Origin of the sequence: Streptomyces sp. NPDC003023 (genome assembly GCF_042888225.1) — a bacterium.
Classification (GTDB): Bacteria; Actinomycetota; Actinomycetes; order Streptomycetales; family Streptomycetaceae; genus Streptomyces.
On the sequence record NZ_JBIAPL010000002.1, the window covers coordinates 623,168 to 735,245 of the forward strand.

107 protein-coding genes and 1 riboswitch (2 of these 108 cut by a window edge) are annotated in these 112,078 nt (G+C 71.6%); of the genes, 60 read left to right on the forward strand and 47 right to left on the reverse strand.

Annotation, left to right across the window (positions count from 1 at the left end; genetic code table 11):
• The 14 genes from uvrC to ACFYV1_RS11090 form a co-directional block, all read left to right on the forward strand.
• Positions 1-1,293, forward strand: the 3' portion of a protein-coding gene (gene uvrC, locus ACFYV1_RS11025) for an excinuclease ABC subunit UvrC (protein WP_389395127.1). It extends 720 nt beyond the left edge of the window; 1,293 of the gene's 2,013 nt are visible here — the last part of the coding sequence; the start codon falls outside the window, past its left edge; it ends in the stop codon at positions 1,291-1,293.
• Positions 1,290-2,231, forward strand: a complete 942-nt coding sequence (rapZ, locus tag ACFYV1_RS11030) for an RNase adapter RapZ (RefSeq protein WP_389395128.1) — start codon at positions 1,290-1,292, stop codon at positions 2,229-2,231. Before uvrC ends, rapZ begins: the two co-directional genes overlap by 4 nt.
• Complete coding sequence (gene yvcK, locus ACFYV1_RS11035; RefSeq protein WP_389395129.1) at positions 2,228-3,262, forward strand: uridine diphosphate-N-acetylglucosamine-binding protein YvcK; 1,035 nt, start codon at positions 2,228-2,230, stop codon at positions 3,260-3,262. Before rapZ ends, yvcK begins: the two co-directional genes overlap by 4 nt.
• A complete protein-coding gene (gene whiA / locus ACFYV1_RS11040) occupies positions 3,253-4,242 on the forward strand; it encodes a DNA-binding protein WhiA (RefSeq protein WP_005318962.1) in 990 nt (329 codons plus the stop codon). Before yvcK ends, whiA begins: the two co-directional genes overlap by 10 nt.
• Positions 4,243-4,432: 190 nt before the next feature.
• On the forward strand, positions 4,433-7,381 hold the full coding sequence (locus ACFYV1_RS11045; RefSeq protein ID WP_389395130.1) for a M14 family zinc carboxypeptidase: 2,949 nt from the start codon (positions 4,433-4,435) through the stop codon (positions 7,379-7,381).
• Between the two features lie 228 nt (positions 7,382-7,609).
• The gene (gene gap / locus ACFYV1_RS11050; RefSeq protein WP_389395131.1) at positions 7,610-8,620 is read left to right on the forward strand and encodes a type I glyceraldehyde-3-phosphate dehydrogenase; all 1,011 of its coding nucleotides are present in this window, start codon (positions 7,610-7,612) and stop codon (positions 8,618-8,620) included.
• A 117-nt stretch (positions 8,621-8,737) separates the two neighbouring features.
• Complete coding sequence (locus ACFYV1_RS11055) at positions 8,738-9,949, forward strand: phosphoglycerate kinase (RefSeq protein WP_389395132.1); 1,212 nt, start codon at positions 8,738-8,740, stop codon at positions 9,947-9,949.
• A gap of 5 nt (positions 9,950-9,954) precedes the next feature.
• Positions 9,955-10,731, forward strand: a complete 777-nt coding sequence (gene tpiA, locus ACFYV1_RS11060; RefSeq protein WP_389395133.1) for a triose-phosphate isomerase — start codon at positions 9,955-9,957, stop codon at positions 10,729-10,731.
• Between the two features lie 120 nt (positions 10,732-10,851).
• Complete coding sequence (gene secG, locus ACFYV1_RS11065; RefSeq protein WP_389395288.1) at positions 10,852-11,082, forward strand: preprotein translocase subunit SecG; 231 nt, start codon at positions 10,852-10,854, stop codon at positions 11,080-11,082.
• Positions 11,083-11,217: 135 nt separating this feature from the next.
• Positions 11,218-11,553 carry an RNA polymerase-binding protein RbpA gene (locus ACFYV1_RS11070; RefSeq protein WP_079110552.1) on the forward strand — a complete coding sequence of 112 codons (336 nt, stop codon included), beginning with the start codon at positions 11,218-11,220 and terminating at the stop codon, positions 11,551-11,553.
• Positions 11,554-11,722: 169 nt separating this feature from the next.
• Positions 11,723-13,372, forward strand: coding sequence for a glucose-6-phosphate isomerase (gene pgi / locus ACFYV1_RS11075; RefSeq protein ID WP_389395289.1), 1,650 nt, complete (start codon positions 11,723-11,725; stop codon positions 13,370-13,372).
• Positions 13,373-13,376: 4 nt separating this feature from the next.
• Positions 13,377-13,877, forward strand: a complete 501-nt coding sequence (locus tag ACFYV1_RS11080) for a PH domain-containing protein (RefSeq protein WP_389395134.1) — start codon at positions 13,377-13,379, stop codon at positions 13,875-13,877.
• Complete coding sequence (locus tag ACFYV1_RS11085) at positions 13,874-15,379, forward strand: PH domain-containing protein (protein ID WP_389395135.1); 1,506 nt, start codon at positions 13,874-13,876, stop codon at positions 15,377-15,379. Before ACFYV1_RS11080 ends, ACFYV1_RS11085 begins: the two co-directional genes overlap by 4 nt.
• 93 nt (positions 15,380-15,472) lie before the next feature.
• Complete coding sequence (locus tag ACFYV1_RS11090) at positions 15,473-16,027, forward strand: GNAT family N-acetyltransferase (RefSeq protein ID WP_389395136.1); 555 nt, start codon at positions 15,473-15,475, stop codon at positions 16,025-16,027.
• A gap of 195 nt (positions 16,028-16,222) precedes the next feature.
• Here the strand turns inward: ACFYV1_RS11090 and ACFYV1_RS11095 are convergent, their stop codons facing one another.
• Together ACFYV1_RS11095 and ACFYV1_RS11100 are read right to left on the reverse strand one after the other, a co-directional pair.
• On the reverse strand, positions 16,223-16,894 hold the full coding sequence (locus ACFYV1_RS11095) for a response regulator (protein ID WP_389395137.1): 672 nt from the start codon (positions 16,892-16,894) through the stop codon (positions 16,223-16,225).
• Entirely contained in the window at positions 16,891-18,138 is a 1,248-nt protein-coding gene (locus ACFYV1_RS11100) for a sensor histidine kinase (protein ID WP_389395138.1), read from the reverse strand. The genes ACFYV1_RS11095 and ACFYV1_RS11100 overlap by 4 nt, the downstream gene beginning before the upstream one ends.
• Positions 18,139-18,270: 132 nt before the next feature.
• Between ACFYV1_RS11100 and ACFYV1_RS11105 the strand changes: the two genes are divergently transcribed.
• Positions 18,271-19,182 carry an ABC transporter ATP-binding protein gene (locus ACFYV1_RS11105; protein ID WP_389395139.1) on the forward strand — a complete coding sequence of 304 codons (912 nt, stop codon included), beginning with the start codon at positions 18,271-18,273 and terminating at the stop codon, positions 19,180-19,182.
• Positions 19,179-20,102 carry an ABC transporter permease gene (locus ACFYV1_RS11110; protein WP_389395140.1) on the forward strand — a complete coding sequence of 308 codons (924 nt, stop codon included), beginning with the start codon at positions 19,179-19,181 and terminating at the stop codon, positions 20,100-20,102. Before ACFYV1_RS11105 ends, ACFYV1_RS11110 begins: the two co-directional genes overlap by 4 nt.
• A gap of 141 nt (positions 20,103-20,243) precedes the next feature.
• Here the strand turns inward: ACFYV1_RS11110 and pgl are convergent, their stop codons facing one another.
• The 5 genes from pgl to tkt are packed head-to-tail and all read right to left on the reverse strand — an operon-like array spanning position 20,244 to position 26,817.
• Complete coding sequence (gene pgl / locus ACFYV1_RS11115) at positions 20,244-21,029, reverse strand: 6-phosphogluconolactonase (protein ID WP_389395141.1); 786 nt, start codon at positions 21,027-21,029, stop codon at positions 20,244-20,246.
• A complete protein-coding gene (opcA, locus tag ACFYV1_RS11120; protein ID WP_389395142.1) occupies positions 21,026-22,042 on the reverse strand; it encodes a glucose-6-phosphate dehydrogenase assembly protein OpcA in 1,017 nt (338 codons plus the stop codon). Before opcA ends, pgl begins: the two co-directional genes overlap by 4 nt.
• Positions 22,039-23,562: a glucose-6-phosphate dehydrogenase gene (zwf, locus tag ACFYV1_RS11125; RefSeq protein ID WP_389395290.1), complete on the reverse strand. Its 1,524-nt coding sequence runs from the start codon at positions 23,560-23,562 to the stop codon at positions 22,039-22,041. Before zwf ends, opcA begins: the two co-directional genes overlap by 4 nt.
• 14 nt (positions 23,563-23,576) lie before the next feature.
• On the reverse strand, positions 23,577-24,695 hold the full coding sequence (gene tal / locus ACFYV1_RS11130) for a transaldolase (protein WP_389395143.1): 1,119 nt from the start codon (positions 24,693-24,695) through the stop codon (positions 23,577-23,579).
• 34 nt (positions 24,696-24,729) lie between these two features.
• Positions 24,730-26,817: a transketolase gene (gene tkt, locus ACFYV1_RS11135; RefSeq protein ID WP_389395144.1), complete on the reverse strand. Its 2,088-nt coding sequence runs from the start codon at positions 26,815-26,817 to the stop codon at positions 24,730-24,732.
• 348 nt (positions 26,818-27,165) lie between these two features.
• On the opposite strand from tkt, the gene ACFYV1_RS11140 reads away from it, so the two are divergent.
• The 3 genes from ACFYV1_RS11140 (at position 27,166) to ACFYV1_RS11150 (ending at position 29,746) form a co-directional block, all read left to right on the forward strand.
• Entirely contained in the window at positions 27,166-28,113 is a 948-nt protein-coding gene (locus ACFYV1_RS11140) for a heme o synthase (RefSeq protein WP_389395145.1), read from the forward strand.
• Between the two features lie 104 nt (positions 28,114-28,217).
• Complete coding sequence (locus tag ACFYV1_RS11145; RefSeq protein WP_389395146.1) at positions 28,218-28,586, forward strand: hypothetical protein; 369 nt, start codon at positions 28,218-28,220, stop codon at positions 28,584-28,586.
• A 71-nt stretch (positions 28,587-28,657) separates the two neighbouring features.
• Positions 28,658-29,746, forward strand: a complete 1,089-nt coding sequence (locus ACFYV1_RS11150; RefSeq protein WP_389395147.1) for an amidohydrolase family protein — start codon at positions 28,658-28,660, stop codon at positions 29,744-29,746.
• An 826-nt stretch (positions 29,747-30,572) separates the two neighbouring features.
• On the opposite strand, the gene ACFYV1_RS11155 is transcribed toward ACFYV1_RS11150, so the two are convergent.
• Genes ACFYV1_RS11155 through ACFYV1_RS11170 form a run of 4 tightly spaced genes read right to left on the reverse strand, consistent with a single transcriptional unit; the run spans position 30,573 to position 34,467 of the window.
• On the reverse strand, positions 30,573-31,535 hold the full coding sequence (locus tag ACFYV1_RS11155; RefSeq protein ID WP_389395148.1) for a heme A synthase: 963 nt from the start codon (positions 31,533-31,535) through the stop codon (positions 30,573-30,575).
• A gap of 25 nt (positions 31,536-31,560) precedes the next feature.
• Positions 31,561-32,727 carry a hypothetical protein gene (locus ACFYV1_RS11160; protein WP_389395149.1) on the reverse strand — a complete coding sequence of 389 codons (1,167 nt, stop codon included), beginning with the start codon at positions 32,725-32,727 and terminating at the stop codon, positions 31,561-31,563.
• A 49-nt stretch (positions 32,728-32,776) separates the two neighbouring features.
• The gene (locus tag ACFYV1_RS11165; protein WP_389395150.1) at positions 32,777-33,544 is read right to left on the reverse strand and encodes an ABC transporter permease; all 768 of its coding nucleotides are present in this window, start codon (positions 33,542-33,544) and stop codon (positions 32,777-32,779) included.
• A complete protein-coding gene (locus tag ACFYV1_RS11170) occupies positions 33,541-34,467 on the reverse strand; it encodes an ABC transporter ATP-binding protein (RefSeq protein ID WP_389395151.1) in 927 nt (308 codons plus the stop codon). Before ACFYV1_RS11170 ends, ACFYV1_RS11165 begins: the two co-directional genes overlap by 4 nt.
• A gap of 216 nt (positions 34,468-34,683) precedes the next feature.
• On the opposite strand from ACFYV1_RS11170, the gene ACFYV1_RS11175 reads away from it, so the two are divergent.
• The 9 genes from ACFYV1_RS11175 to ACFYV1_RS11215 all read left to right on the forward strand — a co-directional run bounded on the left by ACFYV1_RS11175 (position 34,684) and on the right by ACFYV1_RS11215 (position 41,545).
• Positions 34,684-35,472 (forward strand): helix-turn-helix transcriptional regulator, encoded by a 789-nt coding sequence (locus tag ACFYV1_RS11175; protein WP_389395152.1) that lies wholly within the window; start codon positions 34,684-34,686, stop codon positions 35,470-35,472.
• Complete coding sequence (gene sufB, locus ACFYV1_RS11180) at positions 35,469-36,890, forward strand: Fe-S cluster assembly protein SufB (protein WP_389395153.1); 1,422 nt, start codon at positions 35,469-35,471, stop codon at positions 36,888-36,890. The genes ACFYV1_RS11175 and sufB overlap by 4 nt, the downstream gene beginning before the upstream one ends.
• A 62-nt stretch (positions 36,891-36,952) precedes the next feature.
• Positions 36,953-38,191, forward strand: a complete 1,239-nt coding sequence (gene sufD / locus ACFYV1_RS11185; protein WP_389395154.1) for a Fe-S cluster assembly protein SufD — start codon at positions 36,953-36,955, stop codon at positions 38,189-38,191.
• Positions 38,191-38,508 carry a non-heme iron oxygenase ferredoxin subunit gene (locus ACFYV1_RS11190; RefSeq protein ID WP_005319006.1) on the forward strand — a complete coding sequence of 106 codons (318 nt, stop codon included), beginning with the start codon at positions 38,191-38,193 and terminating at the stop codon, positions 38,506-38,508. The genes sufD and ACFYV1_RS11190 overlap by 1 nt, the downstream gene beginning before the upstream one ends.
• Before the next feature lie 7 nt (positions 38,509-38,515).
• The gene (gene sufC, locus ACFYV1_RS11195; RefSeq protein WP_389395155.1) at positions 38,516-39,280 is read left to right on the forward strand and encodes a Fe-S cluster assembly ATPase SufC; all 765 of its coding nucleotides are present in this window, start codon (positions 38,516-38,518) and stop codon (positions 39,278-39,280) included.
• The gene (locus ACFYV1_RS11200) at positions 39,277-40,533 is read left to right on the forward strand and encodes a cysteine desulfurase (protein ID WP_389395156.1); all 1,257 of its coding nucleotides are present in this window, start codon (positions 39,277-39,279) and stop codon (positions 40,531-40,533) included. Before sufC ends, ACFYV1_RS11200 begins: the two co-directional genes overlap by 4 nt.
• An 8-nt stretch (positions 40,534-40,541) precedes the next feature.
• Positions 40,542-41,009, forward strand: a complete 468-nt coding sequence (gene sufU / locus ACFYV1_RS11205; RefSeq protein WP_389395157.1) for a Fe-S cluster assembly sulfur transfer protein SufU — start codon at positions 40,542-40,544, stop codon at positions 41,007-41,009.
• Positions 41,006-41,344: a metal-sulfur cluster assembly factor gene (locus ACFYV1_RS11210; protein WP_264242686.1), complete on the forward strand. Its 339-nt coding sequence runs from the start codon at positions 41,006-41,008 to the stop codon at positions 41,342-41,344. Before sufU ends, ACFYV1_RS11210 begins: the two co-directional genes overlap by 4 nt.
• Positions 41,345-41,386: 42 nt before the next feature.
• Complete coding sequence (locus tag ACFYV1_RS11215; RefSeq protein ID WP_389395158.1) at positions 41,387-41,545, forward strand: hypothetical protein; 159 nt, start codon at positions 41,387-41,389, stop codon at positions 41,543-41,545.
• A 252-nt stretch (positions 41,546-41,797) separates the two neighbouring features.
• Here ACFYV1_RS11215 and ACFYV1_RS11220 read toward each other — a convergent pair whose 3' ends face one another.
• On the reverse strand, positions 41,798-42,877 hold the full coding sequence (locus ACFYV1_RS11220; RefSeq protein ID WP_389395159.1) for a hypothetical protein: 1,080 nt from the start codon (positions 42,875-42,877) through the stop codon (positions 41,798-41,800).
• Positions 42,878-43,005: 128 nt separating this feature from the next.
• Between ACFYV1_RS11220 and dapD the strand changes: the two genes are divergently transcribed.
• Positions 43,006-43,998, forward strand: coding sequence for a 2,3,4,5-tetrahydropyridine-2,6-dicarboxylate N-succinyltransferase (gene dapD, locus ACFYV1_RS11225; RefSeq protein WP_389395160.1), 993 nt, complete (start codon positions 43,006-43,008; stop codon positions 43,996-43,998).
• Between the two features lie 117 nt (positions 43,999-44,115).
• Entirely contained in the window at positions 44,116-44,331 is a 216-nt protein-coding gene (locus ACFYV1_RS11230; RefSeq protein WP_389395161.1) for a hypothetical protein, read from the forward strand.
• Here the strand turns inward: ACFYV1_RS11230 and dapA are convergent.
• Both dapA and ACFYV1_RS11240 read right to left on the reverse strand, forming a co-directional pair.
• Positions 44,316-45,236 (reverse strand): 4-hydroxy-tetrahydrodipicolinate synthase, encoded by a 921-nt coding sequence (gene dapA, locus ACFYV1_RS11235; RefSeq protein ID WP_389395162.1) that lies wholly within the window; start codon positions 45,234-45,236, stop codon positions 44,316-44,318. The two genes, ACFYV1_RS11230 and dapA, sit on opposite strands and share 16 nt — an antisense overlap.
• 130 nt (positions 45,237-45,366) lie before the next feature.
• Positions 45,367-47,214, reverse strand: a complete 1,848-nt coding sequence (locus ACFYV1_RS11240) for an endonuclease/exonuclease/phosphatase family protein (protein WP_389395163.1) — start codon at positions 47,212-47,214, stop codon at positions 45,367-45,369.
• A 279-nt stretch (positions 47,215-47,493) separates the two neighbouring features.
• On the opposite strand from ACFYV1_RS11240, the gene ACFYV1_RS11245 reads away from it, so the two are divergent.
• From ACFYV1_RS11245 to ACFYV1_RS11265, 5 genes are all read left to right on the forward strand, one after another.
• A complete protein-coding gene (locus ACFYV1_RS11245; RefSeq protein ID WP_389395164.1) occupies positions 47,494-49,020 on the forward strand; it encodes a hypothetical protein in 1,527 nt (508 codons plus the stop codon).
• A gap of 691 nt (positions 49,021-49,711) precedes the next feature.
• The gene (locus tag ACFYV1_RS11250; RefSeq protein ID WP_389395165.1) at positions 49,712-50,902 is read left to right on the forward strand and encodes an NAD(P)/FAD-dependent oxidoreductase; all 1,191 of its coding nucleotides are present in this window, start codon (positions 49,712-49,714) and stop codon (positions 50,900-50,902) included.
• Between the two features lie 10 nt (positions 50,903-50,912).
• Complete coding sequence (locus tag ACFYV1_RS11255) at positions 50,913-51,854, forward strand: sigma-70 family RNA polymerase sigma factor (protein ID WP_389395166.1); 942 nt, start codon at positions 50,913-50,915, stop codon at positions 51,852-51,854.
• A 236-nt stretch (positions 51,855-52,090) separates the two neighbouring features.
• Complete coding sequence (locus ACFYV1_RS11260; RefSeq protein ID WP_389395167.1) at positions 52,091-53,281, forward strand: NAD(P)/FAD-dependent oxidoreductase; 1,191 nt, start codon at positions 52,091-52,093, stop codon at positions 53,279-53,281.
• A gap of 125 nt (positions 53,282-53,406) precedes the next feature.
• Positions 53,407-54,375, forward strand: coding sequence for an RNA polymerase sigma-70 factor (locus tag ACFYV1_RS11265; RefSeq protein WP_389395168.1), 969 nt, complete (start codon positions 53,407-53,409; stop codon positions 54,373-54,375).
• On the opposite strand, the gene ACFYV1_RS11270 is transcribed toward ACFYV1_RS11265, so the two are convergent.
• Entirely contained in the window at positions 54,312-54,869 is a 558-nt protein-coding gene (locus ACFYV1_RS11270) for an SDR family NAD(P)-dependent oxidoreductase (RefSeq protein WP_389395169.1), read from the reverse strand. The two genes, ACFYV1_RS11265 and ACFYV1_RS11270, sit on opposite strands and share 64 nt — an antisense overlap.
• Before the next feature lie 108 nt (positions 54,870-54,977).
• Between ACFYV1_RS11270 and ACFYV1_RS11275 the strand changes: the two genes are divergently transcribed.
• The 3 genes from ACFYV1_RS11275 to ACFYV1_RS11285 all read left to right on the forward strand — a co-directional run bounded on the left by ACFYV1_RS11275 (position 54,978) and on the right by ACFYV1_RS11285 (position 58,644).
• A complete protein-coding gene (locus ACFYV1_RS11275; protein WP_389395170.1) occupies positions 54,978-56,441 on the forward strand; it encodes an alkaline phosphatase PhoX in 1,464 nt (487 codons plus the stop codon).
• 338 nt (positions 56,442-56,779) lie between these two features.
• On the forward strand, positions 56,780-58,363 hold the full coding sequence (locus ACFYV1_RS11280; RefSeq protein ID WP_389395171.1) for a TROVE domain-containing protein: 1,584 nt from the start codon (positions 56,780-56,782) through the stop codon (positions 58,361-58,363).
• Between the two features lie 50 nt (positions 58,364-58,413).
• Entirely contained in the window at positions 58,414-58,644 is a 231-nt protein-coding gene (locus tag ACFYV1_RS11285) for a hypothetical protein (RefSeq protein ID WP_389395172.1), read from the forward strand.
• A 76-nt stretch (positions 58,645-58,720) separates the two neighbouring features.
• On the opposite strand, the gene ACFYV1_RS11290 is transcribed toward ACFYV1_RS11285, so the two are convergent.
• Genes ACFYV1_RS11290 through ACFYV1_RS11300 form a run of 3 tightly spaced genes read right to left on the reverse strand, consistent with a single transcriptional unit; the run spans position 58,721 to position 61,090 of the window.
• Positions 58,721-59,941 (reverse strand): TerD family protein, encoded by a 1,221-nt coding sequence (locus tag ACFYV1_RS11290; RefSeq protein ID WP_389395173.1) that lies wholly within the window; start codon positions 59,939-59,941, stop codon positions 58,721-58,723.
• Between the two features lie 45 nt (positions 59,942-59,986).
• Positions 59,987-60,205, reverse strand: a complete 219-nt coding sequence (locus ACFYV1_RS11295; protein WP_389395174.1) for a hypothetical protein — start codon at positions 60,203-60,205, stop codon at positions 59,987-59,989.
• A gap of 60 nt (positions 60,206-60,265) precedes the next feature.
• Entirely contained in the window at positions 60,266-61,090 is an 825-nt protein-coding gene (locus tag ACFYV1_RS11300; protein ID WP_389395175.1) for an NAD-dependent epimerase/dehydratase family protein, read from the reverse strand.
• A gap of 241 nt (positions 61,091-61,331) precedes the next feature.
• Between ACFYV1_RS11300 and ACFYV1_RS11305 the strand changes: the two genes are divergently transcribed.
• Positions 61,332-62,276 carry a 5-dehydro-4-deoxyglucarate dehydratase gene (locus ACFYV1_RS11305; protein WP_389395176.1) on the forward strand — a complete coding sequence of 315 codons (945 nt, stop codon included), beginning with the start codon at positions 61,332-61,334 and terminating at the stop codon, positions 62,274-62,276.
• Complete coding sequence (locus ACFYV1_RS11310; RefSeq protein WP_389395177.1) at positions 62,273-63,421, forward strand: hypothetical protein; 1,149 nt, start codon at positions 62,273-62,275, stop codon at positions 63,419-63,421. The genes ACFYV1_RS11305 and ACFYV1_RS11310 overlap by 4 nt, the downstream gene beginning before the upstream one ends.
• A gap of 61 nt (positions 63,422-63,482) precedes the next feature.
• On the opposite strand, the gene ACFYV1_RS11315 is transcribed toward ACFYV1_RS11310, so the two are convergent.
• The 8 genes from ACFYV1_RS11315 to ACFYV1_RS11350 all read right to left on the reverse strand — a co-directional run bounded on the left by ACFYV1_RS11315 (position 63,483) and on the right by ACFYV1_RS11350 (position 71,442).
• Positions 63,483-64,721 (reverse strand): MFS transporter, encoded by a 1,239-nt coding sequence (locus ACFYV1_RS11315; protein ID WP_389395291.1) that lies wholly within the window; start codon positions 64,719-64,721, stop codon positions 63,483-63,485.
• Between the two features lie 248 nt (positions 64,722-64,969).
• Positions 64,970-65,365 carry a hypothetical protein gene (locus ACFYV1_RS11320; RefSeq protein ID WP_389395292.1) on the reverse strand — a complete coding sequence of 132 codons (396 nt, stop codon included), beginning with the start codon at positions 65,363-65,365 and terminating at the stop codon, positions 64,970-64,972.
• Positions 65,366-65,468: 103 nt separating this feature from the next.
• Positions 65,469-66,917: a peptidoglycan D,D-transpeptidase FtsI family protein gene (locus ACFYV1_RS11325; protein ID WP_389395293.1), complete on the reverse strand. Its 1,449-nt coding sequence runs from the start codon at positions 66,915-66,917 to the stop codon at positions 65,469-65,471.
• 113 nt (positions 66,918-67,030) lie between these two features.
• Positions 67,031-67,687, reverse strand: coding sequence for a response regulator (locus ACFYV1_RS11330; protein ID WP_389395178.1), 657 nt, complete (start codon positions 67,685-67,687; stop codon positions 67,031-67,033).
• The gene (locus ACFYV1_RS11335; RefSeq protein WP_389395179.1) at positions 67,684-68,949 is read right to left on the reverse strand and encodes a sensor histidine kinase; all 1,266 of its coding nucleotides are present in this window, start codon (positions 68,947-68,949) and stop codon (positions 67,684-67,686) included. Before ACFYV1_RS11335 ends, ACFYV1_RS11330 begins: the two co-directional genes overlap by 4 nt.
• Positions 68,946-69,932 carry a hypothetical protein gene (locus ACFYV1_RS11340; RefSeq protein ID WP_389395180.1) on the reverse strand — a complete coding sequence of 329 codons (987 nt, stop codon included), beginning with the start codon at positions 69,930-69,932 and terminating at the stop codon, positions 68,946-68,948. Before ACFYV1_RS11340 ends, ACFYV1_RS11335 begins: the two co-directional genes overlap by 4 nt.
• 266 nt (positions 69,933-70,198) lie before the next feature.
• Complete coding sequence (locus tag ACFYV1_RS11345; protein WP_389395181.1) at positions 70,199-70,669, reverse strand: GNAT family N-acetyltransferase; 471 nt, start codon at positions 70,667-70,669, stop codon at positions 70,199-70,201.
• A gap of 2 nt (positions 70,670-70,671) precedes the next feature.
• Positions 70,672-71,442: an IclR family transcriptional regulator gene (locus tag ACFYV1_RS11350; protein ID WP_389395182.1), complete on the reverse strand. Its 771-nt coding sequence runs from the start codon at positions 71,440-71,442 to the stop codon at positions 70,672-70,674.
• Between the two features lie 127 nt (positions 71,443-71,569).
• Here ACFYV1_RS11350 and ACFYV1_RS11355 point away from each other — a divergent pair, with 127 nt between their 5' ends.
• Both ACFYV1_RS11355 and ACFYV1_RS11360 read left to right on the forward strand, forming a co-directional pair.
• A complete protein-coding gene (locus tag ACFYV1_RS11355) occupies positions 71,570-73,099 on the forward strand; it encodes an aldehyde dehydrogenase (NADP(+)) (protein WP_389395183.1) in 1,530 nt (509 codons plus the stop codon).
• Between the two features lie 5 nt (positions 73,100-73,104).
• Positions 73,105-73,713: a DUF1349 domain-containing protein gene (locus ACFYV1_RS11360; RefSeq protein ID WP_389395184.1), complete on the forward strand. Its 609-nt coding sequence runs from the start codon at positions 73,105-73,107 to the stop codon at positions 73,711-73,713.
• Between the two features lie 68 nt (positions 73,714-73,781).
• Here ACFYV1_RS11360 and ACFYV1_RS11365 read toward each other — a convergent pair whose 3' ends face one another.
• Positions 73,782-74,279, reverse strand: coding sequence for a nuclear transport factor 2 family protein (locus tag ACFYV1_RS11365; protein ID WP_389395185.1), 498 nt, complete (start codon positions 74,277-74,279; stop codon positions 73,782-73,784).
• Between the two features lie 28 nt (positions 74,280-74,307).
• Between ACFYV1_RS11365 and ACFYV1_RS11370 the strand changes: the two genes are divergently transcribed.
• The 3 genes from ACFYV1_RS11370 to ACFYV1_RS11380 all read left to right on the forward strand — a co-directional run bounded on the left by ACFYV1_RS11370 (position 74,308) and on the right by ACFYV1_RS11380 (position 76,877).
• On the forward strand, positions 74,308-74,880 hold the full coding sequence (locus ACFYV1_RS11370; RefSeq protein WP_389395186.1) for a GNAT family N-acetyltransferase: 573 nt from the start codon (positions 74,308-74,310) through the stop codon (positions 74,878-74,880).
• A 134-nt stretch (positions 74,881-75,014) separates the two neighbouring features.
• Positions 75,015-75,743: a DsbA family oxidoreductase gene (locus tag ACFYV1_RS11375; protein ID WP_389395187.1), complete on the forward strand. Its 729-nt coding sequence runs from the start codon at positions 75,015-75,017 to the stop codon at positions 75,741-75,743.
• 72 nt (positions 75,744-75,815) lie between these two features.
• Entirely contained in the window at positions 75,816-76,877 is a 1,062-nt protein-coding gene (locus ACFYV1_RS11380) for an aminotransferase class V-fold PLP-dependent enzyme (protein ID WP_389395188.1), read from the forward strand.
• Positions 76,878-76,975: 98 nt separating this feature from the next.
• Here ACFYV1_RS11380 and ACFYV1_RS11385 read toward each other — a convergent pair whose 3' ends face one another.
• Complete coding sequence (locus tag ACFYV1_RS11385; protein WP_389395189.1) at positions 76,976-77,518, reverse strand: MarR family winged helix-turn-helix transcriptional regulator; 543 nt, start codon at positions 77,516-77,518, stop codon at positions 76,976-76,978.
• Positions 77,519-77,638: 120 nt separating this feature from the next.
• Here ACFYV1_RS11385 and ACFYV1_RS11390 point away from each other — a divergent pair, with 120 nt between their 5' ends.
• On the forward strand, positions 77,639-78,712 hold the full coding sequence (locus tag ACFYV1_RS11390) for an alkene reductase (protein ID WP_389395190.1): 1,074 nt from the start codon (positions 77,639-77,641) through the stop codon (positions 78,710-78,712).
• A gap of 81 nt (positions 78,713-78,793) precedes the next feature.
• Here the strand turns inward: ACFYV1_RS11390 and thpD are convergent, their stop codons facing one another.
• The 5 genes from thpD to ACFYV1_RS11415 all read right to left on the reverse strand — a co-directional run bounded on the left by thpD (position 78,794) and on the right by ACFYV1_RS11415 (position 83,470).
• Positions 78,794-79,690, reverse strand: coding sequence for an ectoine hydroxylase (gene thpD, locus ACFYV1_RS11395; protein WP_389395191.1), 897 nt, complete (start codon positions 79,688-79,690; stop codon positions 78,794-78,796).
• Positions 79,691-79,693: 3 nt separating this feature from the next.
• A complete protein-coding gene (locus ACFYV1_RS11400) occupies positions 79,694-80,092 on the reverse strand; it encodes an ectoine synthase (RefSeq protein ID WP_389395192.1) in 399 nt (132 codons plus the stop codon).
• Positions 80,093-80,124: 32 nt separating this feature from the next.
• Positions 80,125-81,393 (reverse strand): diaminobutyrate--2-oxoglutarate transaminase, encoded by a 1,269-nt coding sequence (gene ectB, locus ACFYV1_RS11405; protein ID WP_389395193.1) that lies wholly within the window; start codon positions 81,391-81,393, stop codon positions 80,125-80,127.
• Positions 81,394-81,486: 93 nt separating this feature from the next.
• Positions 81,487-82,017 (reverse strand): diaminobutyrate acetyltransferase, encoded by a 531-nt coding sequence (ectA, locus tag ACFYV1_RS11410; RefSeq protein ID WP_389395194.1) that lies wholly within the window; start codon positions 82,015-82,017, stop codon positions 81,487-81,489.
• A gap of 352 nt (positions 82,018-82,369) precedes the next feature.
• Positions 82,370-83,470: a pyridoxal-phosphate-dependent aminotransferase family protein gene (locus ACFYV1_RS11415; RefSeq protein WP_389395195.1), complete on the reverse strand. Its 1,101-nt coding sequence runs from the start codon at positions 83,468-83,470 to the stop codon at positions 82,370-82,372.
• Between the two features lie 142 nt (positions 83,471-83,612).
• On the opposite strand from ACFYV1_RS11415, the gene ACFYV1_RS11420 reads away from it, so the two are divergent.
• Together ACFYV1_RS11420 and ACFYV1_RS11425 are read left to right on the forward strand one after the other, a co-directional pair.
• Complete coding sequence (locus ACFYV1_RS11420) at positions 83,613-84,698, forward strand: amidohydrolase family protein (protein ID WP_389395196.1); 1,086 nt, start codon at positions 83,613-83,615, stop codon at positions 84,696-84,698.
• A gap of 350 nt (positions 84,699-85,048) precedes the next feature.
• Positions 85,049-86,029 (forward strand): SCO1860 family LAETG-anchored protein, encoded by a 981-nt coding sequence (locus ACFYV1_RS11425; RefSeq protein ID WP_389395197.1) that lies wholly within the window; start codon positions 85,049-85,051, stop codon positions 86,027-86,029.
• A 116-nt stretch (positions 86,030-86,145) separates the two neighbouring features.
• Here the strand turns inward: ACFYV1_RS11425 and cobC are convergent, their stop codons facing one another.
• Complete coding sequence (gene cobC / locus ACFYV1_RS11430) at positions 86,146-87,246, reverse strand: Rv2231c family pyridoxal phosphate-dependent protein CobC (protein ID WP_389395198.1); 1,101 nt, start codon at positions 87,244-87,246, stop codon at positions 86,146-86,148.
• Between the two features lie 203 nt (positions 87,247-87,449).
• On the reverse strand, positions 87,450-87,890 hold the full coding sequence (locus ACFYV1_RS11435) for a cobalamin biosynthesis protein (RefSeq protein WP_389395199.1): 441 nt from the start codon (positions 87,888-87,890) through the stop codon (positions 87,450-87,452).
• A gap of 100 nt (positions 87,891-87,990) precedes the next feature.
• Here ACFYV1_RS11435 and ACFYV1_RS11440 point away from each other — a divergent pair, with 100 nt between their 5' ends.
• Positions 87,991-88,710: a ZIP family metal transporter gene (locus ACFYV1_RS11440; protein ID WP_389395200.1), complete on the forward strand. Its 720-nt coding sequence runs from the start codon at positions 87,991-87,993 to the stop codon at positions 88,708-88,710.
• Between the two features lie 29 nt (positions 88,711-88,739).
• Here the strand turns inward: ACFYV1_RS11440 and ACFYV1_RS11445 are convergent, their stop codons facing one another.
• The 7 genes from ACFYV1_RS11445 to ACFYV1_RS11475 all read right to left on the reverse strand — a co-directional run bounded on the left by ACFYV1_RS11445 (position 88,740) and on the right by ACFYV1_RS11475 (position 97,229).
• A complete protein-coding gene (locus ACFYV1_RS11445; RefSeq protein ID WP_389395201.1) occupies positions 88,740-90,128 on the reverse strand; it encodes a cobyrinate a,c-diamide synthase in 1,389 nt (462 codons plus the stop codon).
• Entirely contained in the window at positions 90,122-90,730 is a 609-nt protein-coding gene (gene cobO, locus ACFYV1_RS11450; RefSeq protein WP_389395202.1) for a cob(I)yrinic acid a,c-diamide adenosyltransferase, read from the reverse strand. The genes ACFYV1_RS11445 and cobO overlap by 7 nt, the downstream gene beginning before the upstream one ends.
• Positions 90,730-92,790, reverse strand: coding sequence for a putative cobaltochelatase (locus tag ACFYV1_RS11455; protein ID WP_389395203.1), 2,061 nt, complete (start codon positions 92,788-92,790; stop codon positions 90,730-90,732). Before ACFYV1_RS11455 ends, cobO begins: the two co-directional genes overlap by 1 nt.
• 157 nt (positions 92,791-92,947) lie before the next feature.
• Positions 92,948-94,453 carry a cobyric acid synthase gene (locus ACFYV1_RS11460; protein WP_389395204.1) on the reverse strand — a complete coding sequence of 502 codons (1,506 nt, stop codon included), beginning with the start codon at positions 94,451-94,453 and terminating at the stop codon, positions 92,948-92,950.
• Positions 94,450-95,403: a cobalamin biosynthesis protein gene (locus tag ACFYV1_RS11465; RefSeq protein ID WP_389395205.1), complete on the reverse strand. Its 954-nt coding sequence runs from the start codon at positions 95,401-95,403 to the stop codon at positions 94,450-94,452. Before ACFYV1_RS11465 ends, ACFYV1_RS11460 begins: the two co-directional genes overlap by 4 nt.
• A 90-nt stretch (positions 95,404-95,493) precedes the next feature.
• Positions 95,494-95,631, reverse strand: a riboswitch (cobalamin riboswitch).
• Between the two features lie 131 nt (positions 95,632-95,762).
• Complete coding sequence (locus tag ACFYV1_RS11470; protein WP_389395206.1) at positions 95,763-95,984, reverse strand: hypothetical protein; 222 nt, start codon at positions 95,982-95,984, stop codon at positions 95,763-95,765.
• Positions 95,985-95,996: 12 nt separating this feature from the next.
• Positions 95,997-97,229 carry an anion permease gene (locus ACFYV1_RS11475; RefSeq protein WP_389395207.1) on the reverse strand — a complete coding sequence of 411 codons (1,233 nt, stop codon included), beginning with the start codon at positions 97,227-97,229 and terminating at the stop codon, positions 95,997-95,999.
• Positions 97,230-97,439: 210 nt separating this feature from the next.
• On the opposite strand from ACFYV1_RS11475, the gene ACFYV1_RS11480 reads away from it, so the two are divergent.
• The 3 genes from ACFYV1_RS11480 to ACFYV1_RS11490 all read left to right on the forward strand — a co-directional run bounded on the left by ACFYV1_RS11480 (position 97,440) and on the right by ACFYV1_RS11490 (position 101,360).
• Positions 97,440-98,114 (forward strand): class II aldolase/adducin family protein, encoded by a 675-nt coding sequence (locus ACFYV1_RS11480; protein ID WP_389395208.1) that lies wholly within the window; start codon positions 97,440-97,442, stop codon positions 98,112-98,114.
• A 656-nt stretch (positions 98,115-98,770) separates the two neighbouring features.
• Positions 98,771-99,895, forward strand: coding sequence for an alpha/beta hydrolase (locus ACFYV1_RS11485; RefSeq protein WP_389395209.1), 1,125 nt, complete (start codon positions 98,771-98,773; stop codon positions 99,893-99,895).
• 79 nt (positions 99,896-99,974) lie between these two features.
• Positions 99,975-101,360, forward strand: coding sequence for a hypothetical protein (locus ACFYV1_RS11490; RefSeq protein ID WP_389395210.1), 1,386 nt, complete (start codon positions 99,975-99,977; stop codon positions 101,358-101,360).
• Positions 101,361-101,392: 32 nt separating this feature from the next.
• Here the strand turns inward: ACFYV1_RS11490 and ACFYV1_RS11495 are convergent, their stop codons facing one another.
• Positions 101,393-101,800 carry a VOC family protein gene (locus ACFYV1_RS11495; RefSeq protein WP_389395211.1) on the reverse strand — a complete coding sequence of 136 codons (408 nt, stop codon included), beginning with the start codon at positions 101,798-101,800 and terminating at the stop codon, positions 101,393-101,395.
• Positions 101,801-102,066: 266 nt separating this feature from the next.
• On the opposite strand from ACFYV1_RS11495, the gene ACFYV1_RS11500 reads away from it, so the two are divergent.
• The 3 genes from ACFYV1_RS11500 (at position 102,067) to ACFYV1_RS11510 (ending at position 105,217) form a co-directional block, all read left to right on the forward strand.
• Positions 102,067-103,665: an ABC-F family ATP-binding cassette domain-containing protein gene (locus ACFYV1_RS11500; RefSeq protein WP_389395212.1), complete on the forward strand. Its 1,599-nt coding sequence runs from the start codon at positions 102,067-102,069 to the stop codon at positions 103,663-103,665.
• 389 nt (positions 103,666-104,054) lie between these two features.
• Positions 104,055-104,276 carry a helix-turn-helix domain-containing protein gene (locus tag ACFYV1_RS11505; protein WP_215181385.1) on the forward strand — a complete coding sequence of 74 codons (222 nt, stop codon included), beginning with the start codon at positions 104,055-104,057 and terminating at the stop codon, positions 104,274-104,276.
• Positions 104,277-104,425: 149 nt separating this feature from the next.
• Complete coding sequence (locus ACFYV1_RS11510; RefSeq protein WP_389395213.1) at positions 104,426-105,217, forward strand: enoyl-CoA hydratase/isomerase family protein; 792 nt, start codon at positions 104,426-104,428, stop codon at positions 105,215-105,217.
• A 72-nt stretch (positions 105,218-105,289) separates the two neighbouring features.
• On the opposite strand, the gene ACFYV1_RS11515 is transcribed toward ACFYV1_RS11510, so the two are convergent.
• Entirely contained in the window at positions 105,290-105,964 is a 675-nt protein-coding gene (locus ACFYV1_RS11515; protein ID WP_389395214.1) for a hypothetical protein, read from the reverse strand.
• A 92-nt stretch (positions 105,965-106,056) separates the two neighbouring features.
• On the opposite strand from ACFYV1_RS11515, the gene ACFYV1_RS11520 reads away from it, so the two are divergent.
• The 5 genes from ACFYV1_RS11520 to amaP are packed head-to-tail and all read left to right on the forward strand — an operon-like array spanning position 106,057 to position 108,448.
• Positions 106,057-106,554, forward strand: coding sequence for an Asp23/Gls24 family envelope stress response protein (locus ACFYV1_RS11520; protein WP_389395215.1), 498 nt, complete (start codon positions 106,057-106,059; stop codon positions 106,552-106,554).
• Positions 106,555-106,565: 11 nt separating this feature from the next.
• Positions 106,566-106,757, forward strand: a complete 192-nt coding sequence (locus tag ACFYV1_RS11525) for a hypothetical protein (protein ID WP_389395216.1) — start codon at positions 106,566-106,568, stop codon at positions 106,755-106,757.
• 12 nt (positions 106,758-106,769) lie between these two features.
• Positions 106,770-107,153, forward strand: coding sequence for an Asp23/Gls24 family envelope stress response protein (locus ACFYV1_RS11530; RefSeq protein WP_389395294.1), 384 nt, complete (start codon positions 106,770-106,772; stop codon positions 107,151-107,153).
• Positions 107,150-107,851, forward strand: coding sequence for a DUF6286 domain-containing protein (locus ACFYV1_RS11535; protein ID WP_389395217.1), 702 nt, complete (start codon positions 107,150-107,152; stop codon positions 107,849-107,851). Before ACFYV1_RS11530 ends, ACFYV1_RS11535 begins: the two co-directional genes overlap by 4 nt.
• An 18-nt stretch (positions 107,852-107,869) precedes the next feature.
• On the forward strand, positions 107,870-108,448 hold the full coding sequence (gene amaP, locus ACFYV1_RS11540) for an alkaline shock response membrane anchor protein AmaP (protein ID WP_389395295.1): 579 nt from the start codon (positions 107,870-107,872) through the stop codon (positions 108,446-108,448).
• 426 nt (positions 108,449-108,874) lie between these two features.
• On the opposite strand, the gene ACFYV1_RS11545 is transcribed toward amaP, so the two are convergent.
• The 3 genes in view from ACFYV1_RS11545 to ACFYV1_RS11555 are tightly spaced (at most 30 nt apart) and all read right to left on the reverse strand, a layout consistent with a single transcriptional unit that may run on beyond the window.
• A complete protein-coding gene (locus tag ACFYV1_RS11545) occupies positions 108,875-109,630 on the reverse strand; it encodes an SDR family oxidoreductase (protein WP_389395218.1) in 756 nt (251 codons plus the stop codon).
• A gap of 4 nt (positions 109,631-109,634) precedes the next feature.
• Complete coding sequence (locus ACFYV1_RS11550; RefSeq protein WP_389395219.1) at positions 109,635-111,419, reverse strand: glycoside hydrolase family 15 protein; 1,785 nt, start codon at positions 111,417-111,419, stop codon at positions 109,635-109,637.
• Between the two features lie 30 nt (positions 111,420-111,449).
• Positions 111,450-112,078: the 3' portion of an SURF1 family protein gene (locus tag ACFYV1_RS11555; RefSeq protein ID WP_389395220.1), read on the reverse strand. It continues 160 nt past the right edge of the window; the window shows 629 of its 789 coding nt (coding positions 161-789); the start codon falls outside the window, past its right edge; its stop codon occupies positions 111,450-111,452.

Consider the following 112,078-nt stretch of genomic DNA (forward strand, 5'->3'; position numbering starts at 1 on the left):
AGGCGTGCCCTCGAGAAGAACGCCGTGGTGCTGGCCGACGCGACCGACGCCGACCTCATCGCGCTCGCGGAGGACGAGCTGGAGGCCGCCGTACAGATCTTCCACGTCCGCGGCGGTCGCGTCCGCGGCCAGCGCGGCTGGGTCACCGACAAGGTGGAGAACGTGGACACGGCCGGCCTGGTCGAGCACGCGCTCCAGCAGCTGTACGGCGAGGAGAGCGGCGACGCCGTGCCCAAGGAGGTCCTCGTCCCCGCCCTGCCGGAGGACGCGGACGCGGTCACCCAGTGGCTGAGCGGCCGCCGGGGTTCGGGCGTCTCCCTGCGCGTCCCGCAGCGCGGCGACAAGCGGGCCCTCATGGAGACGGTCGAGCGCAACGCGCTCCAGGCGCTCGGGCTCCACAAGACCAGGCGTGCCAGCGATCTGACGACCCGCTCCCGCGCCCTCGAGGAGATCGCGGAGGCACTCGGGCTGGATTCCGTGCCGCTGCGGATCGAGTGCTTCGACATCTCGCACCTGCAGGGCGAGGACATCGTGGCGTCCATGGTCGTCTTCGAGGACGGGCTCGCCCGCAAGAGCGAGTACCGCCGTTTCCAGATCAAGGGTCGGGTCGGGGACACACAGGTCTGGCACGGCGAGGGCCAGGACGACGTCCGGTCCATGCACGAGGTGATCAGCCGCCGCTTCAGGCGCTATCTCGCGGAGAAGGACAGGACCGGAGAGTGGATCGGCGGTGACGAACCGGGGCACGAGGCCCTGGAGGAGGACGGCAGGCCCAAGAAGTTCGCCTACCCCCCTCAGCTGGTCGTCGTCGACGGCGGGCAGCCCCAGGTCGCCGCGGCCAAGCGGGCGCTGGACGAGCTAGGCATCGACGACGTGGCGGTCTGCGGCCTGGCCAAGCGCCTCGAGGAGGTCTGGCTGCCGCACGAGAACGACCCCGTGGTGCTGCCCCGCTCGAGCGAGGGCCTCTATCTTCTCCAGCGGGTGCGTGACACGGCTCACGACTTCGCCATCCGCTATCAGCGTTCCAAGCGTTCCAAGCGCATCAGGACCAGTCCCCTGGACGCGGTCCCGGGCCTCGGTGACACCAGGAAGCAGGCTCTGATCAAGCATTTCGGCTCGGTCAAGCGCCTGCGGCAGGCGACAATCGAGCAGATCTGCGAGGTTCCCGGGATGGGCAGAAAGACGGCCGAGTCCGTCGTCGTGGCCCTGGCGCAGGCCGCCGTGCCCGCACCTGCCGTGAACACCGCGACAGGAGAGATCATTGAAGAGAGCGACGGGGGCAGCACGACATGACTGAGCACGACGGAGACGGAGCAGCAGACGTGAGTACGGGCAACGACACCGAGCCCGGCGAGTCCACGGCGGACGTGGCCATCCCCGAACTGGTGATCATCTCCGGGATGTCCGGCGCGGGCCGCAGCACCGCGGCCAAGTGTCTGGAGGACCTCGGCTGGTTCGTCGTCGACAACCTGCCGCCCGCGCTGATTCCCACGATGGTCGAGCTCGGCGCCCGCTCGCAGGGCAACGTCGCGCGCATCGCGGTCGTCGTCGACGTACGCGGACGGCGCTTCTTCGACAACCTCCGCGAGTCCCTGGCGGACCTGGACGCCAAGCAGGTCACCCGGCGGATCGTCTTCCTCGAGTCGTCGGACGACGCGCTGGTGCGCCGTTTCGAGTCGGTCCGGCGGCCGCATCCGCTCCAGGGCGACGGGCGGATCGTCGACGGCATCGCCGCCGAGCGCGACCTGCTGCGCGAACTGCGCGGCGACGCCGACCTGGTGATCGACACCTCCGGCCTCAACGTCCACGAACTGCGCGCCAAGATGGACGCCCAGTTCGCCGGCGACGAGGAGCCGGAGCTGCGGGCGACGGTGATGTCGTTCGGCTTCAAGTACGGGCTGCCCGTCGACGCGGACCTCGTCGTCGACATGCGCTTCCTGCCGAACCCGCACTGGGTGCCGGAGCTGCGCCCGTTCACCGGGCTGAACGAGGAGGTGTCGAACTACGTCTTCAACCAGCCCGGCGCCAAGGAGTTCCTCGACCGCTACACCGAGCTGCTGCAGCTGGTCGCCGCCGGCTACCGCCGTGAGGGCAAGAGGTACGTCACGGTCGCCGTCGGGTGCACGGGTGGCAAGCACCGTTCCGTCGCCACCTCCGAGAAGCTCGCCGCCCGTCTGACCTCCGCAGGTGTCGAGACCGTCGTCGTCCACCGGGACCTGGGGCGCGAGTGACCGGACGCAACCTCCGTCTGCGGCGGCTGCGCAGGTCCACCCACGCGCTGACGTCACGGAAGCGCGGCGCGCAGCCCAAGGTCGTCGCCCTCGGCGGCGGCATGGGCCTGTCCGCGTCGCTCGCGGCCCTGCGCCGCATCACCGGCGACCTCACCGCGGTCGTCACGGTCGCCGACGACGGCGGGTCCAGCGGCCGGCTCCGCGAGGAGCTCGGTGTGCTGCCCCCCGGTGACCTGCGCAAGGCCCTGGCCGCGCTGTGCGGCGACGACGACTGGGGCCAGACCTGGGCCCGGGTCATCCAGCACCGCTTCCAGTCCCAGGGCGACCTGCACGAGCACGCGGTCGGCAATCTGCTGATCGTGGCGCTGTGGGAACAGCTGGGCGACCACGTCCAGGCGCTCGACCTGGTCGGCAAGCTGCTCGGCGCGCACGGCCGGGTGCTGCCCATGTCGGCCGTCCCCCTGGAGCTCCAGGCGCTCGTACGGGGGCACGACCCGGCGCGCCCGGACGACGTGGACACCGTGCGCGGCCAGGCGACCGTGGCGCTCACCCCTGGCGAGGTGCAGTCCGTGCACCTGGTGCCGAACGACCCGCCGGCCGTCCCGGAGGCCGTCGCGGCGGTGCTGGACGCCGACTGGGTGGTTCTCGGTCCCGGCTCCTGGTTCTCCTCCGTCATCCCGCATCTGCTGGTGCCCGAGTTGCTCGACGCGCTGGTGGAGACCAAGGCCCGCCGGGTGCTCTCGCTCAACCTCGCACCGCAACCCGGTGAAACCGATGGCTTTTCCCCGCAGCGTCATTTGGAGGTTTTGGGACGACACGCGCCTAAACTCGCCCTGGACGTGGTGCTGGCCGACGAGGCCGCAGTGCCCGACCGCGAGTCCCTCGTCGACGCCGCCAAGCGGCTGGGCGCCGCGGTCGAGCTGGCTCCGGTGGCCTCTCCCGACGGGCTTCCCAAGCATGACCCGGAGCTGTTGGCCGCCGCGTACGACCGTATTTTTCGGATGCATGGAAGGATCGGCCCATGGCGATGACGGCAGCGGTGAAGGATGAGATCTCCCGGCTTCCCGTCACCCGGACCTGCTGCAGAAAGGCAGAGGTCTCGGCCATCCTGCGGTTCGCGGGCGGTCTGCACCTGGTGAGCGGCCGCATCGTGATCGAGGCGGAGCTGGACACCGGTATCGCGGCGCGCCGCCTCAAGCGCGACATCCTGGAGATCTTCGGCCACAGCTCGGAGCTGATGGTGATGGCTCCCGGCGGGCTGCGCCGCGGCTCACGCTTTGTCGTCAGGGTGGTCGCGGGCGGTGACCAGCTGGCGCGCCAGACGGGTCTGGTCGACGGCCGGGGCCGCCCGATCCGGGGGCTGCCGCCGCAGGTTGTCTCCGGTGCGACGTGCGACGCGGAGGCCGCCTGGCGGGGCGCCTTCCTGGCGCACGGCTCCCTGACCGAGCCGGGCCGCTCGTCCTCGCTCGAGGTCACCTGCCCGGGACCGGAGGCGGCCCTCGCCCTCGTCGGGGCGGCCCGCCGGCTCTCCATCGCGGCCAAGGCCCGCGAGGTACGGGGTGTCGACCGGGTGGTCGTGCGCGACGGTGACGCGATCGGCGCGCTGTTGACCCGTCTCGGCGCGCACGAGTCGGTGCTGGCGTGGGAGGAGCGGCGGATGCGGCGCGAGGTGCGCGCCACCGCCAACCGCCTGGCCAACTTCGACGACGCCAATCTGCGCCGTTCCGCCCGTGCCGCCGTGGCGGCGGGGGCTCGGGTGCAGAGGGCCCTGGAGATCCTCGGCGAGGAGGTGCCCGAGCACCTCGCCGCGGCCGGCCGGCTGCGCATGGAGCACAAGCAGGCCTCGCTGGAGGAGCTGGGCGCGCTGGCCGACCCGCCGCTGACGAAGGACGCGGTCGCGGGCCGTATCCGCCGGCTGCTGGCGATGGCGGACAAGCGGGCGCAGGACCTGGGCATTCCGGGCACCGAGTCGAACCTGACGGAGGAGATGGCCGACGGTCTGGTCGGCTGACACCTCCCTGGCATGTAGCTGAACAGCTTTACTGCCGACGCCTCTCGGGGCGTCGGCAGTCCTGTTTTCCGCGCCCGCTGGGGCCGGTCCGGCCCTATTGACATGATCATGGAGAGTCATGAGCCTGTCGCATGCCCGTCATCACGGCGGACACGAGCACTTTCCTGGCAGACAACGGCAAGGGGGGCTTATGAGACGCAGAGCGAGATCGATCCTCGCGGCGGCCTCACTCCTGATTGCAGGAGTGTCGGCGGCACCGATCGCGCAGGCCGACGCAGGGGGCGGGAACGGCGAGGAACTCGCCGTGTGGCGTGCGGAAGTCAGCAAGGAGCAGGTGCCCCTGATCCTCGCGGCCGGCACCGACGGCCATGAGCTGGGCGAGCAGATCCCCGACCGGGGAACGGCCACCATCGAGCTCCACCTCACCCGTCGGCAGGCCGGTGAACTGCGCGAGCAGGGCGTCGGCATCACCGAGCACACCATCTCCGCCAAGGCCGAGAAGCGCCTCGCGGCCGCGGGCGACGGAGTCTTCCGCCCGTACGGCGGTGAAGGCGGCCTCAAGAACGAGATCCTCGACACCGCCGCGGCGCACCCGGCCCTCACCAAGGTCGTGAGCATCGGAAAGACGGTCAAGGGCCAGGACATCCTCGCCCTCAAGGTCTCCAAGGGCGCGGACCGGCACCGCGACGGCTCCAAGCCGGCCACCCTCTACATGTCCAACCAGCACGCCCGCGAGTGGATCACCCCGGAGATGACCCGGCGGCTGATGCACCACTATCTGGACAACTACGGCAAGGACCGGCGGATCACCGACGTCGTCGACGACACCGAACTGTGGTTCGTGCTCTCCGCCAACCCCGACGGCTACGACTACACCTTCACCGGCACCGAAGAGCGCCAGTGGCGCAAGAACCTGCGCGACAACAACGGCGACGGGCGGATCGCCCCCGGCGACGGCGTCGACCTCAACCGCAACTTCGCGTACAAGTGGGGCTACGACAACGAGGGCTCCTCGCCCGACCCGTTCGACGAGACCTACCGCGGCACCGGCCCCGGCTCCGAACCCGAGACGCGGGCCATCGACCGCTTCCAGAAGCGCATCGGCTTCCAGTACGGCATCAACTACCACTCCGCCGCCCAGCTGCTGCTGTACGGGGTCGGCTGGCAGGTCGCCACCCCGACGCCGGACGACGTGCTCTACCGGGCCCTGGCGGGCACGCCCGACAACTCGGCGATCCCCGGCTACCGGCCCCAGATCTCCTCCGAGCTCTACACCACCAACGGCGAGGCCGACGGCCACGCGGCCAACGTCAACGGGATGATGATGTACACCCCCGAGATGTCGACCTGCGCCACCGCCTCCCGCGTCGACCCCGACGACGAGTGGAACGCCGCGGACTGCGCGTCCATCTTCACCTTCCCGGACGACGAGACGCTGATCCAGCAGGAGTTCGCGAAGAACATCCCGTTCGCGCTCTCCGTCGCGGAGACCGCCGCGCACCCGGACCGGCCGTCCTCCTCGCTGGGTCTCGAGGCGCCGGACTTCACCCCTGACTCCTTCACCACCTCCTACGCCCGCGGCGGCGACCAGGAAGTCGCCGTCACCGCCCGCAGATCGGTGCGGGACAAGGAACTCAACTACCGGATCAACGGCGGTCGCACACACGACCAGAAGCTGCGGCCCTGGAAGGGCGGCGAACGGTTCGGCGGCGAGGACAACATCCACTTCGACGAGTACCGCGCCGTGATCGAGGACGCCCGCCCCGGCGACCGGGTCGAGGTCTGGTTCACCGGCCGCACCCGGGACGGCGGGCGCGCCGGCGGCGAGCGCTTCACCTACACCGTCGCCGAGCGTCCGCGCGCCGACACCCTGGTGATCGCGGAGGAGGGCGGCACGGACGCCGCGAGGCACACCGCCGCCTACACCCGCTCCCTCGCCGACAACGGCAGGCGCAGCGCCGTCTGGGACGTCGCCGCACAGGGTGCCCCGCACCCGCTCGGGGTGCTCAGCCACTTCAGGACCGTCGTGTGGTACTCGGGCGCGGCGGAGCCGTCCTGGGAGACCACGCAGGCCGTGCGCGCCTACCTCAACGAGGGCGGAAAGCTCCTCACCGCCGGCGAACACGCCGGTGGCGACGCCGACCTCGGCCGGGCGCTGAGCGACGACTTCTCGCAGTACTACCTCGGGGCCTTCGGCCGCGCCTCGCTCGCCGGGGTGAACGGCTTCCTCGGCTCCGGACGTCTCTCGGGTGCCGCCGGCGCCCTCGGCGACGCCCCGGGCAACCCCCTGGACGCGGCCGGTGCGTACACCATCACCTCCGACACACTGCCGGCCGACGAGTTCCCGCAGTTCAGCAGCGCGGCGGCGGGTGACTACCCGGGCGCGAGGATGCCGTTCTCGCCGTACGAGGGGCAGTGGTACGCGGCGGCCGCCCACCGGAACTCCTCCTGGATGCGGCTGTCCCGCACCCTCGACCTCACCGGCACGGCCGCCGGTGACCGACCCACGCTGAACATGCGGCTCAGCTTCAACACCGAGCCCGGCTACGACAACGCCGTGGTCGAGGTCCACACCGTCGGCCGGGACGACTGGACGACGCTGCCGGACGCGGGCGGCGGGACGTCCACCACCGTCCCCGCCGAGTGCGACGGCGGCTTCTACATCGACCAGCACCCGTTCCTGAGCCACTACCTCACGCTCGGGCAGGACGCGTGCACGGCGAGTGGGACCACCGGCAGCTGGAACTCGTTCACCGGCGCCTCTGACGGATGGCGGGCGGCGTCCTTCGACCTGAGCGCCTACGCGGGCAGGCAGATCGAGGTCTCCGTCTCGTACATCACCGACCCGAGCGCCGGCGGCCGGGGAGTCTTCGTCGACCGGACGGCCCTGGTCACCGGCGGCGAGGAGCAGCCGTTCGAGGGATTCGAGACGTCCCTCGGACCCTGGCGGGCGGCGGGGCCGCCGGAGGGCAGCCCGGCCCTGCGGGGGAACTGGGAGCGCAGTCAGGATCTGTACCCGTCGGGCTCCGCCGTGAGCACCCGGGACAGCGTGCTGCTCGGTTTCGGCCTCGAGCACGTGCGCGGCGCGGCCGAGCGGGCACGGATCGTCGGCGCGGCGCTGAGGGCCCTGCGGCGCTGACGTACGAGGTGACCGGGGCGCGGGGCGGCGGCACGAGCGCCCCGCGCCCCGGCACGGATCTCGGCCGCCGGAGTTCCTACTGATGAGTACAGGTCACCGTCTCGCGGACCGGGCGTCGCGATGTCACTGCGGGAGCCGCAGAGGGGTAGGGTCGTAGGCGGTCGGGGACATCCCTATATACAGCTCGCCGGCGTCGAAACCCGGCGTACCAACGAGGAGATCGGTTTCGTGACGATCCGCGTAGGCATCAACGGCTTCGGCCGCATCGGTCGCAACTACTTCCGCGCGCTGCTGGAGCAGGGTGCGGACATCGAGATCGTGGCTGTCAACGACCTGGGTGACACTGCGACGACGGCTCACCTGCTCAAGTACGACACGATTCTCGGCCGTCTGAAGGCCGAGGTGAGCCACACCGCCGACACCATCACGGTCGACGGCCACACCATCAAGGTGCTCTCCGAGCGCAACCCCGCGGACATCCCGTGGGGCGAGCTGGGCGTCGACATCGTCATCGAGTCGACCGGCATCTTCACCAAGAAGGCGGACGCCGAGAAGCACATCGCCGGCGGCGCCAAGAAGGTCCTCATCTCGGCTCCGGCCAAGGACGAGGACATCACCATCGTGATGGGCGTCAACCAGGACAAGTACGACGCCGCGAACCACCACGTCATCTCCAACGCCTCCTGCACCACCAACTGTGTGGCGCCGATGGCCAAGGTTCTCGACGAGAACTTCGGCATCGTCAAGGGCCTGATGACGACGGTCCACGCGTACACCAACGACCAGCGGATCCTGGACTTCCCGCACTCCGACCTGCGCCGCGCCCGCGCCGCGGCGGAGAACATCATCCCGACGACCACCGGTGCCGCCAAGGCGACCGCCCTGGTCCTGCCGAAGCTCAAGGGCAAGCTGGACGGCATCGCCATGCGCGTCCCGGTCCCGACCGGTTCGGCCACCGACCTGGTCGTGGAGCTGGAGCGCGAGGTCACCAAGGACGAGGTCAACGCCGCGTTCAAGAAGGCCGCCGACGACGGCGACCTGAAGGGCTTCCTCGTCTACACCGAGGACCCGATCGTGTCCTCCGACATCGTCAACGAACCGGCGTCCTGCACCTTCGACGCCTCGCTGACCATGGTCCAGGAGGGCCGGTCGGTGAAGATCCTCGGCTGGTACGACAATGAGTGGGGCTACTCCAACCGCCTCGTCGACCTCACGGTCTTCGTGGGCGAACAGCTCTGACCTGCACCGCCTGATCCATCACGAGAGCACCACGATGTGAGCGGCAGGGCTCGGGCAGCGCAATGCGGCGCTGTCCGGGCCCTGCCGTGCGTCCAGCCCTCCGAGGAGCCGCAAAACATGAAGACCATCGACCAGCTGCTGGCCGACGGGGTCGCCGGCAAGCGCGTATTCGTCCGCGCCGACCTCAATGTGCCGCTCGACGGCACCACCATCACCGACGACGGCCGTATCCGGGCCGTCGTGCCGACCGTCTCCAAGCTCGCCGAGGCCGGAGCACGCGTCGTCGTCGCCTCGCACCTCGGCCGCCCCAAGGGCGCTCCGGACCCGGCGTTCTCGCTGGCCCCGGCCGCCGAGCGGCTCGGTGAACTGCTGGGCGCCCACGTGGAGTTCGCGACCGACACGGTCGGCGAGTCCGCCACCGCCGCCGTCGCGGGCCTCGAGGACGGTCAGGTCGCCGTCCTGGAGAACCTCCGCTTCAACGCCGGGGAGACCGCCAAGGACGACGCCGAGCGCGGCGCCTTCGCGGACCGGCTCGCCGCTCTCGCCGACGTCTACGTCGGCGACGGCTTCGGCGCCGTGCACCGCAAGCACGCCTCCGTGTACGACCTCCCGGCCCGGCTGCCGCACGCGGCGGGATTCCTGATCGACACCGAGGTCGGCGTCCTCAGGAAGCTCACCGACGACGTGGCACGGCCGTACGCCGTGGTGCTCGGCGGGGCCAAGGTCTCCGACAAGCTCGGCGTCATCGACCACCTGCTGGAGAAGGCCGACCGCATCCTCATCGGCGGTGGCATGGCCTACACCTTCCTCAAGGCCCAGGGCCACGAGGTCGGCATCTCCCTGCTCCAGGAGGACCAGGTCCCGGCGGTGCTCGAGTACCTGGAGCGCGCCGAGGCCAAGGGCGTGGAGTTCGTGCTCCCCGTCGACGTGCTGGTCTCCCCGGAGTTCCCGGACCTGAAGACCAAGGCCCCGGCCAACCCGACGGTCGTCGCCGCGGACGCGATCCCCGCCGACCAGGAGGGTCTGGACATCGGTCCCGAGACCCGCAAGCTGTACGCCTCGAAGCTCGCCGACGCGGCCACCGTCTTCTGGAACGGTCCGATGGGCGTCTTCGAGCACCCCGACTACGCCGAGGGCACCAAGGCCGTTGCCCAGGCGCTCGTCGACTCCCCGGCCTTCACCGTCGTCGGCGGCGGTGACTCCGCCGCGGCCGTACGGATCCTGGGCTTCGACGAGAAGGCATTCGGCCACATCTCGACCGGCGGCGGCGCGAGCCTCGAGTATCTCGAGGGCAAGACGCTCCCCGGCCTTGCCGCACTGGAGGACTGAACACCTTGACCACGCGTACCCCGCTGATGGCGGGCAACTGGAAGATGAACCTCAACCACCTCGAGGCCATCGCCCACGTCCAGAAGCTCGCCTTCGCGCTGGCCGACAAGGACTACGACGCCGTGGAGGTCGCCGTCCTGGCGCCCTTCACCGACCTGCGGTCGGTCCAGACCCTGGTCGACGGCGACAAGCTGAAGATCAAGTACGGCGCCCAGGACATCTCGGCGCACGACTCCGGTGCCTACACGGGTGAGATCTCGGGCCCGATGCTGGCCAAGCTGAAGTGCGCCTACGTCGCCGTGGGCCACTCCGAGCGCCGCCAGTACCACGCGGAGACCGACGAGGTCTGCAACGCCAAGGTGAAGGCCGCGTACAAGCACGGCCTGACCCCCATCCTGTGCGTCGGTGAGGGCCTGGACATCCGCAAGGCGGGCAACCAGGTCGAGTACACGCTCGCCCAGCTCGACGGCGGTCTGAAGGACGTCCCGGCCGAGCAGGCCGAGTCGGTCGTGATCGCCTACGAGCCGGTGTGGGCCATCGGCACCGGCGAGGTCGCCACCCCCGAGGACGCGCAGGAGGTCTGCGGTGCGATCCGCGGCCGTCTCGCGGAGCTGTACTCCCAGCTGCTGGCCGACAAGGTCCGGATCCAGTACGGCGGCTCGGTGAAGTCCGGCAACGTCGCCGCGATCATGGCGCAGCCGGACGTCGACGGCGCCCTGGTCGGCGGCGCGGCGCTCGACACGGACGAGTTCGTCAAGATCGTCCGGTTCCGCGACCAGTGAGTAGGCGGTAGCGCCGATCCGGCGTACCCTTGCGGGGGCCTGCGGCTCACATCGAGCCCGGGCCCCCGTCGTCCGTATGAGTCCAAGAGAATTGCCAGGAAGTAGGGTCCAGCCGTGGTTATGGGATTCTCGATCGCCCTGATCATTTTCAGCGGGCTGCTGATGTTGCTCGTGCTGATGCACAAGGGGAAGGGCGGCGGTCTTTCCGACATGTTCGGTGGCGGAATGCAGTCCTCCGTCGGCGGTTCCTCGGTGGCCGAGCGCAACCTCGACCGCATCACCGTCGTGGTCGCTCTGTTGTGGTTCGCGTGCATTGTCGTACTCGGCATGCTGATGAAGCTGGACAGCTGACCCACCGATTCCGCGTCCGGATCGGGTGTGTAACTCCAATCACTGGACGAGCGTTGGGCCTTACGTAGACTGGGGCACTCGCGGCGCAGTCGCTGTGAGACGCTGTGGAGCACCATCACGCAGGGAGTTACGACCGTGGCAAGTGGCAACGCGATCCGGGGGAGCCGGGTCGGAGCGGGGCCGATGGGTGAGGCCGAGCGAGGCGAGTCCGCGCCGCGCCTGCGCATCTCCTTCTGGTGCTCCAACGGGCACGAGACGCAGCCGAGCTTCGCCAGTGACGCACAGGTCCCCGACACCTGGGACTGCCCGCGGTGCGGGTTCCCGGCCGGTCAGGACCGGGACAGCCCGCCGGACCCGCCGCGCACCGAGCCGTACAAGACGCACCTGGCGTATGTACGGGAGCGCCGCAGCGACGCGGACGGCGAGGCGATCCTCGCGGAGGCGCTCGCCAAACTGCGCGGTGAGATCTAGTTCTTGAGTCCGGCCGGCACCCGACGAGGGTGCCGGCCGGACTTCGTCGTCGCCGGACCGCTTCCCGTGTGCCACGCAGCCGACGCCTCACCGACCGGCCTGATCAATTAGGTTGGAACCGCAGCGGGGCATGCAGGCAGGTACGAGAAGAAGTGGGCTGATGTCCGAGATGAACGCAGGCAAGACCAGGCTCAACCGGTTGCCCGAATGGACCGCGCTCGGCAAGCACCGCGAGCAGCTGGGCGGGACGCATCTGCGGGAGCTGTTCGCGGCGGACGCGGATCGCGGCAGCGAGTACACCCTCCAGGTGGGTGATCTGTACCTGGACTACTCCAAGCACCTGGTGACCGACGAGACCCTGGCGTTGCTGCGGGAACTGGCCGCCGCCACCGACGTCGCCGGGCTGCGGGACGCCATGTTCCGCGGGGAGAAGATCAACACCACCGAGGACCGGGCCGTCCTGCACACGGCTCTGCGTGCCCCGCGGGACGCCGTCGTCGAGGTCGACGGTGAGAACGTGGTCCCCGGCGTCCACGCCGTCCTCGACAGGATGGCCGCCTTCTCGGACAAGATCCGTTCCGGGGAATGGACCGGCCACACCGGCAGGCGCATCAGGAACGTCGTCAACGTCGGCATCGGCGGATCCGACCTCGGCCCCGCGATGGCCTACGAGGTGCTCCGCTCCTACACCGAACGCGATCTGACCTTCCGGTTCGTCTCCAACGTCGACGGCGCCGACCTGCACGAGGCCGTGAGGGACCTCGACCCGGCCGAGACGCTCTTCGTCATCGCCTCGAAGACCTTCACCACCATCGAGACGATCACCAACGCCACCTCCGCCCGCGACTGGCTGCTCACCGGCCTCGGAGCCGGCCCCGACGCCGTCGCCAAGCACTTCGTGGCGCTGTCGACCAACGAGGAGAAGGTCTCCGACTTCGGTATCGACACGGCCAACATGTTCGAGTTCTGGGACTGGGTCGGCGGCCGCTACTCGTACGACTCCGCGATCGGCCTCTCCCTGATGATCGCGATCGGCCCCGACCGGTTCCGCGAGATGCTCGACGGCTTCCACCTCGTCGACGAGCACTTCCGCACCGCGCCCCCCGAGGCCAACGCCCCGCTCCTGCTGGGCCTGCTGGGCGTCTGGTACGGGGCGTTCTTCGACGCCCAGTCGCACGCGGTGCTGCCCTACTCGCACTACCTGTCCAAGTTCACCGCGTACCTCCAGCAGCTCGACATGGAGTCCAACGGCAAGTCGGTCGACCGCGACGGCAATCCCGTCGACTGGCAGACCGGCCCCGTGGTGTGGGGCACCCCCGGCACCAATGGCCAGCACGCCTATTACCAGTTGATCCACCAGGGCACGAAGGTCGTTCCCGCGGACTTCATCGGCTTCGCCAAGCCGGTCCCCGGCCTGCTCGCCGGGCTCGTACCGCAGCACGACCTGCTCATGGCCAACTTCTTCGCCCAGACGCAGGCCCTCGCCTTCGGCAAGACGCCCGAGGAGGTCAGGGCGGAAGGCGTCGCGGAGGAACTGGTGCCGCACAAGACGTTCAAGGGCAACCACCCGACGACGACGATCCTCGCTGAGGACCTCACCCCCTCCGTTCTGGGCCAGTTGATCGCCCTCTACGAGCACAAGGTGTTCGTGCAGGGCGCGATCTGGAACATCGACTCCTTCGACCAGTGGGGAGTCGAGCTCGGCAAGGTCCTCGCCAAGAAGATCGAGCCGGTGCTGACCGAGGGCGAGGGCGGCGAGCAGCTCGACAGCTCCACCGCGACGCTGGCGGGCAAGTACCGGACACTGCGCGGCCGGTGACCCGATGGCGGGGGAGAACACGGTGCGGCTCCGGCCGCCGAACAACCGGCTGAACGAGCGGGCCGTCAACTGGTGGCGCACGCGGGTCCTGCTGACCGCCGCCGTACCGGCCCTCGTGCTCGCCGTGCTGGGCGCCTTCGTCGAGCCGGCCCGCGCCTGGCTGCTGGTCGCGGCAGGCGTGAGCGCCGTCCTCGGTCTGGCCTGCACCGCGTTCTTCCCCGCCTGGTGGTACCGCGTGCACCGCTGGGAGGTCACCGACGAGGCGGTGTACGTGCGCACCGGGGCGCTGTGGCAGGAGTGGCGCATCGCGCCCATGTCCCGTATCCAGACCGTCGACACGGTCAGGGGACCGCTCGAGCAGGCGTTCAGGCTGGCCACCGTCACGGTGACCACCGCCTCCGCCAAGGGCGCCGTCAGGATCGAGGGGCTCGACCACCAGGTCGCCGCGGACCTCGCGGAGAACCTCACCCGCATCACCCGGGCCACGCCCGGGGACGCGACATGAGCGCACCGGAAGGGGAGTGGCGGCGGCTCGACGCGCGCACCGTCCTGGTGACCGCCGTGGTCCTGGCGGGCGTCGCCTCCGGTGCCGGGCTCCCCGTACTCCTCGGCCTCGCGGGGGGCATGCCGTTGTCGAGGGCCCTCGGCTGGGTCCTGGCCGGGGCGGCCCTGCTGGTCGGCGCCGGCACCGGCGCCGACCTGGTGCGCCGGCAGCGCACCCGCTACCGCATCGGACCGGAGCGGGCCGAACTCCACACGGGGCTGCTCCTGGTCAAGCGCCGGTCGCTGGCCCGCGAACGCATCAGGAGCGTCGACCTCACCGCCAATGTGCTGCTGCGTGTCCTCGGGCTCGTCAAGGTCCGCATCGGAACGGGCGAGCACGCCGCCGGGGGCGAGTCCACCCTCGAACTCGACGCCGTCAGCCGGGCGGAGGGCGAACGGCTGCGGCTCGAGCTGCTGGCCAGGACCACGGCGCGCGGAGCCGCCGCCCACCCCGGCGGAGCGCTCGCCGTCCTCGATCCGGCCTGGATCCGCTACGCGCCGGTCTCCTTCGTCGCCCCCTTGCTCGGCGGCGCGGCGGCGGGCGCGGTCATGCAGGTGAGCGAGTGGTTCGGAGCTCAGGCCGAGGTCGTCGAGTGGGTGCGGGACCGCTTCAGGGACACCCCCGTCGTATGGATCGTCGTCACACTGGCCGCCACCGCGCTCGTCGCCGGTGTCGTCGGCGCGGTCGGCCTGTGGATCGAGATGTGGTGGAACTACCGGCTCGAGCGGGAGCCCGGCGGCACACTGCGGGTCAGACGGGGCCTGTTCACGTCACGCTCGATATCGATCGAGGAGCGCCGGCTGCGGGGCGTCGACCTCGTCGAGCCGCTGGGCGTCCGGCTCTTCGGCGCCGCGAGGATGGACGCCGTCGCCACCGGGCTCGTCAAGGACCAGCAGGACAAGCACGCCGACATCAGCGTCCTGCTGCCCGTGGTGCCGCGGGCGCTGGCCGACGAGGTCGCCGCACAGGTGCTCCGCGAGTCCGCCTCCCCGATGCGGGAGGCCGTCCTGACACCCCACCCGTCCGCCGCTCGCGGCAGGCGGGTGCGCCGGGCACTGGGCGCTGCGCTGCTGCCCTCCGCGGTCCTCGCGCTCCTCGGCGTGCTGCTCACGCCGGTGCTCCTGTGGATCGCTGCCGTCTGCGCCGTGGTCGGCGTCCCCGTCGCGGTGCTCCTCGCCCTTGACGCGTACCGGGCTCTCGGTCACGGGATCGCCGGCGACTACCTCGTCACCCGCTCCGGCACCCTCCGCCGCAGCACGGTCGCACTGCAGCGGACGGGCGTGATCGGCTGGACGGCCCGCCGGTCCGTCTTCCAGCGCCGGGCGGGTCTGATCACCCTGACGGCCACGACGGCGGCGGGCGCCGGCGCGTACGGCATCCACGACGCCGCCGAGGGGGAGGGCCTGACGTTCGCGTCGGAGGCGGTGCCGGGGCTCCTGGAGCCGTTCCTGGAACGCGACTAGTGCCGTAGCAGGCAACGTTTGCCCTGGTTGTGTGCGGTCGGCATAGCACGTCCCGTCTGGAAGGGTGCTTACCGGATCTGCGAACCTCGCCACATGAAGTTCAGAACAGGAACAGCAGCCGACGCGTCACGCATCGCCGCCCTCCATGCCGATAGCTGGCGGGCGGCCTACGCGGGCATCATGCCCACCAGCTACCTGGACGGTCCGCTGCTCGAAGAACACGCACACCTGTGGCAGACCCGGCTCTCCGCCACGAAACCAGTAGCAAGTGGTAGTTCCAGGGCCCCTCACCTGATCGTCGCGCTCGACGATGCCATGCAGGTGTGCGGATTCGCTTACCTCATCCCCCAAGCCGATGGCCGCGTCCTCTTGGACAATCTCCACGTCAAACCAGCACTCACCGGCACCGGGATCGGTTGGCGCCTTCTACTCCGGGCCTTCGGCTGGGCCGCGATCGAGTGCCCCGGACGATCCGTCTATTTGGAAGTTCTGAAGGACAACACCCGCGCGACCGTCTTCTACTCTCGCCAGGGTGGCCGTCCTACCGCAGAACGCACGGAACGATTCCCCGCGGGCTTCGAACTCGCCGAGATCGAGTACACCTGGACCGCTGCCGAGGTATCCGACCTCGCTGACTATTCGGCCTGATAATGACTCGGCCAGGGGTAGCGATCGGCGCGGTGCCGGATCAGGCGACGTCGGCCCTGTCGACGACGGCGCGTAGGCGCCGGTCGTCGGCGTGGCGGTTTCGCCAGGTGATGCAGCGGCGGATCCCCGGCGGAACGCGCAACCGCGTTGATCGGGCTCGGCGGAGTCGGCACATCCGCTGCGGTGTGCGCCCGCTCAGCGTGACGGCGACACCAGGCCCAACTCGTAGGCGATGATGACCAGTTGGACCCGGTCGCGGGCCGCGAGCTTGGTGAACAGCCGTGCCGCGTGCGCCTTGGCCGTGGCCGGGCTGATACAGAGCCGGTCGGCGATCTCGCCGTTGGACAGTCCTCGGCCGATGAGGGTGAGCACCTCGCGTTCCCGGCCGGTGACGCCGTCGATCGCCCGGTGCGGGGGTGCCGCAGGGGGGTTCGGCCGGGCGGCGAATTCCTCGATGAGACGACGGGTCACGCTCGGAGCGATCAGGGCGTCGCCGGCGGCGACCACCCGGACGGCGGCGAGGATGTCGTCCAGATCCATGTCCTTGACCAGGAATCCGCTCGCGCCCGCGCGGAGCGCGCCGTAGACGTACTCGTCGTCGTCGAAGGTGGTGAGGACCAGGACGCGTGCCGCGCTCGGGCCGGCGGTGATCCGTCCGGTCGCCTCGATGCCGTCCATGCCGGGCATCCGGATGTCCATCACCACCACGTCCGGCCGGACCTCCTCGGCCAGTCGGACCGCCTGTTCGCCCGTGCCGGCTTCGCCGGCGACCTCGAGGCCGGGGCTGTCCGCGATGAGCACGCGCAGTCCGGCGCGCACCAGCGGCTGGTCGTCGACGAGCAGGACACGCACGGGGGGAGACGTCACCGCACGCCCTCCGGCACCGGCAGCCGCACCGCCACGCGGAAGCCCCCTTCGGGGCGCGGCCCGGCGGTGAACCGGCCGTGCAGCAGGACGGCCCGTTCACGCATTCCCGTGATGCCGTAGCCAGTGCCAGTGCCAGTGCCAGTGCCAGTGCCAGTGCCAGTGCCCCTGCGCGTGCCCGTGTCCGCGGTCGCAGGGCCGTGGCCGTCGTCGGTGATCTCGATGGCCAACTCGTCCTCCTGGTAGTCGACGACCACCCGGCACTCGTGCGTGCCCGCGTGGCGCACCACGTTGGTGATGCCCTCCTGGATGATGCGGAAGGCTGACAGTTCGACGTCCGCGGGGAGCGGGCGCCGCTTGCCGCGCCACTCCACGTCCACCCGTACACCGCCGTCCAGCGTTGTCGCGACCAGCCGGTCGACGTCCGCCAGGCCGGGGGCGGGTGTGAGCGGCGCCGCTTCCGGTTCGGTCTCGCGCAGGGCGCCGAGCATCCGGCGCAGCCCCGCCAGGGTGTCCCTGCTCGTGGTCTCGATGGCGGCCAGCGCCTTGCGGGCCTCCGCCGGCTGGGTGTCGATGACCCGGCGGCCGGTGCCGGCCTGGATGGCGACGATGCCGATGCTGTGGGCGACCATGTCGTGCAACTCGCGGGCGATCCGCAGCCGTTCGGCGGTGACCGCCCGGTCGGCGGCCCGGTCCCGTACCGTCCTGGCGTGTTCGCGGCGCTCCTGGACGAGGTGGCCGGCCGTCCACGCGAGGGCGAGCAGCAGGGCCAGGAACACGACGGCCGCGACGAAGTCGTCGGACCCGGTCCGGTAGCGGGTCGCGGCGGCGATCTGCACGGCGAGCGTCAGGGCGGCGGCGGCGAGCGCGGCCCGGCGTCCCCGGGTGGCGGCGACGCAGCCGACGGCGAGATCGGTGACCAGTGCCTGCAGGTACCCGAACTGCCAGGCCGGCGCCGAGAGCGCGAAGGGGAAGGCCGCGGCCGGCTTCGAGGCCGCCAGCGCGGTCGCGGCGAACGAACCGGCCAGCATCGGCACCAGGGCCGCCCACGGCCGGCGCAGCAGCAGCGGAACGGTCAGGACGGCAAGCGCGCCCGGCAGCAGGAGCCGCACACCGGTGGGCTCTTGTTCGTGGAGCACCGCGACGTACAGCAGGACCGGATAGGCGAGTGCCCCGCTCCAGGCCAGGGCCCGCGTCGCGGCCGGCGGTACGCGCCTGGCGCGGGGGACACGGAGGGAGACGCTCATGCCGTGATCATAAGTACGGCGCGGAGCGCGGGCATCGGCCCCGGGGAGTACGCCCCGGGGCCACAGCGGGTGTCCGCGGTTGTGGTCCTGGGGCCGATGCCCCGCGGGCCGTGCCCACGGGACGGTGGCCGGGTGATCGAAGTCGAAGAACTGACGAAGCGATACGGCGCCACCACCGCCGTCGACGGCCTGACCTTCACCGTCCGCCCCGGCCACGTCACCGGGTTCCTCGGTCCGAACGGCGCCGGGAAGTCCACCACGTTGAGAATGATCCTCGGTCTGAACACTCCCACCAGCGGCACCGCCGTCGTCGACGGAGTGCCGTTCCGTGGACGTGCGCGCGGACTGCGGCACGTCGGGGCACTGCTCGACGCCCATGACGTGCACGGCGGGCGCAGCGCGCGTGCGCACCTGTCCGCGTTGGCGCGCAGCAACGGGCTGCCGCGGCGCAGGGTCGACGAGGTCCTGGCGGAGGTGGGGCTGACCACCGCGGCGCGCCGCCGGATCGGAGGATTCTCGCTGGGGATGAAGCAGCGGCTCGGCATCGCCGGCGCGCTGCTCGGCGACCCTCCCGTGCTGCTTTTCGACGAGCCGCTCAACGGACTGGACCCGGAGGGGGTGATGTGGGTGCGCGGGCTCCTGCGGCGGCTGGCCGATGAGGGCCGCACGGTCCTGGTCTCCAGTCATCTGATGGGGGAGATGGAGCACACGGCGCATCAGCTGATCGTCATCGGCCGGGGCGAGCTGATCGCCACGCAGAGCCTCGCGGAGTTCGCCGCACGCGGCTCCCGGCAGGGCGTGACGGTCCGTACGCCCGATCCTGCCGGGCTGATGTCCGCCCTCACCGCGGCGGGGGCCGTCGTCCGGCACGAGGACGACGGCTCGTGCACGGTGACCGGCCTCGGCGCGGAGCGAGTCGGTGAACTCGCCCACCGCCACAGCGTCCCGCTGCACGAACTCACCAACCGGGCCGCCTCCCTGGAAGAGGCGTTCATGGGACTCACCGCCGACAACGTCGAATACGGCTCGCGAGGAGCACGATGACCACCCCACCGACGGCCACCCCACCGGCGACCACCACGACGACGACCACCGCGAAGGAGACCGCCGGGCCCCGGGCGGGCGCCACTGCCGCCGCCGGCGTCCGCGCCCGGTTCCGTGACCTCCTCGTAGCCGAGTGGATCAAGCTCTGGTCGCTGCGCTCCACCCACTGGGTCCTCGGCGGCAGCGCGCCGGTCGTCGTCGGGATCAACGCGAACGCCGCCTGGTCCAACGCCGACCGGCTGTCGCGGCAGTTCGCGGAACAGACCGCCCCGCCGCCGGGAATGCCGGAGATGCTGTTCGATCCGCTGGGGACCGCGTTCGTGGACCCGGCCTGGCAGCTCCTCATGATCGTCGCCGGCAGCGTCGGAGCCATCGCGGTCTTCGGCGAGTACACCAGCGGCCTGATCAGGACCACTTTCGCCGCCGTACCGGCGCGGCGGGCGGTGATGGTGGCCAGGACGACCGTCATGTTGGCGGTCATGCTCGTCCTCGGCACGGTCGTCGCGGGTGCGTCGTTCGGCGTGACCCAGGCGATCCTGCGCGACCACCACGGCCTGTCCCTCGGCGATCCCGGGGCCCTGCGGGCCGTCGTCGGCGCGGCACTGCTGGCCCCGCTGTGCGCCCTCGTGGGGATGGCTCTCGGGGCGCTCGTCCGGCACGCCGCGGGCACCGTCGTCGCGGTCGTCGGCGTACTCCTGCTGCTGCCGGCGCTGTTCCAGGGTGAGACCTACCGGTGGGTCAAGGAGATCGGCAATGCCATGCCCCTCTCGGCATGGCACGCCCTGGTGCGGAACCCGGAGCGGGTTCACGACGTGAGCAGGTACCCGGTGTCGGTCACCGAGGCGTGGATCGTGTTCGGCGCCTGGTCACTCGTCGCGGTGGTCGTCACCGTGACCGCAGTGCACCGCCGCGACGTCTGAACGCCCGCGGCGCGAGGGGAGCGAGGGCGCCCGTCGGATGCCCGGCCCGGCCGGCCACCGGGTGTGCGCAAGGCCCGGACGCGCCGAGCGTGCAAGAAGGCCCGGCCCGCCGAACACGGCGGGCCGGGCCTCTCTCCTCACTCAGGCGGAAGCCGGGCGGTACAGCTCGCGCGGCAGCTCCGACGCCGCCGCCGCGTCCAGCAGCCACAGCGTCCGCGCCCGGCCGTACGCCCCGGCTGCCGGCGCCTGGATCTCGCCGGCCCGCGACAGCGCGATCTTCGCCGCCTGCGCCTTGTCCTCGCCTGCGGCGAGCAGCCACACCTCGCGTGCCGCGCGGATCGCCGGCAGCGTGAGCGAGATGCGGGTCGGCGGCGGCTTGGGCGCTCCGTGGACCCCGACGACCGTGCGCTGCGTCTCGCGGACCGCCGGGAGTTCGGGGAACAGGGACGCCACATGCGTGTCGGGCCCGACGCCCAGCATCAGGACGTCGAACGTCGGGACCGGACCGTGGTCCTCGGGACCGGCCGCCGCGGCCAGTTCCGCCGCGTAGGCGGCTGCCGCCGCGTCCACGTCGGAGCCGTACGCGCCGTCCGACGCGGCCATGGCGTGCACCCGCGACGGGTCGAGCGGCACGGCGTCGAGCAGCGCCTCACGGGCCTGCGTGACGTTCCGCTCCGGGTCGCCCTCCGGCAGGAACCGCTCGTCGCCCCACCACAGGTCGAGCCGCGTCCAGTCGATCGCGTCCCGTGCGGGGGACGAACCGAGCGCGGTCAGCAGGCCGTTGCCGTTGCGGCCGCCGGTGAGGACCACCGACGCCGAGCCGCGCGCGGCCTGCGCGTCCACGATCTTCGTGATCAGCCTGGCCGCGGCCGCCTGCGCCATCAGCTCCTTGTCGCGGTGGACGACGAGCTGCGGGGCCGCGGTCACTTGGCCGCCGCCTTCTTCGCAGGGGCGGCCTTCTTGGCCGGGGCCGCCGCCTTCTCGACGGGCGCCACGGCGGCAGCGGCCTGCGCGCCCGCGCCGAGTCGCTCCACGCCGTACCGAAGCGCCGACGAGTATGTGTCGTCGGGGTCCAGCCGGCGCAGCTCCTCCGCAATCAGCTCGGCCGTCTCACGCCGCTTGAGCGCCACCGCGCGGTCCGGCTGGCCCTCGATGGACAGCGTCGCGAGGGACCCGTCGGGCCGGTCCAGCACGATCGGACCGCAGTCGGACTGCAGCCGCACGGAGGTGAGGCCGGGACCTGCCGATGTCGACCGCTTGACCGGTACGTTCAGCCGGTCGGCGAGCCACATCGCGAGCAGTTCGCAGCTCGGGTTGAACTCCTCGCCCTCGACCTCCACGGAGGTGACCTCGCAGGTCACCTGGTCCAGCGCGGCCGCGAGCATCGAGCGCCACGGCGTGATCCGGGTCCATGACAGGTCGGTGTCGCCGGGCGTGTAGGCCTCCGCGCGGGCGGCCAGCTCCCGCACGGGCTGCTCGGCGGCGTACGTGTCGGTCACCCGGCGCTGGGCCAGCGAACCGAGCGGGTCCTTGGCCGGGTCGATGGGCGAGTTGACCGGCCACCAGACGACGACAGGGGCGTCGGGCAGCAGCAGCGGCAGAACCACCGACTGCGCGTGGTCGACGACCTCGCCGTACAGCCGCAGGACGACCGTCTCTCCGGTGCCCGCGTCCGCGCCCACCCGGACCTCGGCGTCGAGCCGGGCCTTCGCCCGGTCGCGCGGGGAGCGTGAGACGCGCTTGATGACCACGAGGGTCCGCGAGGGGTGCTCGCGGGATGCGTCGTTGGCCGCTCGCAGAGCGTCGTACGCGTTCTCCTCATCGGTCACGATGACCAGGGTGAGGACCATGCCGACGGCCGGGGTGCCGATCGCGCGGCGGCCCAGCACCAGCGCCTTGTTGATCTTGCTGGCCGTGGTGTCCGTAAGGTCGATCTTCATGGCCGACGCCAGCTCCGTCCGTCTCGTGCGAGCATTTCGTCCGCCTCTGCCGGCCCCCAGGTGCCGGCCGGGTACTGCGCCGGCTTGCCGTTCGCGTCCCAGAACACCTCGATCGGATCGAGGATCTTCCAGGACAGCTCGACCTCCTCCACACGCGGGAAGAGGTTGGAGTCGCCGAGCAGCACGTCGAGGATGAGCCGCTCGTACGCCTCGGGGCTGGACTCCGTGAAGGACTCGCCGTACGCGAAGTCCATCGACACGTCCCGCACCTCCATCGAGGTGCCCGGGACCTTGGAGCCGAACCGCATGGTCACGCCCTCGTCCGGCTGGACGCGGATGACCAGGGCGTTCTGCCCCAGCTCCTCCGTGGCGGTGGAGTCGAACGGGGAGTGCGGGGCGCGCTGGAAGACCACCGCGATCTCGGTGACACGGCGGCCGAGACGCTTGCCGGTGCGCAGGTAGAACGGGACGCCCGCCCAGCGGCGGTTGTCGATCTCCAGCTTGATCGCGGCATAGGTGTCGGTCTTCGACTTGGGGTCGATGCCGTCTTCCTGCAGATAACCGACGGCCTTCTCGCCACCCTGCCAGCCCGCCGCGTACTGCGCCCGGACCGTGCTCTTCGCCAGGTCCTTGGGCAGCTTCACCGCGCCGAGCACCTTGGTCTTCTCCGCCGCGAGAGCGTCCGCGTCGAAGGAGGCGGGCTCCTCCATCGCGGTCAGCGCCAGCAGCTGGAGGAGGTGGTTCTGGATCACGTCACGGGCGGCGCCGATGCCGTCGTAGTAGCCGGCCCGGCCGCCGATGCCGATGTCCTCTGCCATCGTGATCTGCACATGGTCGACGTACGACCGGTTCCATATGGGCTCGAAGAGCGTGTTGGCGAACCGCAGCGCCAGAATGTTCTGGACGGTCTCCTTGCCCAGGTAGTGGTCGATACGGAAGACCTCGTTCGGCGGAAAGACCTCGTGCACCACCTGGTTGAGCTCCTTGGCGGAGACCAGGTCGTGGCCGAACGGCTTCTCGATGACCGCGCGCCGCCAGGAACCCTCCTTCTGGTCCGCCAGCCCGTGCTTCTTCAGCTGCTGGACGACCTTGGGGAAGAACTTGGGCGGCACGGAGAGGTAGAAAGCGAAATTGCCACCGGTGCCCTGCACCTTGTCGAGGTCCTCGATGGTGGACTTCAGCTGCGCGAACGCGTCGTCGTCGTCGAAGGTGCCCTGGACGAAGCGCATCCCCTGGATGAGCTGCTGCCAGACCTCCTCGCGGAACGGCGTACGCGCGTGCTGCTTGACCGCGTCGTGGACCTCCTGCGCGAAGTCCTCGTCGGCCCACTCACGCCGGGCGAAGCCGATGAGCGAGAAGCCCGGCGGCAGCAGCCCTCGGTTCGCGAGGTCGTAGACGGCGGGCATCAGCTTCTTGCGCGACAGGTCGCCCGTGACGCCGAAGATGACCAGGCCCGACGGCCCCGCGATACGCGGGAGCCGTCGGTCGGCAGCATCACGGAGCGGGTTGGCTCCGCCAATACCGGACAAGTCGCTCAGCCCTCCGAGGGTGCGAGGCGCTTGAGCTCGGCCTCGGTCGACTTGAGCAGGTCGTTCCAGGCGGCTTCGAACTTCTCCACGCCTTCGTCCTCGAGGAGCTGGACGACCTCGTCGTAGGAGATGCCGAGCTCGGCGACGGCCTCGAGGTCGGCGCGGGCCTGCTCGTAGGTGCCGCGCACGGTGTCACCGGTGATCTGCCCGTGGTCGCCGGTGGCCTCCAGAGTGGCCTCCGGCATGGTGTTCACCGTGCCCGGGGCGACCAGCTCGTCGACGTACAGGGTGTCCTTGTACGCCTTGTCCTTGACACCCGTCGAGGCCCACAGCGGGCGCTGCTTGTTGGCCTGGGCCTTGTCGAGCGCGGCCCAGCGGTCGGAGGAGAAGACCTCTTCGTAGGCCTCGTAGGCGAGGCGGGCGTTGGCCAGGGCGGCCTTGCCGCGGGCCTCCTTGGCCTCCGGGGTGCCCAGCGCGTCGAGACGCTTGTCGATCTCGGTGTCCACGCGGGAGACGAAGAACGAGGCCACCGAGCGGATCTTGGAGAGGTCAAGGCCCGCGGCCTTCGCCTTCTCCAGACCGGCCAGGTAGGCGTCCATGACCTCGCGGTAGCGCTCCAGCGAGAAGATCAGCGTGACGTTGACGCTGATGCCGAGGCCGATGACCTCGGTGATCGCCGGCAGGCCCGCCTTGGTGGCCGGGATCTTGATGAAGGTGTTCGGCCGGTCCACCAGCCAGGCCAGCTGCTTGGCCTCCGCGACGGTCGCCTTCGTGCCGTGCGCCAGACGCGGGTCGACCTCGATCGAGACACGGCCGTCCTGGCCGCCGGTCGAGTCGAACACCGGACGGAGCACGTCGGCGGCGTCGCGTACGTCCGCGGTGGTGATCATGCGGATGGCTTCTTCGACGGTGACCTTGCGGGCGGCGAGGTCCTCGAGCTGCTGGTCGTAGCCGTGGCCCTCGGAGATCGCCTTCTGGAAGATCGACGGGTTGGTGGTGACACCCACGACGTGCTGCTGGTCGATCAGCTCGGCCAGGTTGCCGGAGGTGATCCGGGTGCGTGAAAGGTCGTCCAGCCAGATCGCGACGCCTTCGTCGGAGAGGCGCTTGAGTGCGTCTGTCATGAGAAATGCATCTCCTACTTGTCGTGTACCGGCGTCAGCGCGCGGCGGCTTCGATCGATTCCCGGGCGGCGGCGGCCACGGCTTCTGCGGTGAAGCCGAACTCGCGGAAGAGGACCTTGCCGTCCGCGGAGGCGCCGAAGTGCTCCAGCGAGACGATGCGTCCGGCGTCGCCGACGTAGCGGTGCCAGGTCAGTCCGATACCGGCCTCGACCGCGACGCGCGCCTTGAGCGAAGGGGGGAGCACCGAGTCCCGGTACCCCTGGTCCTGCTCCTCGAACCACTCGACCGAGGGCATGGACACGACCCGGGCCGGGATGCCGGCGGCCTGGAGCTGCTCGCGGGCCTGGACGGCCAGCTGCACCTCGGAGCCGGTGCCGATCAGCACGACCTGGGCGTCGCCGCCCTCCTCCTCGAACAGGACGTAGCCGCCCTTGGCCGCGTCCTCGTCGCACTCGTACGTCGGCACGCCCTGGCGGGTCAGCGCGAGGCCGTGCGGGGCGCCCTTGCCGAACTCCTTGGTGTACCGGCGCAGGATCTCGCGCCAGGCGATCGCGGTCTCGTTGGCGTCGGCCGGGCGCACGATGTTCAGGCCCGGGATGGCGCGCAGCGAGGCCAGGTGCTCGACCGGCTGGTGGGTGGGGCCGTCCTCGCCGAGACCGATCGAGTCGTGCGTCCACACGTAGGTGACCGGCAGGTGCATCAGCGCCGAGAGCCGCACGGCGTTGCGCATGTAGTCGGAGAACACCAGGAAGGTGCCGCCGTAGACGCGGGTGTTGCCGTGCAGGGCGATGCCGTTCATCACCGCGGCCATCGCGTGCTCGCGGATGCCGTAGTGGATGGTGCGGCCGTACGGGTCGGCCTCGGGCAGCGGGTTCCCCGCCGGCAGGAACGACGACGTCTTGTCGATGGTCGTGTTGTTCGAGCCGGCCAGGTCGGCCGAGCCGCCCCACAGCTCGGGCACCACCGCGCCCAGCGCCTGCAGCACCTTGCCGGACGCGGCGCGGGTGGCGACGCTGTGACCGGGCTCGAACTCCGGCAGCGCGTCCTCCCAGCCCTCGGGCAGCTCACCCGAGCGGATCCGGTCGAACTCGGCGGCACGCTGCGGGTTGGCCGTACGCCACGCGGCGAACGTCTTCTCCCACTCACCACGGGCCTCACGGCCCCGGTCCAGCGCGCCCCGGGTGTGGCCCAGGACCTCGTCGGACACCTCGAACGACTGGTCCGGGTCGAAGCCCATGACCCGCTTGGTCGCCGCGACCTCCTCGTCGCCCAGCGCCGATCCGTGCGCGGCCTCGGTGTTCTGCGCGTGCGGCGCGGGCCAGGCGATGATCGAACGGGCCGCGATGAAGGAGGGGCGCTCCGTCTCCGCCTGCGCCGCCTTCAGCGCGTTGTAGAGGCCGACCGGGTCCAGGTCACCGTTGTCCAGCTGCTGGACGCGCTGGACGTGCCAGCCGTACGCCTCGTAACGCTTGAGAGTGTCCTCGGAGACGGCAGTCTCCGTGTCGCCCTCGATCGAGATGTGGTTGTCGTCCCACAGCAGGACCAGATTGCCCAGCTTCTGGTGACCGGCCAGCGACGACGCCTCCGCGGAGATGCCCTCCTGCAGACAGCCGTCACCCGCGATGCACCACACGGTGTGATCGAACGGCGAGGTGCCCTCGGCGGCCTCCGGGTCGAACAGGCCACGCTCGTAACGGGCGGCCATCGCCATGCCCACGGCGTTCGCCACGCCCTGGCCGAGCGGACCGGTCGTCGTCTCGACGCCCGTGGTGTGGCCGTACTCCGGGTGACCGGGAGTCTTCGAACCCCAGGTACGGAACGCCTTGAGATCATCGAGCTCCAGGCCGTAACCGGCCAGGTAGAGCTGGATGTAGAGCGTCAGCGACGAATGGCCGGCGGACAGGACGAACCGGTCACGGCCCGTCCAGTCGGCGTCCGCGGGATCGTGCCTCATCAGCTTCTGAAAGAGCACGTACGCGGCGGGGGCCAGGCTCATGGCCGTACCCGGATGGCCGTTGCCGACCTTCTGTACGGAATCCATGGCCAGGACGCGGACGGTGTCGACTGCCCGCTGGTCCAACGCGGTCCACTCGAGGTCTGTGGTGGTCGGCTTGGTGCTCACCCTGGGTCAGGGCTCCTCTCCACATGTTCGAATCCCGGTGACTTATGGGTGTACCGGGCGCTGTCGAGCCTACCCTCGCAGCAATGGGCGTCCGCTCGGTCGCGCGTCTCCCCAATTGGACACTGCCAGGGTGCGGGCAGCGGGTGTTCCCCGCCCGTCGGCGACGTATACGTCCGACGTCCTTCCGGTGCTCAACACGACCCGACCCCCGCGAAGATCGGCGTACGGGCAGCGTCTAGAGTGGCGTGGTACGCGCAAGTCGTCACCGGGGTCTCACTCCCCCAGAGCCCTTTCCGGGCATGGGAGGAACCCCAGAGGCTTGCTGGGATTTCTCTGTCAGGGGTGTGCGTGACGGCCGTCGAGTCCCGACCCGCAGGGGTCGTCTTGGCCTCCGGCCCGGGGGGCCGTCGGCCGTTCGGGGCCCGCGTCAAGGCATTCGTGGCGCTGACCAAGCCGCGGATCATCGAGCTGCTGCTGATCACCACCGTTCCGGTGATGTTCCTGGCCGAGCAGGGTGTGCCGGACCTGTGGCTGGTGCTCGTCACCTGTCTCGGCGGATACCTCTCCGCCGGCGGCGCCAACGCGCTGAACATGTACATCGACCGCGACATCGACGCCCTGATGGACCGCACGTCACAGCGTCCGCTCGTCACCGGAATGGTCTCCCCGCGCGAAGGTCTGGTCTTCGGCCTGACGCTCGCCGTGGTCTCCACGCTCTGGTTCGGTCTCCTCGTCAACTGGCTGTCGGCCGCGCTGTCGCTCGGCGCGCTGCTGTTCTACGTCGTCGTCTACACGATGATCCTCAAGCGCCGTACCGCGCAGAACATCGTCTGGGGCGGCATCGCCGGCTGCATGCCGGTCCTGATCGGCTGGTCGTCGGTCACCGACTCGGTGTCCTGGGCCGCCGTCATCCTCTTCCTCGTCATCTTCTTCTGGACGCCGCCGCACTACTGGCCGCTGTCGATGAAGGTGAAGGACGACTACGAGCGCGTCGGCGTGCCGATGCTCCCGGTGGTCGCCGGCAACAAGGTCGTCGCCCGGCAGATCGTGCTCTACAGCTGGGTCATGGTCGCCGTCTCGCTGCTGCTGACCCCGCTCGGCTACACCGGGTGGTTCTACACCGCGGTCGCGCTGGTCGCGGGCGGCTGGTGGCTGTGGGAGGCGCACGCGCTGCACAGCAGGGCCAAGGCGGGCGAGACGGGCGGCAAGCTCAAGGAGATGCGTCTCTTCCACTGGTCCATCACCTATGTGTCGCTGCTCTTCGTGGCCGTGGCCGTGGACCCCTTCCTGCGCTGAGGTAGACCTCGGGTTCTGCGCTGAGGAAGACCTCGGGCGGGCGTGGCCGAGGCCACGTCGCCCGGCCGTCGCCGAATGATCTACCCGCGAGTAGCATGCGGTGCATGGCTGAAACCAAGGTTGACGAGACGGCGTCCTCGCCCGCTCCCTCCTCCCCGTCCGACGCCCGCGCCGAGCGCAGGGCGGCCAAGCTCGCCAAGCAGATCCAGGCGTTCTCCAAGGCGCACGGCGGCGCCGAGGGCCAGCTCGCCTACATCGGCCAGATGGGCACCCGCATCGTTCTTGTCGGCGAGGACGGCGGCTGGGGCGACCTGGTGGCCCCGAGCCACGCCGTCGCCGTCAGCGCGGCGGAGAAGTCGGGGATCACGCTGCACGAGTCCTTCGACGGCGACTTCGCCGCGAAGGTGCGCACCGGCCCGTACGAGTGGACGCGTATGGCGGGCATCCAGGTCGGCGGCCCGTCCAACGACTGAGCAACACCTTGCGCGGGGATGACCCGTTAGTCCTGTGGAAGCACGGTCCGGTCCACAGGCAGGAGCTCCCGATGATCGACGCCGCGTCCTCTGTGCGTCTGGTCGACCAGTACTGCCACGGTGTGCTGCGCACCGAGTTGGGCCTCGGCACCTTCGAGACGTACCTGGGGCCGGCCACCGGGGCCCCGCCGGCCTCCGGTACCACCTTCTTCGACACTCAGACCGGTTTCGCGGTGCGGCGCTGGTGTCCGCCGCTCCTCGGACTCGAACCGCACTGCCCGCCCGCCCACTACCTGGCCCGCCGCCGCGAGCTCGGAGCGGCCGAGGCGGGCAGGCGGCTTCTGCGGGGGACCGGGATCGCCACGTACCTCGTGGACACCGGCCTGCCGGGCGACCTCGCGAGTCCGGCGGAGATCGCCGCTGCGGCGGAGGCCCAGGCGCGCGAGATCGTACGGCTCGAACTGCTGGCGGAGCAGGTCGCGGACACGTCGGGGACCGTGGAATCCTTCCTCGCCAACCTGGCGGAGGCGGTGCACGGAGCCGCCGGGTCCGCCGTCGCCTTCACCACCGTCGCCGCCGTACGGCAGAGCGACCGGCCGGAGCCGCCGGGGCCGGGCGAGGTGCGGGGCGCGGCCGGGCGCTGGCTCGCCGGACGGCGCGTGGGCGAGCCGCTCACCGACCCCGTACTGCTGCGGCACCTGCTGTGGGCCGCCGTCGCGACCGGCCTTCCGCTGCAACTGCACATCGGCGCACGGGACCCGATGCCCCTGGCCGGCCTGGCCGCGGCGACGGCCGGTCTCGGCACGGACCTGGTCCTGCTGCACGGCTATCCGCACCACCGCGGCGCGGCGCACCTCGCGAGCGTGTATCCGCACGTGTACGCCGACCTGGGCCCGGCGCTCGCCCAGACGGGGGCGCGGGCGGCGGCCGTACTGGCGGAGACACTCGAACTCGCGCCGTTCGGCAAGCTCCTGTTCTCCTCCGGCGCGCACGGCCTGCCGGAACTCCATGTGGTGGCCGCGCACACCTTCCGCGATGCGGTGGGTCGGGTGCTGGGGGAATGGGTCGCCGACGGGGCGTGGTCACGGGGCGACGCGGAGCGGGTGGCGGGGCTGCTGGCGTGGGGGAACGCGAGGCGGGTGTACGGGTTGCGGGGGTGAGGGGCGTCTCCGCTGCGGGTGCGTGACCGCTGCGCGGGGCTGTTCCCCTACCCGCCCCTTCCCGAAGCGGGGTGGGCCCCGGCCCCGTTGCCGCCCTGCGGGCGGGCCGGTGAAGCGGGGTAGGCTCCCGGCCCTGCTGCCGCCCTGCGGGCGGGCGCGTCTCCGCGGCGGCGCGGGGCCGCTGCGGGTGCCTGATCGCTGCCCGGGGCAGGCCCCGGGCCCCGTTGCCGCCTTGCGGGCGGGGCGTTTCCCCGCCCCGCACCGGCCCGTCTCTTCCCGAACCGGGGCGGGCCCCGGCCCCGTTGCCGCCCTGCGGGCGGGCCGGTGAAGCGGGGTAGGCTCCCGGCCCTGTTGCCGCCCTGCGGGCGGGCGCGTCTCCGCGGCGGCGCGGGGCCGCTGCGGGTGCGTGATCGCTGCCCGGGGCAGGCTCGGGGCCCACGTTGCCGCCTTGCGGGCGGGGCGTTTCCCCGCCCCGCACCGGCCCGTCTCTTCCCGAAGCGGGGCGGGCCCCGGGTCCTGTTGCCGCCCTGCGGGTGGGCCGTTGTACCGCTTTGGCGGACGGCGTACCGCGCTCCGCGCGGTGGCCTCGAACTCCCCTACGGCCTGGTGGCCGTGGGTGGTGCCTCCGGCCGGGCTGGATTCGCCGCTGCGGGGCATCTTCAGCCTCGCCGGCGTTTGAGGCGCGGGGGTCCGGGGGCAGCGCCCCCGAAACACCGCGCGGAGCGCGGTGGACGGGTCCGGACCGAGCCCGGTTGTTGGGAGGGGCTACCCCCCATGGCCGCCAGGCCGCAGGGGGTAGGGGACCGGCCCGCGCGGCGGTGGGGGCTCAGGCCGAGGTCAGCGCCGCGTCGGGCGCCGCCGGCACCCGTGCCGGCTCCCGCTCCCGCAGGCTCAGCGCCAGCCTCAGCACCGCGATCCACATCAGCGAGGAGCCGAGCATGTGCGCGCCCACCAGCAACTCCGGCACGCCAGTGAGGTACTGCACGTAACCGAGCGCCCCCTGCAGCAGCACCACCAGCAGCAGGTCGCGGGCCCGGGCCCGGATGTCGTCGGGGGCGTCGACCACGCGCAGGACGAGCCACATCGCGACGGCCAGCGCGCACACCACCCACGCGGCGATCGCGTGGATGTGCGCGGCGGCGGACCAGTCCCACGGCATGCGCGGGACGTCACTGCTGTCGCCCGCGTGCTTGCCGGAGCCGGTGACCGTCGTGCCGAGGGTGATCAGCAGCGCGGAGACCCCGACGATCGCCCACGACAGTTTGCGGACCGGCCGCGGGACCCGCGGCCGGGGCGGCTCGTCGCCCTCGCCGGTGCGCACCCAGGTGACGGTCGCGACCGTGAGCAGCGCGTTGGCGAGCAGGAAGTGTCCGGCCACGCTCCACGGGTTGAGGCCCGCCCACACGGTGATGCCGCCGATGACGGCGTTGCCCAGGACGATCCAGAACTGCGTCCAGGCCAGCCGGCTCAGGCCGCGCCGCCACGGCTTGGTGGCGCGCACGGCGACGATCGCCCAGCCGACTGCCGCCGACAGGACGTACGTCAGCATTCGGTTGCCGAACTCGATCGCGCCGTGGATGCCCTGTTCGGGCGTGGCGAAGAGACTGTCGTCCGTGCACTTGGGCCAGGTGTCGCAGCCGAGACCGGAGCCGGTGAGCCGTACGGCGCCGCCGGTGACGACGATGACGACGGTCATCACGACGGCCGAGAACGCGGCCCGCCGCAGGATTTTGGGCGACGGTGTCCAGCGCTGGGCGATATAGGCGAGGGGGGTCTGCACGGCCACCATGGTAGGCGGAGGCTTGTGCACGGTTTCACGAGGGGTCCGCGGAGGGCTCCCGCGCCGGTTCGGGGACCCGCGGGGAGGCCGCCTCGGCAAGGGACGCGGACGTCACGCGGAAGCGGGACCCGTCGAGATGGTCCTCCTCCTCCCACCACAGCGCGAAGCGCCACGGCGTGGGCGCGGGCGGCACGTCCGGCGAGTGCAGGAACGCGTCCGTCAGCTCGGCGGCCACCGCCGCGGCCGTGCAGTCGGTGACCGCGTCCATGCCCCGCCAGGGGTGCGCCATCGGCGCCCAGGAGCCGTCGGCCGCCCGCACGTCGAACCGCCACACCGCCCGCCACGAGCGGGCGCGCAGGATCCGGTCCACCTCCGCCCGGCCGATGCCGAGCCCCTTCGCGATCGCGTCCGGCGTCACGCCCTCGATCCGTGCCGCGACGACGGCGAGCGGCATCCGGCGCTCCGGCAGCAGCCCGCGCTTGTGCAGCTGGGTGAGGCCGCCCTCGAACGGACAGCGGCGCAGCCGGCGCTCGAGCTGATCGCCGAGATGCTCCAGGATCGCGGCGTGGGCGCGGTCGGCCGGGTCGGGCGCCTGCCACAGCGCGTGGAACTCGCGTTCCGCCCGTACCGCCCATTCGGCGGCGTCGACCGGCCTGCCGAGCTCCTCCAGCCGGTCGCCGAGGAAGACGTGTGCCTGGGCGAGCCCCTCGCGGTTGCGCGGGTCGCCCTGGTCGAGCCGTTCCCACACGGCGATCGCCCGGTGGGTCGCCTCCACGGCGGCCAGACCCGCCAGGCGGTCCTCGGCGCACGGCTGTTCGCCGTGCGGGCGGAAGGCGTAGCGCGGCAGGCCGAGCTCGTCGCTGAGGGGTTCCGCGAGATAGACGGCCTGGCTGATCAGGGCCCTCGCGTACCAGCGGGCGTGCTCGTCGTCGTGCTCCGCGGGCTCGGCGCAGTGCCGGACGGCCTCGTCGACGGCGCTCAGCGCCGCGTCGCGCCTGCCGGTGTCGAAGTGGTGGCGGGCCAGGTCCTCGTACCGCAGGCTCAGCCGGGCGGCGAGGGAGAGGTCACCCGCGGCGTGCGGGGCGAGGGCCGAGATCAGGTCGGTCAGCAACCGCTCGCGTTCCCCGGGTGAGGCCGCCGGCCGGCCGGCCCTCACCTTCGCCCACTCCGCGTCCAGTCGCAGTGCGGCAGTGCGCTCCATCCAGGCCTCCCACCGTGCGGGTCTCGGCAGGGTCATCCTGGCGCGCGTGTCACTCCCAGCGGAAGGTCCGGGCGGCCGCGCCCAGTCCGAGCACCGCCCAGAGGGCGAGGATGCCCAGATTGCCCCACGGCATGCCGGCGCCGTGCTGGAGCACGTCGCGCAGCCCGTCGGAGAGTGCCGAGATCGGCAGCCATCCGAGCGCGGTGGCGACGGCGCCGGGGAACTTGTCCAGGGGCACGATCACGCCGCCGCCGACGAGCAGCAGGAGGAAGACGAGGTTGGCGGCGGCCAGCGTCGCCTCCGCCTTGAGCGTGCCGGCCATCAGGAGACCGAGCCCGGAGAAGGCGGCGGTGCCGAGGACGAGCAGCAGTACGACGTACAGCGGGTTGCCGTGCGGGGACCAGCCGAGCGCGAAGGCGATCACGGTCAGCAGTGCGACCTGGAGCACCTCGGTGACCAGGACGGAGAGGGTCTTCGCGGTCATCAGGGCCCAGCGCGGGATCGGCGAGGCCCCCAGCCGCTTGAGGACTCCGTAGCGCCGCTCGAAGCCGGTGGCGATGGCCTGGCCGGTGAAGGCGGTGGACATCACGGCGAGCGCGAGGACGCCGGGGGCGAGGAAGTCGACGGCGGGGCCGCTGCCGGTGTCGACGATGTCGACGGTGGAGAACAGCGCCAGCAGCAGCGCCGGGATGATCACCGTCAGCAGCAGTTGCTCCCCGTTGCGCAGCAGCATCCTCGTCTCGAAGGCGGCCTGCGCGGTGATCATGCGGGTCAGCGGGGCGGCGCCGGGCGCCGGTGTGTACGTACCGGCGCTCATGCGCGCAGCTCCTTGCCGGTCAGTTCCAGGAAGACGTCCTCGAGGGTGTGCCGCTCGACCGAGATGCCGTGCGGCAGTACGCCGTGCTGGGCGCACCAGGAGGTGACGGTCGCCAGCAGCTGCGGATCGACGTCTCCGGTGATCCGGTAGGCGCCCGGTGTGAGCTCCGCCGCCGCGCAGCCGTCGGGGAGCGCTTTGAGCAGGGAGCCGAGGTCGAGGCCGGGGCGTCCGGTGAAGCGCAGCGTGTTCTCCGCGCCGCCGCGGCACAGCTCGTCGGTGCTGCCCCTGGCGACGATCCGGCCCGCGTCGACGATGGCGACGTCGTCGGAGAGTTCCTCCGCCTCGTCCATGAAGTGCGTGGTCAGCACGGTAGTGACGCCGTCCGTGCGCAGTTCCCGCACGAGGTCCCAGGTGGCGCGGCGGGCCTGCGGGTCGAGGCCGGCGGTCGGTTCGTCGAGGAAGACGATCTCGGGCCGGCCCACGACCGCCATCGCCAGTGCGAGCCGCTGCTGCTGGCCGCCGGAGAGCCGGCGGTACGTCGTGCGCCCGCAGGTGCCGAGGCCGAGGCGCTCGATCAGGGCGTCGACGTCGAGGGGGTGGGCGTGCAGCGTGGCCATGTGGCGGAGCATCTCGTCGGCCCGGGCGCCGGAGTAGACGCCGCCGGACTGGAGCATCACGCCGATGCGGGGCCGCAGCCGCGCGGCGTCCGCGACCGGGTCGAGGCCGAGGACCCGTACGGTCCCGGCGTCGGCGCGGCGGTAGCCCTCGCAGGTCTCGATCGTGGTGGTCTTGCCCGCGCCGTTGGGCCCCAGCACGGCGGTCACGGAACCCGTGGCGACGTCGAGGTCGAGGCCGTCCACGGCGGCCTTGGGTCCGTACCGCTTGACCAGGCCCCGGACACGGACGGCAGGCTCGCTCAGCATGCCGGGAAGTCTAGGCGGGCGCCGGGGGAGTCCCCGTCCGGGGGCCCTGGCGGGTACCGGACCGTGGTGCGCGGCGGGTGCGCCCTCACCTGGCCTTCGACCCTCCGAGTGATCATTTCCGCAGGTCAGCTTAGGTTTGCCTAAGTGATGCACGGCACCGCGCCGTGATCACGAGGCCGCTTGTCAGTCCCTGAGGAATTACGCAACAATGGCGTTGTGAAAAACCTCGGTGAGGCTCCCCAGGAGGAACTCGCGGCGGGTCTGCGGTCGGATCACTCCACCCGCAACCGCGTCGCGCGGTCCATCCTGGACCACGGCCCGTCCACCGTGGCCGACCTCGCGGGGCGTCTGGGACTCACCCAGGCAGCCGTCCGCCGGCACCTCGACACCCTCGTCTCCGAGAACGTCGTGGAACCGCGCGAGCAGCGTGTCTACGGTGCCCGCACCCGCGGCAGGCCCGCCAAGGTGTTCGCCCTCACCGACTGCGGCCGTGACGCCTTCGACCAGTCGTACGACACGCTGGCCGTCGACGCCCTGCGCTGGATCGAGCAGCACGCCGGCGGCGAGCCGGCCGTCGCCGCCTTCGCCCGGGACCGGATCGAGGCGCAGGGCGAGGCCTACCGCGCGGCGGTCGAGGCGGTGGGACCCCAGGAGCGCACCGAAGCGCTGGCGAAGGCGCTCAGCGCCGACGGGTACGCTGCTACGGCTCGCAGCGCACCGGTCGGCGAGCAGCTCTGCCAGCACCACTGCCCGGTCGCCCACGCGGCCGAGAAGTACCCGCAGCTGTGCGAGGCGGAGACCGAGTTCTTCTCGCGGCTCCTCGGGACGCATGTGCAGCGGCTCGCCACCATCGCCCACGGCGACGGCGTCTGCACCACATTCATCCCGCACGGCGCGCCACAGGGCGGCACCTCGCCGCCGGGCACCCCGCCGCAGGACAGCACCACACAGACCAGCACCACACCATCAGCTTCTGCAAGCACGGCCGGGAGGAACCCCGCATGACTCTCCCCACGGAGACTGCCCACCCCGAACTCGAGGGTCTGGGTAAGTACGAATTCGGCTGGGCCGACTCCGACGCGGCCGGTGCCGCGGCCAAGCGCGGTCTCTCCGAGGACGTCGTCCGCGACATCTCCGCGAAGAAGAACGAGCCGGAGTGGATGCTGAAGCTGCGGCTGAAGGGTCTGCGCCTCTTCGACAAGAAGCCCATGCCGAACTGGGGCTCCGACCTCTCCGGCATCGACTTCGACAACATCAAGTACTTCGTGCGCTCCACCGAGGCACAGGCCGCCTCGTGGGAGGAGCTGCCCGAGGACATCAAGAACACCTACGACAAGCTCGGCATCCCGGAGGCGGAGAAGCAGCGCCTGGTCGCCGGTGTCGCCGCCCAGTACGAGTCCGAGGTCGTCTACCACCAGATCCGTGAGGACCTGGAGGAGCAGGGCGTCATCTTCCTCGACACGGACACCGCGCTGAAGGAGCACCCGGAGCTCTTCCAGGAGTACTTCGGCACCGTCATCCCGGTCGGCGACAACAAGTTCGCCTCGCTGAACACGGCCGTGTGGTCCGGCGGATCGTTCATCTACGTCCCCAAGGGCGTCCACGTGGACATCCCGCTGCAGGCCTACTTCCGTATCAACACGGAGAACATGGGCCAGTTCGAGCGGACGCTGATCATCGTCGACGAGGACGCCTACGTCCACTACGTCGAGGGCTGCACCGCCCCGATCTACTCCTCGGACTCGCTGCACAGCGCCGTCGTCGAGATCATCGTCAAGAAGGGCGGCCGCTGCCGCTACACGACCATCCAGAACTGGTCGAACAACGTCTACAACCTGGTCACCAAGCGCGCCGTGGCGTACGAGGGCGCGACCATGGAGTGGGTCGACGGCAACATCGGCTCCAAGGTGACCATGAAGTACCCGGCCGTCTACCTGATGGGCGAGCACGCCAAGGGCGAGACCCTGTCCATCGCCTTCGCGGGCGAGGGCCAGCACCAGGACGCCGGCGCCAAGATGGTCCACATGGCCCCGAACACCTCCTCCAACATCGTCTCCAAGTCGGTGGCACGAGGCGGCGGCCGCACGTCCTACCGCGGTCTGATCGAGATCGGCGAGGGCGCCCCGGGTGCCAAGTCCAACGTGCTCTGCGACGCTCTGCTGGTCGACACGATCTCGCGCTCCGACACCTACCCGTACGTCGACGTCCGCGAGGACGACGTCTCCATGGGTCACGAGGCGACCGTCTCCAAGGTCTCGGAGGACCAGCTTTTCTACCTGATGAGCCGCGGGATGACCGAGTTCGAGGCGATGGCGATGATCGTGCGCGGCTTCGTCGAGCCGATCGCCAAGGAGCTCCCCATGGAGTACGCGCTGGAGCTCAACCGGCTGATCGAGCTGCAGATGGAGGGCTCGGTGGGCTGACGCCCTCCGAGACCGCAGGCAGCGACTGATTTCTGACGTAGGAAGAGAGCAAGACGACAGCCATGGCTGAGGCTCAGAACGCCCCCGAGGACCTCCGTAAGACCCCGGTCCAGGGGGGACCCCCACCGGTGGGCTCCACCACCGCCGGCTCGATCGCGGTGGCCGCCGAGTCGACCGTCGCGACCCGTATGAGTGCGCCCCCGTCGTTCGACGTGGCGGACTTCCCGGTCCCGCACGGCCGCGAGGAGGAGTGGCGCTTCACTCCGCTGGAGCGCCTCGCCGGTCTGCACGACGGCACCGCCGTCGCCAACGGCACCGCGCTCAAGGTCGCGATCGACGCCCCCGAGGGCGTCACCGTCGAGACCGTCGGCCGTGACGACGCGCGCCTCGGCAGGGCCGGCACCCCGGTGGACCGGGTCGCCGCCCAGGCGTACTCCTCCTTCGAGCAGGCCACCGTGGTGACCGTGCCCAAGGAGACCGTGCTCGCGGAGCCGATCCGTATCGCCGTGCACGGCGAGGGCGGGACCGCCTTCGGCCACCAGGTGGTGGAGCTCGGCGCGTTCGCCGAGGCGGTCGTCGTCATCGACCACACCGGTGACGCCGTGCTCGCGGCGAACGTCGACTACGTCCTCGGCGACGGTGCCAAGCTCACCGTCGTGTCCGTCCAGGACTGGGACGACAAGGCCGTCCACGTCGCCCAGCACAACGCGCTGGTCGGCCGGGACGCCTCCTTCAAGTCGGTCGTGGTCACCTTCGGCGGCGACCTGGTCCGCCTCCACCCGCGCGTCTCCTACGCCGGAACCGGTGGCGAGGCCGAGCTGTTCGGCCTGTACTTCACCGACAAGGGCCAGCACCAGGAGCACCGCCTCCTCGTCGACCACAACATGCCGCACTGCAAGTCCAACGCCGTCTACAAGGGCGCGCTGCAGGGCGACGACGCCCACGCGGTGTGGATCGGCGACGTGCTGATCCGGGTCATGGCCGAGGGCACCGACACCTACGAGATGAACCGCAACCTCGTCCTCACGGACGGTGCGCGGGTCGACTCGGTGCCGAACCTCGAGATCGAGACCGGTGAGATCGCCGGCGCCGGTCACGCCTCCGCCACCGGCCGCTTCGACGACGAGCAGCTGTTCTACCTGATGGCGCGCGGCATCCCGCAGGCCGAGGCCCGCCGCCTCGTCGTCCGCGGCTTCTTCGCCGAGCTCGTCCAGCAGATCGGTCTGCCGGACGTCGAGGAGCGCCTGCTCGACAAGATCGACGCCGAGCTGGAGGCGTCGGTTCTGGAGGCGTCAGCCTGATGGCCTTCGTCAAAGCGTGCGCGCTGAGCGAGCTCGAGGAGGACACCCCCAAGCGGGTGGAACTCGACGGCACGCCGGTCTCCGTCGTGCGGACCGAGGGCGAGGTGTTCGCCATCCACGACATCTGCTCGCACGCGAACGTCTCGCTCTCGGAGGGCGAGGTCGAGGACTGCCAGATCGAGTGCTGGCTGCACGGCAGTGCCTTCGACCTCCGCACCGGCAAGCCGTCCGGCCTTCCCGCGACGCGCCCCGTCCCCGTATACCCCGTCAAGATCGAAGGGGACGATGTGCTCGTCTCCGTCACCCAGGAGTCCTGAGTCACCCATGGCAACGCTTGAAATCCGCGACCTGCACGTTTCCGTCGAGGCCGACAACGCCACGAAGGAGATCCTCAAGGGCGTCGACCTGACCGTGAAGCAGGGCGAGACCCACGCCATCATGGGCCCCAACGGCTCCGGCAAGTCGACCCTCGCCTACTCCCTCGCGGGCCACCCCAAGTACACGATCACCAGCGGCACCGTGACCCTGGACGGCGAGGACGTCCTGGAGATGAGCGTCGACGAACGCGCCCGCGCCGGCGTCTTCCTCGCCATGCAGTACCCGGTCGAGGTCCCCGGCGTCTCGGTCTCCAACTTCCTGCGCACCTCCGCCACCGCGATGCGCGGCGAGGCCCCCAAGCTGCGTACCTGGGTGAAGGAGGTCCGGGAGGCCATGGAGCGCCTCAACATGGACCCCGCCTTCGCCGAGCGCAACGTCAACGAGGGCTTCTCCGGCGGTGAGAAGAAGCGCCACGAGATCCTCCAGCTCGAGCTGCTCAAGCCGAAGCTCGCGATCCTCGACGAGACCGACTCCGGCCTGGACGTCGACGCGCTGCGCATCGTCTCCGAGGGCGTCAACCGCGTCCGCGAGACCGGCGAGGTTGGCACCCTGCTGATCACGCACTACACGCGGATCCTGCGCTACATCAAGCCCGACCACGTCCACGTCTTCGCGAACGGCCGGATCGTCGAGTCGGGTGGCCCCGAGCTCGCCGACAAGCTGGAGAACGAGGGCTACGAGGCGTACACCAAGGGAGGCGTCACCGCGTGATCACACTGCCGGGCCTCCTCGACACAGAGGCGATCCGTAAGGACTTCCCGATCCTCGACCGGGTGCTCCACGACGGCAAGAAGCTCATCTACCTGGACAACGCGGCGACCTCCCAGACGCCGCGCCAGGTGATCGACGTACTCAGTGAGTACTACGAGCAGCACAACGCCAATGTGCACCGCGGCGTCCATGTGCTCGCCGAGGAGGCCACGGCGCTGTACGAGGGCGCCCGTGACAAGGTCGCCGCCTTCATCAACGCGCCGAGCCGCGACGAGGTGATCTTCACCAAGAACGCCTCGGAGTCGCTCAACCTCGTCGCCAACATGCTGGGCTGGGCCGACGAGCCCTACCGGGTGGACAGCGACACCGAGGTCGTCATCACGGAGATGGAGCACCACTCCAACATCGTCCCGTGGCAGCTGCTGTCGCAGCGCACCGGCGCGAAGCTGAAGTGGTTCGGCCTCACCGACGACGGCAGGCTCGACCTGTCGAACATCGAAGAGGTCATCACCGAGAAGACGAAGATCGTCTCCTTCACGCTGGTCTCCAACATCATGGGCACGGTCAACCCGGTCGAGGCGATCGTCCGCCGCGCCCAGGACGTCGGCGCCCTGGTGCTGATCGACGCCTCGCAGGCCGCCCCGCACATGGTGCTGGACGTGCAGGCGCTGCAGGCCGACTTCGTGGCCTTCACCGGCCACAAGATGTGCGGTCCGACCGGCATCGGTGTGCTGTGGGGCCGGCAGGAGCTCCTCGAGGACCTCCCGCCGTTCCTCGGCGGCGGCGAGATGATCGAGACCGTCTCGATGCACTCGTCGACGTACGCTCCGGCGCCGCACAAGTTCGAGGCGGGCACGCCCCCGATCGCGCAGGCCGTCGGCCTCGGCGCGGCCGTGGACTACCTCACCTCGATCGGCATGGACAAGATCGCCCAGCATGAGCACGCGCTCACCGAGTACGCGGTGAAGCGGCTGCTGGAGGTCCCGGACCTGCGGATCATCGGCCCGACGACGGCCGAGGACCGCGGAGCGGCGATCTCGTTCACGCTCGGTGACATCCACCCGCACGACGTGGGCCAGGTCCTCGACGAGCAGGGCATCGCGGTCCGCGTGGGTCACCACTGCGCGCGCCCCGTCTGCCTGCGGTACGGAATTCCTGCGACCACGCGAGCGTCGTTCTATCTGTACTCCACGCCGGCAGAGGTCGATGCTCTGGTCGACGGCCTGGAGCACGTCCGGAATTTCTTCGGCTAGGGGACGATGTGAAGCTGGATTCGATGTACCAGGACGTCATCCTGGACCACTACAAGCACCCCCACGGGCGGGGCTTGCGGGACGGGGACGCCGAGGTGCACCACGTCAATCCGACGTGCGGCGACGAGATCACGCTCCGAGTGAAGTACGACGGATCGCGAATCGAGGACGTGTCCTACGAGGGGCAGGGCTGTTCCATCAGCCAGGCCAGCGCATCCGTGCTGAACGAACTGCTGGTCGGCAAGGAGCTCGCGGAGGCGCAGAGGATCCAGGGCACCTTCCTGGAGCTGATGCAGTCCAAGGGCCAGATCGAGCCGGACGACGCGATGGAGGAGGTGCTGGAGGACGCGGTCGCGTTCGCCGGCGTCTCCAAGTACCCCGCCCGGGTGAAGTGCGCGCTGCTGAGCTGGATGGCGTGGAAGGACGCGACGGCCCAGGCCATGGGCGAAGACAATGCTGTGAGGAAGAGCGCATGAGCGAGAACGAGACGGTTGCCGTCAAGCCGGCGTCCGAGGAAGAGGTCCGCGAGGCGCTGTACGACGTCGTCGACCCCGAGCTGGGCATCGACGTCGTCAACCTCGGCCTCATCTACGGCATCCACATCGACGATTCCAACGTCGCGACGCTGGACATGACCCTGACGTCGGCGGCCTGCCCGCTGACCGACGTGATCGAGGACCAGGCGAAGTCCGCCACCGACGGCATCGTCAACGAGCTCAAGATCAACTGGGTCTGGATGCCGCCGTGGGGCCCGGACAAGATCACGGATGACGGTCGCGAGCAGCTTCGCGCGCTCGGCTTCAACGTCTGAGAACACCCGAAACGGCCATGCCCGCCAGGCACTCTGGCGGGCATGGCCGTTTCTCTGCGTCCAATCGCGATCGACTGCTCCGACGGCCCGGCGCTCGCCCGCTTCCGGGCGGCGGTCCTCGACCGGCAGGTTCTCCACGAGGACCCGGAGGAGGCGTCATCGGCGCCGATGCGGACGCGCTGCCCGGCATCGCGTTCCTGACCGTGCCGGAGCGCGGGACCGCGGGGCCGACGTCGGCCAGGGCGAGGTCGTCACCTGGACGGTCCTCGCCGACCCCGAGGGCAACGGGTTCTGCGCGCTGCGGCCGAAGAAGACGCTGCTCGACCAGGGGCTGCGCCCGCAGCGCGCGGGCACAGACGCTCCTCGACCAGCGGCTGCGCCCGGAGCGCGCGGGCCGGCGGCGAGGGCGCCGGTGTACGCCCCGGGTACGCGGCACGGGGCGTACCCGCCGGGCTACGCCCCCGGGTACGCCGCAGGCGGCGCGGCCGCCGCCTGCGCGAGGCCGGCCGCCAGGTTCTCCTTGCGGATCCGCTGGTCGACGTAGAGCAGGCCCAGCACCAGCTGCGGGAACGCGGAGGTGAGGGCCTGGCCGATCAGGACGGCGACAAGGCCGAACACCAGCGACGTGATGACGATGGTGAGCGCGGCACCGCTGCTGGACGCGTCGTCCGCGAAGCTCGGACCCAGGATGTTGAGGAACGAGAACGGCAGCTGGATCAGATAGCTCGCCACCGCCGCGATGACGTAGGCCAGCAGCGATATGCCGAAGACCCGCCACCAGTCGCCGCGCACCAGTTGCGAGGAGCGGGACATCGCCGCGACGGCGCCCTGGCCCTCGACGACCGCCGCCGCCGGAGCGAGGCAGAACTTAACCCAGAGCCAGACGGCCAGCGGACCGGTGGCCAGCGCGCCGAGGAAGCAGACCAGGACCAGCCAGCCGAAGTTCCCGCCGTCGGAGGACAGCGTGATGAGCGTGATGACGGCGGTGACAAAGGCGACCCCGAGCAGCAGCACCGGAACCGCCACGATCAGCGCGGTCAGCAGGACGGTGCCGAGCACCGACCAGAGCCGCCGCGCGCTGCGCCGCCAGACGGAACCGAACGTCGACCGGTGACCGAGAACCGCGTCCTGGAGGACGGTGGGGCAGCTCGCGTAGACCAGCCCGTTGGCGACCAGCATCATGAACAGGCCGAAGAGATAGACGCCGCCGAAGGTGAACACCAGCGGCGCGACGGCCTCCCAGCCGGGGGCCGCGTCGGAGTCCAGTGTCCTGTCGAGCCGGTCGGAGAGCGCCAGGTAGGCGATCGCGATCGCCGCGCCGATGGCCACGAGGGCCATGCCGTACGCGGCGAGCGCCATGCCGAGCAGCTGCTTCCAGTGACGGCCGATCGTCGTGAACGCCCCGCCCAGGATGTCGCCCAGGCCGAGGGGAGCGAGCGGTATGACCCCCGGTCTGGGCGGCGGTGGCATCCAGCCGCCCCAGCCCTGAGGACCGGGCGGGCCCGGGTAGGGCGGCATGGTTCCGTGCGACATCGGTTGTTTCCCCCCGAGTGTTCCTGCTGACCGCGCCGGGCGTTCACGTTGCCCGAACAGCTCACCGTAGCGCCCGGTCACTGAGACCGGTTGGCCCGGGTGCCGCCCGGCCGGTTAGGTTTTCTGTCATGACCGACACGTCTTCCGCACCCCGTACCACCGGCGCCGTCGCCGCCGGCCTCGCCACCATCACCGACGACGGCGTTGTTCTCGACACCTGGTTCCCCGCCCCCGGGCTCGCCGACGAACCGGGTCCGGCCGGCACCGAGCGGCTGACCGCGGAGCAGGCCGCCGAACTCCTTGGCGCAGCCGCCGTGAAGGCCGTCGGACCCGACGCCCGCCGCGGTGTCCAGGTCGTCGCCGTGCGCACCGTCATCGCCTCGCTCGACGATAAGCCGCTCGACGCGCACGACGCCTACCTGCGTCTGCACCTGCTCTCCCACCGGCTCGTCAAGCCGCACGGACAGAGCCTGGACGGCCTCTTCGGGCTGCTCGCCAACGTCGCGTGGACCAGCCTCGGGCCCGTCGCCGTCGACCAGGTCGAGACCGTACGGCTGAACGCCCGCGCCGAGGGCCTGCACCTCCAGGTCACCTCGATCGACAAGTTCCCGCGGATGACGGACTACGTCGCGCCCAAGGGCGTACGCGTCGCCGACGCCGACCGTGTCCGCCTCGGCGCGCACCTCGCCGAGGGCACCACCGTCATGCACGAGGGCTTCGTCAACTTCAACGCCGGCACTCTCGGCACATCGATGGTCGAGGGCCGCATCTCCGCGGGTGTCGTCGTCGGCGACGGCTCCGACATCGGCGGCGGCGCCTCCACCATGGGAACCCTGTCCGGCGGCGGCAACGTGATCATCGCGATCGGCGAGCGCTGCCTCATCGGCGCGGAGGCGGGCGTCGGAATCGCGCTCGGCGACGAGTGCGTGGTCGAAGCCGGTCTGTACGTCACCGCGGGCACCCGCGTCACGATGCCCGACGGCCAGATCGTCAAGGCCCGTGAGCTGTCCGGCGCGAGCAACATCCTCTTCCGCCGCAACTCGGTCACCGGCACGGTCGAGGCCCGCCCGAACAACGCGGTCTGGGACGGCCTCAACGAGGTACTGCACAGCCACAACTGAGTGCGGCTGCGCCTCCCTTTCGTGTGACTCCGCGTAACCCGGACCGCCTGCGGGCAGATAAGCAGGCCGGACACGCGGAGTCACACGTCTGCCTCGGCAGACAGGGGAGGAATCGTCATGAGGACCAAGGGGCCGGCCAGGCTGGTCGCGCTCGGCGTGGGCGCGCTGCTCGCGGCCGCGGTGTCGCACGGGACCGCGCACGCCGACGAGACACACACCGACGCCCACAACGGACACAGCGTCTCTCTCATCTCGACCGGGCAGATCGACGACCCGCTCGAGGACGTGCTGGAGCACGTCGCGGTCCTCGGCAGCACCTACGTGCGCGACTGAGGCACCGGTTCGAGCCCTCGTGCGGTCAGCCGTGCGTACGCCTGCCGCAGCCCGTCGGTCGCCTCGCGCCCGGCGGGCTGCAGCGGTTCACGCACCGGCCCGGACGGCAGACCGAGGGTCTTGAGCAGGGCCTTGGCGGTCACCGTGCCCGGCAGTCCGGACATCATCATCGACTCCGTCAGCGGCAGGGTGCGCTGATTCAGCGCGGTGGCCAGGGCGTTGTCGCCGGCGTCGTAGGCGTCCAGCACCGCGCGCAGCTGCCGGGCCGCGACATTGGCCACGGTCGAGACGAAGCCCGCACCTCCCACCGCGTACAGCGGCAGGTTCAGCTCCTCGCTCCCCGCGTAGTACGCCAGCCCGCTGCCCGCGATGACCTTGGAGCTGCCCAGGAGGTCGAAGGCGCAGTCCTTCACGGCCACGACGCGGGGGTGCTCGGCGAGCCGCAGCATGGTCTCCGGCTCCACGCGCACGCCCGTGCGGCCAGGGATGTCGTAGACCATCAGAGGGACGCCGACCGCGTCGGCCACCCGCAGGAAGTACGCCTGTACCGCCTCCTGCGGAGGGCGGCTGTAGTACGGGGAGACGACCAGCAAGCCGTCCGCACCGGCAGCCTCTGCGGACCGCGCGAGCTCGACCGTGTGCCGGGTGTCCGCGGTCCCGACGCCCGCGAGGACGACGGCCCGGTCGCCGACCGCCTGTGCCACCGCCCGTACGAGCGCGGCCTTCTCCTCGTCCGAGGTCGTCGGCGACTCACCGGTGGTGCCGGACAGCACCAGCCCGTCACAGCCTTCGTCGACGAGGTGCGCGGCGAGCTTCTGCGCGCCGTCCAGGTCGAGGGACCCGTCGTCACCGAAGGGCGTGACCATGGCGCACAGGGCGCGGCCGAAAGGAGGGGAGGAGGTCATACAGGCAGTCTGCGCCCCGACAACCCGTAGCTCCAGTTAAATCTGCTTGGGGTAACCATGTAGCAGTGCTACCGAATTCCGTGGTGCGCGGCCGGCCGCGGGGAGCCGGCCGGCCGCACAGCCGGTGCCCCTACGGGCGGAAGCGCAGCACCTGCGGGTCGTGGTCGCTGTTCTGCTCGGAGAACTCGGCGTTGATGTGCACGCTGTCGTACGAGAAGTCGCGGATCGACGGGCTGGTCAGGATCTGGTCCAGCACCTGGCTGTTGCCCTGGTACACGTACGAGTAGCGCTCGGAGCGGGGGAGCGACGTGATCGCCGGGTGGAGCACACCGCCGTCGGCCAGCGCCTCTGTCGTCCGCGAGAACTCGAAGTCGTTGATGTCGCCGAGCACCAGGACGTCCGCCTTGTGGTCCGCCTCGAGGACGTCCTTGACGAAGGTGTTCACGGACTGCGCCTGCTGCAGGCGCTGTGCCTCGGAGGAACGGTTCGGCGGCTGGTGGTGGGAGACCAGCGACTCGTCGCCGCCCTTCGAACCGAAGTGGTTGGCGATCACGAAGACCGTCCGGCCCCGGAAGGTGAACTCGCCCGCCAGCGGCTTGCGGCTGTCCTCCCAGGCGCCGTTCGCCGGGTCGATGCGGCCGGGGGAGAGGGTCAGCGCGGCGCGGCCCCGCTCCCGTACGACACCGGTCGCCGTCGTCGCGTCGCCGCCGGCGCGGTCCGTGAACGAGACCCGCTCCGGGTTGAAGAGGAAGACCTGGCGTATGTTGCCGCCGGGCTGGCCGCCGTCCTGGTTGTTCTCCGGGTCGACGGAGCGCCACTCGTACGCCGGTCCACCGGCCGCGACGATCGCGTCCGTGAACTTCTTGAGCGTCCCGGCGGCCGAGACGGTGCCGTCGTTCTTGGCGCCGGTGTCGTCCTGGATCTCCTCGAGGGCGAGGATGTCGGGCGAGGCCAGGTTCTCCACCACGGCCTTCGCCAGCGCGTCGAACTTCTGCTGCGGGTCGGACGGGTCCAGGTTCTCCACGTTGTACGTGGCCACCGCCAGCTCGCCGCTGCGCTGCGGGCGGGTCGTCTCGCGCTCCAGGCCGCGGTCGTGGACCGTGCCCAGGGTGCGCGCGGTCAGCGTGTAGCCGCCGTACTGGTTGAAGTCCAGCGGACCCTCCGTGGTGCCCGCGAGCACGTCACCCACGTTCGCCTTCGGGAAGGGCTGCTGCGCGAGCGGGATCAGCGACTGGATCTGCAGCCGCCCGGTGTTCTGCGACTCGTACGAGCCGTAGACCGTGCCGCCGCGCCGGTTGTCGTTCTCCCACGGCTTCACCGTGACCCACAGCTCGGCGTACGGGTCGGTCGCGCCCACCACGCGCGAGGTGCCGATACGGACGTTCGCGCCCTCGAGGGACTCGTAGTAGTCGAGGGCGTACTCGCGCGGGGCGAGCTGGAGGCCGTTGATGGAGCCACCGGCCGCCGGGTCGCCCTCCGGGGCGTAGGCCGCGGGCACCGACCAGGCGGAGACGGTGACCGGCTCGGGCACCTCGTTGCCGGAGGAGACCACGGTGACGGTCGGCCTCGTCACCTCCGTCAGCGACTGGTTGCCGGAGGACGCGCCACCGGGGACGTACTCCGTGACCGTGCCGGAAACCCTGACCAGGTCGCCGACCGCGACCTGGGGCACGGAGCCGGTGAAGACGAAGACTCCCTCGCTGGTGGCCGCGTCACCGTCGCCCTCGGGGTCCTGGAACCAGAAACCCCGCGAGCCGTAGGTCCGTACACCCGTGACGACGCCCGGCACATCGGCGACCTGCTCACCCGCCAGCGGCGATATGCGGGTGCTGCCCTGGATGTCGTGGATCCGCACCTGGGAGGCCGGCGCGGTGTCCGCGGCGGAGGCGCTCGTGGAGCCGGCGAGCAGGCCCGCGGCCAGCGCGGCGGCGACGACGGCCGCGACGGCGGCGGTTCTCGGTACGACGGAGGAAGGCATCAAGGTTCTCCGGAGGAGGTGAGGGATGAGGGGTCCGTGGACCGTGTCGGACGGTCCGAGAGGTTCTACGCGCGTCAATCTCTTGTCTGGGCAGGCCCCTTGTCAAGAGTCGGCGGGTGTACGGCGAAGGAAGGCCCGATGAACCCGTGGGCCGCACCGCGGGTGGGCCGGCCGTGCTCGGCGGGCGGGCCGAAACGGCATCAAATGCGTCTACGCTTGGGGCCGTCCAGTCGCCCACAAGGCCGCCCGAACCGGTACGCCGCGGAGGAGACCCACCAGATGCCCGAAGACCGCCCCACTCTGCCGCCGGTCAGGCTGCACTCGGACGCGGAACTGGCGAGGGCCGCGCTCGCCGCCCCGCTGCTGGCCCGGGCCGTGAGGCTCGCCCGCTGGGCGGGGCCGCGGACGCGGGTCGGCGTCGGCGGCGAACTCGTCGACCAGCAACTGCCCGCGGCGGCGGAGGCGCTGGGGCTGGGGACGACGGACGACGGGCCCGCGTACGCCAGTGAGGCGTGGCGCGTCGCGGTCGACACCGGGCTGGTGGACATCGAGGAACCGGCGGACGAGCCCGACACCGGTGGCGCTGCCGGTGCCGGTGCCGGTCCCGACGCCGGTGCCGGTGCTGACGGTGGTGGCGGTGCTGACAGCGGTGCCGATGCTGACAGCGGCGCCGTCGTGGCAGGCGCCAACCTCCCGCTCGTCACCGGTGGTTCGCCGCAGGACGTGCTCGGCCTGTGGCTGGACGCCCTGGACGTCGTCTTCGCCGACGCCATCGCACCCGTCCTCGACGACATCACCGACGTCATCGGGGACGACGGCGAGATCGACCTGGAGGCACTGGACTGGGACCCCGAGGCAGAAGCCGCGTTCCTCGACGGCGTCCTCGGCAACCTCTACCTCCTCACGGTCACCGATGGCGGCGTCGGCGAGGAGCCGATCCCGCTGCCCGTGCTCGCCGCGTCGATGATCGTTCCCGACGACATGGGAGAGCCGACCGACGACGTCCTGGAACAGGTCTCGGAGGCGATGATGCGTCTCGACGACCAGTTCCGGCTGCTCGAGCCGGTCGGGCTCGTCGAATACCAGCCGGTGGACGAGGCGCTCATGGAGGAGGAGGGCTCCGCCGGCCCGCTCGTCGACGACGAGGACGTCACCCGGTACGGCATGGTCAGACTGACCCCGCTCGGGCTCTACGGCGTCAGAGCCCGGCTGATGGAGGCGGGGGTCGAGGTGCCTGCGGTGGGCGATCTCGCCGGCAAGGACGCGGACGCACTGCTCGACGGTCTCGCCCGCTACCCCGAGGTCTCCGCCCGCGCGGAGACCGAGCAATGGCTCGCCCGGCGCACCCCCGCCGACGCGGCCCGTGAACTCCTCGCCGCGGCACGCGGTGAGGACGCCGGCGCGCCGCTGCGCCGACTGCACTGCCAGCAGGCCCTCACACTGGTCGGTCCCCACGCGGAGCCCGCCGTGCGTGACGTCCTCGACGATCCCCAGCTGGGCGGCCTCGCCCGCGTATGGCTCGCGGAACGCGGCGCGTCGGACGTGCCGGCGCCGCCCGAGTCGATGATCTTCTGGCTGGCCATCGACACGATCGCCGCACAGCTCGCGGCGGGTGGTGAGGCTGCCGAGCTCCAGGAACTCGTGGAGGGTCTGGTCGGCCGGCACAGCGGGTTCTTCGACGCCGCGTGGCGGGTGGACCACCCGGCGACGGCGGACGTGCTGGAGGCGATGGGGCGGCTGCACCGGGACAAGGCGACGGCGAAGGAGGCCCGCAAGGCGGCCTTCAAGTCCCGCTCGGCCCGCTGACCCCGCGGTCCGCTTGGCCCGCTGACCCCGCGGTCCGCTCGGCCCGCTGACCCCGCGGTCCGGTTGGCCCGCTGACCCCGCAGTCCGGTTGGCCCGCTGACCCCGCGGTCCCGTCGGGGCGCTGACGCCCTTGGTCTCGTCGGGGCGCTGACCTCCAGGGTTCCGTCGGGGCGTTGGCCTCCGGGTTCCGGCGGCCGGTTGGCCTCTGGGGTTTCGCCGGGGCGCCGGTGCCCGTGGTTCGGTCGGTCGCTGACACCTCTGGTTCCGCGGGGGCGTTGGCCTCCGGGTTCCGCCGGGGCGCGGGCGCCCGTGGTCCCGGCGGTCGCTGAGACCTCCGCTTCCGCGAGGGCTTCGCGCGCCCGGCGACCCGCGCACGGCGCCGCCGTGCGGGGGTGCGGACGTCGGTGTCGGCGGCGCCGGGCATGCGCGGGGGTGTCGTGTCGCGCCTCTCGGGACCGGCCCGTACAGGAGCCGCCGTGGGCCGCCGGACGGTGCGCCCCGGGGCCACTCGCGGCCCCGCGCGCTGACGTCGCTCCGCCGGTGGCGGATGGCCGTAAGAAGGGTTCCCGGCGGGCCGCGCGGGGCGTCCGAGGGGCCGAACCGGGGGAGTGACCCACGTCACTGATCGGTCCTGTCAGGAATTCGAGGGCTGTCTCGTTCAGGGGGCACGCGAACCAGACAGGAGCGAACCATGCCGCACCGCATCGTCGTCCTAGGGGCCGGATACGCCGGGACCTTCTCCGCTGGATACCTGGCCCGCCGGCTCCACTCCGACGACTTCGAGATCACCGTCGTCAACGCCGAACCCGATTTCGTGGAGCGGCTGCGCCTGCATCAGCTCGCCGCCGGGCAGCATCTCCGTCACCGGCCGCTGACGGAGATCTTCGCGGGCACCGGCGTCCGGCTGCGACTGGCGCGGGTGACCGGCATCGACGTCCAGCACCGGACCGTCAGCGTCACGGGCGGCGAGGGCATCGACCGGCTCGAGTACGACACCCTCCTCTACGCGCTCGGCAGCACCGCCGCCGGCCACGACCTTCCGGGCGTGGAGGAGCATGCCCACCACGTTGCCGCGCGGCCGGCGGCGCTGCGTTTGCGCGCACGCCTGGACGAGCTGGGCCAGGACGGGAAGGTGCTGGTGATCGGCGGCAACCTGACCGCGATCGAGGCCGTCACCGAGATCGCCGAATCCCGTCCGGGACTCCAGGTCAGCCTCGCCACCAGCGGCGAACTGGGCGGCTGGCTGGGCGCGAAGGCCCGTAGGCATCTGCTGAGCGCCTTCGACCGGTTCGGTATCACGGTCCACGAGCACACCACCGTCGAGCGGGTCGAGAAGGCGGCGGCGGTCGCCGCCGACGGCACCGTTCTCCCCTCCGACGCGACCGTGTGGGCCGCCGGCTTCGCCGTCCACCCGCTCGCCGCCGCCGGCGGCCTCGAGGTGGTGGCCAACGGTCAGATCGCGGTCGACCGTCAGATGCGCTCGGTCTCGCACCCGGATGTCTACGTCGCCGGTGACAGCGCCTTCGTCATCGGCGACAACGGCCGCCCGCTGCCGATGTCCTGCGCTTCCGCGGGATCCACCAGCATGCAGGCGACGGCCGCCATCATCGGGGACCGCACCGGGCGCAAGATCGCGAAGGCCTCGTTGTCGTACGTCGGCAACCACATCAGCCTCGGCCGGAACGACGGGATCTTCCAGCTGGTCGACGGTGACGGACGAGGCAAGCCGTGGGCCCTGCGCGGCCGGTCGGCCGCGCGCGTCAAGGCGGCGATCCTCGGGACTGCCGCCTGGAGCCTGAGCCATCCGACGTTCGGAAGGCCGAATCACAAGTACCGCTCGGCCACCACCCAAGAACACCCGTCCGGCGTGGTCGCCGCATAGGGTCGTGCTCATGGACGCTGCCACCGTGGCGCAATTCGAGGCCAGCCGGAGCCGGCTGGTCTCCCTCGCCTACCGTCTGCTCGGCTCGGCCGCCGACGCCGAGGACACGGTGCAGGACGCGTTCCTGCGGTGGCAGGCGGCCGACCGGGAGTACGTCGAGGTTCCCGAGGCATGGCTGACCAGGATCGTCACCAACCTGGCGGTCGACCGGCTCCGTTCGGCGAAGGTGCGACGCGAACGCGCGGTCGGCACCTGGATGCCCGAACCGCTCCTCGACGGCGACCCGATGCTCGGCCCTGCCGACACCGTCGAGCAGCGGGAGTCGGTGACCCTGGCGGTGCTCACGCTGATGGAGCGCCTGTCGCCGGTCGAACGGGCCGTCTACGTGCTGCGTGAAGCCTTCGCGTACAGCCATGCCGAGATCGCCGGGATTCTCGGCATCACCGAGTCCGGGAGCCAGCAGCACACTCACCGGGCCCGGCGTCGTGTCGCCGCCGCAGGCAACGGCACCGACATCGACCATGCCTCCGCGCGTCGCATCGTCGCGGCGTTCGTCGACGCGGCCTCCTCGGGCCGGACCGAACGGCTCGTGGCACTGCTGACCGACGACGCGACCGGCATCTCCGACGGCGCCGGGCTGGGCCTGGCGGGGAAGCTGATCCGGTACGCGACCCCGGAGCGTATCGCCAAGTCGGTGCGGGCCGGCTTTAAACCGACTCCGGCCAAGCGGAAACTCGCCGGTGGCTCGCCCGCGATCCATGCCGGCGTGGTCAACGGCTGCCCCGCCATGCTCGCCACGCTCGACGGCCGGGTCGTGGGTGTCCTGGTCCTGGAGATCCGTGACGACAAGATCGCGGGTGTGCGCGGCATCGCCACCCCCGACCGGCTCGTTCGCCTCACCGAGGAGTGGCAGCGGCAGGAGCACGACGCTCCGCTGATCGCATCGTGGTGACCGGCCCTCCGGTGCTCGCTCCCATGTGCCGTCGCGATCCACCGAGGGCCCGAGGGGCGGCCACGCGCTGTCCGGGGCCCAGCGGGGCGTTGATCTTCGCGCCCTGCGCTCGTTCCTGCTGCCCGATCGCGGTATGGCCGCAGGCCGGGACTCGTGTGTGATGTGCGTCACGTTGTGTCAGGAAGTTCTTCGGCGCGGTGTCTTGTGCTCGAGCCCCACGGAGCCAAGGAGGCACCATGAGCGAGAACATCGATGTGGTCGTGATCGGCGGCGGATACGCCGGTGTGATGGCGGCCAATCGTCTGACACAGCGCGACGACGTGACGGTGACCGTGATCAATCCGCGCCCGGTCTTCGTCCCGCGGCTGCGTCTGCACCAGTTGGCGGGTGGGACCCACGACGCGGTCGTCGACTACTCGGAAGTCCTCGCCGAGGGTGTCCGGCTGGTCGTCGACGACGTGACGCGGATCGACGCGGCCGGGCGCAGTGTGACGCGGGCCGAGGGCGGCGGCATCCGCTACGACTACCTGATCTACGCGGTGGGCAGCGGCAGTTTGGGCCCGCTGGTTCCTGGAGCGGCCGAGTTCGCCCACCCGATCTCCACACTGGAGGCGGCGCAGCGGCTCCGGTCGGTGCTCGAGGACACACCCCTGACTGCCGCGGTGACGGTCGTCGGGGGTGGTCCGACCGGCATCGAGACCGCCGCGGAGCTGGCGGAACAGGGTCGCAACGTCCGGTTGGTCTGCGGGGGAGTCCTCGGTCCGTACCTGCACCCCCGAGCCCGACGCACCGCCCGCAAGTACCTCGCCAGGCTGGGGGCCGACGTGCTGGAGGGCCCGGACGCGTCGGTCGCCGCGGTTACACGCGAGGCCGTCGAGCTCCGTGACGGCCGCACGCATGCGAGCGCGGTCACCATCTGGGCCGCGGGCTTCGGCGTACCCGCTCTGGCGGCCGCCAGCGGGTTGAGCACCGACGCGGCGGGACGCCTGCTCACCGACGAGACTCTGACCAGCGTCGACGACGATCGGATCGTCGCGGCGGGCGACTCGTCGGCACCGTCCGACCTGCCTTTCCGGATGAGTGCCTACGCCGCGGGCTGCCTGGGCGCCCATGCCGCCGACACCGTCCTGAGCCGGATCGCGGGTGAGCAGCCGGCGCCGATCGATCTGTCGTTCCCCGCGATGTGCATCAGCTTCGGCCGCCGTACCGGGATCTTCCAGCTCGGCCACAAGGACGACACGGCGATGCGGATCTACTTCAGTGGCCCCATGGGCAGGACGCTCAAGGAGTTCTCCTGCGCCGCCAGCGTCAAGCACCTGGTCACCGAGGCCCGCAGGCCCGGCTCGCACTCCTGGCCCAAGGACGGCAGGCACAGGCCGCGGCTGCTGCGGGACAGGTGCGGCGACGCGCCCGCACCGATCGCCTGAGACACCGGCTCCCACGCCGGCACGCACACCGAAAAACGCACCGACCCGCCCACCGACAAACGCACCGACCCGCCCACCGACACTCGCACCGTCGTCGCGTCGGTCGCTGACAGGAGAGGGACTTCATGGACACAACCGGTGAACCCGACGGGACGCGGCGGGCCGGCGGCGAGGCGCCGGAACCGGCGGAACCCGGCAGCTACGACCACGCGACCGTCGACGCGACTCAGACATTCGTCGAGCACCGCCATCTGCTGTTCACCGTCGCCTACGAGATGCTCGGATCAGCGGCCGACGCCGAAGACGTCCTGCAGGAAACCTGGCTGCGCTGGGTGAAGGTCGACCTGGCCCGGGTGAGCAACCAGCGGGCCTACCTGGTGCGGATCACGACCCGGCAGTCACTCAACCGGCTGCGCTCGATGAAACGCCGCAGGGAGGCATATGTGGGCTCCTGGCTGCCGGAGCCCCTGCTCACCGCGCCGGACGCCTCCGCCGACATCGAACTCGCAGAAAGCGTCTCGATGGCGCTGATGCTCGTCCTCGAGACACTGACCCCGACCGAACGGGCGGTGTTCGTGCTGCGGGAGGCATTCGGCATCGGCTACGACGACATCGCGGCCGCGGTCGACAGGACCCCCGCCGCCGTGCACCAGATCGCCCGTCGTGCCCGCCGTCACGTCGAGGCCCGCCGGCCACGCCGCTCGGTCACCGCACGGCAGGCCCAGGCGGCTCTCGAAGCATTCCAGCGGGCGCTCGAGACCCGGGACCTCCAGGGCCTGCTCGACGTGCTCGCCCCCGACGTCGTCGCGATCAGCGACGGCGGTGGCATCAAGCAGGCCACCCCGCGTCCGGTCGTCGGCGCCGACAAGGTGGCCCGGTTCATCGTCGGCGGGCTCACCAGGAACGACGTGATGCTCACCGCCGAGCCGACCCTGGTCAACGCCGGCCCGGCACTGGCTCTGCACATCGACGGTGAACTCGACGGCGTCATCGTCATGCATGTCGAGGACACCCGCATCACCGGCCTCTACTACGTCCGCAACCCGCAGAAACTGACCCGCATCGAATCCGCGACCCCCCTCACCCTGCGATGAGCAGTGCGTCGGTGCCGAGCACCCGGTGACATCGCCGCCCCGGCGGTTCCGGCGACCGTCGGTCCGGGCGAAGCCCCGGGGCGGGGACGCGGGTTCAGCCGCCCGTACCCGCCGACGCGAGGAGGAGCAAGGGGTCCACGCGGAGGGGGCGCCTCCCGTGCCCGGAGGGCTACGGGGAGTCGGCGACCGACGACAACGCGGCGTGGGAGGTGCCCCCACGCCGCGTTGTTGACGGGCACATCGATGCCGCCCAGACCGGCGAAGGCCCGTTCGGCCACGTCCGCGGCCGCGGACGGCTCGGACAGGTCACGGCCCACCAGCACATGGCCCGTGCCCGGCAGTGCGTCGAGAGTGCGGTGGGCTTCGTCCTCGCGGCTGCCGTAGTGGACGGCGACCCGGCCGCCGCACGCGGCGAAGGCACGGGCGACGGCGCGACCGAGCCCGCGGGACGCTCCGCTGACGAGGACGCGGCGTCCGGTGGAAGGCGGATTCATGACAGCGGAGGCCTCTCTCGACGTCGTACGGAGTTCAAGTGCCGTTTGTACGCGGACGGAAGGCTGACGCACGCATCAGCCGGCCGGACGCGCCCTCAGGAGACATCGATGTCATTCACCCGCAGGGAATTCACCAGGCAGTCCGCTCTCACCGGTGCGGGCGTGGCCCTCACCGGTGCCGTCGGCTCGCTCGCGTCCGCCCCCGGCGCCCTCGCGGCGGAGGAGGGCCCGGTGGTGGTGGGCGAGGCGGCACAGAGCGAGGCGCACACGATGCGCGGGCCGGGCTACGGGCCCCTGATCCCCGACCCGGACGGCATCCTCGCGCTGCCCGCCGGATTCACGTACCGCGTGCTCACCCGCAGTGGCGTCACGAAGCTGGAGTCGGGCGAGTTCACCCCCGGCAAGCACGACGGCACGGCGGCCTTCGAGGGACCGCGCGGTGTGACGCTGCTCGTCGTCAACCACGAACTCAAGGGGGAGCGTGCCAAGGTCGCGCACCCGGTGCCGCTCACCGAGGGCCTGGTGTACGACCCGGCCGCGCCCGGCGGCTGCACGGTGGTGGAGAGCCACCGCAGCGGCGAGATCGCGCAGTGGGTCGGTGTCGCGGGCACCGTGCAGAACTGTGCGGGCGGCTCGACCCCCTGGGGCACCTGGCTGACGTGCGAGGAGACCGAGGACAGGGCCGGCAGGAACGGCCTGGTCCACGACCACGGCTACGTCTTCGAGGTCGACCCTTACGACCGCCGCGCCAACCGCGGCCCGAAGCCGGTCAAGGCCCTGGGCCGGTACGCACACGAGGCCGTCGTCGTCGACCCGAAACGCGGCCACCTGTACCTCACGGAGGACGCCGACACCCCGAACGGTCTGCTGTACCGCTGGGTGCCGCCGCACGGCTTCAAGCACGGGCGGGGGCAGCTGCGCACCCTCGCCGACGACGCGGGTGTGCTGCAGGCCGCCAAGTGCTACGACTCCGGCGGCCGGTTCGTCGACGACCTCGCCCGCGCCACGAAGACCGGCACGGTGTACGGCGTGGACTGGACGGAGGTGCCGGACCGCGACGCGCGGACCGTCTCCGTGCGCAAGCAGTTCAAGGACGGTGAGGTCACCCGCGGCCGCAAGCTCGAGGGCATGTGGTGGGGCGACGGCGGCGCCTACATCGTCTCCTCGTACGCACGTGAGGAGAGCCCGGAGCAGCACGACGGCCAGGTCTGGTTCTACGACCCGCGCCGCCGGACCCTCACGCTGAAGGTGCTCCTGGGTGTGAACCCCGCCCCGTCCGTGGACGGCCCCTACGACGGCCCGGACAACATCACGGTGTCCCCGTACGGCGGGCTGATCATCGCAGAGGACGGCGAAGGGGTGCAGCACCTGTTCGGCGCCACCGACAGCGGCCGTACCTACCCGATCGCCCGCAACGAGTGCAACGTCGGCACCGCGGACGACCCGGACTTCAGCGAGTTCGCCGGTGTCGTCTTCTCGCCCGACGGGCGCACCCTGTACACGAGCATCCAGACACCGGGCATCATGCTGGCCATCACCGGCCCCTGGAAGCGCCAGGCCAACCGGCACTGACGGCCGCGGTCGCCGGGTGCGCCGAAAATGCCTGGCGCATACGGCAGTTGTCTTCCTAGAGTCTCCATCACGAACTGCACCTCCCGGTGCGCGGGCCGCGGCTACTTCCTCTCACGAAATCACGCCGCTGCCACTTTTGATCTCGGGAGGCTCAGCGCGCGGGGCGCCCGGTGCGCAGGTGACGGATACTTCGGATCGGACGGTTGCGGGTTCAAATCCCGCCCGGCGGCGGCCGGTAGCTCAATCGGGCAGAGCATCTGACATCTTCCGTCGCCGACCTCGATCTCGGGCGTCCCGCTCCGCTGTGCTTTCCCCCAGGAAAACGGGGGGATTTCCTCATGACCCGTTTCAACAGCGCCGCGGCGCGAGCGGAAGCCGCGCCCCACTCGTACATCGGCACCACCGGCCGCGTCCTTCACACCCATGAGGGCGGCGTCGGTGCCGAGCGCGACGCCCGTTCCGAACTCTTCCTGCTCGCGGTCGCGAACTTCGTGGGGCAGCGGACCTTCTACGAGTCGGGCGCCGACCGGGACGGCCGCTTCACCACGCTGGTGCGGGAACTCGCCGTCAAGGACCCCGAGTGGACCGCCGGGCTGCTCGGCTGGCTGCGGAGCGAGGCCCATATGCGTACGGCCTCGATCGTGGGCGCCGCCGAGTTCGTCAGGGCCCGTCTCGACGCCGGAGCCGTCAAGGGCGCGTACAACCGCAACGTGGTCGCCTCCGTGCTGCTGCGTGCCGACGAACCGGGCGAGCTGCTCGGCTACTGGACCTCGCGGTTCGGCCGCAACGTGCCCAAGCCGGTCAAGCGCGGCATCGCCGATGCGGTGCGCCGGCTCTACGGGGCCAGGTCGCTGCTCAAGTACGACACCGCGAGCAAGGGCTACCGCTTCGGCGACATCCTCAACGTCGTCCACGCCTCGCCGGACCCTGCGAAGCCGTGGCAGGGCGATCTGTTCCGCTACGCCCTCGACCGCCGGCACAACCCGGAGACGGCCGAGGCTCCTGCCTCGCTCCCCGTCCTCGGTGAGCACCGTGCGCTGATGGAGCTGCCGGTGGAGCAGCGGCGCGCCGTCGTGACGTCGCCGGGCGGCGCCGAGCGCCTGGCACGGGCGGGGATGACCTGGGAGGCGCTGGCGGGCTGGCTGCAGGGACCGATGGACGCGGCGGCCTGGGAAGCCGTGATCCCGTCGATGGGGCCGATGGCGCTGATGCGCAATCTGCGCAACTTCGACCAGGCCGGGGTCTCGGACGAGGTCGCCGCCCGGGTCGCGGCCAGGATCGCGGACCCCGAAGTGGTCGCCCGCTCCCGGCAGTTTCCGTTCCGCTTTCTCGCCGCGTACCAGCACGCTCCGTCGCTGCGCTGGGCCTACGCGCTGGAGCTCGCGCTCGGGCACTCGCTGGCGAACGTTCCCGCACTTCCCGGCCGGACGCTGGTCCTGGTGGACCGTTCCGGGTCGATGTGGGCGCCGCTCTCCGACCGCTCCGAGCTGAACCGCGCGGACGCCGCGGCGATCTTCGGCACGGCGGTCGCGATGCGGGCCGCCGAGGCCGACCTGGTGCAGTTCGGCACGGGACACTCGGTGATCGTCCATGACAGAGAGGAGTCGGTGCTCAAGGTCCTCGGGCGTTTCGGGAACCTGGGCGGCACCGACACCACCGCGGCGGTGCGGGCCCACTACCGCGGCCACGACCGCGTGCTGATCGTCACCGACGAGCAGGCCTCGTACAGCCGTCACGGCGGTCCGACGGAGCAGATCCCGGCGCGGGTCCCGGTCTACACCTGGAACCTGGCGGGGCACCGCGCGGGTCACGGCCCCTCGAATTCTGGGAACCGGCACACTTTCGGAGGGCTGAGCGACGCCGCGTTCCGCATGGTTTCGCTGATCGAACGGGGTGAGGCGGCGGACTGGCCGTGGAAGTGAGAGGGCTCGGGCATGGCGGGGCGGGGTGCCGGGGGCGCATACTGAACGTAATGACAAAGTCAGCCGGTTCCCGGCGCCACCTGCCGTCCAGCCCCTTCAACCGTCCGACCCTGGAAGAGCCGCCGATCGAGCGTTACGAAGCGGGCGACAGGGTGTCCCATGATCAGTTCGGTCTCGGGAGAGTCCTCGCCGTGGAAGGCGACAACGCTGCTGTGCTTGTCGACTTCTCCGGCAGGCAGGGCCGCATCCTCAGCCCGTTCTCCAAACTGGCCAAACTCTGAGCACGCTTTCTCCTTGTGTCCCCTCCGCCGGGGGCGCCCGTCACAGCGGTGACGGGTGCCCCCGGCGGACTGTTTTTCAGAGCGCCTGTGCGGCGGGCTTGACCATGCCGCGCACGGTGCGCGACTTCACGAAGTCACCCATGGCGGTCATGTCCCATTCCCCGGAGAACTGCCTGATCAGCTTGGCCATCATCACGCCCGTCTGCGGCTCCGCGCCGGTCAGGTCGAAGCGGACCAGCTCCTCGCCGGTGGCGGCGTCGATCAGCCGGCAGTACGCCTTGGCGACCTCGGTGAACTTCTGGCCGGAGAAGGAGTTGACCGTGAAGACGAGGCCCGTGGCCTCCGCGGGCAGCCGGCCCAGGTCGACGACGATGACCTCGTCGTCCCCCGCGCCTTCGCCGGTCAGGTTGTCGCCGGAGTGCTTGATGGAGCCGTTCAGGATGGAGAGCTTGCCGAAGTAGCAGCTGTCCAGGTGGTTGCGGTTCGGGCCGTAGGCGATGACGGAGGCGTCGAGGTCGATGTCCTTGCCGCGGAAGGCGGGCTCCCAGCCGAGGCCCATCTTGACCTGGGAGAGCAGCGGGCGGCCGCCCTTGACCAGGGACACCGTCTGGTTCTTCTGGAGGCTGACCCGGCCCTTGTCCAGGTTGATCTTGCCGGTGGAGACCGGGGGCGCCGGGGCCGCGGGAGGTGCGGCGGGCGGCGGCGGGGTCGCGGCGATCCGCGGGTCGACGGGCGGCGCGGCCGCGACGGGCGGCGCGGTGACGGGAGGGGCCGCGGGGGCGGCGGCAGCGGGCTCGTCGTCGACCGAGACGCCGAAGTCCGTGGCGATGCCCGCCAGGCCGTTCGCGTACCCCTGGCCGACCGCGCGGGCCTTCCACGCTCCGTTGCGCAGGTAGATCTCGATGACGACCAGCGCGGTCTCCGTGCCGAGCCGCGGCGGCGTGAAGGTGGCGATCTGGCTGCCGTCGTCGCCGTTGCGGATGGTGGCCGTGGGCTCGATGCCCTGGAAGGTCTGGCCCGCCGCGTCCGGGCTCGCCGTGACGACGATCTTCTCGATGCCGGGCGGGACGGCCGCGGTGTCGACCACGATCGCGTCGGGCGCCGTGCCTCCGCCGGAGCGGTAGGTGACGCCGGGGCCCTGGGGCTGGTTGTAGAAGATGAAGTCGTCGTCGGAGCGCACCTTGCCGTCGGCGGTGAGCAGCAGGCCCGATACGTCGAGCCGCACCGGTGCGGCGACGTCCACCGCCACGCGCGCGGCGGTCAGAGGGATGTTCGAGCCGGGGGTCATAGCTGTCATGACTGGGGTAACGAGTGAGTCCGCTTTACCGTTCCCTTACCGTAGTCACCTGTTCCGGGGATGATTTCGCGCCAGGCGCTCATTGCCGAACTTGTAGGCGCCCGTCCATCGCGCCATGACCAGCTGCGCGTCCCCGGACCCGACCTCCTCCAGGAACTTCAGCGCGCGCGGGCCGCGCAGTGTCCCGGCCGGGCGGCCGCGGTGCGTGATGGTGACCGTGCCGTCACCGAGCTGCTTGTAATCGAATCCGTAGGGTCTCGCCATGGGCGCCATCCTGGCGGTTTCCCGTCGCCGCGGCACGCGGATTCCGGGCGCCGCCGGAGCTCAGTGCGGCCACTGCGGCGGGTGGGTGGTGAAGTGCCCGCCGAGGTGCGCGTGGTCGGGATTCAGCGGGTCGAGTTCGCCGTGCTCTGCGACCAGCTTGTCGGCGTACTGCTCCGAGTCGTCCTGCGGTTCGTAGCCGAGCGCACGGGCGCTGGTCAGGTCCCACCACAGCCGGGTGTTGGCCGACGAGCCGTAGACGACGCAGTGGCCGACGTGCTCCGCGGTCAGGGCGGCGTGGAACAGCCGTGCGCCGTCGCCGGGGCTCATCCAGACCGAGAGCATCCGTACGGAAGTCGGTTCCATGAAGCACGAGCCGATGCGCACGGAGACGGTCTCCAGGCCGTGCAGGTCCCAGTAGAGCTGGGCCAGGTCCTCGCCGAAGCACTTGGACAGGCCGTAGAAGGTGTCGGGGCGGTGCCGGGTCTCGACCGGGATCAGCGCCTCGGGAGCGATGGGCGCGTCACCCTGCGGGCGGGGCACGAAGCCGACTGCGTGGTTGCTGGAGGCGAAGACGATCCGCCGCACGCCCTCCTCGCGGGCCGCCTCGTAGAGGTTGTAGGTCCCTTCGATGTTGGCGCGAAGGATCTTGTCGAACGACGCCTCCAGGGAGATGCCCGCGAGATGGATGACCGCGTCGACGCCCCGCACGGCCTCGCGCAGGGCCGCCCTGTCCGCGAGGTCCGCGGTGATGGCGTCCGGCTCTCCCCCGATGGGGGTGGAGTCGAAGAGGCGGAGCTCGTAGCCGTACGCGGGCAGCAGGCCCCGCATCAGCGTGCCGAGTCCGCCGGCTGCGCCGGTGAGCAGGACGGTACGGGCAGCGGGCATGGGCGGGTCTCCTCGACTTAACTCAAAAGAGTGGACAGTGTTCACATGCGTGGACACGCTAAGGAGCGGTCCCGGCGGCGTCAAGTCTCGCGCGTACCGGTCGGATCCGTGCCTGGAATGCGGGTTTCCGTCTTGACCGGCGCGACAGGGCTGCCATAGCGTGGCCGCGTTCAGAAATATGGACGTCGATCAGAATTGTGCACGGGCCTTGGGGGTCCGGCGCACGGCCCAGGGAGCGCCCGTGACCTCAGATCCGCTCGCAGCCCGGCTCACCCGGGTCCAGGGACCGCTGTTCTTCCCCGTCACCGCGTACGGACCGGACGGCGACCTCGACCTCGAAGCGTTCCGCGCGCATGTGCGCAGGGGCGTCGACGCCGGCGCCGCCGCGGTCTTCGCCTGCTGCGGGACAGGGGAGTTCCACGCCCTGACCCCGGAGGAGTTCCGCGCCTGCGTCGTCGTGGCCGTCGAGGAGACGGCCGGGCAGGTGCCCGTCCTCGCGGGCGCCGGCTACGGCACCGCGATCGCGGAGCGGTACGCGGTGATCGCGGAGGAGGCCGGCGCCGACGGACTGCTCGCCATGCCGCCCTACCTCGTCGTCGCCGACCAGGCCGGACTGCTCCGGCACTACACCGGGCTCGCCGCCGCGACATCGCTCGACGTCATCGTCTACCAGCGCGACAACGCGGTCTTCACCCCGGCGACCGTCGTGGAACTCGCCAGGGTCGAGAAGATCATCGGCCTGAAGGACGGCCTCGGCGATCTCGACCTCATGCAGCGCACCCTCAGTGCCGTGCGGCGCGAACTCCCCGAGCGGGACTTCCTCTACTTCAACGGACTGCCCACCGCCGAGCTCACCGCTCTGGCCTACCGGGGCATCGGCATCACCCTGTACTCCTCCGCCGTCTTCGCCTTCGCCCCCGACATCGCCCTCGCCTTCCACCGGGCGCTCACCACCGGCGACGACAGGACGGTGAACCGCCTCCTCGACGGTTTCTTCGTGCCGCTCGTCGAACTGCGCAACGAGGGCCGCGGATACGCGGTGTCACTCGTCAAGGCCGGCGTGCGGCTCGAGGGCCTGGACGTCGGCGAGGTGCGGCCGCCGCTGACGGAGCCGGCGGACCGGCACACCAAGGCGCTCGCGGCTCTGATCGAGCAGGGCAGGGCACTGCTGGAGGGCGGCGCGTGAAAGCCTCCGCGTTCCTCTACCCGTGGGACGTCGTGGGCGACCCGGACGCGCCGGCCCGCATCGCGGACCTCGGCGTCGGGCAGGTCACCCTCGCCTCCGCCTACCACTCCACACGCGCCCTGACCCCGCGGCACCCCCGCCACCGGATCGTCACCGCCGAACACGCCGCGGTGCTCTACCCGACGGACGAGGCGCGCTGGACCGGGCGCGGGCTGCTGCCGTACGCGGCGGGGGCGTGGGCGCCGGGTGACGCGTACGGCGAGGCGGCGGGCGCGCTGGCGGACGCGGGGCTCGGCGTCCGCTCCTGGGTCGTGCTCGCGCACAACTCCCGTATGGGGGCCGAACATCCGGACACCTCCGTCGTCAACGCGTACGGCGACCGGTATCCGTGGGCGCCGTGCGTCGCGCAGTCCGCGGTACGGGAGTACCTGGTGTCGCTCGCGGCAGAGGCGGCGGTCAGGCCGGGCGCGCGGGGCACCGAACTGGAGTCCTGCGGCTGGTACGGCGTGGCCCACCTGCACGCCCACGACAAGATCGCGGGTGTGCCGCTCGACGACGCGGCGCAGTACCTGATGTCCCTCTGCTTCTGCCCCGCCTGCCGGGACGGTTACGGCGACCTCGGTCTGGACCCGGACCGCCTCGCGGCGGCGGTGCGGGACGCGCTGGCGCCCCTGTGGCGCGGCGCACCGGTGCGACCGCTCGACCCCGGGACGGCGGCTCCGGTACTGGAGTTCCGTACGCGCACGGCCCGCACGCTCCAGGAGTCGGCCGTCGCGGCGGTACGTGCCGCCGCCCCGCCCGGCTTCGAGGTCCTTCTGCACGCCGACCCGGCGGTCCACCGCTGCGGTGCCAACGCGGGCACGGACCCGGCGCACATCCTGTCGGTGGCCGACGGCGTGGTCGTACCGTGCACGGGCGGACCGCAGTTGCTGGAGCCGTTCGCCGAGCACGCCACGGAGCACACGGTGCTCGCCGCGAACCTCACGGTGGTGGCGGGCATGGGCGGCGCCCCGTCCACCCTCGCCGCGGACGCGGAGAAGGCGGCGGCCGCCGGCGCGACGGAACTCTGCCTGTACCACGCGGGCCTCGCCTCCGACGCGGACCTGACGGCGATCCGCTCCGCCCTCCGGCCGCCCACGGCGTAGGCGTCACGGGCGGGCCCACGAGGGAAGCCCGCCCGGGAGCGGGGGCGCCGCCCGTGACGGGTCACCCGCTGCCGGGTCGGGGGCCAAGCCCCGTCGCGGGTACGGGCGGTGCGGCGGGAGAGCCGCGGCGGGCCGCCAGCAGCGCCGCCCCGGCCACCCCCGCCGCGCCGGCCACCGGCAGGAGTACGCGGACGTCCACCACCGCCACCAGCCCGGCGCCCAGTGCCAGTGCCACCGCGTTGGGCACGAAGAGCAGCGTGTTCGCGGTGGCCGCGGTGCGGCCCAGTACGGCGTCCGGCGCCTCCCGCTGCACGGCCGTCATCGCGGCGACCAGCACGCACGGGAGCCCCAGCCCGATCGCCCCGCTGCACATCAGCGCCACCGCGTCGTACGGCAGCGCCCGCAGCCCGGCCGCCGCCGCGAACAGGGCGATCCCGGCCGCCGCGAAGGTCCGCTCAGGCATCCGCCGCAGCAGCGGGCCCGCCAGCAGCCCGCTCAGCACGGACCCGGCGCCCTGAACCGCGTACAGCAGACCGGCGAACGCGGGGGAGTGGCCGAGCACCTTGTCGACGACGGCGTAGATCATCGCGCCGTTCAGGCCCGCCAGCCCCATCGCCGCGGCCCCGCCCAGCACCAGCGGCCGCAGCGTCGGCGAACGCCACAGGAAGCGCGCGCCCTCCAGGGTCCTGCCGCGCGGACCGCCGCCCCGCGCAACGGGCCCGGCCTCACGGACCCGCACCAGGGCGAAGATCCCGGCGGCCAGCGCGAACGTGACCGCGTCCAGCAGTGCCACGGACGCACCGCCGAACCGGGTGAACAAGGCGGCCCCGGCCAGCGGGGCGAGCAGCTTCATGCTCTCGTTCGCCGTCATCCGCAGGCCGTTGAAGTCACCGAGCAGGCGTCTGTCGACGGCCGCCGCCACCAGTCCGGCCTCGGCCGCGTCCTGCACGACCGAGCTCACCCCGTACACGGTCAGCACCGCGAACAGGATCCACACCCGGTCCGCACGGTCCACGGCGAGAAGGGGCAGCAGCAGGAGCGACATGGCGAGGTTCGTCCAGATGAGCAGCGGTCTTCTGCGCATCCGGTCCGCGGCCGCGCCCAGCAGCGGTCCGACGAGGACGGGCGCCCACATCAGAGCTGTCGTCAGCGCCGCCAGACTGTCGGAGCCGGTCAGGGACTTGACCCAGATGCCGGCCACCAGCCACATCGCCGACGAGCCGAAACCGGACGTCACCACTCCGGCCAGATAGAGCCCCGCGTCGCGGTCACCCAGTACCGCCCCCGCCGCCCAGCGCATCGTCCGCACACCGCCTCCCGACCGGGTCCCGACCGGGTCCCGACCGGGTTCCCTGCCCCGGTCCTCGCCCCGTCCCTCGCCTCGGTCCTCGCAGAGCAACCTGGCATCTGAGGTCCCTGGCGGAGATCCGGCAGTCGACCTATTCGCAAGCGGTGGCGGGGTGGGACGCCCCTCGTTCCTCGTGCATTGCCCCTACGCCGCCGATGCGGCCGACGTCGCCGACGACCCGGACGGGCGGCCACCGGGCGTCAACCGGCGTCCCGGACCGGGTCCGCGCGCCTGTCTTCGTAGCGCAGGGCCAGCCCCGTCACGACGGCCCCCAGGCCCTCCCACACGCCCACACCCAGGAATCCCGACGGGGCGCGGCCCGTGAGCACCGCCAGGGTGAAGACCGCGCAGGTCAGCAGGCGGAAGGGAACCGTCCAGCGGAAGAATGGCTTCCAGTCCGTGAGGGACGCGAGGATGTAGTAGACGCCCATATTGACCGCGGCCATCGACGAGGCGGTCAGGAACACCAGGGTGTGGTCACCATCCGCGCGGTGCGCGGCAGGTATTGGATCGAACTCCATGGCCGAGAGCAGGGCATCCGGGGAGATCAGACCCACGAGGCCGAGGGCGGCGGCGAGGACGCCGAAGACCGCCATGGTCCAGCCGGACAGCGAGCGGGGCAAAGGGCGCAAGGGACGCACGAAAACCTCCGTGAGGCAGGGCCGACGTCCCTGCATACCGTGCGCCCCCTCGCGCCGACTACTCGAGCGCCGCCTCCATCATCTTCCGCGCCACCGGCGCCGCCAGGCCGTTGCCGCTGACCTCCGAGCGCTCCGCGCCCGAGTCCTCGATGAGCACGGCGACGGCGACGGCTTTGCCGGTGCCGGGGTCCTCGGCGTACGAGGTGAACCAGGCGTAGGGCGTCTTGCTGTTGTTCTCGCCGTGCTGGGCCGTGCCGGTCTTGCCGCCGACCTCGAGACCGGGGATCCGCGCGTTCGAGCCGGTGCCGTCCTCGACCACCGTCACCATCGCGCTGCGCAGCTGTTCCGCGGTGGACGAGGACACGATCCGCCGGGACGCGCCGTCCTCGTAGGACCGCAGTGTGTCTCCGTCCGCGGAGACCACCTTGGACACCATGTGCGGTGACGCCATGACACCGTCGTTGGCGATGGCCGCCGACACCAGGGACATCTGCAGGGGAGTCGCGGTCACATCGAACTGTCCGATGCCGGTCAGCGCGGTGGACGACGCGTTCATGCCCGTGGGATAGACACTCGCCGACGCCCGTACCGGCACATCCTGCTTCGCGTCGTTGAAGCCGAACTTCTCCGCCGTCGCACGCAGTTCGTCCTGACCCAGGTCGACGGCCATCTTGCCGAAGACGTTGTTGCACGAGTACTGCAACGCGGTCCGGATCGTGGCGTTCTCACAGGGGGCGGACGGGTTCTCGTTCTCCAGGTCGGTGACCGTGCCGGGCAGCCGGTAAGGGTTCGGACTGTCGGTCCGCTCGTCCACCGACGAGTACAGACCCTTCTCGAGCGCGGCCGCCGCGACGACCAGTTTGAACGTCGAGCCCGGCGGCAGCGGCTGCCGCAGCGCCCGGTTGAGCAGCGGCTCGTCCTCGTCGTCGAGCAGTTTCCGCCATGCGTCGCCGTCCGCGGTCCCGCTGATCGTGGACGGGTCGTACGAGGGGGTGCTGACCATGCCGAGGATCTCCCCGGTCTCCGGGTCGACGGCGACGGCCGCGCCCTTCTTGTCGCCGAGCGCCTCGAAGCCGGCCTTCTGGACCGCGGGGTCGATCGTCGTCACCACGTCGCCGGGGTCCTGCTGCTTGCGGGTGAGCGTGTCCAGCGGGCTCCGCAGGCCGAGGTCGGTGCCGTCGAGGACGTCCGCGTAGATGCCCTCGAGCTGCGTCGCCCCGTACGCCTGCGAGCTGTAGCCGGTGACCGCCGCGTACAGCGCGCCGTCGGTGTAGGTGCGTTTGTGGGCGAGGTCGCTTCCCTCCGTCCTCGTCGAGCCGGTGACCGCAGAACCGGCGACGACGATGTCGCCCGGCGGCTGCGCGTACCGCGCGATGATCTTCCGCCGGTTGTGGTCGTTGTCCGCGAGGGCCGTCGCCTCGTACGCCTGCACCCAGGTCGCCCGCACCAGCAGGGCGAGCACCAGCAGCAGACTGAAGACGGCGGCGCGCCTGATCGTCTTGTTCATCCCGTACGAGGACGAACCGCGATCGCCGGTTCGTTCCCGCACGACCGTTTTCTCATGATCTGCTCATCTCCGGAGCAGCCGCGTTCGGCCACGGACCAGACGTCCCGCACGGCTCAGCGCGGCGAGATGAAGCCGGACTCGTACGCCGCGATCACCGCCTGAGTGCGGTCCCGCGCGCCGATCTTGGCCAGGACGGCCGCGACATGGGTCTTCGTCGTCGCGGGACCCACGCCCATCCGGCCGGCGATCTCCGCGTTCGTCAGGCCGGTGGCCATCAGCCGCAGCACCTCGGCCTCACGCTCGGTCAGCCGCGCCACCCACGGCGGCGCGGCCGCGGGCTGCCTGCGGCCGTACTCGGCGGCGAGTGAGCGCACGGCGGAGGGGAACAGCAGGGAGTCGCTGTGCGCGACCAGCCTGACGGCCTGCACCAGTTCCTCGGCCGCGGCCCGCTTGAGCAGGAACCCGGCCGCACCCGCGCGCAGCGCGTCGTACACATAGGAGTCGTTCTCGAACGTCGTCACGACGACGATCCGGGGCGGCTCTGCCATCGTGGACAGGATCTGCTCGGTGGCCCGGATACCGTCGATCTCCGGCATCCGCACGTCCATCAGCACCACGTCGGGGCACAGCCGGCGCACCTCGGACACCGCCTCCGCGCCGGTCGCCGCCTCGCCGACGACCTCCAGGTCGGGCTCCGCGTCGAGAATGACGCGCAGCGCCGTACGGACCATCCGCTCGTCGTCGGCGAGCGCGACCCGGACCGTGCTCATCGGCGTCCCTCCAGCGGCAGTACGGCGGACAGCCGCCACACCCCGTCATGCGGTCCGGCCCCGGACCGTCCGCCGAGCAGGGCGGCCCGTTCGGCTATGCCGCGCACCCCGCGGCCCCCGCCGGGGCGTACCACCGGGGCCCGATCGGGCAGGGGGTTCTCCATCCTCATCTCCAACTCCTCGCCGCGTGCGGCGATCCACAGGGTCACCGGTGAACCCCCGGCGTGGCGAAGGGCATTGCTCAGCCCTTCCTGGACGATCCGGTACGCCTCGCGGGAGACCGGCGCCGCCACGGCCGCCAGCTCGCCCTCCACCCGCAGCGACACGGACACGCCACTGCGGGACAGCAGGTCGTCCAGGGTCGCGAGCGTCGGGCCGCCGATCCGGTCCGCGCCGTCGCCGTCCTGGCGCAGCAGCCCGAGGACGGCGTCGAGTTCGCCCACGGTGCGCCGGGTGGTCTCCTCGATCGCGGTCAGCGCCTCCCGCACGAACTCCACGTCGCTGTCCCGGTCGCTGTCCAGCACCTTACGGGCCGCGCCTGCCTGAAGGGTGACCGCGGACAGCGCGTGGCCCACGGAGTCGTGCAGTTCGCGGGCGAGGCGGTTGCGTTCGGCGAGTTCCGTCGCCCGCCGCTCGGCCGCGGCCAGCCGGTCGGCCGGGGTGGGACCGAGCAGCACCGGGGCCTGCCGGGCCAGCAGCGCCCCGGCCGCCGCGGACACGGCGGCGAGCGCCAGCAGCATCGCGATTCCCGCGACCGGCAGCAGTACCGACGACCAGGCCGAGTGCGGAATGCCCAGGAACCCCCGCACGCTCGGCAGCACCGGCGAGAGGATCACCGCGCCGGCGAACGGCGGCAGCGCGAGCGAGGCCCCGCTGATCAGGGCCCCGATCCCGAAGTGCAGCGTGCACCAGCCCGCGGAGCGGATCCGTGCGGCGCGGGTACGCGCGAGCCCGTCCGCCAACCGCTCGCCGGGCAGGCCGCACAGGGCGCGGGTGACGGCCACCGACAGCGGTCTGGCCACCGGGAACAGGCCGGCGACCGCGGCGAGCGGCAGCGCGGCGGCGTACGCCGAGAGCTGGACCGCCAGCGAGCCCGGCCACATGCTCGGCTCGTCGTGCAGCGGACCTATCAGCACCGTGCCGACCAGCCAGAACGGCACCAACAGCGCGCCGCCGAGCACCAGATGCACCCAGCGCAGTCTGGCCCGCCGGCCGAACAGGGCCCGCCCTCGACCGCGCCACACGGAGGCGGAGCGAGTCACGCGCCGCGCCTGCGCAGCAGGGAGGCGACGGCACAACTGAGCAGGAGACCGGAGATCATCTCACCAGCGTAGGTGAGCTCCAGCAGTGACGTGGCCTGCTTGGTCCCGTCCTTCTCCGGCATGAGGCTTCCGAGCAGCATCCAGGCGCCCCAGGTGCACATCGCGCTCGCCCCGACCCATGCCGCGATCAGCGGAGGCCGCAGGGACATGGCGGGCCGGATACGGAAGGCGAGCAGCAGCACGCTCACGACGCCCACGGCGACGAAAGCGATGCGCAGTCCCTCCAGCATGTAGAAGTCCGTCGTGCGCTGGGCGATCCGATCGGCCTGGAGACCGGTCGTCGACCCGGTGGCCCACAGCAGGTGCATGAGGCCGGGGAACAGCGCCAGCAGTGAGCCGGCCACGGCGGCCCCGCGCATGAACGGGCCCGTCGCAGCGAGCGGGAGGTCCCACACCCTGCCCTGCAGCAGGTCGCCCCAGCGATCCCTGGTGTAGAGCACGAAGAGCGTCCCGAGGGCGAGGCCCTGGAGGATGAAGCCGCCGTAGACGACGTTGAACACCCAGTCCTCGAGGAACGGCTCCTCGGCCGCCTCCTGCATCCTGGTGCCGCCGAGGGCGGTGCCGATCGCCTGCAGCGGGAAGCCGAACATGATCGGCGTGAGAAGGCCGGTCGCGGCCCAGATCGGCACGGCGAGCAGCCATGCCCGCACCCGCATGCCCCACGGCTGGGTGAGCAGCAGCGCCAGCACGACCACGGCGGCGTCCATCAGCACGGTGAGACTGTTGGCGACAGCTATGGCCACGGGGTGGTCCAGCAGGGCGCTGCCGTCGGGGATGCCGATGCGGCTGCCCGCGATCCAGGCGATCTTGAGGGCCACGTAGGGCACACAGGCCACGATGGCGACGGTGCGCAGCGCACCCCGCGCGGACCGTGTGGGGTGGCCGCGCGGCGGGAGGCCGGTGTCGGCCGAGCTCGTTGTCATGTCCCCAGGTTCCCGCCGCGCCCACGGCTCCCGGATCCTGCCGGACGACGATTCCCCTCCGCCGCGCGGGGGAGCGGTCGCTTCCGGCCTCCGCCGGTGGATGTGCCCGCGGGCGGAGGCGGCGCCCGCCCCGGGGGCCCGGACCCGCGTCGCGGCGCCAGGTCCCGACGTCCCGGTCCGGCGTGGGCCCCAGGCCGGGGCCGCCCGACGTCAAGCACCGGCCCGGGGCCGCCCGACGTCAAGCACCGGCCCGGGGCCGCCCGACGTCACGACCTCAGTACCAGCACCGCCTCGTCCGTGTCCTCCCCGCGCGCGTTCGCGAACCCCCGGTCCCTTCCCGTGACCATGAACCCGCACTTCTCCAGCACCCTGATCGACCCCGCGTTGTCCGCCGCCGCCCGTGCGTGCAGCGGACGTGTCGGCACGATGTCCAGCAGCGCGCGCAAGGCCAGCGTGGCGATGCCGCGCCCCCAGTGCGCGCGGTCGATGAAGTACGTGACCTCCCGCTCCTGCGGCGGCCCGTACACGGCGGCGTGGCCCACCACCACCCGGTCCGCGACCACCGTCCGTATCACCGCGTCGGACGCGCGGATCCGCGCCCAGTGGGCGTCGAACGCGGCCCGGTCCGTGGGGTCCTTGCTGGTGAAGGCGGCCATCCGGTTGGACTCGGGATCGCTCATGTGCCGGAAGATGACGGGCAGGTCGCTGTCCTGGACCTCGCGCAGCACGACGTCCACGGTCAGAGCCTCCGGGTCGCGAGGGTGAGGCGGTCACGCGCGTCGAACAGCGCGTCCTTGATCATCTGTTCGTGGGCCGGCGTGAGCCGGGCCACCGGCACCGAGCAGCTGATCGCGTCCCGCGCCGGAGTGCGGTACGGGATGGCGATGCCGAAACAGCGCAGCCCGAGGGTGTTCTCCTCGCGGTCCACGGCATAGCCCTGCTCGCGGACGACGTGCAGTTCCTCGATGAGCCGCTCGCGGTCGGTGATGGTGTGCTCGGTCAGCGGCGCGAGCGTCTCCGGCAGCATCTTGCGCACCTGCTCGTCGCTGTACGTGGCGAGCAGCGCCTTGCCGAGCGATGTGGAGTGCGCGGGCAGCCGCCGCCCGACACGGGTGAACGGCCGCAGATAGTGCTGGGACTGCCTGGTCGCCAGATACACGACGTTCGTGCCGTCGAGCCGCGCGAGGTGGATGGTCTCCGTGGTGTCGTCGGAGAGCCGGTCGAGCGTGGGCCTGGCGGCGGCCACGACCTCGTCGCCGTCGATGTACGACGTACCGACCAGCAGCGCGCGCACCCCGATTCCGTACCGCGTCCCCGTGGCGTCCGTCTCCACCCAGCCGAGTTCGACGAGGGTGCGCAGCAGCATGTACAGGCTGGACTTCGGGTAACCGACGGCTTCCTGGACCGCGGCGAGCGAGTGCATGCCGGGCTGCCCGGCGAAATACTCGAGCAACTCGACCGTCCGCACGGCGGACTTGACCTGTGCTCCGCCGGAATCGGCAACTGACATTGCTCTACGCCCCTTCTTGACCGCGCGGAACGCCCGGAAATAGAGTCCCCAGCATATTCACCACCAGGAACGCTGTTCAGAATACCGAACAAACTCGGTGGGTGGCAGAGACCGGAAGGAAGCCGCAGTGGCAGCAGCACCAGTCTGGAGTGTCGACCCCCGAACCGGGAAGCAGCGCGAACAGGTTGCGGTGGAGTCCACAGCGGAGGACGTGGACGCGGCGGTACGGGCCGCCGACGGCGCCCGTGCCGCACTGGCCGACCGGACCGTGCGTGCCGGCTTTCTGCGTACTGCCGCGCGGTTGCTGGAAGGGGCTCGGGACGGGCTCGTCCAGGTGGCGGACGCGGAGACGGCGTTGGGGCCGGTGCGGTTGTCGGGTGAGCTGGCGCGTACGTGTTATCAGTTGCGGGCGTTCGCGGACGTGGTGGAGGAGGGTGCGTTCCTGGGGGTGATCATTGATCATCCGGATGGGGACGCGACTCCGCCGGTGCCGGATCTGCGCCGCTACAAGGTGCCGTTGGGCGTGGTGGCCGTGTACGCGGCGTCGAACTTCCCGTTCGCGTTCTCGGTGCCGGGCGGGGACACGGCCAGTGCGCTGGCGGCGGGTTGTCCGGTGGTGGTCAAGGCGCATCCGGATCACCCGGCGACGTCGGAGCTGGTCGCGGCGGTGCTGCGGCGGGCGGCCGCCGAGCACGGGATCGACGCGTCGGTGATCGGTCTGGTGCACGGTTTCGGGGCGGGGGTGGAGCTGGTGCGTCATCCGCTGGTCGCGGCGGCCGGGTTCACCGGCTCGGTCCGTGGCGGGCGGGCCCTGTTCGACGCCGCGGCCGCCCGTCCGGTGCCGATCCCCTTCCACGGCGAGCTCGGCTCGCTCAACCCGGTGGTGGTCACCGAGGCGGCCGCCGCCGAGCGCGCCGAGGAGATCGGGGCCGGCCTGGCCGCGTCGATGACGCTGGGCACGGGGCAGTTCTGTGTGAAGCCGGGCCTGGTCCTCACCCCGGCGGGCGACGCGGGCGACCGGCTGGTGAAGGCCCTGGCCGAGGCGGTCGGCGGCACCGGGGACGGTGTGCTGCTCGACCAGAGGATGCGGGACAACTTCGTCGCCGGTGTCGCCGAACGCGCCGCACTGGACGATGTCGACGCCCCGGTCGCCCCCGGCGCCGGCTCCGCCCACACCGTCACCCCCGGTTTCCTCACCGTGGCCGCCGCCCGCCTCACCCACGAAGGCCCCCACGACCTCCTCGTCGAGGAATGCTTCGGCCCCGTCACCGTCGTCGCCCGCTACACCACCACGGAGGAAGCGGGCACCGTACTGGACCGCCTGCCCGGCAACCTCACCGCCACCGTCCACCTCTCCACCGAAGAAACCCAGGGCAACGGCCACGGCAGCGACCTCCTCGCCCGCCTCACCCCCCTCGCCGGCCGCATCCTGGTCAACGCCTGGCCCACCGGCGTCGCCGTCGCCCCCGCCCAGCACCACGGCGGCCCCTACCCCGCCACCACCTCCACCTCCACCTCCGTCGGCACCACCGCCATCGAACGCTGGCTCCGCCCCGTCACCTACCAGAACACACCCCCACCACTGCTCCCACCGGAGCTCCGCGACGACAACCCGCACGCACTTCCACGGCTCCTCAACGGCCAACTGCAACACTGACCGGCATGGAACTGAAGCTGCCCGATCTCCCCTTCCCCCTGCGGGCATACGGTCCCGAGGCCGACTGGTCCTACGAGGACGGTGTGCTCACCGCCTGGGCCGGCCCCCGCCAGGACCGTTTCGTCCCGCCGACGGGCCACGCCCTGGAACCGGCCTCCGACGCGCCCCGACTGCTCGGCGCGCCGGAAGGCGACTTCCAGCTGATCGCCCGCGTCAAGGCCGGCTTCGCCGCCGCCTTCGACGCGGGCGTGCTCTACCTGCACGTCACCGAGCAGGAGTGGGCGAAGCTGTGCCTCGAACTCTCCCCGGACAAGCCGACGGTGTGCACGGTCGTCACCCGTGGCCACTCCGACGACGCCAACTCCTTCGTCGTGGACGGCGACAGCGTCTGGCTGCGCGTCAGCCGTACGGGCAAGGCGTTCGCCTTCCACGCGTCCACGGACGGTGAGCACTGGACCTTCGTGCGCATCTTCACGCTCGGCGACGAGGACCGCGCCGGTGCGGCTCTCGTCGGCTTCATGGCCCAGTCCCCGGTGGGGGAGGGGTGCGTGGTCTCCTTCGACCGGATCGAGTACCGCGCCGGCTGGCCGGAAGGGCTGCGGGACGGCTCCTGACCGTACCGCCGGCCGGCCCTCCACCGAGCGCCCCCGGTGGCCGGCGAACGTCCCGGCGGTCACCGGGCTCAGCGAGCCGTCGCACGGTCCCCGGCCGACGAGGTGTTCGGCGTGCCGCCGGCCGCCCTCCGTGCCGACGGCGGCAGCACCGGCGGTCGTCCCGTCGTCCAGATGACATCGAGCGACACACGGCTGATCCGCCAGCCGTCGTCCGTGCGCCGCACGTCGGCTTCGTAGCGCCCGCCGACGGTGAACAGCGGGTCGGGTCCCTCGTGGTGGACGTGCACCATCAGCGCGTTCCACGACACCAGGCCGGTATCCGACCCGGGGTCGACGTCGGCAAGCACGTCCGAGGCCATGTGCTGCGTACGGGCGAACCGCCTGATCGCCTCCTCGGTGCCCCGCACCGCCGCCGGGCCCTCGAACACGCCGACCGGCGCGTCCATGTGCACGTCGTCCGTGAAGAAGCCGTCGGCCCAGCCGTCCGCGAACCCGCGCTCGTCGAGAGCGTGGAAGAACCTGCTGACGAGCGTGGCGATCTCGAAATGATCCGTCTGTGTGGTCATGACCGTGAGCGTTCACCCTCAACCGCGCTTGAGGTCAAGCGCGGTTGCCGCCACCCGCCGAAGTGCCGCCGGCCGCAACCACCGCCGGGCGCGGTACGTCTCCTCCCACATGATCAGGACCGCCACCGCCACAGACCTCGATGCCGTCGCAGCCCTCCACACGCAGGCCCGTGCCACGTACTACCGGGGCCACATCCCCGACGAAGCCTTCGACAGCCCGGCCGAGCACGCCCGCTGCCGGGCGGGCTGGGAGAGCGCGATCGGCCGCGGCGTGGTGCTGTGCGCGATACGCGACGGGGTGGTCGCCGGTGTGGCCGCGTCCGGCGAGCGGGAGGGTGTCATGACCCTTTCGCAGTTCCATGTCGACCCGGGGCGCTGGCGTTGCGGTGTGGGTACGGAACTGCACGCCGCCGTCGTCGAGGGCTGGCGGAAGGCGGGTGTGACCGCCGCCCGCCTCGAGGTCTTCGAGGAGAACAAGCGGGCCCGGGCCTTCTACGAGCACCTCGGCTGGTGTCCGGATCCCGAGGAGCCCCTGGTCGGCAACCACCTGATCCTCCGCTTCACGGTCCCGGCGTCCGACGGGGTGCGTCCGGGGCTCTGACGGAGCACGTCCCGGTCTCCGACGAGCGCGGCCTCCGGGGGAATGACCGGCCGGTCCAGCGCGTTCCCCTCCCGGCGGAGGCGGCCTCCGCACCGCCCAGCCCGCACCCGTACGACCTGGAGTGATGAAGAAGCATGCGCGTCGAGATCTGGTCCGACATCGCCTGTCCCTGGTGCTACATCGGCAAGGCCCGCTTCGAGAAGGGGCTGGCGGCCTTCGCGCACCGCGACGAGGTCGAGGTCGTGCACCGCTCCTTCGAGCTCGACCCGGACCGTGCCAAGCGGGACACCGCTCCGGTCGTCGACATGCTCGCGAAGAAGTACGGCCGCACCCTCGAGGAGGCGCGGGCCATGGAGGAGCATGTCGCCTCCAACGCACGCTCGGAGGGCCTGGAGTACCGCACCGAGGGCCGCGACCACGGCAACACCTTCGACATCCACCGGCTGCTGCACCTGGCCAGGACCCGCGGCCGCCAGGACGAACTGCTCACGCTCGCCTACCGTGCCAACTTCGCGGAGGAGCGGTCCGTCTTCGACCCGGAGGTGCTGGTGGCACTGGCCGTGGAGGCCGGGCTCGACGAGACGGAGGTCCGCGCGACCCTCGCCGACGAGAGGGCCTACGCCGACGACGTGCGGGCCGACGAGCGGGAGGCCGCGGAGCTGGGCGCGAGTGGTGTGCCGTTCTTCGTGTTCGACCGGCGGTACGGGGTGTCCGGCGGGCAGCCTGCCGAGCTGTTCACACAGGCGCTGGAGCAGGCGTGGCAGGGCCGTGTGATCACACCGGCCGACGGCGACGCGGCCGCCTGCGACGCCGACGGCGCCTGCGAGGTCCCGGCGGCTGCCGGTCCGGGGACGGATTCCTGAGCGCGGCCCGGCGGTGCCGCCGGCCGGCAGGGCGTGATTGACCTCGCGCAACCGGCACCGCAGGGTTGTCCCATGGAGATCTCGAGGACACTGATCGGCACGGAGTTCACGCCTCGCGCCACCTATCTGAACACCGCGGTGGGCGGGCTGCTGCCACGCCGATCGGTGCGTGCCGTGACCGCTCTCGCGGAGGAACTCGGCGAGGGCAGGGCCGGCGGCGCCGGGGACTACTCCGCGGTGACCGCCGCCCGGCAGTCGTTCGCCCGGCTGGTGGGGGTGGACGAGGGCCGGGTCGCGGTCGGCGGCTCGGTCTCCGTGCATGTGGGGCTGATCGCGGCCTCGCTACCGCCCGGCGCGGAAGTGCTCTCGCCCCAGGGGGAGTTCACCTCCCTCGTCACACCGTTCGCGGCCCGTGGCGACCTGAGGCTGCGCTGTGTCCCGTTGGACGAGCTGGCGGACGCGGTACGGCCGGGCACGTCGCTCGTCGCCTTCTCCGCCGTGCAGTCCGCGGACGGCAGGGTCGCCGACATGGCGGCGGTGCGGGCGGCCGCCGGGGCCCACGGCGCCCGTACCCTTCTCGACGCCAGCCAGTCGGCGGGCTGGCTGCCGATGGACGCCGGGGACTGGGACTACACGGTCACGGCCGGCTACAAGTTCCTGCTCTGCCCCCGCGGCGTCTCGTTCCTGACCGTGACCGAGGAGGCGCAGGAGTCGCTGCTCGCCCTCCACGCGGGAACGATTGCCGCCGAACGGCTGTGGCAGAACGACACCATGTACGGCCCGATCGCCGAACTCGCCCACAGCGCCCGCCGGTACGACGAGACGCCGGCCTACCTCGCCTACCACGGGGCCGAACAGTCGCTGGCGCTGCTGGAGGAGATCGGCGTCAAGGCCGTGCACGCCCACGACACCGAGCTGGCCGGGCGGTTCAGAACCGCGCTCAGGGAGCTGGGTCACGAGCCGGTGCCCGGCGACTCGGCCACGGTGGCCGTCCCCGGTCTCGGGGACCGGGCGCCCGAGCTGGGCCGGGCCGGGATCGTCGTATCGGGGCGGGCCGGCAATCTGCGTGTCGCCTTCCACCTCTACAACTCGCCCGCGGATGTCGAACGGGTGCTGGACCGCCTCGCCGGCTGACCCGCTCCGGAATCCCGGCGGGCCCGTCACCGGGAGCGTCGGCGTACCGGTGACCGGGCGGCCGCCGGCGCACCGCTGCGAGCGAAAGCCCCGATGCGTCAGGAGCGCCGCTCCGGGCAGTCCGACGTCTCCGTGCACAGGTTCGCCTCGACCCTGGCCAGCAGCCGGGCGAGTTCGCGCCGCTCGTCGCCGTCCAGCCCCTCGAGCGTCTGCGCCTCGAGTTCGGCCCAGGCCGCCGACACCTCCGAGAGCAGCGCACAGCTGCGCTCCGTGGCCTCGACCAGGACGGCCCTGCGGTCGGCCGGGTCGGGGCAGCGGCGGACGTGGCCGGACTGCTCGAGGCGCTGGAGCATCTTGGTCACGGTCGACGGGTCGAGGTCGACGGCCTTGATGAGCTCCGACTGGCGCACCGGGCCCGCGTCCCACAGCCGCATCATCACGAACTCCTGGCCGGGGTACAGGCCGAGCCCCTTGAGCAGCTTGCCCGCGGCGATGCGGTGGAGCCGCGCGACCCGCGACACGGCATGACTCACCGGGCCACTGCTCGCGGCGTGCGGCAGCAGTCCGGAGCACGCCGGGGCGCCCTGTACGTCCTGCGCGTCCGGTGCGCCCTGTACGTCCGGTGCGTCCTGTGCGGACATCGCGTTCTCCTCGACCGTTTCGACTGCTTCCAGAATATTACCTTGGTCGGCCAATCAATGCGCTACAGTGGCGAAGGCCGATTACTTGGCCGACCATGTAACCTTGCCCTGGGGGCTCTCATGACCACAGCGTTCGACCCCGTCCAGCTCGCCGGCAGGCACCTCGCCAACCGCATCGCCATGGCGCCGATGACCCGCAGCCGCGCCTACGGTCCCGGCCTTGCGCCCACACCGTCCGTGCTGGAGTACTACCGCCAGCGCGCCTCGGCAGGGCTGATCATCACCGAGGGCACCCAGCCCTCCGTGGTCGGCCAGGGCTATCCCGACACTCCGGGACTGCACAGCGAGGAGCAGGTCGCCGCCTGGCGCGAGGTCACCGACGCCGTGCACGCCGAAGGCGGCACGATCTTCGCCCAGCTCATGCACGCCGGACGGATCGGCCACCCCGTGCTGCTGCCGGACGGCCTGATCCCCGTCGGCGCGTCCGCCGTGGCGGCGCAGGGGCAGGTCTACACGCACGAGGGCCCGAAGGACTTCGTCACACCCCGCGAACTGACCGCGGACGAGATCCGCGCGACCGTCGAGGACTTCGCGTCCGCCGCGCGCAACGCGATCGAGGCGGGCTTCGACGGCGTGGAACTGCACGGCGCCAACGGTTACCTCATCCACCAGTTCCTCGCGCCCGGGAGCAACAGGCGCACCGACGAGTGGGGTGGATCCGTGGAGAACCGCATCCGCTTCGCGGTCGAGGTGACCGAGGCGGTCGCCGCCGCGATCGGCGCCGAGCGCACCGCCCTGCGGATCTCGCCGTCCAACCCGTACAACGACATGCGGGAAACCGAGCCGGAGGTCGTCTACTCCGCTCTCGTCCAGCGGCTCGAGCCGCTGGGCCTGGCCTATCTGCACGTCCTCGAGGCCGCTCCCGAGCTGCGGGAGATCACCCAGACGCTGCGCAAGCAGTTCTCCGGGACGCTTGTCCTCAACCCGGCGACCGACGGACCGACCGGTCCCGAGGCGCTCACCCTGATCGAGGACGGCGTCGCCGATGTGATCGCGTACGGCGCCCTGTTCCTCGCCAACCCGGACCTGCCGGCCCGCCTCCGGGCGGGCGGACCGTTCAACACCCCGGACCCGGCCTCGTTCTTCGGCGGCGACGACAAGGGCTTCGTCGACTACCCGGCGCTCGACAGCTGACGGCCGGCGACTTACACGGCACACAGCACAAGGGCGGGCCGGCCCCTGGAGGGGCCGGCCCGCCCGTGAGCGACGAGGCTGCTACCGCACCGGCGTGAAGTCCCGTGCACCGATGAAGTCGGGACGCGGCACCGGCGCGGCGAACGGCTCCACCGCCGTGTTCTCCACGCTGTTGAACACGATGAAGACGTTGCTGCGCGGGTACGGGGTGATGTTGTCGCCCGAGCCGTGCATGCAGTTGCAGTCGAACCAGGTCGCCGACCCGGCCTTGCCGGTGAACAGGCGGATGCCGTGCTCGTCGGCGAAGCGGGTGAGCGCCTCGTCGGACGGCGTGCCGGCGTCCTGCATCTGCAGCGACTTCTTGTAGTTGTCCTTCGGCGTCTCGCCCGAGCAGCCCAGGAACGTCCGGTGCGACCCCGGCATGATCATCAGACCGCCGTTGGTGTCGAAGTTCTCGGTCAGCGCGATCGAGACGGAGACGGTGCGCATGTTCGGCAGACCGTCCTCGGCGTGCCACGTCTCGAAGTCCGAGTGCCAGTAGAAGCCCGAGGCGCCGAAGCCCGGCTTCACGTTGATACGGGACTGGTGGACGTACACGTCGGAACCGAGGATCTGCCGGGCTCTGCCCACCACCCGCTCGTCGCGGACCAGAGAGGCGAAGAGCTCACTGATCTTGTGGACCTCGAAGACCGACCGCACGTCCTGCGACTTGGGCTCGATGATCGAGCGCTCGTCGGCGCGCACCGCCGGGTCGCTGATCAGCCGCTCCAGCTCGGAGCGGTACAGGGTGACCTCGTCCTCGCCGATCAACTGGTCGACGGTGAGGAAGCCGTCCCGCTCGAAGCCCATGAGGTCGGTGGTGGCGATCGGCCCCGGGGCGCCCGGTGCCGACCAGACGACCGGGTCCTTGCGGGGAGTGAGTACCTCGCCGACGCCACGGGTCGGGTAGAGGTCGGTGCGTGCGGGTGCGGTGGTCATGGTTCAGCCCTCCTCTGTCAGCAGCGGGTACACGCCGTTCTCGTCATGGTCCTCCCGTCCGGTGACGGGGGGATTGAAGACGCAGACGCAGCGGAAATCCGTCTTGGGACGCATCGTGTGCTTCTCGTTCCCGTCCAGCAGGTACATCGTGCCGGGCTCGATCCAGTGGGTCTCGCCCGTCTCGTCGTTGGTCAGCTCGGCCTCGCCCTCGACGCAGAGCACGGCCTCGATGTGGTTCGCGTACCACATCGACGTCTCTGTACCCGCGTACAGCACGGTCTCGTGGAGCGAGAAGCCGACCTTCTCCTTGGCGAGCACGATGCGCTTGCTCTCCCAGGTGCCGGAAGCGGACTTCACATGGCGCTCGGTGTTCTCGATGTCCTTGAACGATCGGACGATCACGGTGCTTCTGTACCTCTCGGTCGTAGGGGTGGTCAGGCGGTCTCTCGGACGGAGCGAGCCAGGATGCGCAGGCCCTCGTCCAGTTCGTCGGCGGAGATGGTCAGCGGCGGCAGCAGCTTCACGACCTCGCTCTCCGGTCCCGAGGTCTCCAGCAGCAGTCCGAGCTCGAAGGCGCGGGCGCAGACGGCGGACGCGCGCGGCTTGTCCTCGAACTCCATGCCCCAGACCAGGCCGCGGCCGCGGAAGCTGACGCCCTCGCCGCCCATCTCGTCGACGAGTCCGAGCAGCGCACGCTCGACCTGCTCGCCGCGGGCGAGGGTCTGCTTCTCCATCTGACCGTCGGCCCAGTAGGTGTTGAGCGCCGCGGCGGCGGTCACGAACGCCGGGTTGTTGCCCCGGAACGTGCCGTTGTGCTCGCCCGGCTCCCAGATGTCCAGCTCGGGCTTGAACAGGGTGAGCGCGAGCGGCAGTCCGTAACCGCTGATGGACTTCGAGACGGTGACGATGTCCGGGACGATGCCGGCCTCCTCGAAGGAGAAGAAGCCGCCGGTGCGGCCGCAGCCCATCTGGATGTCGTCGACGATCAGCAGCATGTCCTGGCGGTGGCACAGGTCCTGCAGCGCGCGCAGCCATTCGGCGCGGGCCACGTTGATGCCGCCCTCGCCCTGGACCGTCTCGACGATCACGGCGGCCGGCTTGTTGAGGCCGGAGCCCTGGTCGTCGAGCAGCCGCTCGAACCAGAGGAAGTCCTCGACCTGGCCGTCGAAGTAGTTGTCGAACGGCATCGGCGTGCCGTGCACCAGCGGGATCCCGGCGCCGGCCCGCTTGAAGGCGTTGCCGGTGACGGCGAGCGAGCCGAGCGACATGCCGTGGAAGGCGTTGGTGAACGAGACGACCGACTCGCGGCCCTTCACCTTGCGGGCGAGCTTGAGTGCGGCCTCGACGGCGTTGGTGCCCGTCGGGCCGGGGAACATGACCTTGTACGGCAGGTCACGCGGCCGCAGGATCACGTTCTGGAACGACTCCAGGAACGCGCGCTTGGCGGTGGTGGCCATGTCCAGGCCGTGGGTGATGCCGTCGCGCTCGATGTAGTCGATCAGCGCGCGTTTCAGCACCGGGTTGTTGTGCCCGTAGTTGAGCGATCCGGCGCCGGCGAAGAAGTCGAGGTAGGTGTGGCCGTCCTCGTCGTGGAGGTAGCTGCCCTGCGCGCGGTCGAACACGGCGGGCCAGCCGCGGCAGTAGCTGCGCACCTCGGACTCGAGGGTCTCGAAGACGCTCAGGGCGGGCGGGGTGATGGTCACAGCGAACTCCAGGGGGTGGGGTCGGGCGCGAGAGGTCTGGGATGACACGTCGGCGGTCACGTGCCGTGCCGGCGCGTGGCCGCGCGGCGTGTGTCAGGCAGCGACGGGGCCGATGCGGTACAGCACTTCCGGCTGGTGGGTTCCCTCGGGGAACAGCTCGCCGTCGAAGAGGACTTCGCGGCTGAGGGATGCTCCCTGGCGCTTGGCGTAGGAGGTGAACAGGGCGTCGGAGGCGGTGTTGTCCGGGGTGATGGTCGTCTCGATCTCGCGAACTCCGTGTCCGCCGGCGACCTTGGAGGTCAGCGCGTCCAGCAGGACGCCGGCCAGCCCCCGGCCCCGGTGTGCACGGTCGACGGCCACCTGCCAGACGACGAGCGCCTCCGGGCGGTCGGGGCGTACGTATCCGGTGACGAAGGCGACGGGTGCTCCGTCATGGTCGCGAGCCACGACGGAGGTGGCTGCGAAGTCGCGACACCACAGCAGGTAGCTGTACGAGGAGTTGAGGTCCAGGACCTCGGAGTCGCGGGCTATGCGCCAGATCGCGGCTCCGTCCTCCACTCGCGGGGTGTCGATCTCCAGGAATTCGTCTCGGGCTCGTACAAGGTCTTCTTGTGCGGCGGTCATGTCGATTCAATTTACCGAGCAAATTCAAAGAATGCATCGGTCGGAGGGGTTGGGTGGTGAGAGCCCTTGTGTTATCACGCGTGCGCGAGCCGATCGCCGATCACCCGGTGAACAGGCGGCTTTGCCCGGAAAAATCCTCGGATACCGACCTCGATGTGTGGTCGGTCACATGTCGGTAACCCAGTTGACATGTGATTGAATCGGCTCCCGAACCGATATGAATCTCTACGTTTAGCCGTGGAGATCGGGGGCAGCAGAATGCGGGGAGCTGTTTACTTCATTTGCTCCCCGCATTTTCTTTTACGCTGTCGCCCGCCCTGAAAATATGTTTACGGAAATCCGGTCGGTCCGGCTACTTCCAGTTCTCCCCGGCGGCCCGGCGCGCGGCCTCGAGGTCCACCGGCCTGCCGTGCTCGGCCAGTGCGCCGCCCAGTGCCGCGAGCGAGGACTGCACCACGCCGCGGGTGGCGTCGGGGCCGTAGTGGTTGACCCGGACCATCTCCGTCGCCAGCGCACCGCCACCCGCGATCAACGGCAGCGACGGGTCGGCGGCGAGCGCCTTCGCCACCAGGTCGCGGGCGTCCACCCCCTCGGGAGCGCGCAGCGTCGTGGCCACCGGAGCCGCGTCACGCGCCTCGTGGACGTACGGGGTGAGGCCGCCGCCGAGCGCGACCGCGCCCGCCCGCGTCGCCGCCGCGGCGCAGGCGTGCCGGGTCGTCACCGCGTCCAGGCCCTCCGACTCGATCCGCTCCAGGCAGGCCTCGAGCGCCAGCATCTCCAGCTGGGCGGGCGCGTGGAGCAGCGCCTTGCGGCCACCGTCGATCCACCGCTGCTTCCAGTCGAGCAGCGACAGGTACGAGCTGCGCGGCGCGGCCGGGTTCGCCGCGATGCGCTCCCACGCCCGATCGCTCACGGACACGGCGGAGACGCCGGCCGGGCCGCCCATCGCCTTCTGGGCGCCGATCACGCACAGGTCCACACCCCAGGCGTCCGGGAGCAGCGGCTCCGCGGCGACGGAGGCGACCGCGTCAAGCATGAACAGCGCCCCGTGCGCCCGGACCACCTCGCCGATCTCGGCGACGGGGTTCGTGTTGCCCGTCGCCGCCTCCGCGTGCACCAGCGAGACGAAGTCGATCTCGGGACGGTCGGCCAGCGCCTGCGCCACCTGGTCGGCGCTCACCGCCGTGTGGAAGGGCACCTCGAGGTCCACGACGTGCGCACCGCAGTCGCGCAGCCAGTTGCCGAAGGTCTGCCCGTAGGGACCTGTGACCACGTTCAGCGCCGTGGAACCGGGGCGCGCGCCGCCGCGGATGCAGCCCTCCAGGGGAAGCAGCGCCTCGCCCTGCATGACGACCACGTCCTGATCGGTGCCGAGCAGGGCCGCGACCCTGCGCTCGATGGACGCGAAGTGCGCGGCGGTCAGCGGGGCCAGGTCCAGCAGCGGGTGTGTCACGGCGGCGCTCTGTTTCTCTCGGTTGTCCGGACGGCGGCCGGGACGGCGGCGGCGGCCGGGACGGCGGCCGCGACCAGGACGCTGTTCGGACAGTGTTCGGGCTCTCGCTCGAGGGTACCGAGCCCCTCGTACAGTTCCTGACATGAGTGATCACACGGTGCTGCATGTGAAGGGGCGGGTGCTCGTCGGGCCGGAGGAGGTGCGGGACGAAGTGTGGGCGGTGGACGGCCGGATCACCTTCGAGCGACCCCGCGCCGAGGCGGTCACCGTGCACGGCTGGGCGCTGCCCGGACTGGTCGACGCCCACTGCCATGTCGGCCTCGACCACCACGGCCCGGTCGACGCGGCGACCAGCGAGAAGCAGGCCCTGACCGACCGGGAGGCGGGGACGCTGCTGATCCGTGACGCCGGATCTCCCTCCGACACCCGCTGGATCGACGACCGCGAGGATCTGCCGAAGATCATCCGGGCGGGCCGGCACATCGCCCGCACCCGCCGGTACATCCGCAACTACGCGCACGAGATCGAGCCGGAGGATCTGGTGGCGTACGTGGCGCAGGAGGCCCGGCGCGGCGACGGCTGGGTCAAACTCGTCGGTGACTGGATCGAGCGGGAGGCCGGGGACCTGACCGCGTGCTGGCCGCGGGGGGCGGTGGAGGCGGCCATCGCGGAGGCGCACCGCCTGGGCGCCCGGGTGACGGCGCACTGCTTCGCGGAGGACTCGCTGCGCGATCTCGTCGAGGCGGGCATCGACTGCATCGAGCACGCGACCGGGCTCACCGAGGACACGATCCCGCTGTTCGCGGAGCGCGGTGTCGCCATCGTCCCGACGCTCGTCAACATCGCCACCTTCCCCGCTCTCGCGGCGGGCGGCGAGTCCAAGTTCCCCCGGTGGTCGGCCCATATGCGGCGGCTGTACGAGCGTCGCTACGACACCGTGCGCGCGGCGTACGACGCGGGCGTCCCGGTCTTCGTCGGCACGGACGCGGGCGGTTCCCTCGCACACGGGCTGGTGGCCGCGGAGGTCGCGGAACTGGTGAAGGCCGGCATCCCGCCGATCGAGGCGCTGTCGGCCACGGCATGGGGGGCCAGGAGCTGGCTGGGACGCCCGTCGCTCGAGGAGGGCGCTCCGGCGGACCTGGTGCTGTACGACGAGGACCCGCGGGCCGACGTACGGGTGCTGGCCGCGCCGCGCCGGATCGTGCTCGAGGGGCGGGTCGTCGGCTGACGGTCGTCGGGTGACGGAGGGCTTTCGGCCACAGACGGCCGCCGGGTCGGTCGACCGGCCGTGTCCCGGCGGCTCCGGCTGTCGTTGAAGCACCTTTCGCGTGCTTTCGCCCCCGCGCCGACGCGCCGCCCCGGGAGGGTGACGCGCGGGCCGTGGTGGAACGCCCGTGCCCGGAGAATCGAAAGCCAACTCGGAAGCCAATTCTGAAGCCACCCTTTGGAGTGAATTCGCTTCAGGTGTTCGTTAGTTCACTCTGCGTGCGCAAGAATCCCGGTGTCTCAGTCGCCGCCTCCCACATGTCCCTGTGGGACGAGTCGGCGACGTCAAGTCTCTGTGGGGGTTCCACCGCTTTGAACAGCAATACCTTCCGCATGCCCGTACGCCGGGCCGCCGCCGTGACGGTCGCCGCCGCGCTGGTCGCCGGACCCGTCGCGCTCGCCGTTCCCGCGCACGCCACCGGCGGTTCCGAGGGGCGTGCCACCGCGGTCGTGCTCCGCGCCGGTCTGGACGTCTCGCTGCTCGACAAGACCGTGCAGGTGCCGCTCAAGACCACGCTCAACGAGGTCCAGGCTCCCGAAAGCGCCGAGAAGACGGCGCTGAGCGTGAAGCTGGAAGACGTCGAAGGCGGCAGGCCGGTGCAGCTGCTGCGTGCCGACGTGGCCACGTCCAAGGCCACGGTCGAGGGCGCCAGGGCCGAGGGTTACAGCAACCTCGTCCGTGCCAAGGTGCACGTGCCCGGTCTCCCCGTGCTGTCCCTGATCGAGGTCGAGCAGGCCACCTCCAAGGCCGTCTGCGAGGCGGGCCGAGAGCCCGTCGCCGAATCGAACGTCCTGGGCCGGGTGACCGTCCTGGGCAAGAAGGCCACGCTCAGCGCGAGCGGCCCGACGCGTGTCCAGGTGGCGGGCGTGGGCGAGGTGAGCCTCGAACTGTCGAAGACACAGACCACGTCCCGTACGGCCGCGGCCACAGCGCTGCAGCTCAAGGTCTCCGTCAACCCGCTGGACCTGAACGTCGCCGAGGTCGAGGGCGACGTCACGCTCGTGGAGGCGACCTGCGAGTCGCCCGCCGCGGCGAACTCGCCCGCACAGCCGTCGGAGCCGGGTGCCCCCGGTGACGACCTGCCGGGCGACGACGCCCCGGCGGAGGACACGCCTGCCGGTGGCGACACCGGCGAAGGCGTCGTTCCCCAGACCGGCGAGGAGTCCCCGACGGAGAACCTCGCGGAGACCGGCGGCAGCTCCGCGACGCCGTACCTCGCGGGCGGCGCCGGCGTGCTGCTCGCGGCCGGTGTCGCGGCGACGATCCTCGCCCGCCGCCGCTCCAGGGCCTGACACCACCACGGTCGGCAGCCGTGACCGACCCGGCGTCCTTCACGGCCTGACGACCCGTCACAGCGACCGGCACCCTCTTGCGGAAGGAGGGGCCGGTCGCTTCGGCGATCGGGCCCTCAGTGGCCGACCATCGCCAGTGCCTGGTCGAGCGCCTGGAGGAATCGATTCGTCGTCATCCGGTCCCGGACCGCCAGCCGCAGCCATTCCTCGTCGAGTCCGGGGAACGTGTCGCCGCGGCGGGCGGCGAAGCCGAGCAGCCGCAGCCGGTCACGCACCTGCGCGGCACGCCGCACCCGCACGAGGACGAACGGCCCTTCCGCCGACTCCACGGCCCGCACCTCCTCGAACTCCGCCAGTCCCGCCAGCAGATGGGCACGGTCCGCGGCTGTCCGCCGTGCGGCGGCCTCCGCCTCGGCAAGGGCGGCAGGGCCCATGCACGCCTCTGCCGCGACCAGCGCGGGTGTGGACACCGGCCACAGCGGCTGAGCCCGCTCCAGGGCCGCGATCGTCTGCCGCTCCGCGAGTACGTAGCCGATCCGCAGGCCGGCGAGTCCCCAGGTCTTGGTGAGACTGCGCAGCACCACCAGGCCGGGCACATCCGTGCGTCCTGCCAGCGCCTCGCGTTCGCCGGGCACCGCGTCCATGAAGGCCTCGTCCACGACCAGCAGACGACCGGGCCGGGCCAGCCGGGCGATGTCCTGCGCCGGGTGCAGCACCGACGTCGGATTGGTCGGGTTGCCGATCACGACCATGTCCGCTTCGTCCGGTACGGCCTTCGGGTCGAGGCGGAAGCCGTCCTCCTCGCGCAGCAGCAGCCGATCCACGGTGTGCCCGGCGTCCCGAAGCGCGGCCTCGGGTTCGGTGAACTGCGGGTGCACGACCAGCGGCCGCCGTACCGGAAGGGCGCGCGCCAGCAGTACGAACGCCTCCGCCGCTCCCGCCGTCAGCAGCACCCGCTGCTCCGGCAACCCGTGCCGGCGGGCGACCGCGGCACGGGCCGCCCGGCCGTCGGGGTACGCCGCCAGCGAGCCGAGCGAGTCGGTGATGCGCTCGCGCAGCCAGCTCGGCGGGGTACCGGTGCGGACGTTGACGGCGAGATCGATCAGATCCGCCGCCCCGTCCCGTACCTCCGCGTCGCCGTGGTGACGCAGGTCGTGCCCGGTGGAGCGCTGCTGCGGCTCCTCGGGATGCTCGGGGTGCTCAGCGTGCGCGTACATGGCTGCCGTGCCGTGGTGGGGGTGAGCTGGTCACGGAAGTCTCCTCGGGTGTGGGGGGTGAGCGGTGCGGGTCGAACGGTGCAGTGTCGGACAATGCGGGATCGGGTGATGCGGGGTCGGACAATGCGGGATCGGGTGATGCGGGGTCGGACAATGCGGGATCGAACAGTGGTGAGCGTCGGGGAACATACGCACGACCGCCATCATGTCCCCTGCGGCCCGATCCCGGCAGAGGTCTGTGAAGTGCGCGACGGCCTGCGGGCGATCGCGCACGTCACACCCGGAGCCCGGCCCGTCGGGGACGACCGCCGTTTGGGCACGAGCAGTTGGCCGCCCTCCGCCAGCGCCGCGGCCTCCGCCACCGACGGCGTACCCACCGCGCGCAGTGACGCCGGGGACCGGTTCTCCACCGGCACCCGCGCAAGACGCCCCGCGCCGTACGTCAGCAGGGGGACGCCCAACCGATCGGCGGCGCCGACGACTCCGGGCTCCCCGGCCTTCGCGTCGACGGTCGCCAGCGCCATCACGTCGGCCCGGGACAGACCCGCCTCGCGCAGTGCCGTGACGACCAGCGTGTACACCTCGTCGACCGGCACGCCCCGTGACGCTCCCACACCCACGACCAGGTTCACGGTGTCGTTCACGGGGCGGCTCCTCGGGGCGGTGGTCGGCGGCTGGTCAATCGGGCGAATCGTGCGGTACCGGGATGTGCGCGAAGCCCCCCGAATCGGCTAGCAAGAGCACATGGCGGTGATCGTCGCGCTCGGCGCGTTCCTCATGACCCTCTTCGGAGGCTGGACGGCCGGTCGCGTCACCGACCGCCGGCATCTCGTCCTCGGCCTGGCGGGCGGCCTGATGCTCGGGGTCGTCGGCCTGGAACTGCTGCCCGAGGCGCTGGAGGCCGCGGGCGGGCCGGTGCTGGGAGTGCCGCGGGCGCTGCTGCTGTTCGTCGGCGGCTTCCTGCTGGCACACATGGTGGAACGGCTGCTGGCCGTGCGGCAGGCGGCGCACGGCGCGGACCACCGGGTCCCGCAGGTGGGCCTGACGGCGGCCGCGGCCATGGTCACCCACAGCCTGATGGACGGCGTGGCGCTCGGCGTCGCGTTCCAGGTGGGCGGCGGGATGGGCGCGACCGTGGCACTCGCCGTGATCACCCACGACTTCGCCGACGGGTTCAACACGTACACGATCACCAGCCTGTACGGGAACACCCGCCGCAAGGCGAACATGATGCTCGTCGCCGACGCGGCCGCCCCCGTCGTCGGGGCGGCGTCGACCGTGCTGTTCACTCTTCCTGAGGAACTTCTCGGCAGCTACCTCGGCTTCTTCGGCGGCGCGCTCCTCTACCTCGCCGCCGCCGAGATCCTGCCGGAGGCCCACCACGAACACCCCGCCCGGTCCACCCTGCTGTGCACCGTCGGGGGAGTGGGGTTCATCTGGCTGGTCGTCGGCGTGGCGGAGTGAGCGGAGTGAACGGAGCGGACCGGGTCCCGTCATGACCGGCAGGCCGCCACGAACCGGGCGGCCACCTCGGGCCGCGAGGTCCAGTGCGTGTGCAGGTAACTGGCGTGCACGCCCCGCTGCACGAATCCCTCCACCCGGCGCTCCGGCCGCACCATGCCCCAGGCGGGCACCGGCCCGGAGCCCGGTTCCAGCACCGTGCGGTGGAACTCGTGGCCCCGCAGCCGCGTTCCCGCGGCGGCCAGCGGACTGTCGCTCACCGCGACGGCCTCCCGGTAGCCGAGCGTCAGCCGTCCCGACATCCGCGCCTCGGCGTCGAGGACGCCGCACATGGGCCTGCCGTCCAGGGACCGGGCCAGGTACAGCAACCCGGCGCACTCGGCGGCGACGGGCGCCCCGGAGCGCGCCAGTTCGGCCACCGCCTTGCGCAACGGCTCGTTCGCGGACAACTCGGGCGCGTACACCTCGGGGAACCCGCCGCCGATGACCACCCCACGGGTCCCTTCGGGCAACTGCTCGTCCCGCAGCGGGTCGAAGCCCACCACCTCGGCGCCCGCGGCCCGCAGCAACTCGACGTGCTCCGCGTACGAGAACGTGAACGCCGCCCCACCGGCGACGGCGATCACCGGCCGTCGCGGGCCGTCGTCCCGCGCACCCCGGGCGAGAGCCGGAGCGTCCGCCCGCGGCCCCTCCTCACCGGTCCCGGGCACCCAGGGCGTCTCGCGCAGTGCCGGCGCGGACCGGGCCAGAGCCAGCAACGCGTCCAGATCGCACCCGGCGCGTACCTGCGCGGCCATGGCCCTGACGGCGTCCACCGCCTCGACGTGCCGTTCCGCGACCGGCACCAGCCCGAGATGCCGCGACGGCGTCGCCACATCGGCCGCACGCCGCAACACGCCCAGCACCGGTACTCCCGACCCGCCCAGCGCCTCCCGCAGCAGATGCTCGTGCCGGTCCGTGGCGACCTTGTTGAGGATCACACCGCCGATCCGCACCTCCGGGTCCCACGACGCGAACCCGTGCACCAGCGCCGCCACCGACCGCGACTGGGACGACGCGTCCACGACCAGCACCACCGGCGCCCGCAGCAATTTCGAGACCTGCGCCGTCGACGCCAGTTCGCCCTGGTCGGCGGCGCCGTCGTACAGCCCCATCACGCCTTCGACGACGGCGACGTCACTGCGCCGCGCCCCGTGCAGGAACAGCGGCGCGATCAGCTCCGTGCCGCACAGGTACGCGTCGAGGTTGCGGCCGGGCCGCCCCGTGGCCAGCGCGTGGTAGCCGGGGTCGATGTAGTCGGGGCCGACCTTGTGCGGCGAGACCTCGAGACCCCGCTCGGCGAACGCGGCCATCAGGCCCGTCGCGACCGTGGTCTTGCCCGCGCCCGACGACGGCGCGGCGATGACGAGACGTGCTACCACTCGATGCCCCGCTGGCCCTTCTGCCCCGCGTCCATGGGGTGCTTGACCTTCGACATGTCGGTGACCAGGTCGGCGAAGTCGATCAGCTTCTGCGGCGCGTTCCGACCCGTGATCACGACGTGCTGGGTGCCCGGCCGGTCGCGCAGCACCTCGATCACCTCGTCGGTGTCGATCCAGCCCCAGTGCAACGGGTAGGCGAACTCGTCGAGCACGTACAGCCGGTGCGTCTGCGCGGCCAGGTCCCGCTTGACCTGCTCCCAGCCCTCACGCGCCTTGTCCTCGTTGGACTGCTCGCCCTCCGCGGGCTCGCGCTGGATCCAGGACCAGCCCTCGCCCATCTTGTGCCAGGCGACCGTGCCGCCCTCGCCGCTGGCACCCAGCACCTTCAGCGCGTTCTCCTCGCCGACCTTCCACTTCGCCGACTTCACGAACTGGAAGACCCCGACCGGCCAGCCCTGGTTCCAGGCCCGCAGCGCGAGCCCGAACGCGGCCGTCGACTTCCCCTTGCCGATGCCCGTGTGCACGAACACCAGCGGGCGGTTGCGGCGCTGGCGGGTCGTGAGCCCGTCGTTCGGTACGACGGACGGCTGTCCCTGCGGCATTAAGCGGCCCTCCTGGCGGTGGTTACGTCCCGGACGTCCTTGACGAGCCCGGCGATCGATTCGGCCCGCAGCTCGTCGAGCGTGACGGCACTGCCGCCGAGCGATCCGGCGAGCGTGCCGGCCAGGCCGAGCCGCACCGGCCCGGCCTCACAGTCCACGACGACGGCCGCGGTCCCCTCACCGGCGTGCAGCCGGGCGGCGCGCAGCGCGGACCCGAAGGCGTCCCCGGCGCCCGCCGCGGTGGCGCGGCCGTCGGTCACGACCACCAGCAGCGGACGGCGCGACGGGTCGCGCAGCCGCTCGACGCGCAGCACGTCGTGGGCCTTGAGCAGCCCCTGCGCGAGCGGTGTACGGCCACCCGTCGGCAGCGACTCCAGCCGTACCGCGGCCGCGTCGACCGACGAGGTGGGCGGCAGCGCCAGCTCGGCGTCCTTGCCGCGGAACGTGATCAGGCCCACCTTGTCGCGCCGCTGGTACGCGTCGAGCAGCAGCGACAGCACCGCGCCCTTGACCGCGCCCATCCGCTTCCTGGCCGCCATCGACCCGGAGGCGTCCACCACGAACAGCACGAGGTTCCCCTCGCGGCCCTCGCGGGTCGCCTGCCGCAGATCGTCCCGGCGGACCACGAGACCCCGTCCGCTGCGCCCGCGGGCGCGCTGGTGCGGGGCGGCGGCCTGCACGGTGGCCGCCAGGTGCAGCTTGGTGAGCGCCCCTTGGGGGCGCCGTGAGCCGGTCGTACGCCCCTGCTCGGTACGCGCCCGGGACCTGCGCCCCGCCGCTCCCTCACCGAGGCCGGGCACGCTGAGCACCTTCGTACGGAACGGCTCCGCCGCGCGTACGGGCTGCTGCTGTCCGCCGCTCCCGGCACCGGGAGCCGGAGCGGGCGCGGACTCGGATCCGGCGGCTTCGGATCCGGCGGCTTCGGAGGCCTCCGGTGCGTCGGGGCCACCGCCCTGCGGCGGCACGCCGCCCCCTCCGCCACCGCCGGGTCCGCCCTCGGGCCCGGGCCCGCCGTCCGGGTCGGGGTCGGGGTCCGGTTCGTCCTCGCCCCCGCCGAACTCGTCCAGCGTCTCGTCGAGCTTCGACTCGTCCAGGCCCGGAGCGTCGAACGGAGCTCGCCGCCTGCGGTGCGGCAGGGCCAGCAGCGCCGCCTGGCGTACGTCCTCCTCCGTGACCTCGTCCCGACCCGCCCACGCCGCCAGCGCGGTCGCCGTACGGGCCATCACGATGTCCGCGCGCATGCCGTCGACCTCGAACGCCGCGCACGTCGCCGCGATCTGACGCAGCGCCACATCACCCAGGACGACGCCGGGCAGCAGTTCACGCGCCGCGACGATCCGCCCGCGCAGCGCCGTCTCCTCGCCCGCCCAGCGCGCCGCGAAGCCCGCCGGATCGTCGTCGTACGCCAGCCTGCGCCGTACGACCTCGACCCGCTGGTCGGGGTCGCGGGAGGCCGCGACCTCCACGGTGAGCCCGAAACGGTCCAGCAGCTGGGGCCGCAGCTCGCCCTCCTCTGGGTTCATGGTCCCGACGAGCAGGAAGCGGGAGGCGTGCCGTACGGAGACGCCCTCACGCTCGACGTAGGACGCGCCCATGGCGGCGGCGTCCAGCAGGAGATCGACGAGGTGATCATGAAGGAGATTCACCTCGTCCACGTAGAGGATCCCGCGGTGCGCGTCGGCGAGCAGCCCCGGCTCGAACGCCTTCACACCCTCCGAGAGCGCCCGCTCGATGTCGAGCGCACCGACGAGCCGGTCCTCGGAGGCGCCTACCGGCAGCTCGACCATGCGGGCGGGCCGTGCGGCACCCGGACCGGCTTCGTGCGGTCCGTCGGGGCACGAGGCGTCCGGCGCCGCCGGCGCACAGGAGAAGCGGCACCCGGCGACGACGCCGACATCCGGCATGAGCGACGCGAGCGCCCGCACGGCGGTGCTCTTCGCGGTTCCCTTCTCTCCGCGCACGAGCACACCGCCGACCGCCGGACTGACCGCGTTGAGCAGCAGCGCCAACCGCAGATCGTCCATCCCGACGACCGCGGTGAACGGATAGGGGGTGCTCATTCCTTGATCACTCCTTCGCAATTCGGGCCCGTCGGCACCCGGGGCGCGGTGGCCCGGTGACGGATCCACTGGAACGGGGCCGGGGACGGAGCCCCGGTTCGGGACAGGACAGGACCGGGGACAGGAACGCCGCAGGCGCTGCCCGCGCCGGCCCGCCTCACGGCGCACCCGGCGGCACGAACGGCAGTCCCGCCGGCGCCCCGTCCTCGATGAGCCGCAGCAACGCCCCCGTGTCGGCGTGCTCCTCGATCAGATCGCCCAGCAGGTCCAGCTGCTCCTCCCGCAGGGCCCCGAAGCTCGTGTCCGGCGCCGGTACGAAACGCCGTCCCGCCCGCACCGCGACCTCCCGCAGGAACGCCCGCCGGAAGCCGTCGCTCTCCAGCGATCCGTGCCAGTGCGTCCCCCACACCGAGCCCACCCGGCAGCCGTCCAGGAAGGGCTCGCCGCCGCCCACCTCCGCGACCCCGTGATGGATCTCGTAACCCTCGACCCGCTCGCCCAGTGCCTCACCCACCGGACGGGCGAGCGTCTTCTCACGCGCGAACCGCACCCGCACCGGGAGCAGCCCGAGCCCGTCGACCTCGCCCGCCCTCGACTCGACGTCGTCCTCGATGTGTTCAGCCAGCGCCTGGAAGCCGCCGCAGATGCCAAGCACCGGCCGCCCCTCCGCCGCCCGCCGCGCCAGCGCGTCCGCCAGACCGCGCTCGCGCAGCCACGCCAGCGCCCTGACCGTCCCGCGCGTGCCCGGGACGACCACCAGGTCGGCGTCGACGAGTTCCTCCGGGCGGTCCACGAAGCGGACCACGACGCCCGGTTCGGCCGCCAGCGCGTCGACGTCGGTGAAGTTCGACATCAGCGGCACCGCGCACACCGCGACCCGCAGCACGTCCTCGCCGACGGGCGCCGCGAGAACCGACTCGCGTACGGCACCGCGCAGGGACACCCTCAGGCCGTCCTCCTCGTCGATGCCGAGCCCGTGCGCGTACGGCAGCACACCGAACGTCGGCCGTCCCGTGAGGCCGCGCAGCATGTCGAGTCCCGGTTCGAGCAGCGACACGTCACCGCGGAACTTGTTGACCAGATAGCCCGCGACGAGTGCCTGGTCCTCGGGACCGAGCAGCGCCGTCGTGCCGAAGAACTGAGCGAACACCCCGCCCCGGTCGATGTCGCCGACCACCAGCACCGGCAGCCCGGCGGCCCGCGCGATGCCCATGTTCACGATGTCCGTACGCCGCAGATTGATCTCGGCCGGACTGCCGGCCCCCTCGCAGATCACGGCGTCATACGTGCCCCGCAGTTCGTCCAGGCACGCCATGACCGGCTCGAACAACTCCCGCTGTCTTCCCCCGTGGTAGCCGCGGGCGCTCAGTTCACCGACCGGCCTGCCCATCAGCACCACCTGGCTGGAACGGTCGCTGCCCGGCTTGAGCAGCACGGGGTTCATCAGCGCCGACGGCTCCACGCGCGCGGCCTGCGCCTGCATGGCCTGCGCCCGCCCGATCTCCGCGCCCTCGCGCGTCACGAACGAATTGAGGGACATGTTCTGCCCCTTGAACGGCGCGACCTTCACCCCCTGCCGCACCAGCCACCGGCAGATCCCGGCAGTGACGACGCTCTTGCCCGCGTCGGACGTGGTCCCCGCGACCAGCAGTCCACCGCTCATGCCCGTCTCCGTCCCATCGCTGCTCCCACGGCGAGCCGGGCGCCCGCACAGACCGCCAGGGTCACGAGCCCGACCCGGCGCGACAGTTGTACCGCCCGCCCGATGTCCCCGAACTCCACTGCCCGTCCCCGCTCGTTGAGCACGGGCCGGTGCTCGACGCGCCCGCCGTACGAGAGGGTCCCGCCGAGTCGTACGCCGAGCGCGCCCGCGAAGGACGCCTCGACGGGGCCCGCGTTGGGGCTGGGGTGCCTGCCCGCGTCGGCCCGCCAGGCGCGCACCGCGCCGCGCGGGTCCGGTCCGCAGACGGCCGCCAGCGCGGCGGTCAGCCGCGCACCGGGCCATCCCGCGACGTCGTCCAGCCTCGCCGAGGCCCAGCCGTAGCGTCGGTGGCGGGGCGACTTGTGGCCGACCATCGCGTCCAGGGTGTTCACCGCGCGAAAGCCCACCAGCCCCGGCACGCCCGCGACCGCGCCCCACACGAGGGCGCCGACGACCGCGTCGGAGGTGTTCTCGGCGACGGACTCCACGACGGCGCGCGCGATCTGCCGCTCGTCCAGGGACTGCGGATCGCGCCCGCACAGATGCGGCAGGCGCTTCCGTGCCGCGTCGACGTCCCCGGCGGCCAGCGCCTCGCCGATGGCCGTGGCCTCGCGACCGAGCGTCGTGCCTCCGACGACGGCCCAGGTGGCGGCGGCGGTCAGCGCGACCGAGGCGAGGGGGGAGCGGCGAGCGGCACGGGCGGCCAGGGCCGCCGCGGCGACGGCGCCGCCCGCGCACACCGCTGTGTGCAGGGCGCCCCGGCCGCGGTCGTCACGCCACAGGACACGCTCGACGGCGCCTGCCGCCCGCCCGAACACGGCGACCGGATGTCCCCGGCGGGGATCGCCCAGGAGTCGGTCGCCGGCGAGGCCGGCCGCGGCGCCGTACACGAAGATTCGGTCGGCACGCATCGGATCAGTGATCCGGGACGTGGTGTCCGAAGGACAGGGCTGTACCGCGGCCAGGCATGGCAGGAGTCCTCACTCAGGGTCCGCGCCCTGGTTCGACGTGACGGCGGCGAGAGTTCCTGGCTCCCCGGGTGGCTCTTGCTCCCGGGTGACAGTGGCGGGACCGCGCCGGATTCGCACCGGACTTCCTCTTCTGCCGCCGTTGATGGCCCCGGCAGTCCACCACGCCCGCGAACGCCCGTCAACTCGCCCTTGACCTGCGGTGCGACAGTGTGCCGAGCCCCACACCGACGGACATGCGAAGGGCCGGGTCCGGCACACCCGTGGGTGTCCCGGCCCGGCCCTTCACGAGGTTCGAAACGTCAGACGACGATCAGATAGATCCCGTACGACACGGCTGCCGCACAGAGCGCGAAGCAGGCGTAGGCGCCGGTGCGGGCCGCGATGCCGGAACCTCCGGCGCGTGCGGCCGCTTCCTGCTTGGTCAGGCCCACGACGCCCAGGGTGAAGAGGCCCACCAGGGCGACGGTGGCGACGAGGCTCACGCCGAACACGGAGCCGAGAGCTACCCAGTCGATTTTCATGCTGCTGCTTCCTTACACCGTGGCCGGACGGGCCGGCTCGGGCTCGGCCGGGGCCGGGACAGTGGTCTTGATGTCGCCGGCGGGCGGCGGGGTCACGGCCGCGATGGCGGTCGTGACGACACCCGCGGGCTCCCCGGCCGGGGCATCGGCGTCATTGACGTTGGTGTGGTCGATGACCTGACGGCGCGAGATGAACCAGATCGCGACGCACGAGGCGACGAGGAAGACGGCGACGGCCGCGACACCCCAGTCACCCTGCTTGGTGACGAACTCGGAGCCCGCCGCGACGAGACCGGCGGCCGGCAGGGTCAGACCCCAGGCCACGAACATCCGGGTGGCGGTGGACCAGCGGACCACACCGCCCTTGCGACCGAGTCCCGCGCCCATGACGGCGCCGGAGCAGGAGTGCGTGGTCGACAGGGAGAAGCCGAGGTTCGAGGAGGCGAGGATCACGCTGGCCGCGCTGGTCTGGGCGGCGAAGCCCTGCTGCGGCTGGAGGTCGGTGAGGCCCTTGCCCATGGTGCGGATGATCCGCCAGCCGCCGAGGTAGGTGCCGAGCGCGATCGCGACACCGGCCGAGACGATGACCCACATCGGAGGGTTGGATCCGGGGGCGAGCACATTGCCGGCCACCAGGGCCAGCGTGATGATGCCCATGGTCTTCTGGGCGTCGTTGGTGCCGTGTGCCAGGGAGACGAGGCCCGCGGAGGCGATCTGCCCGGCGCGGTAACCCTTCGCGGTGGCCTTCTCGTCGGCGTTCTTGCCGATCTTGTACGTCAGCCGGGCCGCCAGCATGGCGGCGAGGCCCGCCACGACCGGCGCGGCGACGGCCGGGATCAGAACCTTGGTGACGACGACGCCGCCGTTGACCCCGCCGAAGCCGACCGAGGCGACCGTGGCGCCGATCAGACCGCCCATGAGGGCGTGCGAGGAGCTGGACGGCAGGCCCACCAGCCAGGTGAGGAGGTTCCACAGGATGGCGCCGACGAGCGCCGCGAAGATGACTTCAGGGGTGATGCCTGATTCGTCGACCAGTCCACTGGAGATCGTCTTGGCGACCTCCACGGAGAGGAACGCGCCGACGAGGTTCAGAACGGCGGACATGGCCACCGCGGTCTTGGGCTTCAGGGCGCCGGTCGAGATGGTCGTCGCCATCGCGTTGGCGGTGTCGTGGAAACCGTTCGTGAAATCGAACACGAGAGCTGTCACGATCACGATCGCGAGCAGCAGTGTGATGTGTTCCATTTACCCAGGCAATCGTTTGACGTCATTGACGCGAGGACCGTAGGCAACCTGGATGAACGGAAGGTGAACTGGGTCGGGCGCTGTGGTGACTCCAAGTGGAGTCGGCGGATTCCGCTTGTCCGGTTCGAGCCCTCCGCGGCGCTCCCCGCAGCCACTCGAACACCCTCCGTATCGCTGTGGCCCCGGCCCTCGCCTGACAGGATCGCGGGCATGACTGCGGACATGACCGGCGAGACGACCGGCGACATCGCACAGGCATGGCGGGAACTCGTGGGCACCGCACGCAGGACGGCCGCGGAGGGGCTCGTCGTCGGGACCTCCGGCAACGTCTCGGTCCGGGTGGGCGAACTCGTCCTCGTCACGCCGAGCGGAGTGCCGTACGACCGGCTCACGGCGCGGGACACCGTGGCCGTCGACCTCGACGGCAGGCAGGTCGTCGGCGACCTCCGGCCCACCAGCGAACTGCCGCTGCACCTCGTCCTCCACCGGGAGACCGGTGCGCGCGCAGTCGTCCACACCCACGCGGTGCACGCCACGGCCGTCTCCACCCTCGTCACCGAGCTCCCGCCGATCCACTACATGACCGCCGCACTCGGCGGTCCGGTCCGCGTCGCCCCCTACGCGCTGTACGGGACGGACGAACTGGCCCGGAACATGCTCCACGCCCTGCGTGACCGCACGGCGTGCCTGCTCCAGAACCACGGGACCGTCGCCCACGGGGACACCCTCGCCCAGGCGTACGACCGCACAGCACAACTCGAGTGGATGTGCCGCGTCTGGCTGACGGCGTCCTCCGTCCCCGGCCGCACGCCCAGCCTCCTCTCGGAGCCGCAGCTCGCTGAGGCCGCGACCAGCCTCACCACCTACGGCCAACCCGGCACCTGACCCACGTGGTGGCCTCTTCACCCCGGGGTCGTGGGAGGTGCCCCTCGACCGGAACACCATCCGCCCCCGAGGTCGCCCCCGGGTGCCGTACGGGGGGCGTTTCGCCCGCCCCCCGTGCCGCCCTGGCGGGCGATGCACCGCGCTTCGCGCGGTGGCCTCCATCTCCCCCTACGACCCGGTGGCCGTGGGTGCCTCCCACGCCGCGTAGGCAGTGCCCCGCCGCTCGGGCTGATTTCGCTCCGCGAAGTGCGCTCGAGCGGCGGGGGCAACTCCAGCCTCGTCGGCGTTTGAGGCGCGGGGGTCCGGGGGCGGCGCCCCCGAAACACCGCGCGGAGCGCGGTGAACGAGTGCGGGCGGAGTGCGGTTGCGGGACGGAGGTACCTCCCCAGCTGGGCAACTCCAGCCTCGTCGGCGTTCGAGGCGCGGGGGTCCGGGGGCGGCGCCCCCGAAACACCGCGCGGAGCGCGGTGAACGGGTCCGGGCGGAGCCCGGTGGCGGGATGGGGGCACCTCCATGGCCGCCAGGCCATAGGGGCAGGGCGGGCGGGAACACGCCCCGCGCAACGGCCCACCCCCCACTCCCGGAGCCCCCGCGGAGCGACCCACGCGGGCCCCGCCCACTGGCCCCCGCCCCCGACCGCCCCGACACTGGGACACGTGCGCCCGGCTACAGCGACGGCAGCGGCCGTCACCACACTGATCGGCGTCGGCGCGGCTGCGGTCGCGGCCGGCCGCTACGCGAGCCACGCCGCCCTGAGGGGGGCCCGCAGGCCACTGCCGGGCGACCCCCGGCTCACCGTCCACGGCACCGCCCCCGGCAGAGTCGTCCTGACCCGGAGCCTCGCCTCGCTGCGCCCCGGTACGTACGGGCTCGAGGGGCCCGGAGTCCATGCCGTGGTCGGACCCGTGCTCGACGGCGAGGACCACGACGCGGACACGGTCGTACGCCGCCTCGTGCGCGTCACGGAGGGCGGCCTGGAGCCCGGCACCAGGGTGCGGCTCACCCCGCAGGTGCACAGGGGCGACCCGGCCGCGGCACTCGGCATCGCGCACTCCGACGTCCTGATCCCCGGCGAACTGGGCGCGCTCCCCGCCTGGTTCGTGCCCGGCGCCCGCACCACCTGGGTCATCGCCGTGCACGGCCTCGGCACCACCCGGGAGCACACCCTCAACGTGATGGACTTCCTGCGCGGCCAGCAGTTCCCCGTCCTGTCCCTCGCCTACCGGGGCGATTCCGGCGCCCCCCGCCCGCCGGACGGGCTCGGTCACCTCGGGGACTCGGAGTGGCGCGACCTCGACGCGGCCGTCCGCCACGCGGTGCGGCACGGAGCCGAGCGCGTCATCGTCCACGGCTGGTCGATCGGCGCCTCGATGGCCCTGCACGCGGCCGCGCGTTCCGGACTGCGCGACCGGATCAGCGGCGTCGTGATGGACTCGCCGGTGCTCGAGTGGGAGACGACCGTGCGCGCCCTGGCCGCCGCCCGCGGAACTCCGGCGCCGCTGCTGCCTCTCGCGGTCCGGGCGGCACAGGGCCGCACGGGGCCGCACGGCGATCGCTTCGCGGAAGCCGTCGACCCGCTGTCGCTGGGCGTGCCGACGCTGATCTTCCACGGTCCGGACGACTCCGTGGCCCCCTGGCACCGATCACGTCAACTCGCCGCCGGCCGCCCCGATCTGGTGACCCTCCACACCGTCCCGCGGGCCCCGCACGCCGCCATGTGGAACGCCGACCCGAAGGCGTACGAGGAAGTCCTCCGCCGCTTCCTCACCCCCCTCATGTGAGGGAGGCGGGACGGCCGCCGGGCCCGGCACGCAGCGTTCCGTTTGGGCTTTCGGGCTGTCAGCGGGAAGACTGCACCCCGTGACGTCCCGAAAGCCTGATGAGCAATTGGCGCGCAACTCCAGACTCCGTCTTGTCCGCCCGCGGTCCCTGGCCGCCGCGCGACGGGCCGTGACGACCCGCCGCACACGTCCGGCGCCCCGGCCGCCGGAGGGCACACCCGCCCCCGCCGAGCTCGCGCGCCAGGCGCGGGCTCTCCTCGCCGACGCCGTACGGATCGCCCGCTGGGCGGCCGTGGAGCGCGGCCCCGGCGCGGCCACCTCGATCGCAGAGGCGCGGGAGCGGGCCGCTGCCGCACTGGACCTGAGCGGGGACCAGGTGCGGGCCGGCTGGGACCACGCCCGCCTCGCCGGTCTCATCGAGATGCACGGTGAGACGGCCCGCCCGGGCTGGCGGCTGCGCGCCTGGGACCGGGACGACATGGCCGTGCTGCGAGGCTGGGTCGCACTCTTCGACGCCTGGTCACTGGCCCACCCCGAGCCCGGCGACATCGCGCCCGCCGCGGTCGCCGAGGTGGTCGAGGCCGTGCCCCAGGTGCTCTCCCTCCTCCAGCTGTCGGCCGGGCCCGTGGTCCTGCCCGTCCTGCTCGACCTCCTCGAGCAGCGGGTCACCGAACTGCGCGAGGAACGCTGCGAGGTCCCCTACGAGCCCCAGCCGGAACCGCAGACGGGGGCCGGTACGGAGGCGCCCGTCGCCGTGCTCCTCGACTGGGCGCTCGAAGGTCTCTCCGCCGTGGGCGCCCTGACCCTGGAGCGCGGCCAGGCCACGCTCACCCCGCTCGGCAACTGGGCGGTCTGGGTCAAGCTCGAGCAGATCTGCGTCGCCGCCCAGAGCCCGGCAGGCAACATCGAGCAGTCCGCGGAGGACATGCTCCGTGGCTGTGCCCGCCTCACCCCGGGCCCGGCCCGTGCCGAGTACCGCGCGTGGCTCGCGGCGCGCACCGTGTCCAGCGCCGTCGGGGAGCTCCTCGCCGTCGCCAGGGGCGAGGACGCCCTGCTGCGCGGCCTCGCCTTCGAGGCGCTGCGCGTGGTCGGCGCGCCCGCGGAGGCCGAGGTCCGCTCGGCCGCCGCCGAACCGTCCCTGCGTCCCTACGCCTTGCTGTGGCTCGCCGAGTACGACGGCGCCGACCCGGACGACGCGGCCGATGTCCTCACCCGCGAAGAGGCGACCTGGCTGTGGGTGGACACCGCGGCGGCCGTGGCCGACCACGGGGAGCCCCAGCTGCTGCTTCGCCATCTCGACTCCGCGGTGCAGGGCACGGTTCCCGCCCTGCTGGACGAGGTCAGGGCCGGCGGCCATCCCCGTACGGTCCAGGTGCTGGTCGCTCTCGCCGCCGCCCACCCGGACCCGGCGCTCGCCAAGGCTGTGCGCCGGGCGGCGTTCCAGGTGCACACCGGCGGGGTCTGACCCGGCGCGACGCACGTGGGGAGCGGCGAGGTCTACGAGGTCTCCGCCGCCCCCGGCGTGTACGTACCGAAGCTCCAGATGTTGCCCTCGAGGTCGCGGGCCATGTAGTCCCGTGACCCGTAGTCCTGATCGGTCGGCGGCATCACGATCTCGGCGCCGTGTTCCACCGCTCTGCCGTGGTGCGCGTCGACGTCGTCGACATGGATGAACACCCCTGCCGGCCCGGCGCCTTCCATCAGCTTGTCGAACTCGCCCCCGGTGCCCTTGCTGCCGAGCATCACCATGCCGTTGCCGTACGTCAGCTCGGCATGCAGCACCCGGCCGTCCTCGTTCTCATACACGGCGTGTTCGAAGAAGCCGAAGGCGTCGGTCAGCTGCCTGATCGCGGCCTTGGCGTCCGCGTACACCAGCGTCGGACAGATGCTCGGTGAATGAGTCATCGTGATCACTCCTCAACTTGCTCGACGACACGGATGTGATCTGCGTCTCAGTCTGGCACCCGCCACTGACAACGCGTCCCCGCCGCACCCGCCCACGGCCACGTCGTCGTCGAACCGGCCGGTCCCGGGCCCCTGTCCGCCGCGGAAAAACACTTGCACCGTCCCGTTAGACTGGGCCGTATGGCAATTCTCCTTGTGCATTAGACGGCGTAGAAGCGTCTGCCGCCCGTCCCTTCCGCCGTCCATACCGCCCTGGAGTCTTCCCCTTGATCACCGCATCCGGTATCGAGCTGCGCGCCGGCGCGCGCGTCCTCATCGAATCCGCGTCCTTCCGCATCGCCAAGGGCGACCGCATCGGCCTCGTCGGCCGCAACGGAGCGGGCAAGACCACGCTCACCAAGTGCCTCGCGGGTGAGGGAATCCCCGCCGGCGGCATCATCACCCGCTCCGGCGAGGTCGGTTATCTCCCGCAGGACCCGCGCACCGGCGACCTCGACGTCCTCGCCCGCGACCGCATCCTCTCCGCCCGCGGACTCGACTCCCTGATCCGCAAGATGCGGCAGAACGAGGAGCGGATCGCCAGCGGCCAGGGCGGCACCCGCGAGAAGGCGCTGCGCCAGTACGAGCGCCAGGAGACAGAGTTCCTCACCAAGGGCGGCTACGCGGCCGAGGCGGAGGCGGCCACGATCGCCGCCGCGCTCGGTCTGCCCGACCGGGTGCTCGGCCAGCCGCTCCACACGCTCTCCGGCGGTCAGCGCCGTCGCGTCGAGCTCGCCCGCATCCTCTTCTCCGACGCCGACACCCTGCTCCTCGACGAGCCCACCAACCACCTCGACGCCGACTCGATCGTCTGGCTGCGCGACTACCTGAAGACCTACCGCGGCGGCTTCATCGTGATCTCCCACGACGTCGACCTCGTGGAGACCGTGGTCAACAAGGTCTTCTACCTCGACGCGAACCGCTCGCAGATCGACGTCTACAACATGGGCTGGAAGCTGTACCAGCAGCAGCGCGAGGCGGACGAGAAGCGCCGCAAGCGCGAACGGCAGAACGCGGAGAAGAAGGCGGCCGCCCTCAACTCGCAGGCCGACAAGATGCGAGCCAAGGCCACCAAGACCGTCGCCGCGCAGAACATGGCGCGCCGCGCCGAGCGCCTGCTGGCCGGCCTCGAGGACGCCCGGGTCGCCGACAAGGTCGCCAAGCTCCGCTTCCCCGACCCCGCGCCGTGCGGCAGGACGCCGCTCACCGCGGAGAGTCTGTCCAAGTCGTACGGGTCCCTCGAGATCTTCACCGACGTGGACCTGGCGATCGACAAGGGCTCCCGCGTCGTCATCCTCGGCCTCAACGGCGCCGGCAAGACCACGCTGCTGAGGCTTCTGGCGGGCGTGGAGAAGCCGGACACCGGCACGGTCGTCCCGGGCCACGGTCTCAAGCTCGGCTACTACGCGCAGGAGCACGAGACCCTGGACCCCGACCGCACGGTCCTGGAGAACATGCGCTCCTCCGCGCCGGACCTCGACCTCGTCGAGGTCCGCAAGACGCTGGGCTCGTTTCTCTTCTCCGGCGACGACGTCGACAAGCCGGCCGGGGTGCTCTCCGGCGGTGAGAAGACCCGTCTCGCGCTGGCCACACTCGTGGTCTCGTCCGCCAACGTCCTGCTCCTCGACGAGCCCACCAACAACCTGGACCCGGCCAGCCGCGAGGAGATCCTCGGCGCGCTGCGCACCTACAAGGGTGCCGTCATCCTCGTCACGCACGACGAGGGTGCGGTCGAGGCGCTCGAGCCCGAGCGGATCATCCTGCTGCCGGACGGCGTCGAGGACCTGTGGGGCGCGGACTACGCGGACCTGGTCGCGCTGGCCTGACAGGGGCCGGGACGGGTCCGGCGCCGGGCGCCGGACCCGTCGATCCGCCTCTCCACGATCTTTGTATGGATCTTCGTATGGATCATTCGGCCTACGAGTGATCCATCATCTGTGTGAGAGCGTCTCGTATCGCGGCGTGGCGACTGGTGGACCGCCGTCGCCGGACCGCTGTCGCACCCTCTTGGGCGAGGGCGGCCCTGACCTGGCGTTTCCTGCCTCGGGTCCGCGAGGTGCGCTCCGAAGAGTGACCGGAATTCTGTATTCCGCTCGTGGTGGCCGTATATCGCATCCCAAAGCGCTCCGTACTGACCTTGTCGAATGGGTGGCCAGGACGCGCGGGAGGGGTGATCATGAGAAGTCCAGAGCGCACTTCCCATGAGGAGGCACGGGTGGCCGAGACTCTGAAGAAGGGCAGCCGGGTTACCGGCGCCGCGCGCGACAAGCTCGCGGCAGACCTGAAGAAGAAGTACGACTCCGGTGCGAGCATCCGGGCACTGGCCGAGGAGACCGGCCGGTCCTACGGATTCGTTCATCGGATGCTCAGTGAATCCGGAGTCGCTCTGCGAGGACGCGGCGGAGCGACACGGGGCAAGAAGGCCGCCTCGGCCTGACGGTCCCGTCGACGAGGCTGCTTCTCCGGCTGATCGGATCCCACGGTGGCCTCCCGGTCGGTCCCACGGCCGACCGGGCGGTTACTGTGCAGTAGCTTACCTTCGTACATCGAAGGGCCGGCAACACTGCACCGAACCGGAGGCGCCTCATGACTTCGCTCGATCCCGTACTCGACAAGGACGGCGTACGGCTCACCGTCGAAGACACGGTTGCCACGGTGACTTTGACGAACCCGGACAAGCGCAACGCCCAGAACTTCGCGCTGTGGCGGGCGTTGGCGCAGGCCGGGCGGTCGCTGCCGGGCAATGTGCGGGTCGTGGTGCTGCGCGGTGAGGGCAAGTCCTTCTCCGCCGGCCTCGACCGGCAGGCATTCACGCTGGAGGGTTTCGACGGCGAGCCGTCCTTCATCGACCTGGCACGCGGGACGGACGCGGAGATCGACGCGTCCATCGCCGAGTTCCAGGAGGCGTTCACCTGGTGGCGCCGCAATGACATCATCACGATCGCGGCCGTCCAGGGCCATGCGATCGGCGCCGGCTTCCAACTCGCCCTCGCCTGCGACCTGCGGGTCGTCGCGCAGGACGTGCAGTTCGCCATGCGCGAGACGGCGCTCGGGCTCGTCCCCGACCTCACAGGCACCCATCCGCTGGTGTCGCTCGTCGGATATGCCCGCGCCCTCGAGATCTGCGCGACCGGCCGCTTCGTGCACGCGGAGGAGGCCGAGCGCACCGGCCTGGCCAACCTCGTCGTGCCCGGCGAGGAACTGGACGCCGCGGTACGCGACCTGGCCGCGGCGCTGCTCGCCGCGCCCCGGGACGCCGTCATCGAGACCAAGGCACTGCTGCGGGGAGCGGCGGACCGCTCGTACGACGAGCAGCGCGCGGCGGAGCGCGCGGCGCAGGGGCGGCGCCTGCGGGATCTGGCGGGCCTGACGGACTGAGGCACGCCGTCCGTCCCCCTGCGGCTCGGCGCGGTGGGGGGCGTTCCCATGGGAACAGGTCCTGCGCAGCCGTCAGATGACAGCGGTGACCAGGACCGTCACCGCGCGGCCGTCGTGCAACGCCGCGGCCACCGCGACCCGCACCGCCCTCGCCACATCCAGCGGCCGGTACTCCTGTGCCGTCGCCACTTCGACGCGGACATGGTCCGGAGCGTGATGCACCGCCGCGCCCAGCGTCGCCGTCAGGTGAGCCACGCCCTCGGTCGCCGCCGCGGCCGCGCCCGCCGGGTCCGAAGCAGACACGGGCTCCGGCGCGTCCGGTGCACCGCTCGGCTCCGGCTCCCTGTCCAGCAGCCGGTCGATGCGCAGATCGACGGCAGTCACCGCGAGTCCCAACCGCTCCACCGCCGCCTCGAACAGTGCGGCCCGCAGCGCCGCCGCGAGCGCCGGCAGCGGCTCACCGAGCCCCCAGGCCGACACGACGGCCTCGATCCGCAAGGGCCCCGGGGGCAGGGCGGCAGGCGGTGCCGGCAGCGTCGGGTCCTCCGCCGGGTCCGCCGGGTCCGCCGGGCCGAGCCTGACATCGTCCAGGACGGCGCCCGGTACCACGGCTGCCGCATCGCGCAGCACCGTGACGGCCGCCGCCTCGGACAGCCAGGCTCCGTCCGCAGGGCCCCCCAGGGCGAGCAGCCTGCCGAGTCCCGTCGCCCCGCGCACCCGCCGCCGCGCGGCATCGGGAGTGGTCATTCCTCCAGCCTGCCGCATCCCCGGCGCGGATGCGGGCAAGCGCACCTAATGTGGGCAACGGGGTCACCATCCGCCCGGAAAGGACCATGGCCATGACCGAAACACCTGGGCGCAGTCTGCCCACGACGTCCGGAAGCGAGCTGTCGGGTTCCAGTGACGCGACCCGGAGGGCCGCAGGCGGCAAACGCCTGCCGGAGCCGGGCGCCAGGGGTCGTACGACGATCGCCGACGGTGTGGTGGAGAAGATCGCGGGACTGGCCGCCAGGGACGTTCTCGGCGTACACGCCATGGGCGGCGGACTGTCCCGCACCTTCGGCGCGGTGCGTGACCGAGTCGGGTCCGGCAGCGGCAGGTCCAACGCCACGCGCGGGGTGAAGGCCGAGGTCGGAGAGGTGCAGACGGCACTCGATCTCGAGATCGTCGTGGACTACGGCGTCTCCATCTCCGATGTCGCCAGGGCGGTACGGGAGAACGTGGTGTCCGCCGTCGAGCGGATGACCGGTCTCGAGGTCGTCGAGGTGAACATCGCCGTCAGCGACGTGAAGCTGCCGGACGAGGAAGAGGACGAGCCGGAGCCGCGACTCCAGTAGAGGAGCCCAACATGAGCATGGCGGTGGTGGGACTGATCGTGGGAATGGCGCTCGGATTCGCCGGCTACTTCGGCGGTTTCGGCGCGTTCCTCCTGGTGGCGGCCCTGGGAGCGGTCGGCTTCGTGGTCGGCCGGTTCCTCGAGGGCGACTTCGAGGTCGGCGATTTCATCCGGGGTCGCGAGCGTGGCGACGGGCGGCGGTGACGCGCCGTGTCCGTGGAGCCTGTGGGGGTGGCGGGTACGTCCGGCGGCCTGCCCGCGGACCGGCCGGCTCCGGCCGGACGAGGGGCGACCACCATCGCCGACCGCGTCGTCGCGAAGATCGCCGCGCAGGCGGCTCGTGAGGCACTCCACGGTGTACCGGAGGGCGGCGCGCCGCCCCACGCCATGGTCGTCGTCCACCACGAGACGGCCCGGGTGCGGATCAGCATGGAGCTGGAGTACCCGTCGGACATCGGGGCTCAATGCGGTGCCGTGCGTCGCCAAGTCGTCGAGCGGGTAAAAGCGTTGGCGGGGATGGAGGTCCCCGAGGTGTCGGTGCACGTCGAGCGGCTGCACTCCGCCCACTCGCGCGGAGCGGCGCAGGGGAGGATCCGATGACCGGACCCGAAGAGCCCGCAGACCCGGAAGAGGCCACAGGCCCCGCCCACCCCGCACACCGCGAACGTTCCGCCCCGCCGGTCCTCGAACTGGACCAGTCCGCATCCGCGTCCGCCTACGACCCGGTGGTGGAGCAGGGCGGCGACGGCGGAAGGGCCCGCCGCTTCTGGTCCGCGCGCCGAGTACCCGCCGCGCTGCTCGCGCTCCTCGTCGTCGCCGGGGCCGGACTGCTGCTCTACGACATCGCCGCGGTACGGGCCGACCGGCCGGCGATGCGCTGGCGGCGCGCCGCGGCCGACCACCTCGCCGAGTGGCGGCTGGACGAGATCGTGATTCTGGCCGCGGCAGGCGTCGCGGTGCTCCTCGGCCTCCTCCTCGTCGTCCTCGCGGTGACGCCGGGACTGCGGTCGCTCCTGACGATGCGGCACGACCGGCCCCACGTACGGGCCGGCCTCCACAGGGAGGCCGCGGCCCTCGTGCTGCGGGACCGTGCCATGGAGGTCTCCGGCGTGCAGACCGTACAGGTGCGGATGGGGCGCTCCAGGGCGTCGGTGCGGGCGCGGGCCCACTTCCGTGACCTCGACGACGTACGAGCCGACCTCGACGCGGCCCTCGGCATCGGCCTGAGGGAACTGGGGCTCGCCAGGCCCCCGACCCTCGCGGTTCATGTCGGCCGGCCGCCCGCGAAGAGGAGATGAGCAGCGATGCAGCAGGGGATGCTTCGAGCGGTCAACCGTCTGCTTCTCGGCCTTGCCGGGCTGGTGCTGGTGTGCGCCGGCGGCGCGGTGCTCGCGGCAGGCGCGGGACTCTCCGTACCGTCGTGGTGGCCGTACGACGGTCGCCACGACGTGCTGCTGAGCGACGCGGACCGGGCACGCTGGCGCGACGAGGGCTGGTGGTGGCCCGTCGTCATCGGAGCGCTCGCGCTGCTGCTGGTCCTCGGCCTGTGGTGGTTCCTCGCCCAACTGCGGCGCTCACGGCTGGCGGAGGTTCTGGTCGAGAGCGGCGACGGCGAAGGCGCGCTGCTGAGGGGGCGGGCGCTGGAGGGCGTGCTCAGGGACGAGGCGGCATCGATGGAGGGCGTCTCCCGCGCGGCCGTCACCCTGACGGGCCGCCGGAACGAGCCGCGCGCGCGGGTGGCGCTGCAACTGGAACCGGACGCGGCCCCGGGCGGGACACTGACCCGCCTGGTGGACGAGGCGGTTGCGCACGCGAGGGACTCGGCGGGTCTGGACGCCCTGCCGGCGGACGTCAGACTGGGGGTGGCGGGCCACCGGGCACGGCGGGTGTCGTGACGGCCGCCGCCGTGGGCTCGGCGGGGCGTGTTCCGCTACCCGCCCCCCTATGGCCTGGCGGCCATGGAGGTACCCCCATCCCCACAACCGGGTGCTGCCCGGGCCCGGCACCGCGCTGCGCGCGGTGTTTCGGAGGCTCTGCCCCTACGCCTGGCGGCGTGGGAGGGACCCTCACCCGGATTGCCACGGCTCAGACGCCGGCGAGGCTGGATGTGCCTCCGTCGGCGGGCTGGTTGCCGCGCAGCGGCATTTCAGCCCCGGTGGGGGCGTATCCCCTCCCACGGCCGCCAGGCCGTAGGAGGAGTTCGAGGCCGCCGCCCGTAAGGGCGGGACAGCGGTCCGCAGGCGCAACGGGGCCCGGGGCCTGCGCCGGTTCGGGAAGGGGCGGGGTGGGGAAACGGCCCCGCGCAGCCCACGGCGTGCGCGTCAGAAACCGTGCCGCGCGCCTCCGTCGACCGGCAGCATGACGCCCGTCAGATAGGACGCCGCCGGCGACACCAGGAACGCCGCCGTGCGCCCGAACTCGTCCGGCGTGCCGTAGCGCCGCAGCGGGATGCGCGACTCGTTCGCCGTGCGTGCCGCCTCCGCGTCGCCGGACAGGGCGTCGAGTTCGCGGACGCGGTCCGTGTCGATACGGGACGGCAGCAGACCGACCACCCGGATGCCGCGCGGACCGAGTTCGTCGGAGAGGGACTTCGCGAAGCCGGCGAGACCGGGGCGGAGGCCGTTCGAGATCGTCAGGCCGGGGATCGGCTCGTACACGGAACCGGACAGGACGAAGCCGATGACACCGCCGTCCCCGAGCTCCGCCGCTGCCGTACGGGCGAGGCGGACCGCGCCGAGGAAGACCGACTCGAAGGCGGCGGCCCACTGTTCGTCGGTGTTGTCCGCGACGAAGCCCGGTGCCGGGCCGCCCACGCTGATGAGGATGCCGTCGAAGCGCCCGAAGTGCGCCCGGGCAGCGGCGACGAGCCGCTCCGCCCCGGCCGGGTCGGCGTTGTCGCACGCCACGCCCACCGCGCCCGCACCGAGTTCGGCCGCCGCGTCCGTGACGGTCTTCTCGTCCCGTCCGGTGATGACGACTTTCGCGCCGTCCGCCACGAGCGCCCGCGCCGATGCGTTGCCGAGGCCGCGAGAGGCGCCCGTGACGACGTAGACACGATCCTTCAGTCCAAGATCCATGGCCCTATCCTGCCGTCTCCTGCCCGGTCAGCGCGAGAGCCGTGGTGACCAGTCCGATGTGACTGAACGCCTGGGGGAAGTTCCCCAGGTGCTGCCCGGACGACGGGTCGTACTCCTCGGAGAGGAGACCCACGTCGTTGCACAGGTCGAGCAGCCGCTCGAACAGTTCACGGGCCTCCTCCTCGCGGCCTGTCAGCCGCAGCGCGTCGGCCAGCCAGAACGAGCAGACGAGGAACGCGCCCTCCCGCCCCGGCAGCCCGTCGACCTGGGTGGCCTCGGCCGTGTAGCGGCGTACGAGCGGCCCGCTGCCCAGCTCCCGCCACACGGCGTCGACCGTTCCGACCACCCGGGGGTCGTCGGGCGGCAGGAACCCCACGCGGGGGATGAGCAGGACGGCGGCGTCCAGTTCCGCGGAGCCGTACGACTGGGTGAAGGTGCCCCGCTCCGGGTCGAAGCCCTTCTCGCACACCTCCCGGTGCACCTCGTCCCGCATGGCCCGCCACCGGGCGACGTCGCCGCGCAGCGACGGATCGGCCTCGAGGGTGCGCACGGCACGGTCCGCCGCGACCCACGCCATCACCTTGGAGTGCACGAAGTGACGCCGGGGCCCCCGGACCTCCCACAGTCCCTCGTCCGGTTCGCGCCACTTGGACTCGAGGAACCCCAGCAGGCTGAGCTGGATGTTCCACGCGTGTCTCTCGGGCGCGAGGCCCGCCCTGCGGGCGAGGAAGAGGGAGTCGATGACCTCGCCGTACACGTCGAGTTGCAGCTGGTACGCCGCGTCGTTGCCGACGCGGACCGGCACCGAGCCCGCGTAGCCGCCGAGCCAGCTCAGCTCCGTCTCCGCCAGCCGGCGTTCGCCCGCGAGCCCGTACATGATCTGCAGGTCCGCCGGGTCACCGGCGACCGCGCGCAGCAGCCAGTCGCGCCAGGCGGCGGCCTCGTCCAGATAGCCCACGGAGACCAGTGCGCTCAGGGTGAGGGTGGAGTCACGGAGCCAGCAGAAGCGGTAGTCCCAGTTCCGGACGCCACCCACGTCCTCCGGCAGCGAGGTAGTCGGCGCGGCGACGATGCCGCCGGTGGGCGCGTACGTGAGCGCCTTGAGGGTGATCAGGGAGCGCAGGACGGCGTCACGGTAGGGGCCCTCGTACCGGCAGGTCGACGACCACGTCTCCCAGTCCTCCAGGCAGTGCTCCAGCGCCTCGTACGGATCGATGAGATCGGGCCGCGGCTTGTGCGAGGGATGCCAGGTGAGGACGAACGCCACCTTGTCGCCCTCGCCGACCGTGAACGACGAGCAGGTGCTGAACTGCTGCCCCCAGGTCTTGACCTCGGGCTCACTGCGCAGCCACACCGAGTCGGGACCCGCGATCGCGATCCGGTGACCGTCGGCGCGCCGCACCCAGGGCACGACCGAGCCGTAGTCGAAGCGCAGCCGCAGCGTGCCGTGCATCTCGACCGTGCCGCTGAGGCCTTCGACGATGCGGACGACGTCCGGTGCCTCGTCGCGCTGCGGCATGAAGTCGAGGACCCTGACCGTCCCTGTGCGCGTCTCCCACACGGACTCCAGTACCAGCGAAGCGCCGACGTATCGCCTGCTGGCGCAAATGTCCGCGCCTTTGGGAGCGAGCCGCCAGTGGCCGTTCTCCTCGTCGCCGAGGAGGGAGGCGAAGCAGGCCGCGGAGTCGAACCGGGGCAGGCACAGCCAGTCGATGGAACCGTTCCTGCCGACCAGGGCAGCGGTCTGCAGATCGCCGATGAGGGCGTAGTCCTCGATGCGTTGGGTCACGCTCTGGCGTGTTCCCGCCAGGAGAGAAGCCTAAGCAGCGGCTGCGGCGGCCGGCTCGGGCGTCCGCGGCTTCGCGGCGGCGAGGTCACGCTTCTCCCGGCGTACGAGGATCACCCAGCCGACGGGTACCGCGGCGGCGAACAGCCACCACTGGACGGCGTACGCCATGTGCGCGCCGATGGAGTCGTGGTCAGGGGCCGGGATCAGTTCCGGGCTGCCGCCCGCGGGCTCGGGCGCCGACTGCTCGAGATACCCGCCGAGGACCTCGCGGTCCAGCAGCCGGGCCTGCTGCGCACTGTTGATCAGCATCACCTGGCGGGGCGGCAGCCCCTTGAGGTCCTTGATGCCGCTGGCGCCGGTCGTCTCGTCGGCCTTGAGCCGGCCGGTGACGGTCACGGTGCCCCGGGGCGACGGCGGCACCTCGGGGAAGGCCTTCTGATCGGCCGCGGCGGCGACCCAGCCGCGGTTGACCAGGACCGCCCGCCCGTCGGCGAGTACCAGTGGTGTCAGCACATGGAAGCCGACGCGGTCGTCGGCGTTGGTGCGGCGCCGGACGACCACCTCATGGGCGGTGTCGAAGGTGCCGGTCGCGGTGATCCGCCGCCAGTAGTCGGACCGCGGGACGGTGTGTCCGGGCGAGGTGAGCTCGCTCACCGCCA

Excerpts from the sequence above, each read along its gene's own strand:
- ACFYV1_RS11280 (WP_389395171.1), top strand. The coding sequence starts at position 56,780 with ATGACCCGTTTCAACAGCGCCGCGGCGCGAGCGGAAGCCGCGCCCCAC.
- ACFYV1_RS11295 (WP_389395174.1), bottom strand. The coding sequence starts at position 60,205 with ATGGCGAGACCCTACGGATTCGATTACAAGCAGCTCGGTGACGGCACG.
- ACFYV1_RS11100 (WP_389395138.1), bottom strand. The coding sequence starts at position 18,138 with ATGAGCGTCTCCCTCCGTGTCCCCCGCGCCAGGCGCGTACCGCCGGCC.
- ACFYV1_RS11495 (WP_389395211.1), bottom strand. The coding sequence starts at position 101,800 with ATGACTCATTCACCGAGCATCTGTCCGACGCTGGTGTACGCGGACGCC.
- opcA (WP_389395142.1), bottom strand. The coding sequence starts at position 22,042 with ATGAAGATCGACCTTACGGACACCACGGCCAGCAAGATCAACAAGGCG.
- ACFYV1_RS11160 (WP_389395149.1), bottom strand. The coding sequence starts at position 32,727 with ATGGAGCGCACTGCCGCACTGCGACTGGACGCGGAGTGGGCGAAGGTG.
- ACFYV1_RS11545 (WP_389395218.1), bottom strand. The coding sequence starts at position 109,630 with ATGGATCTTGGACTGAAGGATCGTGTCTACGTCGTCACGGGCGCCTCT.
- ACFYV1_RS11300 (WP_389395175.1), bottom strand. The coding sequence starts at position 61,090 with ATGCCCGCTGCCCGTACCGTCCTGCTCACCGGCGCAGCCGGCGGACTC.
- ACFYV1_RS11515 (WP_389395214.1), bottom strand. The coding sequence starts at position 105,964 with ATGACCACTCCCGATGCCGCGCGGCGGCGGGTGCGCGGGGCGACGGGA.
- ACFYV1_RS11360 (WP_389395184.1), top strand. The coding sequence starts at position 73,105 with ATGGAACTGAAGCTGCCCGATCTCCCCTTCCCCCTGCGGGCATACGGT.
- ACFYV1_RS11470 (WP_389395206.1), bottom strand. The coding sequence starts at position 95,984 with ATGAAAATCGACTGGGTAGCTCTCGGCTCCGTGTTCGGCGTGAGCCTC.
- thpD (WP_389395191.1), bottom strand. The coding sequence starts at position 79,690 with ATGACCACCGCACCCGCACGCACCGACCTCTACCCGACCCGTGGCGTC.
- ACFYV1_RS11255 (WP_389395166.1), top strand. The coding sequence starts at position 50,913 with ATGGACGCTGCCACCGTGGCGCAATTCGAGGCCAGCCGGAGCCGGCTG.
- ACFYV1_RS11155 (WP_389395148.1), bottom strand. The coding sequence starts at position 31,535 with ATGGTGGCCGTGCAGACCCCCCTCGCCTATATCGCCCAGCGCTGGACA.
- ACFYV1_RS11230 (WP_389395161.1), top strand. The coding sequence starts at position 44,116 with ATGAGGACCAAGGGGCCGGCCAGGCTGGTCGCGCTCGGCGTGGGCGCG.
- ACFYV1_RS11350 (WP_389395182.1), bottom strand. The coding sequence starts at position 71,442 with ATGTCAGTTGCCGATTCCGGCGGAGCACAGGTCAAGTCCGCCGTGCGG.
- dapD (WP_389395160.1), top strand. The coding sequence starts at position 43,006 with ATGACCGACACGTCTTCCGCACCCCGTACCACCGGCGCCGTCGCCGCC.
- ACFYV1_RS11440 (WP_389395200.1), top strand. The coding sequence starts at position 87,991 with ATGGCGGTGATCGTCGCGCTCGGCGCGTTCCTCATGACCCTCTTCGGA.
- ACFYV1_RS11380 (WP_389395188.1), top strand. The coding sequence starts at position 75,816 with ATGGAGATCTCGAGGACACTGATCGGCACGGAGTTCACGCCTCGCGCC.
- ectA (WP_389395194.1), bottom strand. The coding sequence starts at position 82,017 with ATGACCGCCGCACAAGAAGACCTTGTACGAGCCCGAGACGAATTCCTG.
- secG (WP_389395288.1), top strand. The coding sequence starts at position 10,852 with ATGGGATTCTCGATCGCCCTGATCATTTTCAGCGGGCTGCTGATGTTG.
- ACFYV1_RS11525 (WP_389395216.1), top strand. The coding sequence starts at position 106,566 with ATGAGCATGGCGGTGGTGGGACTGATCGTGGGAATGGCGCTCGGATTC.
- ACFYV1_RS11375 (WP_389395187.1), top strand. The coding sequence starts at position 75,015 with ATGCGCGTCGAGATCTGGTCCGACATCGCCTGTCCCTGGTGCTACATC.
- ACFYV1_RS11210 (WP_264242686.1), top strand. The coding sequence starts at position 41,006 with ATGAGCGAGAACGAGACGGTTGCCGTCAAGCCGGCGTCCGAGGAAGAG.
- ACFYV1_RS11055 (WP_389395132.1), top strand. The coding sequence starts at position 8,738 with ATGAAGACCATCGACCAGCTGCTGGCCGACGGGGTCGCCGGCAAGCGC.
- sufD (WP_389395154.1), top strand. The coding sequence starts at position 36,953 with ATGGCTGAGGCTCAGAACGCCCCCGAGGACCTCCGTAAGACCCCGGTC.
- ACFYV1_RS11270 (WP_389395169.1), bottom strand. The coding sequence starts at position 54,869 with ATGAATCCGCCTTCCACCGGACGCCGCGTCCTCGTCAGCGGAGCGTCC.
- ACFYV1_RS11390 (WP_389395190.1), top strand. The coding sequence starts at position 77,639 with ATGACCACAGCGTTCGACCCCGTCCAGCTCGCCGGCAGGCACCTCGCC.
- ACFYV1_RS11285 (WP_389395172.1), top strand. The coding sequence starts at position 58,414 with ATGACAAAGTCAGCCGGTTCCCGGCGCCACCTGCCGTCCAGCCCCTTC.
- ACFYV1_RS11090 (WP_389395136.1), top strand. The coding sequence starts at position 15,473 with ATGAAGTTCAGAACAGGAACAGCAGCCGACGCGTCACGCATCGCCGCC.
- ACFYV1_RS11315 (WP_389395291.1), bottom strand. The coding sequence starts at position 64,721 with ATGCGCTGGGCGGCGGGGGCGGTACTGGGTGACCGCGACGCGGGGCTC.
- ACFYV1_RS11110 (WP_389395140.1), top strand. The coding sequence starts at position 19,179 with ATGACCACCCCACCGACGGCCACCCCACCGGCGACCACCACGACGACG.
- sufC (WP_389395155.1), top strand. The coding sequence starts at position 38,516 with ATGGCAACGCTTGAAATCCGCGACCTGCACGTTTCCGTCGAGGCCGAC.
- ACFYV1_RS11420 (WP_389395196.1), top strand. The coding sequence starts at position 83,613 with ATGAGTGATCACACGGTGCTGCATGTGAAGGGGCGGGTGCTCGTCGGG.
- ACFYV1_RS11510 (WP_389395213.1), top strand. The coding sequence starts at position 104,426 with ATGACTTCGCTCGATCCCGTACTCGACAAGGACGGCGTACGGCTCACC.
- amaP (WP_389395295.1), top strand. The coding sequence starts at position 107,870 with ATGCTTCGAGCGGTCAACCGTCTGCTTCTCGGCCTTGCCGGGCTGGTG.
- ACFYV1_RS11340 (WP_389395180.1), bottom strand. The coding sequence starts at position 69,932 with ATGACAACGAGCTCGGCCGACACCGGCCTCCCGCCGCGCGGCCACCCC.
- ACFYV1_RS11480 (WP_389395208.1), top strand. The coding sequence starts at position 97,440 with ATGACTGCGGACATGACCGGCGAGACGACCGGCGACATCGCACAGGCA.
- cobC (WP_389395198.1), bottom strand. The coding sequence starts at position 87,246 with ATGTACGCGCACGCTGAGCACCCCGAGCATCCCGAGGAGCCGCAGCAG.
- ACFYV1_RS11290 (WP_389395173.1), bottom strand. The coding sequence starts at position 59,941 with ATGACAGCTATGACCCCCGGCTCGAACATCCCTCTGACCGCCGCGCGC.
- pgi (WP_389395289.1), top strand. The coding sequence starts at position 11,723 with ATGAACGCAGGCAAGACCAGGCTCAACCGGTTGCCCGAATGGACCGCG.
- rapZ (WP_389395128.1), top strand. The coding sequence starts at position 1,290 with ATGACTGAGCACGACGGAGACGGAGCAGCAGACGTGAGTACGGGCAAC.
- ACFYV1_RS11520 (WP_389395215.1), top strand. The coding sequence starts at position 106,057 with ATGACCGAAACACCTGGGCGCAGTCTGCCCACGACGTCCGGAAGCGAG.
- dapA (WP_389395162.1), bottom strand. The coding sequence starts at position 45,236 with ATGACCTCCTCCCCTCCTTTCGGCCGCGCCCTGTGCGCCATGGTCACG.
- ACFYV1_RS11365 (WP_389395185.1), bottom strand. The coding sequence starts at position 74,279 with ATGACCACACAGACGGATCATTTCGAGATCGCCACGCTCGTCAGCAGG.
- ACFYV1_RS11220 (WP_389395159.1), bottom strand. The coding sequence starts at position 42,877 with ATGTCGCACGGAACCATGCCGCCCTACCCGGGCCCGCCCGGTCCTCAG.
- ACFYV1_RS11330 (WP_389395178.1), bottom strand. The coding sequence starts at position 67,687 with ATGAGCACGGTCCGGGTCGCGCTCGCCGACGACGAGCGGATGGTCCGT.
- cobO (WP_389395202.1), bottom strand. The coding sequence starts at position 90,730 with ATGCCGCAGGGACAGCCGTCCGTCGTACCGAACGACGGGCTCACGACC.
- ACFYV1_RS11325 (WP_389395293.1), bottom strand. The coding sequence starts at position 66,917 with ATGAACAAGACGATCAGGCGCGCCGCCGTCTTCAGTCTGCTGCTGGTG.
- ACFYV1_RS11190 (WP_005319006.1), top strand. The coding sequence starts at position 38,191 with ATGGCCTTCGTCAAAGCGTGCGCGCTGAGCGAGCTCGAGGAGGACACC.
- ACFYV1_RS11170 (WP_389395151.1), bottom strand. The coding sequence starts at position 34,467 with ATGCTGAGCGAGCCTGCCGTCCGTGTCCGGGGCCTGGTCAAGCGGTAC.
- ACFYV1_RS11250 (WP_389395165.1), top strand. The coding sequence starts at position 49,712 with ATGCCGCACCGCATCGTCGTCCTAGGGGCCGGATACGCCGGGACCTTC.
- ACFYV1_RS11080 (WP_389395134.1), top strand. The coding sequence starts at position 13,377 with ATGGCGGGGGAGAACACGGTGCGGCTCCGGCCGCCGAACAACCGGCTG.
- ACFYV1_RS11265 (WP_389395168.1), top strand. The coding sequence starts at position 53,407 with ATGGACACAACCGGTGAACCCGACGGGACGCGGCGGGCCGGCGGCGAG.
- ACFYV1_RS11475 (WP_389395207.1), bottom strand. The coding sequence starts at position 97,229 with ATGGAACACATCACACTGCTGCTCGCGATCGTGATCGTGACAGCTCTC.
- ACFYV1_RS11240 (WP_389395163.1), bottom strand. The coding sequence starts at position 47,214 with ATGCCTTCCTCCGTCGTACCGAGAACCGCCGCCGTCGCGGCCGTCGTC.
- ACFYV1_RS11150 (WP_389395147.1), top strand. The coding sequence starts at position 28,658 with ATGATCGACGCCGCGTCCTCTGTGCGTCTGGTCGACCAGTACTGCCAC.
- whiA (WP_005318962.1), top strand. The coding sequence starts at position 3,253 with ATGGCGATGACGGCAGCGGTGAAGGATGAGATCTCCCGGCTTCCCGTC.
- ACFYV1_RS11385 (WP_389395189.1), bottom strand. The coding sequence starts at position 77,518 with ATGTCCGCACAGGACGCACCGGACGTACAGGGCGCACCGGACGCGCAG.
- ACFYV1_RS11245 (WP_389395164.1), top strand. The coding sequence starts at position 47,494 with ATGCCCGAAGACCGCCCCACTCTGCCGCCGGTCAGGCTGCACTCGGAC.
- ACFYV1_RS11215 (WP_389395158.1), top strand. The coding sequence starts at position 41,387 with ATGGCCGTTTCTCTGCGTCCAATCGCGATCGACTGCTCCGACGGCCCG.
- ACFYV1_RS11165 (WP_389395150.1), bottom strand. The coding sequence starts at position 33,544 with ATGAGCGCCGGTACGTACACACCGGCGCCCGGCGCCGCCCCGCTGACC.
- ACFYV1_RS11320 (WP_389395292.1), bottom strand. The coding sequence starts at position 65,365 with ATGGCGGTCTTCGGCGTCCTCGCCGCCGCCCTCGGCCTCGTGGGTCTG.
- ACFYV1_RS11260 (WP_389395167.1), top strand. The coding sequence starts at position 52,091 with ATGAGCGAGAACATCGATGTGGTCGTGATCGGCGGCGGATACGCCGGT.
- ACFYV1_RS11085 (WP_389395135.1), top strand. The coding sequence starts at position 13,874 with ATGAGCGCACCGGAAGGGGAGTGGCGGCGGCTCGACGCGCGCACCGTC.
- ACFYV1_RS11465 (WP_389395205.1), bottom strand. The coding sequence starts at position 95,403 with ATGCGTGCCGACCGAATCTTCGTGTACGGCGCCGCGGCCGGCCTCGCC.
- ACFYV1_RS11460 (WP_389395204.1), bottom strand. The coding sequence starts at position 94,453 with ATGAGCGGTGGACTGCTGGTCGCGGGGACCACGTCCGACGCGGGCAAG.
- sufB (WP_389395153.1), top strand. The coding sequence starts at position 35,469 with ATGACTCTCCCCACGGAGACTGCCCACCCCGAACTCGAGGGTCTGGGT.
- ACFYV1_RS11045 (WP_389395130.1), top strand. The coding sequence starts at position 4,433 with ATGAGACGCAGAGCGAGATCGATCCTCGCGGCGGCCTCACTCCTGATT.
- ACFYV1_RS11535 (WP_389395217.1), top strand. The coding sequence starts at position 107,150 with ATGACCGGACCCGAAGAGCCCGCAGACCCGGAAGAGGCCACAGGCCCC.
- ACFYV1_RS11145 (WP_389395146.1), top strand. The coding sequence starts at position 28,218 with ATGGCTGAAACCAAGGTTGACGAGACGGCGTCCTCGCCCGCTCCCTCC.
- ACFYV1_RS11455 (WP_389395203.1), bottom strand. The coding sequence starts at position 92,790 with ATGAGCACCCCCTATCCGTTCACCGCGGTCGTCGGGATGGACGATCTG.
- ACFYV1_RS11275 (WP_389395170.1), top strand. The coding sequence starts at position 54,978 with ATGTCATTCACCCGCAGGGAATTCACCAGGCAGTCCGCTCTCACCGGT.
- tal (WP_389395143.1), bottom strand. The coding sequence starts at position 24,695 with ATGACAGACGCACTCAAGCGCCTCTCCGACGAAGGCGTCGCGATCTGG.